The following is a 111,971-nucleotide window of genomic DNA, read 5'->3' as shown; positions in this document are numbered from 1 at the left end:
GTACGAGGCAGAGGCGTATGCCAGCTGGGCCGGACGGCGCCTGCCGCGGGAAGAGGAGTGGGAATTCGCGGCAAGCGCGTCCCATCCCGGCTTTGCCTGGGGCCAGCTGTGGGAATGGACGGCATCGCGTTTCCTGCCCTACGTCGGTTTCGCCCCGGACCGCTACCGCGAGTATTCAATGCCGTCGTTCGGCAACTGCCAGAGCTTGCGCGGTGCCTCGTTCGCGACGCCGATGCGCCTGCGCTCGCCCCGTTTCCGCAATTTTTACGCGCCTGAACGCGACGACATCTTCGCGGGCTTTCGTACCTGCGCGCTGTGAATTTTAATCAAGCTTGCGCTCGTACCGGTCCTTGACCACCTGGCTGATAAAGGTCGACAAACCACTGCCCAAGGTCGCCAGCCGCTGCATCTCGGCGATATTGTCTGCGCCGGCACTCTGGTCGGTGTACAGATAGCGCTCGCCCCCGCTAAAGCGCACCGTGATCGAACGGTCGCCGATCTCGTAGGCCAGCACGCCCGATTCGCCGCTCAGGTTTTTGTAGCGTTGCATCTTGGTCTCCTGCGCTATTGTCTTGCTGAGAATGGTAGCGAACATTGGAACGCTGCGCCGGTGTTCAATCCAACCGTGCGACGCTCACACCGCGCTGAACAGCCCGTCTACGCGAACAGGGTGTCGCGCGCGTTGGTGCTGATCGCAACGGTGGCGGGATGGCTCAGGCGTCGCTCGGTGGTGATGGCATAGACCTGTTCGACCACCACGTCGATTCGGCCCAGTGCAATGACGCCATACTGATTGCACACTTGCGACGCGATGGCCGTGGGTGCGAAGAAGACGCCGGCACCCGACTGCCCGAACGCTGTCATCATGGCGCTGTCGTCGAACTCGCCCACCACGCGCGGATGCACCGCGTGCTGTTCCAGCCACTGCAGGAGGCGGTGGCGGATCGCAAAATCCTCGCCCGGCAACAGCATCGGCGCCTCGTGCAGGCAGGCGGGAAACTGCGGGCCCAGTTCCGCAGCCAGCGCCACGCTCGCAAACGCCGTCATCGGGCTTTCGCCAAGCAGGTGATTGTAGGCCCGGACACTGAAATGCCCCGGAATGGGCCGGTCGGCAATCACCAGGTCCAGGCGGTGCACCGCCAGGTCCGCCACCAGGCTGTCGAGCCTGCCTTCCCGGCAAATCAATCTCACCGGCTCCTGCATCGTCAAGGCCGGCTCCACCAAGCGGCAAGCGATGAGTTTGGAGACGGAATCGGCGCAGCCGACCCGGAACGACATCGTCGTCGTCAGGCGTTTATCGCGCACGAGCTCGAGCAATTCGTCGCCGGTACTGAAGATGTCTTCGGCGTAGCCCATGATGCGCCGCCCGGCGTCGGTCATCTCCAGGTTGCGCCCGACACGGCGAAACAGTTCCACGTCGAGGGTGTGGGCGAATTCGGACAATTGCCCGGAAATGGAATGCGGCGTCAGGTGCAGCTGCGCGGCGGCCTTGGCGATGCTGCCTGTCTTGCCGACCATCCAGAAATAGCGCAGGTGCTTGTAGTTGAGTGTCGACATGGCGCTCCTGATGCATCGAAAAACTCGATGTCTGATGAAATTATATTCGATTTGTGCGATGTGACCAGCATGCCTATAGTCGAGTCTCCCACTTACAGGAGAACAATCATGCGTATGACGATTCAAGCAAACGGTTTCGAGATGACGGAAGCATTGCGTGCCTACACCGAGCAGCGCCTGGCAAGCGCACTGGGCTGGGCCCGCGAGCACATGCACAAGCTGGCGGTGTCGCTGTCCGACATCAATGGTCCGCGCGGCGGCGTGGACAAGCGCTGCAAGATCCAGGTGCAGCTTGGCGGCGGTCGCGAAGTCATCATCGAAGACACCGAAGCCGATCTGTACGCGGCCATCGACCGCGCCGCCGACCGCGCCGATCGCGCCGTCGTGAGGCAGGTGGAGCGCACCCGCGATTTCGCCCGTGAGCGCATACCGGCCCAGCTGGACAACATGGGCAGTGCCGCCTTCGGCGAGGTGCAGGAGCGTGCCGACGACATCCCGCCGCGTGTGCGATGACTGAAAGGAGCACATCATGAACGGATTGGAAAGCATTGCAAGCGGCCCGATGTGGGCCGGGTTCGTGGGCTTTGTCCTGATTATGCTGGCACTCGACTTGTTCGTCTTCGGCGGCAATAAAGCCCATAAAGTCAGCGTCAAGGAAGCCGGTATCTGGTCGCTGGTGTGGGTCAGCATGGCGCTGCTGTTCAACGGCGGCTTGTGGTGGTACCTGAACGGGACAGTTGGTGCGGAGATTGCCGACCAGAAGGCACTCGAGTTCTTTTCGGGCTACCTGATCGAGAAAGCCCTGTCGGTTGACAACGTCTTTGTCTTCCTGCTGATTTTCACCGCATTCCAGGTCCCCCAGCAATACCAGCGCCGGGTACTGATTTACGGTGTACTGGGTGCCATCGTGATGCGGGCCATCATGATCAGCGCCGGCGCATGGGTCGTGAGCGAATTCAGCTGGGTACTGTACCTGTTCGGTGCGTTCCTGCTCTACACGGGCCTGCGCATGCTGGTGGCCGTCGACCAGAAACCTGACGTGGCGAATAATCCGGTGCTGCGTTTCGCGCGCAGGCATTTGAAAGTGGCGGAAGGCGATCACGGCGAGCGGTTTTTCGTCACCAAAGGCGGAGCGCGTTATGTGACGCCGCTGTTCCTGGTGCTGATCCTGATCGAGGTGACCGACCTGGTGTTCGCGGTCGATTCGATCCCGGCCATTTTCGCGATCACGACGGATCCGTTCATCGTGTTTACGTCGAACATGTTCGCCATCCTGGGACTGCGCGCGCTGTACTTCCTGCTGGTGGATGTGGCGGACCGCTTCCACTTGCTCAAGTATGGCCTGGCGATGGTGCTGACTTTTATCGGCACGAAGATGCTGATCATGCCGTGGTACCACGTGCCAGTCCAGGCGTCGCTGACCGTGGTGGCCGTCCTGATCGCAGGCAGCTGTATCGCCAGCCTGTTCATCACGCAGAAGGATAGCGCCAAGTAATCACCACAGGCCCGGTACGCCGGGCCTGTCGGCTCACTACAACCCCCCGGGAGTGGGCAGCTTATTCCTTCAGCTGCCCACGCACCCGTTCGATCGCCTTGCGCACCTGGTTCGGCGCCGTACCACCGACGTGGTCACGCGCCGCCACCGAACCTTCCAGCGTCAGTACCGCAAATACGTCATCCTCGATCAGCGGCGAGAAGGTGCGCAGCGTCTCGAGCGACATCTCCGACAAATCGCACTGCGCGCTGTCGCAGGCACGCACCGCATGCGCCACGGCTTCGTGGGCATCGCGGAACGGCAGGCCCTTTTTCACAAGGTAGTCGGCCAGGTCGGTCGCCGTCGCATAGCCCTGCAGCGCCGCGGCGCGCATGTTCTCGGGTTTCACCGTGATGCCGCCGGCCATGTCGGTGAAGATGCGCAGCGTGTCGAGCACGGTGTCGACGGTGTCGAACAGCGGCTCCTTGTCTTCCTGGTTGTCCTTGTTGTAGGCAAGCGGCTGGCCCTTCATCAGGGTCAGCAGCGAGGTCAGGTGGCCATACACGCGGCCGGTCTTGCCGCGCGCCAGTTCCGGCACGTCCGGGTTTTTCTTTTGCGGCATGATCGACGAGCCGGTGCAGAAGCGGTCGGCGATGTCGATGAAGCCGACGCGCGGGCTCATCCACATGACCAGTTCTTCGGACATGCGCGAGACGTGCATCATGATGAGAGCGGCGGCGGCGGTGAACTCGATCGCGAAATCGCGGTCGGAGACGGCGTCGAGCGAGTTGTGGCAGACGTCCTCGAAGCCGAGGTTCTTCGCCACGCGCAGGCGGTCGATCGGGAAGGTGGTGCCGGCCAGCGCCGCGGCGCCCAGCGGCAGGCGGTTCACGCGGCGCCGTGCGTCCATCATGCGTTCGCCATCACGCCCGAACATTTCCACGTAGGCCAGCATGTGGTGGCCGAAGGTGATCGGTTGGGCCACCTGCAAATGGGTGAAGCCCGGCATGATGGTGTCGAAGTGGCGCTCGGCCAGGTCTGTCAGCGCGCCGCGCAGTTGGTTCAAGAGCACCACCACGTCGTCGATCGCGGCGCGCACATACAGGCGGATGTCGGTCGCGACCTGGTCGTTGCGCGAGCGGCCCGTGTGCAGGCGTTTGCCGGCATCGCCGACCAGCTCGGTCAGGCGTTTTTCGATATTCAGGTGCACGTCTTCGAGGTCGAGCAGCCACTCGAAGCTGCCGCCCTCGATCTCGCCGCGAATGACCGTCATGCCGCGCTCGATCTCGGCGCGGTCAGCCTCGCTGATGATGCCTTGCGCGGCCAGCATTTCGGCGTGCGCGAGCGAGCCCTGGATGTCGAACATCGCCAGGCGCTTGTCGAAGAACACCGACGCCGTATAGCGTTTGACGAGGTCCGACACCGGTTCGGAGAAGCGCGCCGACCAGGCTTCGGCTTTTTTGGAGAATTGTTCGGTCATGGTGGGTTCCAGTTGATTTCTTCGATTATAAACCGGCCTCCGGGAGCACCGTCGGCGCTGGCGGCGGATGACAAGCCAGTTAAAATAGTCGATTATGCAACTGTTAACATTCGCAGACCGAAGGAGAGCATGATGAAACGATGGCTCAGGCTTGGCCTTGCCGCCGCGATGGCCGCTGCCGCGGGCGCAGCGATGGCTGCCCAGCCGCCGCAGCCGGTGCAGACCGCGCCCGCCCAGCCCACGGTGACGAAGGAAGCCGACGGCGCCTCGGTCGACAGCATCGTCGCCGCCCTGTACGACGTCATCTCCGGCCCGGCCGGCGCGCCGCGCAACTGGAACCGGATGCGCGCGCTGTTCGCGCCCGACGCCAGGCTGATGGTCATCAGCCCGGGGCGCGACGGGGCGTTTGGCCTGCGCGCGATGACGGTCGAAGACTACATCAGCCGCAACATGAGCGCCTTTAATACCGGTGGTTTCTACGAGCGCGAAATCACGCGCACGACCGATTCTTTCGGCCAGCTGGTGCACGTGTTCAGCTCGTATGAACTATTGCGCTCGCCGAACGATCCGAAGCCATTCATGCGCGGCATTAACAGCATCCAGCTGGCGCACGACGGCAAGCGCTGGTGGATTGCCAACCTCGTCTGGCGTGCCGAAGACGCCGGCTTGGCGCTGCCGGAACGCTATCTGCATGGCCGGCAGGAACCTGCTTCCAAGCTTTAACGAATCGAACTTGTCGTTTGTGCAAAGGGCGCTAGAATTGGTTTTTTTGCCAGATCGGCCAGGCAGATGACTACCAACGATTCCAGTTTCGAGGTCAGCACCGATCAGTCGCGCCTCGACATCCCGACGATCTACCGCTTCCTCAGCGAGCAGTCGAGCTGGGCGGTGGGAATCTCGCGGCCGACCGTCGAGCGCGCCATCGAAAATTCACTGTGCTTCGGCGGCTACCTCGACGGTCGCCAGGTCGCCTTTGGACGCGTGATCACGGACTTCGCCACCTTCGCCAACCTGGTCGACGTGTTCGTGATGCCGCAGTTCCGCGGTCACGGCTACGGCAAGCAACTGGTGGCCGCCGTGCTGCGCCACCCCAGCCTGCAGCATCTGCGCCGTTTCACACTCGCGACGAATGACGCCCAGGGTTTGTATGAACGCTTCGGTTTCACCACGCCGCGCAATCCTGAGACACTGATGGAGCGTTACTTCCCGAACATTTATCTCTCCTGAGGTGGCGCAACACGGCGACTTCTGTCTCGACACAGGCTGATGATTTGTTGTGTTCGAAAAGGAGCGCCGTATGTGGCCGACCGCTAGTTCTGTTGCGCTTGCTGTTTCTTTAGTCACCGCCGCGCCGGCCGATGCCGCCGAGCTGCCGGCCACGCAAGGTTCGCTCGTCATCATCGGCGGCGCGCTACGCCCTGACAACGCCGCCGTCTGGGAGCGCATCGTTGGGCTCGCAGGCGGGAAGGGCGCCCGCATCGCCGTCTTCGCCTCCGCTTCCGCCAATCCCGAAAAAGCCGGCGCCGCCCTGGTCGAGCGCCTGAACAAATACGGCGCGCATGCCTTTTTTGTGCCGGTCGCCGAGCGCTTGACCGGCACCGACTACCAGGCCGCAGCCGACAATGCCGAGTTGGCCACGGCCGTACGATCCGCAGGCGGAGCGTACTTTGCCGGCGGCGACCAAGCCCGCATCACGCGCGCCCTGCGCCGGCTTGATGGCAGCAACACGCGCGTGCTCGATGCGCTGTGGGAACTGTACCGGCGCGGCGGCGTGATCGCCGGCAGCAGCGCCGGCGCGGCCATCATGAGCAGCACCATGTTCGGCGACCCGAAACCCGTGCTCGCCACCTTGAAGCTGGGCCTGACGGACGGCCAGGAAATCACGCAGGGACTGGGCTTCATCGGCGACGACGTCTTCATCGACCAGCATCTGCTGGTGCGGGGGCGCTTCGCGCGCATGCTGCCGGCGATGCTGCAAAAGGGCTACAAGCTGGGGCTGGGCATCGACGAGGATACGGCGATGGTGGTGGGGCCGAACCGCGACGTCGAGGTGCTCGGCTACAAGGGTGCGCTGGTGGTTGACTTGTCTGGCGCGAATGCGCGCACAGGCGACTTCAATGTCAGCAACGTGCGCCTGAGTTATCTCGACAATGGCGATTGCTTCAATATCGCCACCCAGCGTTTCACGCCGGCGCCCGACAAGGCCGACGGCCGCCTCGACCCGGCGCAGCCCTATTATCGCGGGCCCTTGTTCTCCGCCGACATCCTCGGCAACAGCACGGTGGTCGACCTGATGGGCAAACTCATCGACAGCGACCAGCTCGACGCCATCGGCCTGACCCTCGACAGCGCGCACGGGGTGCAGCCGGAGCTCGGCTTCGAATTCAAATTCTCGCGTACCGGGGACAGCGTCGGCTACATGTCGGCCACGACCGACGCCTATTCGGTCTACAACGTGCGGCTCGATATCCGGCCGATCGTGGTCAAGAGGCCGCTGTACCAGTACAAGTAATTACAGGCAGCGCGGCCGGATCTCCTCGCGCAGCAGCCTGGTCTGGGCTTCGACCATCGGCAGGTTTGGATCGTGGCCGGCGCGCGGGACCAGCACCAGCTTTTTTAGCGGCGCCTGGATCGCATCGTAATAGCGCTGCGTCACCTGCTGCGTGGTCAGCAGGTCTTCGGTTCCTTGCACCAGATAGACCGGCAGCTTGAACTCGAGGCCAAGCTGGTACAGGTCGATCGTCTTGAACATGCCATCGTTCTTCATGCCGACGAACTGCAGGAACGAATAGTCTTCGCCCGCCTCGTAGTCGGCCTGCGCCTGCGCTGTTGCGTACAAGGCGCCCGGCTCGGCCCAGGCTTTCGGCATCGGGTCCGTGCTCATCGCTTCAAATTTGCGCATGGCGCGGCGTTCGATGCCGAAGGAGCGCGGATTGGTCCATGGCGGCGGACCAAGCGTCTCGAGTTTCGCGACCGTTTCCGTATCGTTCGCCGCGCGCGCCAGTGCAATGAGCCTGGCATGGCCGTCGATGTTTTCACGTTGCGCCACCATCTGCGCCGTGCCGAGGTAGGCGCAGAACAGCGCGGGATCGGCTTTCGCCATGTGCACGGCCAGCACCGAACCCCAGGAAGCGCCCATCAGGATCAGTTTGTTCTTGCCCATGCGCGTGGCGACATGGCGGGCCACCGCCAAGCCGTCGTCGCGCAAGCCTTCGACGCTGAGCTTCTCGTCTTCGCCTGGTTTGTTGCGGCCATACGTCATGCCGGCGCCGCGTTGGTCCCAGTGGATGACCGTGAACTCCTTTTTCCACGCCGCATCAGGGCCGTTCTCGTAGATGCTCTGCGGATTGCCGGGTCCGCCATGCGCGATCAGGATGACCGGATTGTCACACCTGTCGCCGCGCATGCTGATCCATTGCTCGATGCCGTTGATACGGACAAAACCGTCTTCACTCACTCGCTGCTGGGGCGAGGCGCAGGCGGGTGCAGCCGGTGCGGCAGTCGCGCAGGTAAAGGGAAGCACCCACAAGGCGCCGGCAAGCAAGCTCAGCAGGGTTTTCATCCGCTCTCCAATTCTTGTCGATAAGTAATCATGCGTTGACGCCCGGTCGGCGTCAACAAACATCGGATATGCATGGCGGCAGCGTTCGCTGGCCTGTGCCCCGTCCTCTCTTTGCTCGCCGCTGGCCTCGCCCAGGCGGCGCAGCCGGCCACCATGCGCGTCGACTACAGCCATAGCGGCAATGCCTTATCCGCCAGCTAGGCCCTGGAACAGGTCTTGATCGAGGCGCTGCCTTGGCCGGGCGACACCAGGCGCAGCCTGGACAACACCAACCGCGGCCAGAACCGGGTGGAGGTGGTGGATGCGAAGACCGGCGACCTGCCGTGCCCGGGCGACTTTTCCATGATCTCTTCTGCCTTCGTTAGCAGGGACCATGTCCAAAATTTTTAAGATTTTCAGTATGGAACATCACCGTTGATCTGTTTTCTCTTGGTTCCTGACGCCTCCCAACGTCCCCATGGTTGAGCCGAGCAAGAATCGCCTACTTGCTCAACCTACAACGGAGGAAACAATGCTTGACGCATATCTGAAAATCGAGGGTATTGCGGGGGAGTCGGAAGACGATAAACACCGCAATTGGATCGAGGTAAGCAACGTCCTGTACGCGATCCACCAGCCAAGAGCCGAGGTTCTATCGACGGCTGGCGGGCACACCAGCGGTAGGGCTGAGCTTTACCCCATCACCTTCAAGAAGCTGGCCGACATAGCTTCACCAGTGTTGCTACAGACCTGTGCAGCAGGTAGAACAATTCCAAAAGCCGTGTTTGAATTTATGAGGGCTGACGGCGATGGCAAGCCGATCCCCTACTTCAAGATCGAGCTAGAGAACTTGATGATTGCAAACATCACCCCCGACAGCGGCAATGGCGGAATCATCAGCGAACAGGTCCATTTGGCGTATGCAAAAATTAAATGGAACTACATACGACAAAGCATCAGGGGCGGAGCGCAGGGCAATACGTCTGGCGGCTGGGATTGTAGCGCCAACAAGGCGTGCTAACCGGAGGCGAATATGTCTGAACCCTATGTTGGCGATGTGATGCTTCAATGCCCTCTCAAACCGTTCGACTTCAAGCATGCATGTGCCGTCGTTGTATCGGGCGACGGTATCAATTTCTGCGGTCATGCGTTGCTTCACACTGGTGGCGGCTGGTACTTCCATATCGCCGGGAAGTACGATGTGCCAAAGTTCATGCGGGAGGATGGCTTCCAGCGGTACTTGAGAGAGAACGGCAAGCACGAAATTCGCCGCTGGCGTATCCAGATTCCCAACCCCGCCGGGGCGCACCGAAAGCTGGAAGAACTGCTGGCGAAGCAGTGGCGGTGGCTGGTTTTGCCGAACAACTGTACGTCATTTGTGGAGGAAGTTGTTCAGGCTGGCGGTAGTAAGGCCGGGATGTATTTCAATTGCCCCTCAGTGGAGCCTTTCGCATGAAACGCACGTTCATTTCGCTTGGTGTTGCCTTCCTGGTGGCCGCGCTAGTATATCTGGCACTTCCACCAACCATGTATGTTGAAAAGGCGTTTAACATCCTGGCCGCTGCATTCATCGGCTCAGCGGTCGTTACGTCGCTGGTGTTAGGGCTATGGAGCCGTCATCGCTAAATGACAAGGGGCGCTTCGTCAGCACCCCTTGTTGTCACGCTGCTTTCTTCGGTCCGATCTTCCTGGATAGCCAAGCCATACCCCTAGCCAAGTCGGAGCCATCGACATCCTGTTCCTTGAACGTCGCCCGTTGTTCGGCGGTGAGCGGACAGGGATAACTTCCCCATCTTCGATCACGAACTGTGGGATCGGCTTCTCGACAGTCCGCATGACGTATTCCGATTCCCCATCTTTCCGGATTGATAACACCACTCTTGGGCCGGTGGCGGTCATCGCGCTCCACCAATCGATACCCGAAGTCCCCCAACTGTACGCGGCATGCCATGTGCCCGGCGCGCTCAACATGCCGCATCGGAAATCGTCGAGGTCAAGCTGTGCGATTATCCGGACGACACCCTGTTCGTCGGCTACTGCGCCGAGCCGCATTGCAACGGCGCCCAGCGCGGCGCATATCGGCTGGCGAAGCTGGGACGGCCGGTCAAGCGGATGGTAGGCGGCATCGCCGGCTGGATCGACGAAGGTTTTACACGTGGCGACGGTGCCGACGCTGCGGCGGACTGAATGCTGCTACGCGCCGCCGCCGTGTGCCCGGTGTCAGGATTACAATGCCGAAATTCGTTTTCCCGAGGACACCCCATGCTTCGATTCATTTCGCGCCTGTGCGCCGTCGCCTCTTTGCTCGCCGCTGGCCTCGCACAGGCGGCGCAGCCGGCCACCGTGCGCGTCGACTACAGCCATAGCGGCAATGCCTTATCCGACAGCTACGCCCTGGAACAGGTCTTGATCGAGCCGCTCCCCTGGCCGGGCGACACCAGGCGCAGCCTGGACAACACGAACCGCGGCCAGAACCGGGTGGAGGTGGTGGACGCCAAGACGGGCGACCTGATCTATTCGCGCGACTTTTCCACGATCTTTGGCGAATGGCGCACGACGGAAGAAGCGAGCAAGATCAGCCGCAGTTTTCAGGAATCGGTGCGCTTTCCAAAACCGGATCGGCCGGTGCGCGTGCGCATCCTCAAGCGCGACGAGCGGAATGCGTTTTCGGTGGCCTGGAGCGTGGAGATCGATACCGATGCGCCCGAGGTAGTGAGGAAGCAGGCCCCGGCGCCCGCCGCGCCGATCCCGATTCACGTGAAAGGTCCGTCGGCGCAAAAAGTCGACTTGCTGATCATGGGCGACGGCTACACCCAGGGTGAAATGAAAAAGTTCGAGGCCGATGCGCGCCGCCTGTCGCAGCACCTGTTCTCGGTCTCGCCTTTCAAGGAGCGTGCCGACGATTTCAATGTCTGGGCGCTGGCCGTACCGACCAGCGAGTCGGGCGTCTCGCGTCCCTCGACCGGCATGCACCGGGCCTCGAAACTGGGCACGCGCTACGACATTTTTGGAAGCGAGCGCTATGTCCTCACGCTCGACAACCGGGCCTTGCGCGAGATCGCCCAGCATGCGCCCTACGAGTTCATCGAAATTTTGGTGAATAACGAGACCTATGGCGGCGGCGGGATCTTCGGCCAGTTCAGCACGGCGGCAGCCGGCAACGAATGGGCGCCCTACCTGTTCGTGCACGAGTTCGGCCACCATTTCGCCGGTCTCGCCGACGAGTACTACACCTCGCCCGTGGCCTATGCCGCCAGCGGCACGCGCATGGAACCGTGGGAGCCGAACGCCACGGCGCTGCGCGACCCGGCCAACCTGAAATGGAAGCGGCACCTGAAGGCGGGCACGCCGCTGCCGACGCCGTGGCCGAAGGCGGAATATGAAGAGGCCTCGCGCGCCTACCAGAAACGGCGCGCTGCGCTGCGGGCGGGGAACCGTCCCGAGAGCGAGATGAACGCGCTGTTTCGCGAAGACCTGGCGGCTACCCGCGCGCTATTCGCGAAACAGCCGCACCGGCACGCGGTCGGCGCATTCGAGGGTGCGAACTATGAAGCGACGGGGTATTACCGGCCGGCGATGCAGTGCATCATGTTCGACCGCAGCGAGGCGTTCTGTCCGGTGTGCCAGGACGGCATCGTCGAGATCATCGACCTGTACGCGGGGCCGGCGCGGCTGAAAGGCGCTGATTCTACTCAGCAGTAGTCTGTGTGCTGGCGAACAGACCCGTTGCCCGGCAGGGCCTATTCTGGGTTCAGACTTGATATAAAGTTAAACAGTGCGGGCAAGAGACCCGCAACCCGCCATATGCTTTGAAAGGACACACCATGAACAAACTTATCCTCACCCTGATCGCCGGTTTCGTTGCTACCAGCGCCTATGCGCAGACCGCCACCACGACCACGGTCACGACCACCACGCCGGTCACGAGCACCGCGTCGACCACCAACGTGATGCCGGCCAACACCCAGGCCATCGTCAAGGCTGAAGCCCGCGCCGAAGTCGACGTCGCCAAGGCGGAAGCGAAGGAAATGAAGGCCGTCGCCAAGGCTGACGAGAAAGCCACCAAGGCCGTCGCCGATGCGCAGGAAAAGAAAGCCAAGGCGCACGCCAAGGCCGTGAAGGTGCACGCGAACGCCGCCGAGAAGATCACCAAGGCCGATCCGGAAGACCGCGCCAAGGCGATCGCCAAGGCTGAAGAGAAGGTCTCGGAAGCGAACCTGAAGGCCGAGAAGACCATGATCAAGGCCGACGAAAAGTCGCTGAAGGTTCAGGTTGGCGCCGCCGCTGACAAGGCGCAGGCATCGGCCAAGGCCGAACAGGTCCGCGCAGAGGCGATGGCCGACGTGCACAAGGCAGCGGCCAAGAAGTAATTGGGTTTGTTGTAAAAGAGATGCCGGCGCGAGCCGGCATTTTTTTTGTCCGTGGGCGTAATGAACGGCTTATTCGCCGGTGGCCCGCATCGCCAGATCCGTCGCCTTCAACTTCTGCGACAGCGGCTTGCCCTTTCTTGCCCGCTTGCCGAAGTGCGGCTCCAGCCCCGACGCGAACAGCTCCACCGTGCGCGGCTTCGAGCCGGCCCAGGTGCCGATCACGTTCACGCCTTTCTGGCTGATCGGTTGCGCCGCCAGCAGCTGCTCTTTCGGATCGAGTTCCATCAGCGTCACGCCGCGCCCGCCATTGGTCAGCACCTTCATTTCGTCGATGCCGAACACCAGCACCCGGCCATTGCCGGACAGGCAAGCAAGCGCACCGGCCGCGTCGGATACGATCCGCGGCGGCAGCGGCAGTGCGCCATCATCGAGCGTAATGAAGGACTTGCCGCCCTTCAGGCGGCTGACCATGTCGCCCGCCTTCGAAATGAAACCGAAGCCGTTCGAGGTCGCCAGCAGCAAGCGCGTGTCGGCGGTTCCTGCGAAGTAGTGCAGGATGCGTATGCCGCCCGAGAGGTCGACCAGCGTCGTGATCGGCACGCCGTCGCCGCGCGCACCGGGCAGCGCCGACACCGGCACCGAATAGGCCTTGCCGTTGTCGCCAATGCCGACCAGCGAATCGATCGTGCGGCATTCGAACGCGCCGTACAGCGAGTCGCCCGGCTTGAAGGTGAACTGGACCGGATCGTGGCCGATGCCTGACCGTGCGCGGACCCAGCCTTTTTCGGAGATGATCACGGTGACCGGTTCGTCGACGATCTTTTGCTCGGCCACGGCCTTTTGCGCTTCTTCGATCAGGGTACGGCGCGGGTCGCCGAAGGCCTTGGCGTCCGCTTCGATCTCGCGGATGATGGTGCGCTTCATGGTCGATGGATTGGCCAGGATGTCTTCCAGCTTTTCCTTCTCGCCACGCAGCTGGGCCAGCTCCTGCTCGATCTTGATCGCCTCCAGACGCGCCAGCTGGCGCAGGCGGATCTCGAGGATGTCCTCGGCCTGGCGGTCGGACAGGCCAAACTCTTCCATCAGCGCCGCCTTCGGCTCATCCGAATTGCGGATGATGGCGATCACCTTGTCGATGTTCAGCAGGACGATCTCGCGGCCTTCGAGGATGTGGATGCGGTCGTTGACCTTGCCCAGCTTGTGCTCGGTACGGCGGCGCACGGTGGTGAAGCGGTAATCGATCCACTCCTGGATGATGTCGCCCAGGCCCTTCTGGCGCGGACGGCCATCGCCGCCGATCATCACCAGGTTGATCGGCGCCGAGCTCTCGAGCGAGGTATGCGCCAGCAGCAGCAGCATGAACTCGGTCTGGTCCTGGTTCTTCGACTTCGGCTCGAACACCAGGCGCACGGCGGCTTCGCGGCCCGATTCGTCGCGCATCGTGTCGAGCGAATTCAACACCGTCTGCTTGAGGGCGATCTGTTCCGGCGTCAGCGTCTTCTTGCCCAGCTTGATCTTCGGGTTGGTGATCTCTTCGATCTCCTGCTGCACCTTCGCCGTCGACGTCCCCGGCGGCAATTCGGTCACCACCGCCTGCCACTGGCCGCGCGCCAGCTCTTCGATCTTCCAGCGCGCGCGGACTTTCATCGAGCCGCGGCCGGTCGTGTACATCTCGGCGATGGTCGATGCCGGGGTGATGATCTGGCCGCCGCCCGGGAAGTCCGGGCCGGGAATGATCGCCATCAGCTCCGCATGCGTCATCTTCGGATTGCGGATCATCGCCACTGCCGCGTCGGCCACTTCGCGCAGGTTGTGCGACGGGATCTCGGTGGCCAGACCGACTGCGATACCGGAGGCGCCATTGAGCAGCACCATCGGCAGGCGCGCCGGCAGCGTGCGCGGCTCATTGGTCGAACCGTCATAGTTCGGCTGGAAGTCGACCGTGCCCATGTCGATCTCGTCCATCAACAGGCGCGCGATCGGGGTCAGCCGGGCTTCGGTGTAGCGCATTGCCGCCGCGCCGTCGCCGTCGCGCGAGCCGAAATTGCCCTGGCCGTCGATCAGCGGATAGCGCAGCGAGAAGTCCTGGGCCATGCGCACGAGGGCGTCATAGACCGACTGGTCGCCGTGCGGGTGCAGTTTGCCGAGCACGTCGCCGACCACGGCCGCGGATTTACGTGGCTTCGCGGTCGGGCCGAGGCCGAGTTCGTTCATCGCGTACAGGATGCGGCGCTGTACCGGCTTCTGGCCGTCGGCGACATCGGGTAGGGCGCGGCCCTTGACCACCGAGACCGCGTAGTCGAGATAGGCGCGTTCTGCGAAGGTGGACAGGGTCAGCGTTTCGATGTCGTCGTCGGCGGGCGCTGCGGCTTGTTCGAAGAGGTTTGCTTGGATTGTCATAATTCAGTTCGTTCGGTTCAAATATCCGCTTCCGTCTCGTTGCCGTGTTCTTCGATCCACGCACGGCGTGCGGCGGCTTCGCCTTTGCCCATCAACATGTTGAAACGCGCGCTCGATTCGCCGTGATCAAAACCACCCAGGGCCACCGGCAGCAGGCGCCGGGTGTCCGGGTTCATCGTCGTTTCCCACAGCTGCTCGGCGTTCATCTCGCCCAGGCCCTTGAAACGCGAGATGTTCCAGCTGCCTTCCTTCAGGCCGTCCTTCGTCAGCTTGTCCTCGATCGCCAGCAGTTCGCCCTCGTCCAGCGCGTACAGCTTTTGCAGCGGCTTCTTGCCGCGTGGCGGCACGTCGACGCGGTACAGCGGCGGACGCGCAACACAGATATGGCCATGCTTGAACAGGGCAGGGAAGTGCTTGAAGAACAGCGTCAGCAGCAAAACCTGGATGTGCGAGCCGTCCACATCGGCGTCCGACAGGATGCAAATTTTGCCGTAGCGCAGGCCCGTCAGGTCCGGCGAATCGCCGTGCGAATGCGGGTCGACCCCGATCGCCACGGAGATGTCGTGGATCTCGTTGTTCGCAAACAGGCGGTCGCGGTCGGTTTCCCAGGTATTCAAGACCTTGCCGCGCAGCGGCAAAATCGCCTGGTATTCCTTGTCGCGCCCCATTTTTGCGGAGCCGCCCGCCGAGTCGCCCTCGACCAGGAACAGTTCGTTGCGGGTCAGGTCGGTCGATTCGCAATCGGTCAGCTTGCCGGGCAACACAGCCACGCCCGAGGATTTCTTCTTTTCGACTTTTTGCAGCGAGCGCATGCGCGACTGCGCCTGCTTGATGACGAGGTCGGCCAGCTTCTTGCCGTATTCGACGTGCTGGTTCAGCCACAGTTCGAGCGGCGGCTTCGTAAACGTCGACACCAGCTTGACGGCATCGCGCGAGTTCAGGCGTTCCTTGGTCTGGCCCTGGAATTGCGGGTCCAGCACTTTCGCCGACAGCACGAACGAAACACGTGCGAACACGTCTTCCGGCAACAGCTTGACGCCCTTCGGCAGCAGGCCATGCAGCTCCGCGAAACCCTTGACGGCGCCGAACAGGCCGTCGCGCAGGCCCGACTCGTGCGAGCCGCCGCTTGGCGTCGGGATCAGGTTGACGTAGGACTCGCGCACCACGCCGCCTTCCTCGTTCCAGGCCACGACCCAGGCCGCGCCTTCGCCTTCGGCAAAGTTTTCGTCACCAGGCGCTGCATACGCGGCACCCTCGAACAGCGGGATCACCGTCTCGCCGCTCGAGGACTGCGCCATCGCTTCGGTCAGGTAGCCGCGCAGGCCTTCGTCGTAGCGCCAGGTCTGGACGTCGCCGGTCTTGGCAATCGTCAGCGTGACGGTGACGCCCGGCAGCAGCACGGCTTTCGAGCGCAGCAGGCGCACGAGGTCCGGCATCGGGATGTTCGGCGAATCGAAGTACTTCGCGTCCGGCCAGGCGGTGACGCGGGTGCCGTTCTTCTTGCCGCCGCGCTCGAAGGGCGCGGAGGTCAGGGGTTCGATCACGTCGCCGCCGGCGAAAACCAGGTTGTGGACGCCAGTGCCGTCCTCGTTCTTGCGCCAGACGGTGATTTCGAGGCGCTTCGAGAGCGCATTCGTGACCGAGACGCCGACCCCGTGCAGGCCGCCCGAAAACGCGTAGGCGCCGCCGGAACCCTTGTCGAACTTGCCGCCCGCGTGCAGGCGCGTGAACACGATTTCGACCGTGGACACGCCTTCTTCCGGGTGGATGCCGACCGGGATGCCGCGGCCGTCGTCCTCGACGGTGACGGAACCGTCGACGTTCAGGGTGACGCCGATGTTGTTGCAGTAGCCGCCGAGCGCCTCGTCCGAGGCGTTGTCGATGACTTCCTGGATGATGTGCAGCGGGTTCTCGGTCCGGGTATACATGCCCGGGCGTTGCTTCACGGGCTCGAGTCCTTTGAGGACGCGGATGGATGATTCGCTGTAGTCGGGTGCGGGTTTCTTGGTTGCCATGCTGATCAGTGTTATGTCGAAAGCCTGCGCATTCTATCTTGTCGGAGGGAAAAAGCAGGAGTGGCGTAATCGATTGTGCTTGTCAACGCGCGAGAACGTGACTAGATTGGTACGCAAGGTTGCTATGTCAAGCGGCCCCGAGAAACCGTTGAGCGAATGGCATCGGCCAAGGATGGTACTGTACATGCATACAGTGATTATCGCAAGCCGAGCAGCTTTTGCACAACAGGTCCGCGGCTGTTGGTGTGGCACGCACCGGTGATGATCATGCATCCACACAAAATTCCGACCGCAGTACGTCTGCTGGGATTCGGGTCCGAGCACGCCCGCCATATGGCGACGCTGCTTCACGCGGCTCCGCCCTCGGGACCGCTGTATGGCTGCCTGCATGACGACAGTTTGCAGGAGCCCGACATCGTCATTGCCAACGGTACCGATCCGGCTGCCCTTGCCTGGCTCGATGGCATGCGTTGCGCCCCGCCCGCGCTGGTGATCGGCGGCGACGGCCACGGCGGCTACGACCATCTGGCGCTCCCGCTCGATCCCCCGCTCCTGCACGAGACCCTGGCACAGATGCTGGCCGAACGGCGGCGCGCACTGGCGCTGCTCATTGCACGCGGCGAGCCCTTCCTGGCCGAACGCCGGCGCCGCCCGCGGCTCGGCCCGGAGGCCGGCTGCGCGGCCGAGCGGCAGCCACCGCGCGACGGCAAGGTGCTCATCGTCGACAAGGGCGGCGCGTTCCGCGATCACCTGGCCGGCCTGGTCGGCGCACGTGGCCTGGCGATCGCCTGGACCGACAGCGCGCCGGTGGCGGTACGCCTGTGCGACGAGACGCACGTGGCGCTGGCGATGATCAATACCGCCGCGCCCGGCATCGATCCCTACCACCTGAGCCGGACCATCAAGGCCCAGGAAGGGGCAGGGCGCACGGCCGTGGTGCTGCTGGTCGGGCGCACCTTCAGTTACGACAGCACGCTGGCGCGCGGCGCCGGCGTGCGCGGACTGCTCGACAAGCCGGTCGGCGACCGCAGCCTGGTCGCCATGTTGCAACGATTGACCAGCCTGCCGGCACTGCCGGCTTGACAGCTCAGCCGGTGTCATTTTGTTACAACTTCGAATCGTGCGCGGCAATGGCAGGGCTATATTTGGGCCATGGCAGACGATCAACCACAGCGCCGCGGCGAGGCACCCGGCCCGCCGCTGGAAAACCGTGAGGATGCACCACAGCGCGTCCCCGACCGCCGCGCGGCAAGCGGCCAGCCGCGCTACCAGCGTCCCGGCGACACCCCGTTTGCATTGGCAGGCCGCGTGCTGCGTTCGCGCTGGCGCGCCCTGCGCGACCGCTTCAGCCGCGATCTTCTACGCCGCACGCTGCGCATCGGCGTCTCGGCCCGCATCTTTCATCCGGAACCGGGTTCCACTGGCCTGCGCAGCAAGAACCTTCAGTATCTGGAAGAGTCGATCGCCCAGTGGGTGATGTCGCGCGACGTGCTGGTGTTCATGATCCCGACGGTGAACACGAACGGGCTGCTCCACCCCAGCAACATCACGCTGCGCCATTACGCGCGCCACCTGGACGGGCTGGTGCTGCAGGGCGGGGCGGACGTGTCGCCGCAGACCTATTCCGAATCGCCGACGCGCCCCGAATGGAGCGGCGACCGCGCGCGCGATGTATACGAACTCGAACTGCTGCACGAATTCGTCGAGGCCGGTAAACCGGTGCTCGGCGTCTGCCGCGGCTGCCAGCTGATCAACGTCGCCTTTGGCGGCACCCTGTACCAGGACGTGGCGACCAACGTGCCGGCGGCGCTCGCCCACGTGCACACCGACTACGACGCCCACCGTCACGCGATCGAATTCCCGCCCGGCTCGACGCTGGGGCGCATGTTCCCGCAGGCGGCAAGACCGATCGTCAATTCGATCCATCACCAGGCGGTCAAAGAGCTCGGACGCGATATCCGGGTCGAGGCAATGTCGTATCCGGACGGGATCGTCGAGGCGATCCGCTACGACAAGGCCGATTTCGTGATGGGGTTGCAATGGCATCCGGAATTTCACCGGGCCGGCGGGACGGACCTGCTCGATTGCACGCCGGTGCTGGACGAGTTTTTAAGGGCGGCAAGAGAGACGCGGTTGTAGGTGTTTGCAAAACCGCTTGCATCCCATTCCTCCCTTGATCATAATGAATGAGAATCATTCTCATTAACGACTGATCAAAAGGGAACGCCATGAACCACCCATTCGCAGACACCGCCATGCCGGCGCACGCCATGCCCCAGCGCGAGGCCGTCATGCTCGCCTCGCTGCTGCACCTGATGTCGCACTACAGCGCGCGCGACGACAAGGACAAGCCATGCGTGCGCCTGGCCTCGGTGATCGAGCGCCATTTGCGTGCGCTCACATGCCTGCCCGACCTCGATCCGGTGCTGCGCGCGACTTGCGAGCAGTTGTGCGAACGGTGGGCGGCGCTGGTCGATGAGGGGATGCCGCAGCCCGTAAAACGGAATTTTATCGAGCGGATCATGCGCTCGAGCAGGGTGAGCGCGGCGTGAAGAGCTTGACGCCCGACTCGCCGCAGGTGGCCGCGATGCCTTACCTGCGTCTGAACCGCCGCTCGCCGCGGAACCAGTTGATCGCCGCATGCACCATCCCCTCGACGCTGCCCTGGCGCTCGTATTGCTGGCGCAGCAGCGCCGCGTCGCTGCCCCCGCCCGCTGCCGCAGCCAGGTGGCGCAAGCCGTCCAGGCTCCCCAGCTCTGCCGCGTAGGGCGCCATTTTTGTGAGCGTCGCCAGGATGTCTTCGCGAATCGGTAGGTTTTCGTAGCTTTTCGGATGCGTGATCGTCCCCTCCAGTCCAAACCGGCAAGCCTGGAAGCGGTTGTAGTTATAGACGAGATAATCGTCCTCGACCGGCGGCGCTTCAAGACGCTGCAGCAGGTAGCCGCACAGTGCCTGTAAATAGGCGGCCAGCGCGGCGGCGCGTTCGACGGTCAGCGGCGTATCGCACACCCGCAGTTCGATGGTGCCGTATTCGGGTTTCGGGCGCAGGTCCCAATAAAAATCCTTCATGCTCTTGATGATGCCGGTGCGCTCCATCTTCGCGTAATAGTTTGACTCGAACTCGGCCCAGCGGAGTGTGAAGGGCGCGCGCCCGCTCATCGGGAAGGCGAACACGGAATTCAGACGCGCCGAATCGAACAGGCTGTCCTGGCCCTGCACGAAGGGCGACGAGCTTGATAATGCGATGAAATGCGGGATGTAGCGGTTCAGCGCATGCAGCAGGTACATGGCGTTGTCGCCATTGCTGCAACCGATGTGCACGTGCTGGCCGAACACGGTGAACTGCTTGGCCAGGTAGCCGTACAAGGACGACAGGTGCTCGAAGCGCGGCTTGGCGAAGATCTTCTGTTCCGACCAGTGCTGGAAGGGGTGCGTCCCGCCGCCGGCAATGCCGATATTGAGTTGGTCGCCGGCTGCCACCAGGGTGTCGCGGATTTCCTGCAACTCCGCCAGCAAGGGCGCATAGGACGAGTGCACGCTCGAATTAATCTCGATCATGCTCTCGGTGATCTCCGGCGTCACGTTTCCCGGAAAGGGCTTGCGGGCCAGCAGGTGCAGCAAATCCGGGCTGGCGGCGGTGAGATCGAAGTCGGACAGGCTGACCAGCTGGAGTTCGAGTTCGACGCCGAAGGTCAGCGGCGTGGAGGCGGTAAACGGTTCAAGCGGCATGGCGCGTCTCCGGCTGGGTCTGCGGTACCTCGCGCGCCCAGACCAGGGCGCGCTGGATGATGATCGGACCGAACACCTCCAGCAGCAGCATCACCGCCGCCACCGAACGCAGTTCCTCGACCACGTGCACGCCGCGCAGGCGCGCGTGTTCGAGCAGCAGGATGGCAAACACGGACAAGGGGGCCAGCGCCACGCCGGCCAGCGCGCCCTTGCGCCAGGACACGCCGGACAGGTGGGCAAAGGCCATGACGCCGCCGGTCTTGGTGACCAAGCGTGCTGCCACGATCACCAGGGCAAACAGGCCCCCGGCGGCGACCTTTTGCCAGTCGAGGGTCGAGGCGGCGAAGACGAACAGCAGCACGGTGAGCAATTCGCCCAGTGCCCCGAAGCCGCGCTGGGCCTGGCTGAAGGCGACGCGCCGATGGCGTGCGACCAGCCCGAACGCGAGCGTCGACACCACCGGCGACAGGCCGCCCGCATACGAAATGGCGACCAGCAAAATCACCGCCAGCGCAAACGCGACGGTCGCATCCTGGCGCGGATTCTTGAGCGCGCGCAGCAGCGCCGGCACGGCCAGGCCGAACACGGCGCCGGTCAGGAGCGAGACGGCCAGCAAGACCAGGCTGTTCCAGATGGCGTCGCCCAGATCCTCGAAGGTGCGGAAAATCCAGAAGCCGACGGCGACGTTGAATGCGAACACGGCCAGCACGCAATTTTGCGCAGTCAAATGCAGCACCCGTTCCGTCACCTGGCCCGAGCTGCGCTGTTCGTTGATCACCCGCACCACGGTGGCCGGGGAGGTCGCCATCGACAGCGAGGCCAGCATCAGCGAAGTCAGTTGCGGGGTCCCGAAGGCGATCGCGATCAGGTAGACGGCAATGAAGGTCGCCAGCGATTCCACCAGGCCGCTGATGCCGATCCAGGGATTGGTGCGCAGCCAGCGCAGGTTGATGCGGTAGCCGAGCTCGAACAGGATCAAACCAAAAGCGACGTCGGCCAGCATCGGCACCGCGCCGCCGTCGGGCACGGGCAGGATGCCGAGCTGGGGGCCGGCCAGCACGAAGCCGACCACGCCATAAAAACTGATGCGCGGCAACCCGGTCCAGCGTTGCCCGAATTCCCCGGCAATCCAGGCGATGGCGATCGCGAACGGCCACGCCAGGCTGGTCAGGATCGGCAACAGGTCGGGCATGCATGCTCCTCGAAAACAGTGCGCTCAACTGCGGGCGGGCTGGTCTTTTGCCGATTTTACAAGACGAGCTGGGCCCAAGCTGCGCACGATTGGACCGTCTTCTAGCCGATGAGTTCGTTGTCAGCATGCGCGCCGCTGGCTAGAATGGCGGGTGGTCGGCCAGCAGGCTTGCCGCTTCGTGGCCAGACGGCCTTTTCGATTCCTCATTTGTCGCTTTGTCCCGACACTCCGCCATGTCTCCAGCACCAAGCCCGCCGCAATTGCAGCCTCAGCCGCCCCGTGCGCCGATCCGCCTGACCGCCCAGGTATTGACTTGCGTCGTGTTTTCCCTGATCGCGCTCCTGATCATTTTCGTGGCCGAGCAACGGCCGCTAGCGGTGTTCCTGGGGCCAATGGCACTGGGCTCGCAGCTGCTGTATGGCCTCGGATTGTCGGCGCTGGCGGCTGTATTTTCCTATGTCAGCTATCGCCTCACCGCGACCTCGGAGGCGACCCGCAATACCGTGACCGCCTATGGCCGCCTCGATCTGTCGGGCTTCAATCCGGTATGGATCAGCCTGGCCGCCGCGATCGGCGAAGAGCTACTGTTCCGCGCGGCGCTGCAGCCGCTTCTGGGGGTGTGGATTACGTCAGTGATCTTCCTGGTGACGCACACGCCGGTGTACCAGTTCCGCAAGTTGAACAAGGCGACCCTGGTGCAGGCGGCGGGGGTGTTCGGGGTGAGCGTTGCGCTCGGGTTTATTTACCAGTATGTGGGCTTGCTGGCGGCGATGATGGTGCATACGGCGCTCGATGTGGTGGGCTTGTACGTGGTGCGCAATGCCTTGCGGGGAGCGCGCTGAGACGCCCCTGTCGTCACGCTTCGGCTGTCATTGTGATGTTCAGGCCGGCGGCCTCGCGCTCGAAGTCGGCAAGAGACAGTAGCCCGAGGCAGGGCAGGGCGCCGGCCTGAAGCGGCTGACCGGCAGCCAGGCGCCGCACCAGCGCGGCGGCGGCGAGGGTGGGAACGAAGGGGCCGTCTCCAACGGTGGCCACGAGCGCCCAGTTGCGGGTCAGGCTGGCGCCATCCGCCGTCGCTCCGCTTACCCGGACATGCATGGCCCCGGCGTCGGAGCCCAGGTGGCGGAACCAGTCGGCCGCGCGCTTGAGCAGCGGCGCGAGCGGCGCCCAGTTGCGCACCAGGCCGCGATGGGCCAGCAGCGCCATCAGGTTCATTCCCCGGTGTAGCACCGTCAGCTCGAGTCCGGCGCCGAAACGCAGGCGCGGGCTGCCGGGAAAGCGCGGGCCGAGCAGGACCAGATCGGGGACATCGCAGGGAGATAGCAAACGCCGGCCGACCGGGGCGGGGTAGCGATGGGCATACGTGCCCAGCCAGCCGACTGCCGCACCAGGGGCGCCGCCCGGCAGTGGTTGTCCGCAATAGCCGAGGATGGCCGCAACCGTCGACAGGCCGCGCTCGGTGCGGTTGCCGGGACTGATGCCGATGTCGATGTCCGTCACACGCGCCATGCCGGCAGCCAGGGTATCGGCGACCGCGCTCGACAAGGCCGGGACCGAGCTGGCGCCGCTGGTGACCAGCACCCCGGCGCGCTCGGCGGCCGCGTGCAGCGCGCTGATGCCTGCGACAAAGGCGCGGCCGTCGGCCAGGTCGATGTAGTGCGCGTTCGCTGCAATGCAGGCTTCGGCGACGCGGTAGTCCTGACCCTGGAAGGGGCCGGCGGTGTGGATGACGATGTCGGGTTTTAAAGTCGACAGGGTGCGGGCAAGGGACGGGCTGTCGATGTCGATTGCCAGGGCTTCCAGGTGCGAACTGGCGCCGGGGCTTAGTTTATCTGCCAGGGCCTGGGCTGAGGCCTGGGAGCGGCCGCCGACGAGGATGTGCAGCCTGGGCTGGCGCGACAGGAGTTCGACCAGCCGGCTGCCGAAGAAGCCGTAGCCGCCGATGACGAGGACGCGCGTGCCCACCTGCCTATTTGCTCAGCAGCCGCATTGCGCGCTCGAGCCCCTCGAGCGTGACCGGGAACATCCGGTTGTTCATGATCTGGCGAATCACCGAGATCGACTGGCGGTATTGCCACAGATGCTCGGGCTCGGGGTTGAGCCAGGCGAATTTCGGGAAGGCGTTGCAGAAACGCGCCAGCCATTCGGCGCCGGCTTCTTCGTTGTTGTATTCGACCGAGCCGCCCGGTGCCAGCACCTCATAGGGGCTCATGGTGGCGTCGCCGACGAAAATGATGCGCGTGTCGGGCGGGTATTTGCGCAGCACGTCCCATGTGTCGAAGCGCTCGGCGTGGCGGCGGCGGTTATTCTTCCACAGGTAGTCATAGACGCAGTTGTGGAAGTAGTAGAACTCCATGTTCTTGAATTCGCTCTTCGCCGCCGAAAACAGCTCCTCGGTGCGCTCGATATGGTCGTCCATGGTGCCGCCGACATCCAATAACATCACCACCTTGATGCGGTTCTTGCGCTCGGGCTGCATGCGGATGTCGAGGTAGCCGGCATTGCTGGCCGTTGCGTGTACCGTCGCGTCGAGCGCGAACTCTTCCGCCGCGCCGGTGCGGGCGAAGCGGCGCAGGCGGCGCAAGGCGACCTTGATGTTGCGCGTTCCCAGTTCGCGCTCGTCGTCGTAATCCTTGTACGAACGCTGGTCCCACACTTTCACGGCCGTGCGATTCCGGCCGGCGCCGCCGATGCGGATGCCTTCCGGATTGGTGCCGCCGTGGCCGAAGGGTGAGGTGCCGCCGGTGCCGATCCACTTGCTGCCGCCTTCGTGGCGTTCCTTCTGTTCCTTGAGCAGTTCGTTCAGGCGGTCCATCAGCTTGTCATAGCCGAATTTCTCCAGCGCCGCCTTCTGCTCGGGCGTCAGTTCGCGCTCCATGCGCTTGATCAGCCAGTCGAGCGGGATTTCGCCCTTGGTCGTGTCGAACACGGCCTCGATGCCCTTGAAATAACTGCCGAAGGCGCGGTCGAACTTGTCGAAGTGGGCTTCGTCCTTCACCATCACCAGGCGCGCGAGATAATAAAACTCGTCCAGGGAAGGGGCGATGACGCTCTTTTCCAAAGCTTCGAGCAGGGTCAGGAATTCCTTGATCGAGACCGGGACTTTGGCGTTACGTAGCGCGAAGAAAAAATCGATCAGCATGTGTCTAGAGTGCGGCGTGCCGGGTCAGTTGGTAATGCAAATGCGTTTTGATTTCATGCCATTCGCCGCGCGCGATGCTGTACATGACGGTGTCGCGCACGGTGCCGTCGCGGCGCAGGGCGTGGTGGCGGATCACGCCATCCTTCTTCGCGCCGAGCCGTTCGATCGCCGCCTGCGAGGCGTGGTTGAAATTATCGGTGCGAAAACCGACCACCGCGCAGCCGAGCGTATCGAAGGCGTGCGACAGGAGCAGCAATTTGCAGCTGGTGTTTACATTGCTGCGCTGGACGCTGTGCGCGTACCAGGTGTAGCCGATCTCGACCCGGTCGACCTCGGGCAGGATGTCGTGGTAGCTGGTCGTGCCCAGCACGTCGCCAGTGGCGGCGTCGACCACGACAAAGGCGACCCGGTTCGTCATCTCCAGCGCCGCATGCACCCAGGCCTGGGTGCGGTGCGGTTCCGGCACCGAGGTCACGCGCAGGTTCCACAGCGCGCCGTCGGCGGCAGCCATGCGTAAACCCTCGACATGCGCGAGCGATAAAGGCTCGAGGCGCACGCCGTTGAATTCGAGCGCGACCGGCTCGACGTGAATCATCGATTCATCCTCGACATCGACAGCAGGCGTTCGAACAGGTGCACGTCCTGTTCGTTTTTCAGAAGTGCGCCGTGCAGCGGCGGCACCACGGCTTTGTTGTCCTTGCTGTGCAGCGCTTCGGCCGGGATGTCCTCGGCCATCAGGAGTTTGAGCCAGTCGAGGAATTCGGAGGTCGATGGCTTTTTCTTGATGCCGGGGATGTCGCGCACGGCATAAAAACTTTCCAGGGCAGCGCTCAGGAGCTCTTGCTTGAGGCGTGGATAGTGCACCTGCACGATGTCGGCCATCGTGCCGCGGTCCGGGAATTTGATGTAGTGGAAGAAGCAGCGGCGCAGGAAAGCGTCCGGCAGTTCCTTCTCGTTGTTCGAGGTGATGATCACCAGCGGGCGGTGTTTTGCGACGACCATTTCGCGCGTCTCGTAGACGTAGAACTCCATGCGGTCGAGTTCGCGTAATAAATCGTTCGGGAATTCGATGTCGGCCTTGTCGATCTCGTCGATGAGCAGGACCACCGGTTCGGGCGCGATGAAGGCTTGCCACAGCACGCCCTTGACGATGTAATTGTGGATGTCGCGTACGCGCTCGTCCCCCAACTGCGAATCGCGCAGGCGCGAGACGGCGTCGTATTCGTACAGGCCCTGCTGGGCCTTGGTGGTCGATTTGACGTGCCACTGCATCAGCGGCATGTTCAGCGCGGCGGCCACTTCCTCGGCCAGCATGGTTTTACCGGTGCCGGGCTCGCCCTTGATCAGGAGCGGACGCTGCAGCGTCAGGGCGGCATTCACGGCCAGCTTCAGGTCGTCGGTGGCGACATAGCTTTCGGTGCCTTCGAAACGGGGATGGGCTTGCATACGCGTCAATAGTAAAGAGGGGAAAGTGCGAGTATATGCCAGAACTTCGGGCGCGGCTGACGCTGCACGCGCCGTTGGTAGACTGCAATCTTTTGTTGGGCTAGAATCAACAGCTTATTAGTACTGAATTGGTTCCAGGCTTTTTGTGCGGTAGCGGTATTCGATTAAAAATTTTGCGATTCCCACCATGAAAAAACTTTTGGCAGTACTCGTTCTGGCCGCCAGTGCCGGCTCCGCATTCTCAGCGGAGGTCGTCGGCAATCCGAAGGCAGCGCAGAGCAAGATCGAAATGTGCATCGGTTGCCACGGCATTCCCGGCTATAAGGCCAGCTTCCCCGAGGTGTACCCGGTGCCGATGATTGGTGGTCAGTCGGCCAAGTACATCGAATCCGCGCTGCACGCCTACAAGAAGGGCGACCGCAAGCACCCGTCGATGCGCGGTATCGCCGTCAGCCTGTCGGATCAGGACATCGCCGACGTCGCCGCGTATTATTCGCAGCAGAACGCCCAGAGCCGAAAATGAGAGAGCCACGACACGCCATGAAAAAACTGATCATCGCGCTGGCCCTCGGCGCCGTTTCCTTCGCTTCTTCCGCCGCCGACATCAAGCGCGGCGAAGAGCTGGCCAAGAAGTACAACTGCGCCTCCTGCCACGGCGCCGACTATAACAAGCCGATCGACCCGAGCTATCCGAAGCTGGCCGGCCAGCACGCCGACTACCTAACGCACGCACTGAGCGCCTACAAGCGTGGCGGCGACAAGGCCAATGGCCGCAGCAACCCGATCATGGCCGGTTTTGCGAAACCGCTCTCGCAGCAGGACATGGCCGATATCGGCGCCTATTTGAGCAGCCTGCCGTCGCAGCTGGTGGTGCGCAAGTAAGCAGCCTGCGGTCGGGCTAAGGCCCGGACAAGCAATCAGGATTCGGATCCCCCGGATTCGGCCTCGAGGCCGGATCCGGGGGATTCTATTTTTCCTGCGCCAATAAGAGGCGCTTCATCCCCGATGGCGGTAAAAGTCTGCCCGGTGTCGCTGCAGCCGGCTTTCAGCCGATGCGAATCGGCTATCGCCGACAGGGCTGTGCAGCGGCCAGTGCGGCGTCGGGCGCCACCCCCTTGCTCTGCCTGATCAGGCTGACGACGGCCCCGGTGTCGATCATGGCCTCCATTTCCACAGCATTGATGCGGACGAAGAAATGCGGATTCATGTGGTTCTGGTTGTGGCGTCGCAGCGGTATGTCCTGCACGTTCCCGCCCCAATAGCCGAGGAAGGTGGCGCCGCATTTTTCAGGGACAAGGAAGGTCAGTTCCTTGGTCGCGAGCGATATTTCCATGTCTGTCTGGAACAGGGCGGGCGCACCGAGGATGCCTTCGTAACTGGGTGTGTGGTCGAAGCTGCCCAGCACAGGCATGCTGCCGCGGTCCGCGCGGATCGGACCGACCTTGAATTCCTCGACCTTGGTCGCGTAGATCGCGCGCGTTCCGCCGATGCCGGTTGCACGTTCGCCGGTAGCTAGCTGTTGCGATCTGGAACATGATACGAAAAAGGCGGCCTCGGCCGCTTTACTGTATCGCTTCCCGATCGCTGCACCGTAACTAGCGCGTTGCGCGCCGCCGCACGCATTCGATATACGCCTCGGTATCCGGCGCCGTGCTGGTGCGCTGCGATTTCCAGATCATCTCGCCCAGGCATTCCATGATGTCGTGGTCGGCATCGTGCTTGCCGATGCGGGCAACGAGCATATCGTGGGCGGCCTTGATGCCGCGCGGCTGGTCGATCGAGACCTGTTCGGCGATCGACAGGTGCATCGACAGGTGCAGGAAAGGATTCGGCTGGCCGCCTTCGACCGAATAGTCGCGCGCGACGGCTTCGTCGGCGTCCATCAGGGCGTCGTGGTATTCGGGGTGCTGGACGATCCAGTCGGCGGCGATGGCGTCCATTGGCGTGAGGACTTCACCGGCGCGCTGCTTGCGCCAGGCTTCGCAGAAGAAGCGGCGCACGTCGTGCGAGGAGGGCGTGAACATGGAAGTTAAGCGAAACGTTGGCGTGGCCGGTATTGTAGCGCGCGCCGCGAAGGCGCGCGCGGCGCCGTCAGTGCGATGCCTGCGCCGCCGTGGCCGCGCCTGCGGGTTGCGCAAGGCACTCGGCCTTGATCTGGGCGCCCAGTGCCGCTGCCCGCTCGCGTTCACCGTGCGCGCCATGCCATTCCGCCATGGCCGACAGCGCCTGGCAGGTGTTCTTCTGCGCCAGTGTGCGGTCGCGCGCCGCCTGCTTCAGCAATGCCTCGGCCGTGATCTTGCCCAAGTAAAAATCGGCAACCGGCCCCGGCCAGGCATTGTCCGCATTCTGCGCGAAACTGGCCGCCAGTTCGCTCTTTGCCAGCGCAAGCTGCTTGCTGCGCACCCGCGCGAGATAGAGCCACAATGCCGCCGCGCGGTGCGAGGGCAGTTTGTCGAGCGCGCTGCGCAGGCGGGTGGCGGCTTCCTCGGGGAAGCCCTGCAGCATCAGGCTGCGGCCGACCATCAGGTTTGCCTGGCCATTGCCGCCGCGCGCCGACTTTTCGAGCCAGCTGGCGCTCAGCGCGGCGTCTTTCGGGATCACGCCGCCGCGCGTGTACATCCCGGCCAGGACAAATTGCGCATCTGCGTTGCCGGCGTCGGCTTCCTGTTGAATCCACGGTTCGAGCTTGCGCCGCTGGCCAAACGGCTCGCCGCCAATGTAGGAGAGGTAGATTTTTCGCTGGCTCATGGCGAACAGCACGCGGTGGGCGCGCAGGAAATCGGCGCCGAGCACGATGTCGACATGGTCATCCCAGTCGATCACGCCGACTTCCGCATTGCGCACGGTTTCATCGGCGACCTGGAAGGTGTCGAAAGTGGTGCTCCAGCGTGGCACGCGATTGGTGCCAATGCCGACCGCATCTGACAGCCGGGTAACGCCCGGTGCATCGAGTTTCAGGCCGGCGCGCTGGGCCGCCTTCAGGCCTATGACGGTCGTGGTAGCGCCGGTATCGATCATCGCCCGCATTTTCTTGCCGTTGACGAGTACAGTGAAGCGTGGATTCGGGCTGCGGTCGGGGCTGGTTTCGAAGGGAATTTCCATCGCCGCCGGATCCCAATAGGCAAGGAAGCTGTCGCCGCACTTGTGTGGCCGGAAAAAGCGCAGCTCCTTGGTCGCGAGCGACAACTCCATGTCCGCCTGCAGCAGGAAGGGGGCGCCGATGATGGCGTCGTACGGGGGCGGGACGCCGAAGTCGGCCAGCACCGGCAGCCAGCTGCGGCCGATTTTCGCCGGACCCACCGACAATTCCTTGATCTGTGTCTGATAAATGGTCGCGTACCCGCCGATGCCTTGCGCATAGCCTCCCGTGCCGCGCAGCATCAAGTTGCGCCGCTCGGTGCCGGTGCGGGTCAGCAGGGTGTCGAAGGCGCCCGTATCGACCAGCATGGTCGCCGGGCTGCCGTGCATCCTGCCCTGGGTCGTCAGTTCCAGGCCGGGGCCTGTGTACTGCAGGGGTAGCTTTGCCACTTGCAGGTAGTGGCATGTGGGAGCGTCGGTCCCGGTCTGCGGTGTGGCGCGGACGGTAGCAGGAAGCAAGAACCCGCAGATGGCGAGCGCGACAACGGCGTGGGAAAGAGTCGGTGGCATCAGCCGATTCTAATAGCAGGGTTGTCATTGTGCAACTATTAAATTGCTGAAATAACACGTGAACATCGACTGGACTCGGGCAAAAAAAAAGCAAGCGCCACCACCTGCGTGGGGCGCTTGCATGCCTTGCGGCGATCCTTATTTGTCCGGCGCCAGCATCAACTGCGGTTCGGCAATGACGAGAGGCGCCTTGGCAGCAGGCTTGGCGCCGGCCGCGCTGCCGGTGCGCGGCTGGCGCAAGTAACGCGCAGTGTGGCGCCGCTCGCCATGTCCGCCGTTGGGCGGGATGGTGAGGAAACGCGACAATTCCTGCAACGCACGCTGGTAGACGTCGCGCTTGAACTCGATGACAACGTCCAGCGGCACCCAGTAGTCGTGCCAGCGCCAGGCGTCGAACTCCGGATGGTCGGTCAGGCGCAGGTTCACGTCGTTGTCGCGCGCAACCATGCGCAACAAAAACCAGATCTGCTTCTGACCGCGGTAATGGCCGCGGATCTCGCGCTTGATGAAATGGTCGGGCACCTCATAGCGCAGCCAGTCGCGGGTACGTCCCACGATCTTGACATGCTCCTGGCGCAAACCGATTTCCTCCTCGAGCTCGCGGTACATCGCCTGTTCCGGCGTTTCGCCGTATTTGATACCCCCTTGCGGAAACTGCCACGAGTGCTCGCGCACCCGCTTGCCCCACCACACCTCGTTATTGGCGTTAAGCAGGATGATGCCGACGTTGGGGCGAAACCCTTCCCGATCGAGCATAAAGCACCTCGAAACTTTCTGCCGGCTTCTGGTCCCTTACATTTTTACCTACAAATCCACGCGTCAGCTTCCCTCGTGTACGACGAAAACGGCGGACGCTGCGTGTTCCGGACCCATTTGTACAAAGATTGGACGCATCAGCCAGCTAATCCTTTAAAATTAGGTCGATTATAACTCTCTCTTTTTAAAAAGAATTCATCGATATGCGCGCCTCACGATTTTTTATTTCTACGCTTAAAGAAGCGCCGTCCGACGCAGAGATCGTCAGCCACCAGTTGATGATGCGCGCCGGGATGATCAAGCGCCTGGGCTCCGGTATCTATACGTACATGCCGATCGGCCTGCGCGTGATCCGCAAGGTCGAGGCCATCATCCGCGAAGAAATGAACAAGTCGGGTGCCCTCGAACTCCTGATGCCGGTCGTGCAGCCGGCCGAGCTGTGGCAGGAAACCGGCCGCTGGGACAAGATGGGTGCGGAACTGATGCGCGTGAAGGACCGCCATGGCCGCGAGTTCGCGATCCAGCCGACCTCGGAAGAAGTCGTGACCGACGTCGTGCGGGGCGAGATCAAATCCTACCGCCAGTTGCCGCTGAATTTTTATCATATCCAGACCAAGTTCCGCGACGAGCGCCGTCCGCGCTTCGGCCTGATGCGCGGCCGCGAGTTCACGATGAAGGATGCGTATTCGTTCGACCGCGATGTCGAGGGCATGCAGAAGTCGTACGCGATCATGTTCGATGCCTATGTCCGCATCTTTAACCGCTTCGGCCTGAAGTTCCGCGCGGTGGCAGCCGACAACGGCGCCATCGGCGGCACCGGCTCGCACGAATTTCACGTCATCGCCAGCACTGGCGAAGATGCACTGGTGTACTGCCCGAGCTCGGATTTCGCGGCCAACATGGAAGCGGCCGAGGCGCTGGCCATCGGCGAGCGCGGCGCGGCGGCGCAAGCCATGACCCGCGTAGCGACGCCCGGTAAAACCAAGTGCGAAAGCGTGGCTGAACTGCTGGGCCTGCAGTTGTCGCAGACGGTGAAAACCATCGCGCTGACGGTCGAGAAGGAAGCCGATGGCAAAGTCAGCAAACAATACTTCATGCTGCTGCTGCGTGGCGACCACGAACTCAACGAGGTAAAAGTCGGCAAGGTCGCTGGTCTCGCGGGTCACCGTTTCTCGACGGAGGCCGAAATCCTCGAGGTTTACGGCACCGTGCCGGGCTACCTCGGTCCGGTCGCACCGAAGCTGCCGGTGACGGTCGTTGCCGACCGCACGGTCGCGAACATGGCCGATTTTGTGTGCGGCGCGAATGAGCTTGATTACCACCTGACGGGCGTGAACTGGGGCCGCGACCTGCCCGAGCCGATCGTTGCCGACCTGCGCAACGTGGTCGAGGGCGATGCTTCGCCGGATGGCAATGGCGTGCTGGCGGTCGAACGCGGCATCGAAGTGGGCCATGTGTTCCAGCTCGGCACGGCCTATTCGAAGGCGATGGGCGCTACTTTTCTGGACGAAAACGGCAAGCCGGCGCCGCTGCAGATGGGTTGCTACGGCATCGGCGTGACCCGCATCCTGGGCGCGGCGATCGAGCAGAATTTCGATGACAAGGGCATCGTCTGGCCGGACGCGCTGGCGCCGTTCCAGCTCGTGCTGTGCCCGATGGGCATGGACCGCAGCGAGATGGTCAAGGCGCAGGTCGAGACGCTGTACGCGGAGCTGGAAGCAGCTGGCGTCGACGTCATCGTCGACGACCGCGGCCTGCGTCCAGGCGCGATGTTCGCCGACTGGGAGCTGATCGGCGTACCGCACCGCGTCGTCATCGGCGAGCGCGGCCTCAAGGAAGGCAACCTTGAATACCAGGGCCGCCGCGACACCGAAGCGACCCCTGTACCCGTGGCGGACATGGTCGGCTTCATCAAGGGCAAGCTGGGCCAGTGATGCTGTCGGGCTTACACAGCCGGGCCAGGTCCTGGCTGGGCGGCATCCTGTGCGCGGCAATGTTTGCCGCGGGCGGGAGCGTGCACGCCGGCAACCAGAAGGAAGAAGCGCTGGCGGACTCGGTCCGCCTGGCGCTGTCGAACGCGATCGCCGACACCCGTCCGCCGAAGCCGGTGTTCCGTGACGAGGCGGCGCGCGTGCGCTACCAGGCGTGGTTCACCGACATGTCCACGCGTTTGAAGAAGCGCCTGCCGGACGACCAGTCGCGTACCGAGTTCCTCGAGTCGGCCTGGTACGAAGCGACCCGCGCCGGGCTCGATCCGGGCCTGGTGCTGGGCCTGATCCAGGTCGAGTCGGCCTACCGAAAATATGCCGTCTCGATTGCCGGCGCGCGCGGCTACATGCAGGTGATGCCGTTCTGGACCAAGGTCATCGGCGACAACGACCGCCGCAAACTCTTCCACATGCAAACCAACCTGCGCTACGGCTGCGCGATCCTGCGCATGTATATCGACATGGAGCGCGGCAATTTGTATCTGGCGCTGGGCCGCTACAACGGCAGCCGCGGCAAGCCGCAGTATCCGAACGCGGTGCTGGCGGCGTGGAAGAAGTGGGAATTCAATCCGGTGGCGGTGGCGCAACGGTAGGGTGGACGGGTCCCCGTCCACGCGTTGAACGCCTCAACAATTCCACAACATATCAACATCGCCACACCCTCCCGTTTGCGGTGTAGACTCCCCCCTTTCCCCGCCACACACTCCATCATGCGAATGAACACTCTCGCCGCCGCGTGCACGCTGGCGGCGCTTGCCGGGTGCGCCTCGACCGGCCCCGCTGCTACCTCCCCGCGTCCCGCTGTTCCGGGACAAGCGAAAAACATCATCTTCTTCCTCGGCGACGGCATGGGCATCAACACCCTTACCGCTGCCCGCATCTACGCCGTCGGCGAAGACGGCGAGCTGGCGATCGACACGCTGCCCGAATCGGCCTTCGTGAAAACCTTCTCGAACGATGCCCAGGTGACCGACAGCGCCGCCTCGATGTCGGCCTACATGACCGGCGTGAAGCAGAACAATGGGGTGATTTCGATGTCGACCGAGACCCGCGCGATCGCGCCCACCAGCGAGGGCAAGCGCACGGTCAGCCGCTGTAACAATGGACGCGCGGTGCCGACGCTGGTTGAACTGGCGAAGGCGCGCGGCATGGCTGCCGGCGTCGTCACCACGACTAGCGTCACCGACGCCACGCCGGCCGCAACCTATGCCCATGTTTGCAGCCGCAGGCTCGAGCAAGACATCGCGGCTGCGCTGGTGCCGGGCGGCGCCGGCTATAACGCAGCGCTGGGCGCCAACGGCCTCGATCTGGTCTTTGGCGGCGGCGCCCAGCAATTCACGGCGCTGGAAGCAGGCGGCAAGCGCGCGGACGGGCGCAACCTGCTCGGCGAACTGCAGAATAAGGGCTGGCGCGTCGCGTCGAACACGGTCCAGCTGCAGGCGCTGGCGGCAAACAGCCAGCCGGCGATCGGCCTGTTCGCCCAGAACCACTTCACGTATGAAGCGGCGCGCGACCCGCTCAAACAGCCGCTGCTTTCCGAGATGACGGCGAAAGCGATCGACATCCTGGCCAACAACCCGAACGGCTTCTTCCTGATGGTCGAGGGCGGCCTGATCGACCATGCGCTGCACGCGACGCTGGCCAAGCGCGCGCTGCAGGAGACGGTCAGCTACAACGCGGCGATCAAGACCGCGCTCGACAAAATGCAGCAGCTCGATCCGGGCCTGAAGAACACGCTGATCGTCGCCACCGCCGACCACGATCACACGCTCCTGATCAACGGCTACTCGCCACGCACCGGGAAGACCACGCCGACGAATGCCGGCGTACTGGGCCTGGTGCGCGGCCTCCCGGACGGAAAAGTCCGCTTGGACAAGGACGGCGCGCCGTTCACGATCCTGGGCTTCGGCACCGGCGAGCACCGCATCCAGGGCAGCCGCAAGGACGTGAAACTCACCGACGAGATCGCCGCCGGCGACGACTATCACCAGGAAGCCGTGGTGCGTACGCGTGCCGGGGCCGAGACCCACGGCGGCGTCGACGTCTACCTGGGCGCGGCCGGCGCCAACGCGGAGCTGTTCCGCGGGACGATCGACAACACCCGCGTTTTCGACCTGATCAAGACCGCGGCGGGCCTGTGAGCCGAGCCGCCAGAAAGCATCCGATGACCCGACTTCCACTTCCCGCGCTGCTGCTGGCGGCGTGCTGCAGCCTGAATGCACAGGCGCAGAGCGCACCTGCCGCCAGGCTCGCTGCCAAGGCACCAGCCAAGAACATCATCTTCTTCCTCGGCGACGGCATGGGCCCGACCACGATCACGGCCGCGCGCATTTTCAAAGCCGGCGAAGACGGCCTGCTGGACTTCGAGCGCCTCGACCGCACCGCACGCGTCAAGACCTACTCGGCGGACGCGCAGGTGACCGACAGCGCGCCTTCGATGGGCGCCTACATGACCGGCGTGAAGATCAACAACGACGTCATTTCGCTGCAAGGTGCGAAACCGGTCGCGCCAGGCAAGGACGCCAACGGTAATGCGAGTATCGACCGCTGCGGCGCGGCCAACGGCACCTCGTCGATGACGATCCTGGAACTGGCCAAGTCCGCCGGCAAGTCGGTCGGCGCGGTCACGACCACGGAGCTGACGCACGCCACGCCCGCCTCGACCTTCTCGCACGTGTGCGACCGCGACATGGCCTACACCATCGCCCAGCAGGTCGTGCCGGGCGGCGCCGGTTTTAACGCGCGCCTGAAGGATGGCGTCGACGTGCTGATGGGAGGAGGGCGCAATCACTTCACGCCGTTCGACGCTAAGCGCAACCCGAAGGGCCGCGGCGACGGACGCGACCTGGTGGCCGAACTGGAAAAGCAGGGCTACTTCATCGCCAGCACGCGCGCCGACATGGCGTCGAGCCGTCCGGGCCAGAAGTTCCTCGGCCTCTACAGCGCCGAGAGCCACCTCGACTACGCGTCGAAACGCCGCCCCGAGCAGCCGACGCTGGCCGAGATGACCGCCAAGTCGATCGAGCTGCTGTCGGCCAATCCCAAAGGCTTCTTCCTGATGGTCGAAGGCGGCAGGATCGACCACGCGCTGCACGACACGAATGCGCGCAACGCGATGGTCGAGACGGTGGCGTTTGACGAGGCGATCCAGACAGCGGTGGAGCGCATGCGCGCCATCGATCCGGGACTGGACAACACCCTGATCGTCGTCACCGCCGACCACGACCACACGATGGTCATGAATGGCTACCCGAAGCGCGGCAACCCGGTGCTGGACATCGTGCGCGCTTATACGGATGGCGAACCAACCCGCGACGCCGACGGCAAGACGTTCACCACACTCGTCTTCGGCAACGGCCCGAACCGCCCGGACGTGCGCGCCGATGTCGACAGCGCCACGGCGCTGGCCGTGGACTATCACCAGGAGACCGGCGTGAAGTGGTCGAGCGAGTCGCACGGCGGCGGCGACGTCAAGCTGTACGCCGCAGGGGCAGGCTCGGCGCCGTTCCGCGGCACGATCGAGAACACGCACGTGTTCACGCTGCTGAAGGCGGCCTTCGGGTTGTAAGTCATCGGCGTCGGCGACCCCGACGCATTTACTTCACCGCAAAAAAAAAGCCCCGATCTTGCGAGCGGGGCTTTATAACATTCGGCCACGACAGCCGAGTATTCTTATTTCAAATGATTCGAAATGAGTTTGGTCATTTCGAACATCGAGACCTGTTCCTTGCCACCGAAGACGGCTTTCAGCTTGTCGTCGGCGTTGATCATCTGGCGGTTGTCTGCAGCTTGCAGGTCCGCTTTCTTGATGTATTCCCAGACTTTTTTCGTCACTTCGGTGCGTGGCAGTGGCTTGTCGCCGACCACTGCAGCCAGTTCAGCCGACGGCGTCAGTTCTTTCATGAACGCGGCGTTTGGCTTGCGCGCTGCGGCCGGTTTCTTGGCTGCTGCGGCTTTCGGTGCTGCTTCCTTGGCAGGAGCTGCTTCTTTTGCTGGAGCTGCTGCCTTCTTTGCTGCAGGCTTGGCCGCGGCGGCCGGCTTGGCGGCTGCCTTCTTTGCAGGCGCTGCTGGGGATTTCTTGGCTGTTGCCATCTTCGAGCCTCCTAATATGAGAAATTGCGCAATACATCGCACGGCTTATATTGGTGGCGTTTTACTGTTCCTGCAAGTCTTTTTCACCATTTTTTCACTCTGATAAGCCCAAAAAACAGGGTTTATACGCAACTCGTCCTCATAGAGTGAAAAACGCCCTAAAAACGCCCAAAAAAAATGCCGCGCCGGATAAAGCCGAGCGCAGCGTTTTAAGAGGACAAAAGGGTCCAGTAAGGTCACAGGACCCGTTAACGCATCCCGCCCGGCATCATGCCCTTCATCCCGCGCATCATTTTCATGAGGCCGCCGCCCTTCAGCTTTTTCATCATCGTCTGCATCTGGTCGTACTGATTGAGCATGCGGTTGACTTCCTGCACCTGCACGCCGGCGCCGGCGGCGATGCGGCGCTTGCGGTTCGCCTTGATCAGTTCCGGCTTGGCGCGCTCGAGCGGCGTCATCGAATCGATGATGCCGCACATGCGCTTGACCTGCTTCTCGGCCTGGTCCATGTTGGCGCCGGCCGCCGCTTGCTGGAATTGCGCCGGCAGTTTGTCCAGCAGGCCCGACATGCCGCCCATCTTCTTCATCTGCGACAGCTGCGCCTTGAAGTCGTTCATGTCGAAGCGCCCGCCAGCCTTGATCTTGTTGGCCATGTCGCTGGCGGCCTTTTCGTCGACGCCTTTACGGGCTTCTTCGACCAGCGCCATGATGTCGCCCATGCCCAGCACGCGGCTGGCCATGCGGGTCGGATCGAACGCTTCCAGGCCATCGAGCTTTTCCGACACGCCCGCGAACTTGATCGGTTTGCCGGTCACGTGACGCACCGACAGCGCCGCGCCGCCGCGCGAATCGCCATCGAGCTTGGTCAGCACGATACCGGTCAGCGGCAGCGCGTCGTTGAAGGCCTTGGCCGTGTTGATCGCATCCTGGCCCAGCATGGCGTCGACCACGAACAGGGTTTCGATCGGTTTCACGGCGCCGTGGATGGCGGCGATTTCCTGCATCATCGCTTCGTCGATACCGAGACGGCCGGCGGTGTCGATAATCAGGACGTCGTGGTAATGTTTCTTCGCCCAGTCCAGCGCGTTCAGTGCGATGTCGACCGGCTTGTCGGTCGAGGTGGATGGGAAGAAGTCGGCGCCGACTTGTTTTGTGACGGATTCGAGCTGGGCGATTGCGGCCGGACGGTAGACGTCGGCCGAGACGGTCAGCACCTTTTTCTTCTTCTGTTCCTTGAGGTACTTGGCGAGCTTGCCGACGGTCGTGGTCTTGCCGACACCTTGCAAGCCGGCCATCAGGATGATCGCCGGCGGCTGCTGCGCAAACGAGAGCTGGGTTGCTTCTGGACCGAGGTCGGCGCCCATCAGGGCGGCCAGCTCGCGCTGCACCACGCCAACCAGGGCCTGGCCCGGGCTGAGCGAGCCGATGACTTCTTCGCCCAGCGCTTTTTCCTTGACCTTGGCGATGAATTCGCGCACCGCCGGCAGGGCAACGTCGGCCTCGAGCAAGGCAAGGCGCACTTCGCGCAACATCTCGGAGGTATTCGCTTCGGTCAGACGGGCCTCGCCGCGCATCGTCTTGACGACCTTGGCAAGGCGTTGGGTAAGGTTATCTAGCATGTTCTACCTGACTATATAGATGGACGGCATTCGGAATCCGCCATTTTACCCTGCGCAAGAGAGCGCCGCCCGTCCATGCGGCGTTCATATCGTGAATTTTTGGCCGCAATCCTGCGTCTCGTCAAAAGCCAGCTTCGCTTTCTCTGACACATTCTGCAATCGCGGATCGTACTTTCCGGTCGGAATTATTTTTGTATAACGGAGAAATGGCATGACTAGCGTATTAGGCAAGACCCTGGCCGCAATCGCCCTGCTGGGCGCAACAAGCGCCGCAGCCCAGGAGCGCTCCACCGACGCGGTGGTGCGCCTCGGGAACCTGAAGCTGGCGCATTTCGGCGCCGTCTCGTACATCAAGGAAATCGCGCCGCGCTGCGGCATCCGGGTCGAGGAAAAGGTGTTCGCCAAGGGGCTGGACGTGATGCAGGCCATCATCGCGGGCGAACTGGACGTAGGCGCCACCGCCTCGGAAGCTGCGATCGCCGGCCGCGCCGGCGGCGCTCCGGTCGTGATCGTGGCCGGTTTTGCGAAGGGTGGGGCGCGCCTGGTCGCCCGATCCGACCTCAAGATGACAAGCGTCGCCCAGCTCAAGGGCAAGCGGATCGGCGTCACCCGCGGCGCGATCCAGGAAGTGCTGCTCATGGCCGAACTGCAGAAACACAAGATGACATCGAGCGCCGATCCCGGCAAGGACGTGCAGCTGGTGTTCCTCTCGTACGCCGACCTGAACGCGGCGCTGATCGGCAAGCAGATCGACGCCATGATGCAGTCCGAGCCGCAAGCCTCGCAGGCGATCAACAAGGGTTTTGGTGTCGAAGTGTTGAAGCCCTACGACACGCCGATCGGCTCTCCGGTGCGCACCATGGTCATGACCGAACAGTTCTACGGCACCCGGCGTCCGCTGGCCGAAAAATTCATGCGCTGCTTCGTCGAGGCGACCAAGACCTTCATCGCCAACCCGGCGCTGGCGTCGAAGTATGTGCGCGAGACGGTGTTCAAGGGTCAGATCAGCGTCGCCGACTTCGAGGATGCGATCGGGAATGCGCCGTATTCGTACGACGTCACGGCCGAGCACATCCAGGTCACGACCGACACCATGGCGAAAACCGGCGTCGGGCGCATGCGCCAGCCGCCCGTGGCGCGCGACTGGGTGCGCACCGACCTGCTGGCCTCGGCCAAGAAAAGCCTGAACGTCAACTGAATCGCCATTGCAGAAGGAGCGGACATGGAAAAACGGAACTGGCGCCAGGAATTGGGCGAGCGTGCAGTCGGCATGGTGGTGCCGCTGCTGGCGATCCTGATCTGGCAGGCGGTAGCGAGCGCCGGCCTGGTCAACCCCCAGGTGCTGCCGGCGCCCTACGACGTGGGGCGCAAGTGGGTGGAATATTTGCTGCCCCTGCAGCCCTTCGAAGGCAATGCCGGCGCCAGCTGGTGGTCCTGGGCCTTGTCGGGTGAGCTGATCGTCGACACGCTCACCAGCCTGTACCGGGTGGTGGTCGGGTTTGCCATCGGCGGCGCTCTGGCCCTGCCGCTCGGTCTCGCCATGGGCGCGATTCCCGCCGTGTATGCCTGGATGAATCCGCTGGTGCAGATCCTGCGCCCGATCCCGCCGATCGCCTACATTCCGCTGGCGATCCTGTGGTTCGGTCTCGGCAATCCGCCGGCCGTGTTCCTGATCGCGCTGGGCGCGTTTTTCCCGGTGCTGATGAACACGATCGCCGGAGTGCGCCAGGTCGACGGCATCTACCTGCGCGCGGCGCGCAGCCTCGGCGCTGGACCCGGCACGGTGTTCCTGCGCGTGATCCTGCCGGCCGCCGTGCCTTACATCCTGTCGGGCGTGCGGATCGGTATCGGCACCGCCTTCATCGTCGTCATCGTCTCCGAAATGATCGCGGTGAACAATGGGCTCGGTTTCCGCATCCTGGAAGCGCGCGAGTATTTTTGGTCCGACAAGATCATCGCCGGCATGATCACCATCGGCATGCTGGGCCTGGCGATCGACATCGGCATGAACCGTTTGAATAACTACCTGCTGCGCTGGCACCGGGGACTGGAGCACTGATGGAACCGCATATCCGCATTCAGAAAGTCAACAAGGTGTTCGAAAGTGGGCGCCGCAAGGTGGTGGCGCTGCAGGACATCGACCTCGACATCGCGCCGGGCCAGTTCACCTGCCTGCTCGGGCCCTCGGGCTGCGGCAAGTCGACTCTGCTGGGCGCGGTGGCCGGCTTCTCGCATCCCACCAGCGGCAGCATTCTCGTCAACGGTGCGCCGGTCGTGGGTCCCGGACCCGAACGCGGCATGGTGTTCCAGGAATATGCGCTCTTCCCCTGGATGACGGTCGAGAAGAACATCGCCTTCGGCCTCGAGATCAAGGGGCTGGCGAAGGCGCGCATCGGGGGCACGGTCGAGAAGCTGTTGCACATGCTGTCGCTGTCGGAATTCCGCACGCGCTATCCGAAGGACCTGTCCGGCGGCATGCGCCAGCGGGTGGCGATCGCGCGCGTGCTGGCGCTCGATTCGCCGATCATGCTGATGGACGAACCCTTCGGTGCGCTCGACGCGCTGACCCGGCGCAACCTGCAGGACGAGCTGCTGCGCATCTGGTTAGAAACAAAAAAGACGATCCTGTTCGTCACCCACAGCATCGAGGAAGCGATTTACCTGGCCGACCGCATCGTCGTGATGACCTACCGGCCCGGCACGGTCAAGCGCGACATCAGCGTCGATTTGCCGCGCCTGCGCGATCCCGCATCGCCCGCCTTCAATGACCTGAAACGGGAACTCGGCCACCTCGTGATGGAAGAGCAGCAGCGCCACCATACCGACGAGCGCCGCATGGCCGCCGTCGATTGACGCGAGCGCGCTCGGGGCGGGGCAGGGCCGCGCCTGCCGGGCTCCGATGGTGTAGACTCGGGTTATGCACAACACCCTCTTTTTTGCCGCGGCTTTGCTGTACGCGGCCTGCGCCCTGCTGCCGTTGCGCCAAGGCGCCGTCATCTCCGGCGTCACCGCGCTGGCCTGGGCGGTGCACGGCGTGGCCCTGTGGAGCGACGCCTTCGCGCCAAACGGCCTGCGCATCGGTTTTGCCATCATGCTCTCGGCCGCGCTCTGGGTATCGGTCGCTGCCTACTGGGTTGAGAACCGCAATTTCGCGCTCGACGGCCTGCGCCGCCTGGTCATGCCCTGCGCCTGCGCCGCCGCCCTGTTGCCGATGGTCTTTCCGGGTGCAGTCATGCCCCTGCAAAACCAGTCGAGCGCCTTCGGCTGGCATGTGGCCGTGGCCGTGCTGGCCTACAGCACGCTGACCATCGCCGCTTTCCACGCGGTGCTGATGGCCTTGCAGGAAACCCGCCTGCACGCGCGCGCGGTGCCGGCCGCAAGTGGCTGGTTCGGCGGCGCGCTCGACCAGCTGCCGGCGCTGCTGACCATGGAAAAGCTCCTGTTTCGCCTGATCTGGATCGGCTTCGTGCTGCTCACCCTGACCGTGCTGTCGGGGGTGGTGTTCTCGGAACAGCTGTTCGGCAAGGCGCTGCGCTGGGACCACAAAAACGTGTTCGCGCTGTTGTCCTGGATGCTGTTCGCGGCCCTCTTGGCCGGACGGCGCTGGCGCGGCTGGCGCGGCAAGACGGCGCTGCGCTTCACGCTGGCCGGTTTTGCCACGCTGGCGCTGGCCTATGTCGGCAGCCGTTTCGTGCTCGAAGTCGTGCTGCACCGGGGGATCGCATGAGCCGCGCCCTGTTCTGGATCGCCCTGGCCGTGCTGATCTGGTTTGCGGTGCGCGCGAAACTGCGCGCCGCCGCCCGCAAGCACCAGATGCATGTGCCGCCGCAAGGGCCGGAGGCCATGCCGCCCGCAGCCATCGAAAACATGACCAGCTGCGCCCACTGCGGCCTGCATTTCCCGGTTTCGGAAGCAGTCCACGCGGACGGGCGCGACTACTGCAGCCCGGGCCACGTGCGCCTGCCGCCCGGTCAGCCTTGAAAGCCGGCTGGCAAGTGCTGTCCACGCAGTCGCGCGCGACCTTCTGGCGTTCGCTGCAGGCACTGACCGTCACCCGCATCGTGATCGCGCTGGTGCTGCTGCTGTACCTCGCCTTCGACGTCCAGGGCGGGGGCGTGCGGGCCTTGCCCGCCTATGCGCTCACCTGCTTCATCTACCTTGGCGCCGCCATCTGTTTCAGCCTGCTGACGCTGTTCTGGCGGCGCCGCTTCACGCTCCAGTTGACGACCCAGATCGCGCTCGACCTGGCCGTAATCTCGCTGCTCTACCTGAGCGCCGGCGGTGTGCGCAGCGGCCTGGTCATCCTGTATCTGTTCCCGCTGGCAGGCGCCGCGATCCTGGCGCCGCTGGTGCCGGCCCTGTTCTCGGCCGCGCTCGCGACCCTGTTCATCCTCGCCGACGCCACCTGGCTAATGGTCACGCGCGACGGCGAACCGGCGCTGGTGCAGGCCGGGATGGCCGGCATCGCCTTTTTTGCCGTGGTCTGGCTGCTCAACCGGCTGGCGGCGCGCCTGATCGGCCAGCAAGAACTGGCGGCGCAACGCGGCGTCGACCTGCAGGTGCAGCAGGCGATCAACGAGATCGTGATCGCGGACGTCGGCGACGGCGTGCTGGTGGTCAGCATGGATGGGCGCATTCATACGGCCAATCCGGCGGCGCGGCGCATGCTCGGCATGGACGCGGCGGCTGGCTTGCAGCTTGACGCGTTGCCTGGACTGGAACCGGTGGCGCACGCGTTTGCCAGCTGGATGGGGGCAGGGAGTACTGCGGCGCCGACCCTGGCCGCGGTCGAGCCGGTGCCAAGCGAAGCCGGGCCGGATGGCGCGTATGTGATCCTGAAGCCCTACCAGGAAGTGGCGGTCGGCGAAGCCGGTCTGCGCGCGCGGCGCGACCAGCTGGCGCATTTGAAACTGCGCTTTGCGCGGGTAGCCGCCGGCGGCGGGACGCCTGCGCGCAGCGTCATCTTCCTGCAGGACGTGAGCGCCATCGAAAACCAGGCGCAGCAACTGAAACTGGCCTCGATGGGCCGCCTGACGGCGAGCATCGCGCACGAAGTTCGCAATCCCCTGTCCGCGATCGGCCACGCTACCGCCTTGTTGGCCGAAGACCTGCACGGCAAGGCCGAGGTGCGGCTGTTGAAAATCATCGGCGACAATGTGGCGCGCGTGAACCGCATGGTCGAGGACATCCTGCAGCTGTCGAGGAAGGCCCAGCCGTACGCCGAGCCGGTGCAGCTGGGGCCCTTCCTGTTCGAACTGAAAAACGAGTTTTGCGAAACCCAGGATTTGCCGGGCGAGGTAGTCTGGCTGGGCGGGGCCGGCGCGATCGAAGTGCGTTTCGATGCGCTGCACCTGCGCGAAGTGCTGGTCAATTTGCTCGGCAATGCGATCCGCTATGCCAGCCGCAAGCCATCGAGCATCCGCATCTGGCCCGAGCTCGATGCCTTCGGCACGCTGGAGCTGCACGTACAGGACGACGGCCCCGGCATCACGCCCGAAGTGCGGGCCCATTTGTTTGAACCCTTCTACACAACCTCGAGCAAGGGCACCGGCCTGGGGCTGTACCTGGCGCGCGAGCTATGCCTGAACAACGGCGCTAAACTCGATTACGAATCACGTTTCGACACCGCCGCGCTGGGGCCGCGCAAGGCCAGCGGCCGGTTCGTCATCACCTTCGCGCAAGAGAGAAATGTATGAGTTCACCCCGCATCCTGGTCGTCGACGACGAAGCCGACCTGCGCGAACTGCTCGAGATCACGCTCCTGAAAATGGGCCTGGACGTCGACTGCGCCGCCACGCTGCGCGAAGCGCGGCGGCACGTCGCGGACAACAGCTACGCCCTGGTGCTGACCGACATGCGCCTGCCGGACGGCCTGGGGCTGGAGTTGGTGCGCGAAGTGTCGAGCACGACGAAAACCCCGATCGCCGTCATTACGGCGTTTGGCAGCGCCGAGAACGCCGTGGTGGCGCTGAAAGCCGGCGCATTCGACTATGTGTCCAAGCCGGTGGTGCTGGACGAATTGCGCGTGATGGTGCGCTCGGCGCTGAAGTTGTCCGATGCCGGCGCGGGAAGTTCGGCTGAAGAGACCGGCTCGCGCCTGATCGGCAATTCGCAGGCGATGCAGGCGCTGCGCGCCCAGATCGACCGCCTGGCGCGCTCGATGGCGCCGATCGCGATCACTGGAGAATCGGGCGCCGGCAAGGAACTGGCTGCGCGCGAGATCCACGCCCGGAGTTCGCGCGCTTTGAAACCTTTCGTGGCCGTCAACTGTGGCGCGATTCCGGAAAACCTGATGGAGTCCGAATTCTTCGGCCACCGCAAGGGCGCTTTTACCGGGGCAGGGGAAGAGCGCGACGGCTTCTTCCAGGCGGCCAATGGCGGCACCCTGATGCTCGATGAAGTGGCGGACCTGCCGCTGGCGATGCAGGTTAAATTGCTGCGCGCGATCCAGGAGCGGCGCGTGCGCAAGATCGGCGCCACCAATGAGGAGCCGGTCGACGTGCGCATCATCAGCGCCACGCACAAGGATTTGGCCCGGTGCGTCGAGACTGGCATGTTTCGCCAGGATTTGTTCTATCGCCTGAACGTGATCGAACTGGCGCTGCCGCCGCTGCGCGAGAGACTGGATGATTTATCGGTGCTCACCAACGCCATCCTGGCGCGCCTGGCAGGACCGGGCGGCGCCTCGCTCGGACCGGGTGTGCTCGATGCCTTGCGTGCGTATTCCTTTCCCGGCAACGTGCGCGAACTGGAAAACGTGCTGGAGCGGGCACTGGCGTTTGCCAACGATGGCGTGATCCAGGTCGAGGATTTGTCGCTCAAGGCCGCACGCGTGGCAGAGACGGCGCGTGTTGAGCCGGCGCCCGTGCTCGCCGCGCCGGTGACGCCTGCGCCGGCTGCGCCGCTGCCGGTCGCCGCGCCCATTGCCGACGAGCCGGCAGCGCTCGGCCCCGCTTCCTTGCCGAGCAACCTGCCGGCTTACCTGGAGCAGGTCGAGCGCGACATCATCGGGCGCGCCCTGCAGCAAACCCAGTTCAACCGCACGAAGACCGCCAGCCTGCTCGGCATCAGCGTGCGCCAGTTGCGTTACCAGATGCAAAAGCTCGATATTCAAGCTCCGGAGAATTGAGTACTCCTCACCGGATGCGATGCAAGGCGGACGCTGCTTGCAGTGCGAGCACTGCAAGCAGTGGCCAACGCAGCAGCGCGCCGGTTATGGCAGCCAAAACTTCATATTTATTTCTTGGGGAGTACTCTAATGCCAAAACGCTTACGTTATATGGCCCTTGGGATCGCCCTCGTGGCTGCCTTCATGTGGATGAAGCACGAACGCGACGCCGACAACTGCCGCAAGGGCGGCGGACAGTGGGAAAGTTCGGCAAACACTTGTGCTCCAGCAACTCCTGCGACGGGTAGCCGGGCGGGTTGATCCACTCGGGTCGACACCCGACTTGTGGCATCTCAACAGTCAACTTGTCAAAAAGCGTTGCCTTTTCGCCAGTGCAAAATGGTGCGCACTGCACTGCGATTGGGCAGGGTCGCCGCACGCTGAACAAGCTTTAAGCAGCAGGTTAGTGCTCACTTACCGCCAGTGGCGCATTCGAGGTCCAACCACGCGATGTCAAGAGCCACACATATAAAAATCGCCTGATTTTGAAAATTTAATCACTTGCAGCTTGCGCCAGCGAAGTACTACAATTAGTCCATTGTCAAACAACGGCACTAGATCTAGTGGTAGCAGGCTCAAGTGTTCAAGACTTGGTGTGTAGCACGGGCAACAATAGTTCGGTGGCTCCATCGTTGATTCAAGCAAGTTAAATCCATCAGCAGCAACGTTGTCCAGCCTGTTTATTCGGGCTGGCCGGGGTTCGTTTTGCTTCGCATTTTTCGTTAATTCATAGGCGGCAGCCCGACTGCCCTTCCTGGAGGCCCCATGCATACTTCACAAGACATTTCCATCCACCCGCACGCGGCTCCAGGATCGGCCGGCGCGAATAACGCCGCCGAACTGGCCGCGCGCGCCGACTACCGCATCATCCGCCGCAACGGCGCCGTCGTCGCTTTTGAGCCGAACAAGATCTCGGTCGCGATGACCAAGGCCTTCCTGGCGGTCGCCGGCGGCCAGGGCGCCGCATCGGCCCGCATCCGCGAACTGGTGGAAGAGCTGACCAATAACGTGGTCGCCAACCTGATGCGCCGCCAGCCGAACGGCGGCACCTTCCACATCGAAGATGTGCAGGACCAGGTGGAACTGTCGCTGATGCGCTCGGGCGAACACGATGTCGCGCGCGCCTACGTGCTGTACCGCGCCAAGCAGATGGAAGAGCGCCGCCTGTCCAAGGAAGCCGCGGGCTTGACGCACGTGGCCGCGCCCCAGATCCACGTGATCGACAACGGCCAGCGCCTGCCGCTCGACATGGATGCCGTGCACGGCCTGGTGAACGCCGCCTGCGTCGGCCTGGAAAAGCACGTCGACGCCGAAGCGATCGTCGCCGAAACCCTGCGCAACCTGTACGACGGCGTGCCGGTCGAAGAGCTGCACAAGTCCGCCATCCTGGCCGCGCGCGCTCTGATGGAAACCGATCCGGCATACAGCCAGGTCACGGCCCGCATCCTGCTGCACACGATTCGTAAAGAAGTCTTCGGCAAGGAAGTCTCGCAGGCGAAAGCTGCCGCCGAATACCTCACCTACTTCCCGCAATACATCGCCAAGGGCATCGAGAACGAACTGCTCGACGCGGAACTCGGCAAGTACGACCTCGAGCGCCTGGCAAAGGCCATCGTCGCCGACCGCGACCTGCAATTCGGCTACATCGGCCTGCAGACCCTGTACGACCGCTATTTCCTGCACGTGCGCGAAACCCGCATCGAGATGCCGCAGGCCTTCTACATGCGCGTCGCGATGGGCCTGGCCCTGCGCGAAGCGGACCGCGAAGCGCGCGCCATCGAGTTCTACACGCTGCTGTCGAGTTTTGATTTCATGAGCTCGACCCCGACCCTGTTCAACTCGGGCACGCGCCGCTCGCAGTTGTCGTCGTGCTATCTGACCACCGTCGGCGACGACCTGGAAGGCATCTACGACGCTATTAAAGAAAACGCGCTGCTGTCGAAGTTCGCCGGCGGCCTCGGTAACGACTGGACCCCGGTGCGCGCGCTCGGTTCGCGCATCAAGGGCACCAACGGCAAGTCGCAGGGCGTGGTCCCCTTCCTGAAAGTGGTCAACGACACGGCCGTGGCCGTGAACCAGGGCGGCAAGCGCAAGGGCGCAGTCTGCGCCTACCTGGAAACCTGGCACATGGACATCGAGGAATTCCTCGACCTGCGCAAGAACACCGGCGACGACCGCCGCCGCACCCACGACATGAACACGGCGAACTGGATTCCCGACCTGTTCATGAAGCGCGTGATGGAAAAAGGTTACTGGACCCTGTTCACCCCGAGCGAGACGCCGGACCTGCACGACCTGGTCGGCAAGGCTTTTGAGGCCGCCTACACCGCGTACGAAGCGAAAGCCGAGCGCGGCGAAATGCTGGTCTTCAAAAAGATCGAAGCGCTCGACCTGTGGCGCAAGATGCTGTCGATGCTGTTCGAGACCGGCCACCCATGGATCACCTTCAAGGATCCATGCAACATTCGTTCGCCGCAGCAGCACATCGGCGTCGTGCACTCGTCGAACCTGTGCACCGAGATCACCCTGAACACCAGCGCCGACGAAATCGCGGTCTGCAACCTGGGCTCGATCAACATGCCGCAGCACATGAAGGGCGATGGCCTGGATCATGTCAAACTGCAGAAGACGATCCGCACCGCGATGCGCATGTTAGACAACGTCATCGATATCAACTACTACGCCGTCGAAAAGGCGCGTAATTCGAACCTGCGCCACCGCCCGGTTGGCATGGGCATCATGGGTCACCAGGACTGCCTGCACATGATGCGCGTGCCGTTCGCCTCGGACAAGGCGATCGAATTCGCCGACCGTTCGATGGAAGCCGTCTGCTATTTTGCCTACCTGGCCTCGACCGAGCTGGCCGAAGAGCGCGGCCGTTACGAGTCGTACGCCGGCTCGCTGTGGGACCGCGGCATCCTGCCGCAGGATTCGATCAAGCTGCTGGCCGAAGAACGCGGCGGCTATCTCGAGCAGGACACGAGCGAGTCGATGGACTGGAGCCTGGTGCGTAACCGCATCAAGGAGTTCGGCATGCGTAACTCGAACTGCGTGGCGATCGCCCCGACCGCGACGATCTCGAACATCATCGGCGTGTCGGCCTGCATCGAGCCGACCTTCCAGAACCTGTACGTGAAGTCGAACCTGTCGGGCGAATTCACCGAGATCAATGCGTATCTGGTGCGCGACCTGAAGGCACGCGACCTGTGGGACGAAGTCATGATCGCCGACCTGAAGTACTTCGACGGTTCGCTCTCGAAGATCGACCGCGTGCCGCAAGACCTGCGCGACATCTACGCCACCGCCTTCGAACTCGAGCCGAAGTGGCTGGTCGAGCAGGCATCGCGCCGCCAGAAGTGGATCGACCAGGCGCAGTCGCTGAATATCTACATGGCCGGCGCCTCGGGCAAGAAGCTCGATGAGACCTACAAGCTGGCCTGGCTGCGCGGCCTGAAGACGACCTACTACCTGCGCACCATCGCGGCGACGCATATGGAGAAGTCGACCACCCGCACCGGCGCGCTGAACGCGGTGTCGGTCTCGGGCGGCATGGTGGGTCACGCGGCGCCGGCGGCTGCGCCAGTTGCGCCTACTTCGGCTGCGGCCGCCGACGCGGATGGCGAGGCTTGCTACCTGCGTCCGGGCGATGCCGGTTTCGATGAGTGCGAAGCTTGCCAATAAGTCTTAATAATTGAAATGCACGCCCGGCCTTCGCGCCGGGCGCTGCCGCCACAGAATATAGAAGAGGAACTATCATGCTGTCATGGGACGATGAACCAACGAGCGCACCCGTCGTGCGCCCACCGCACGGCGCGGACCTGCCCGACACCGTCGACGCCGCCCTGGTCGCCAAGCGCGTCAACGCCGACGACAAGCGCATCATCAACGGTCAGACCGACGTCAACCAGCTGGTGCCATTCAAGTACAAGTGGGCATGGGACAAATACCTGGCCGGCTGCGCGAACCACTGGATGCCGCAGGAAGTGAACATGCAGCGCGATATCGAGCTCTGGAAGAGCCCGAACGGCCTGAGCGAGGACGAGCGCCGCCTGGTCAAGCGCAACCTGGGCTTTTTTGTGACCGCCGACTCGCTCGCCGCGAACAACATCGTGCTGGGCACCTACCGCCACATCACAGCCCCGGAATGCCGCCAGTACCTGCTGCGCCAGGCTTTTGAGGAGGCGATCCACACCCACGCCTACCAGTACATCGTCGAGTCGCTCGGTCTGGACGAGCAGGAAATCTTCAACGCGTACAACGAAGTGGCCTCGATCCATGACAAGGATCAATTCCTGATCCCCTTCATCAATACGCTGACCGACCCGAAATTCGAGACCGGCACCCTGGAAAACGACCAGAAGCTTCTGAAATCGATCATCGTCTTCGCCTGCCTGATGGAAGGCCTGTTCTTCTACGTCGGCTTCACCCAGATCCTGGCGTTGGGCCGTCAGAACAAGATGACCGGCGCCGCCGAGCAGTACCAGTACATCCTGCGCGACGAGTCGATGCACGTGAACTTCGGCATCGACCTGATCAACACGATCAAGATGGAAAACCCGCTGCTGTGGACCCCGGAATTCCGCGACGAGATCAAGGCGCTGTTCCTGGAAGCGGTCGAACTTGAATACCGCTACGCCGAAGACACCATGCCACGCGGCGTGCTGGGCCTGAACGCCCCGATGTTCAAGGGCTACCTGCGCTTCATCGCGAATCGTCGCGCGGTGCAGATCGGCCTCGATCCGCTGTTCCCGGCCGAAGAGAATCCATTCCCGTGGATGAGCGAGATGATCGATCTGAAGAAGGAACGGAATTTCTTCGAGACGCGCGTGACGGAGTATCAGACGGGTGGGGCCTTGAACTGGGATTGACCCCAAGCCGTTCCACAGAGACGTCACGAAGCCCGATGAGAAATCATCGGGCTTTTTTCATGAAAGAGTGTCCGGCACATATGCTGCTTCACATGGTCAAAGCAGATATCGAGGAAGGCGCTGCCATTAAAGCGCGCCTGATGGAATCAGGCGCGCTTTGAAACGAAGCGAGTCAGTCGGGTGCCTGGTTCCGTCATGAGACTTGTTGTAGTCTAGTGAAGAAACGAATTTACTCGTGCGCGGGTTGCGGAGTGACAAGGTTTTCGTGTACTTTACGTGATTGAATTTGTCAAAACGTGAACATGGATTTTTTCGCATGCTTACGGGCAAAGTAAACCGAACAAATAAGAAGGCCTCGAGAGCCGATGCGGGCGCAGGAAGGTGGAGCGAAGCGCGTGGTTCGAGACTTTCATAATGGGACGCTGATCAAACCAGCATGCACATAAGCGTAACGAAAAGAACAAGCCGCACTGCCTGATCGTGTTCAGGCATGGCGGCTTTTTCTTTTCGTGCTCGTAAGGGCAGCGATGTGAAAGCGCATCTGAGTAATGGGTGAGTGTCCCGACGTCGTTGGCTGAAGCGCTGCAATTGTGAGGAGTTGCAGCAGTTCAGCTGGTGCCGGATTCATTGGCAGTAACCGAACGGTTTATGCCGATGAATAACCCGCCTGGCCATCCGGACGGACGGGTTTCAACCTTGTAGCGTATTTTCTCGTCGCAGAGAAGGAGAACGAAATGGCAACAGCCGCTAAGAAACCAGCAGCAAAACCGGCAGCGAAGTCTGCCGCAGCAGAGAAACCAGCCGCCAAGTCGGCAGCCAAGAGCGCAGCGAAGGGGACGTCTGCGAAGACGTCCGCCAAAGCCGCTGCCAAGCCGGCGGCAAAGCCTGCAGCGAAAGCTGCACCGAAAGCTGCACCGAAGGCTGCGGCGAAACCGGCTGCGAAGCCAGCCGCCAAGGCTGCATCGAAGGCGCCGGCAAAAGCTGCTGCCAAGCCGGCAGCAAAAGCCGCGTCGAAGGCACCGGCCAAAACCGCAGCGAAGGCTGCTACCAAGCCAGCTGCAAAGAAAGCTGTCGCCAAGCCAGCGGCTAAACCAGCTGCAAAGAAAGGGACGTCTGCAAAGACGTCCGCCAAGCCAGCCGCTAAGCCAGCTGGCAAGAAGACAGTCGCCAAGCCAGTAGCGAAAGCAGCCGCAAGCAAGTCGGCAGCCAAGCCGGCAGCGAAGAAAACCGCAGCCGCCAAGCCAGCCGCCAAGAGCGCAGCGAAGTCGGCTGCCAAGCCAGTAGCAAAAGCTGCCGCCAAATCGGCAGCCAAGCCAGTGGCAAAGAAATCTGCGGCCGCCAAGCCGGCAGCGAAATCGGCAGCCAAGCCAGTCGCCAAGAGCGCAGCGAAGTCCGCCGCCAAGCCAGTAGCAAAAGCCGCGGCGACCAAGTCGGCAGCAAAGGGGACGTCCACCAAGGCAGCAGGCAAGAGCGCCGCCAAGGCACCAGCCAAGAGCGCCGCCAAGGTACCGGCCAAGTCGGCAGCCAAGACCCCAGCCAAGGCACCGGCCAAGTCGGCAGCCAAGACCCCAGCCAAGTCGGCCTCGAAAGGCCCGGCAAAAGCACCGGCCAAGACTGCAGCCAAGAGCGCCGCCAAGGCACCAGCGAAGACGGCAGGCAAGGCGCCGGCCAAGTCCCCTGCCAAGAGCGCAGCCAAGGCACCGGCAAAAGCCGCTGCCAAGAGTGCCACGAAGGCGCCGGCCAAGTCAGCCGCCAAGACTGCCACCCCAGCACCAGCCAAGGCTGCTGCTACCAAGCCCGCCGCTAAACCAGCAGCGACCAAGACCACCACGCAAGCACCGGCCAAAACCGCAGCTCCAGTTGCGGCTAAGGGGACGTCTGCGAAGACGTCCGCGACCAAGCCAGCAGCCAAGCCAGCCGTGACGGCAGCGCCGAAATCTGCAGCCGAAACCAAGCCTGCAGCCAAGTCCGAAGCCAAGCCCGAAGCCGCAAAAGCCGAAGCCAAGCCGGAAGCTGCGAAAGCCGAAGCCAAGCCTGAAGCGATGAAGGCCGAAGCGAAGCCGGAAGCGAAGAGCGACAGCAAGGCCGACGCCAAACCGGAAGCGACGGCAGCGGCACCAGCTGCAGCAGCAAAGGCGGAAACCAAGCCGGAAGCGGCAGCCAGGCCAGCGGCCAGGAAAGCGGCTGCCGCCAAGAAGCCTGCCAAGGAAGCCGAAGCCAAGCCTGCGCAAGCAGCAGACGACAAGCCAGCCGCACCTGCAGCAGGCGCCAAGACCGTGCTGTCACCGGCGGCCGCATGGCCGTTCCCGACCAGCAGCCGTCCGTAACACCAAGTCGGGCCCGCTTAGGGCAAAATACCGCTGTGTGAACCCCTCACACAGCGGTTTTTTTTATCTCAAGGAGTTGTCGTGCCCATTCTTCAGTTGATCGTCGATACCATTGCCACTGTGTTGGGGGCAGTGCTCCTGTTGCGTTTCTGGATGCAGGCCATCCGCGTGCGTCCGCCAGCCTCGGTGGCGCAGTTCACCTTCACGCTGAGCGACTGGCTGGTGAAGCCCCTGCGCCGCATCGTGCCGGGGGCGGGCGGCTACGACTGGGCAAGCCTGGTCGGCGCCTTCCTGGTGGTGCTGCTGGCGACATCGATCCTGTTCATCATCGGAGCGTCGGTCGAACAGGTGCTGCTGGTGGCGTTGGCGCGCTTCGTGAAGTGGATCATCTACGGCTTCATCGCGCTCCTGATCATCGAAGCGATCTTCAGCTGGGTCAATCCGCATGCGCCGCTGGCGCCGTTCGTACATGCGCTGAACGATCCGCTGCTGCGGCCGATCCGCAAGGTGGTGCCGCCGATTGGGGGGCTGGATTTGTCGGTGCTGGTGGCGGTGCTGTTGCTGCAGATTGCGTTGTATCTGCTGAGGATGGTGGTGCCGATCTAGTTGATTGGACGAATGTGAAAATGGGCAGCCTCGGCTGCCCATTTTTTTAGTGCATCACGACCAACGGCCATGTTCAGCGTGCGTACCGCGTGGACTCAAGAGTCCACGCTACGGATAGACGACGCTCCTGTCGCAGGCCGAGATCAGGTTACTTGAAGCGGTAGCCGAAGGCGGCTTCGAACTTGTCGGCGATTTCTTGTGGAGTAAAACTGTGGTTCTGGCCGCCCTGGTGGGCGATCTTGATGGAGCCGAGCAGGCTCGCGAGGCGGCCGGTCGTGTTCCAGTCGTAGCCTTGCGCGATGCCGAACAGCAGGCCGGCGCGGTAGGCGTCGCCGCAGCCGGTCGGGTCGACCACGAGCGCTGCCGGTACCGGCGGGATGTCGTGACGCTCGCCTCCCGCGTAAATCTCGGAACCCTTTTCGCCGCGTGTGACGATCAGCGCGTCCAGGCGCGATGCGATCTGGTCCAGGCTCAAGCCGGTGCGGTCCATGACCATTTCGAATTCGTAGTCGTTCGCGGCCAGGTAAGTGGCCTGCTCGATGAAGGTGAGCAGTTCTTCGCCGCTGAACATCGGCAGCTGCTGGCCCGGATCGAACATGAAGGGCACGCCCTGGGCGGCGCAGTCACGCGCGTGCTGCAGCATGCCGTCGCGCCCGTCCGGAGCGATGATCGCCACGCGCAGCGGCCCCTGGTCGGCGACCTTGTTCTCGTGCGAGAACTGCATCGCGCCCGGGTGGAAGGCGTTGATCTGGTTGTTGTCCTGGTCGGCCGTCACGAAACACTGCGCCGTGTAGGCGTCTCCAATGGTCTTGATGGCGCGGGTCTTGATGCCGAAATTGCGCAGGCGCTCGAGATAGTCGGCGCCGTCCTGGCCGAGGGTCGCCATGATCAGCGGATCGCCGCCAAGTAGATTGAGGTTGTAGGCGATGTTCGCCGCGCAGCCGCCGTATTCGGTGCGCAGCGTCGGCACCAGGAAGGAGACGTTCACCCGGTGCAGCTGGTCGGCCAGCAGGGTTTCGGCGAAGCGGCCGTGGTATTGCATGATCTTGTCGAATGCGAGCGAGCCGCAGATCAGGGTAGCTTGGGTCATGTGGGAGTCAGGGGTAGAAGACGGCGATGTGGTAGCCGGAAGGTTTCAGGTCGTCCACCCGGAAGTGGAGCTTGATCGGTTGTTCGGCGCGCGGCGCAATGCCGTTCGTGAGCAGCGTGCCGGCGGCAAGATAATCGGTCGGGGCGAATACGCGGCGCACCAGGGGCTTGTCGTTGGCGTCCGTCAGGGCCAGTTCGAGGCTCGGCCAGGCCTGGGCAATGCCGCCTGTGTTGCGCAGTTCGGTCGTGAACGAATAGGCGCCGCCGCCGAGCGTGGTCAGTTCTCCCGTTTCGATGGCGAGGTTGTCGGCCTGCGCGGGCAGTTCGACGCGGCAGCCGAACACCGCGCAGCTCGACACCAGCGCCGGTTTTGCGGCCGGGAAGCGCGCGGCGAGTGCGTTGCGGAAGGTGAGGGCTCCTTGCGCGAACAGCAGCACCAGCAAGCCGATGGCGCCGGCCAGCAGCGCAATCTTGCGCGCGCGTCCGTTCTGCTCCTGCGCGCGGCCGCGCTTGACGAACTCCGGCTCGTCGATCTCGGCGGCGCGCAGTTTCGGCTGCGATTCGATCCGGGTCGGCGTGAGCTTGGAGCGCCGCGCCGCGGCCTTTTCGGCGCGCTTGGCGGCCGGCGTGCGTGCCGCCGGCATCACGTGCGCCGCGGCAGGCGCCAGCGGGCTGGTGCTGGCGGTCGACTCGCGCATCAGGAGTGGCGGGGCGTCGTCGGCCGGCTGCCGCAGACGTGGCGTGGCGGCGACTGGTTCCGGCTCCGGTTCGTGGTCAAGCAGGGGAAGGGCAACCAGTTCTTCGTCGACCGGCAGGTTGAATGCAGGGTCGATGCCAACTGGACCGTGCGCGTCAGTCACGGGTTGTGCCTCGGGCTGTTCGTCTTCTGCCGGCGCGCGCGTTTGCGGGACCGGTTCGGGATCGTTCAGCACGTGCGACCATGGCGGCAGGACCGGCGGGACCGGCTTGAGCGTCTCTTCGGCGTCGGTCACCGGCGCCTCAGGCTGACTCGGTTCCGGCGCATCGACCTTCGGCAAGATCCCGAACGGATCGAAGGTATGGTCGAAGTCGAGCGTGTAGACCGGTTGCTCTTCGAATGCCGGGAGTTCGACTGCCACCTCGAGCGGCGCCAGCGGTTCGTCAATCGGAATAGCGGGGGCAGGGGGCTCGGCGGGAGCCTCGGCCTGTACGGCAGGCGCGGGCTCGGGCTTGGGCTCGGGGGCCAAAGCAGGTGCGGGTTCAGCTACCGTCTCAGGTTCGGCAGGCGCCTTGGCAGGCAAGGCATCCAGGTCGACCAGGCTGGCGCTGCCGTCAAAAATCTCCTGGCAGGAGCCGCAACGCACGATGCCCCCACGCAGCTTGAGCTGGTCCGAGGCGACCCGGAACATGGTGCCGCAATGGGGACATTGTGTGGCAAGCGCCATGCCTGGCTCCTTACGCGTTCGTTGCGGTGCGCGCGGCCGGTATCGTGTCCTGGCCAAGCGTCCCGTGCAGGGCAACCCAGCCGTCCTGCTCGGCCCAGACGCCCAGCTTGATGAAAGGTGCGTAGGCGGCGGCCACTTCCTCGGCCTGGCGCGCCAGCACGCCCGACAGCACCAGCGAACCACCAGCGGCCACGCGGCCGGACAACATCGGCGCCATGACCTTCAATGGGCTCGACAGGATGTTGGCGACCACGATGTCGAACTTGCCTCGTGCGTGGCGTTCGTTCGGCGACACGGCCAGGTCGTCCGGCACATAGAAGGTGATGTCGCAGTTGTTTCGTTCGGCATTCGCGCGCGCCGACTCGATCGCCTGCGGGTCGATGTCGACACCGGTGACATCGGCAGCGTCCAGCTTCTTGGCGACCATGGCCAGGATGCCGGAACCGCAGCCGTAATCGAGCACCGATTTGCCGGGCGCCGGATGGGCTTCCAGCCACTCCATGCACAGGCGCGTGGTTGGATGGCTGCCGGTGCCGAAGGCCAGGCCCGGATCGAGTTCCAGGATCAGGCCGTTCGGGTCCGGTGCCTCGTGCCAGCTCGGCACGACCCAGATGTTGGTGCCGATGTGGATCGGCTCGAACTGCGATTGCGTCAGGCGTACCCAGTCGGCATCGGCCACGTCGCGCGTGGTGAAGGCCGGCACTTGCGTCAGCCCGATGGCGGCGGCGGCTTCCGCGATGATGGCTTGTTGATCAGCGTCGACATCGGTCAGGGCCACGACGCGGCTGTGGTCCCAGGCGGCCTCGGTCGGCTCCATGCCGGGCTCGCCGAACAGCGGCTTTTCCTGGTCCGTGCCTTCGTCGGCATCTTCCACCGACACCGACAGCGCGCCCGCTTCCATCAGGGCGTCCGACAAGCCTTCTGCGTGTTCGCGTGCGATCTCGATGATGACTTCAGTCCAGCTCATGCGTCAGCCTTGTTTTCGGGAGCCACGACAACCTTCGTGTCCGGACGGTTGGCCAGCTTCTGTTCCAGGTAATGGATGTTGGTGCCGCCTTCGATGAAGCGCGCATCGACCATCAGTTCGCGGTGCAGCTGGATGTTGGTAAGAATACCCTCGACCACCATTTCCGACAGCGCAATTTGCATGCGGCGAATTGCTTGCTCCCGAGTAGCACCGTAGGAAATTACCTTGCCGATCATCGAGTCGTAATGAGGTGGCACATAGTAGCCCGCATACGAGTGCGAATCGACACGGATGCCAGGGCCGCCCGGCGGGTGCCAGCTGGTAATGCGGCCAGGGGAGGGCGTAAACTTGAACGGATCTTCCGCATTGATGCGGCATTCGATCGCGTGGCCGGCCAGCATGATGTCGCGCTGGCGGAAGCGCAGCTTCTCGCCGCAGGCAATGCGGATCTGTTCCTGCACGATGTCGATGCCGGTGATCATTTCGGTGACCGGGTGTTCGACCTGCACGCGGGTGTTCATTTCGATGAAATAGAACTCGCCATTTTCGTACAGGAATTCGAAGGTGCCGGCGCCACGGTAGCCGATCTTGCGGCAGGCTTCGGCGCAGCGGTCGCCGATCTTTTCGATCAATTTGCGCGGGATACCCGGCGCCGGTGCTTCTTCGATGACTTTCTGGTGGCGGCGCTGCATCGAGCAGTCGCGCTCGCCCAGCCAGACGGCATTTTTATGTTCGTCGGCCAGGATCTGGATTTCCACGTGACGCGGATTTTCCAGATACTTCTCCATATACACTTCCGGATTGCCGAAGGCGCTGCCGGCTTCGGTCTTGGTCATTGCCACGGCGTTCAGGAGGGCCGCTTCGGTATGGACGACGCGCATGCCGCGTCCGCCGCCACCGCCGGCTGCCTTGATGATGACCGGATAGCCGACCTTGCGGGCAGTCTGGATGATTTCCTTCGGGTCGTCCGTCAGCGCGCCTTCCGAGCCCGGCACGCAGGGAACGCCGGCGCGGATCATCGCCTGCTTGGCCGAGACCTTGTCGCCCATCAAACGGATCGAATCGGAACGCGGGCCGATGAAGACGAAGCCCGATTTTTCCACGCGCTCGGCAAAGTCGGCGTTTTCCGACAGGAAGCCGTAGCCCGGGTGGATCGCTTCGGCGTCCGTCACTTCGGCGGCGCTGATGATGGCTGGCATGTTCAGATAGCTCAGCGAAGACGCGGCCGGGCCGATGCAGACGGACTCGTCGGCCAGCTTCACATACTTGGCGTCCTTGTCGGCTTCCGAGTGGACGACCACCGTCTTGATGCCCATTTCGCGGCATGCGCGCTGAATACGCAGCGCGATTTCACCACGATTGGCGATAAGAATTTTTTCAAACATGGTTAGCTTCGGTGTGTGAGAGAGCCGGCGTCGTGCGCCGGCCTGGGTTCGGGATCATGCGGCCGGGAAGAAAACCCGACCGGAAGGACGTTTCGCCTTAGCCGATCACGAACAGCGGCTGGCCGAATTCGACCGGCTGGCCATTTTCCACCAGGACCTTGGTGACAACGCCCGACACTTCGGCGTCGATTTCGTTCAGGAGCTTCATCGCCTCGATGATGCAAAGGGTGTCGCCTTCCTTGATGGCGGTACCAACTTCGACGAACGCAGCGGCGCCAGGCGAGGACGAACGGTAGAAGGTGCCGACCATCGGCGATTTGACGACATGGCCGGTCTCGACAGCGACGGCAGGCGCGCTTGGCGCGGCCGGGGCAGCAGGGGCGGCGGCAGGGGCGGGCGCCGCGTACTGCTGCATGCCGGACGGCATCATCATCATCTGGCCTTGGGGCGTGGCGGACGACTTGACGATGCGGACCTTGCTTTCGCCTTCGGTCACTTCGAGTTCAGCGATGTCCGATTCGGCGACGAGGTCAATCAAAGTCTTGAGTTTACGTAGATCCATGTGAAACCCCTTGGAATTATTGTGGTATTAAAAGAGTAAAACAGCGCGCCAAAAGAGGGCGCAGCTTAAGATGATGCATGAAGTTGACGTAGATTAACGCTATTTAAGCGCGAAGTCGATGGCAAAACGATACCCGTCCGTGCCGAGCCCGCAGATAGTGCCGCGGGCGAGCGCCGACAAATAGGAATGGTGGCGGAATTCTTCGCGCTGATAAATATTAGAGATATGGACCTCAATGAACGGGATCGCCACTGCAGCGAGCGCATCGCGCAATGCCACGCTCGTGTGGGTCAGCCCGCCGGGATTGATGACGATCGCGTCCACGCCCTCGGTGCGTGCCGCATGGATGCGATCGATCAGCGCACCTTCATGGTTGCTCTGAAAGCAGGAAAGCGATCCGCCCGCTGCCTCGGCCTGGGCCGTGGCAGCGCTTTCGATGTCGGCCAGCGTTGCCGCGCCATACACCGCAGGCTCGCGGGTTCCCAATAAATTCAAATTGGGACCGTTGAGCAGCAGTAGCTTTTTCGCCATTGTATTGTAGAGTCTTTCCTCGAAAGTGACGCATTTTGCCGCCAACGTCAGCTATTGGCAAGCGATAAAATTCTCTCTGAATAACAGTGACGCCTGCGGCCTTCGTAAAAGAACGACCGTTCGCGCGTGCTACAAGCCCGCCAGGTCGGCCTTCAACTCGTCGAATTTCAATTTGCCCAGATAAGTCTTGCGTACCTGGCCATCTGCCCCGATGAGCACCGTGAAGGGCAGGCCGCCGTTCGCATTCCCGAATTCGCGCGCGATGTCCGTGCCGCCCATGCCGCCCACCAGGAGTGGATACTTGATTTTGTGCTTGGCGGCAAATTCGCTCATGGCCGTCGTCGAGTCGATGCCGACGCCGATGATGTTGAAGCGCTTATTGGCGTCCTTGGCGGCTTCCTCGTCGGCGATTGCCGAGAGCTCCGGCATTTCCTGCACGCAGGGGCCGCACCAGGTGGCCCAGAAGTTAATCAGTAACGGTTTTCCTTTCCACTGGCTCAAGGCTTGCGGCTTGCCGGCGAGGTCGTCCAGGGTACGCGCATAGAGATTAGTCGAGGCGGTGTGCGCTGCGCCGCTGGTCGGCGCCATGGCGGTCGTCAACGGTGCCGCCTCCTTCGTTTTACTGCCAAACACCACGCCAAGGGCGCAAAAAATCACTGCCACGGCCGCCACGGCGGCCAGCTTTGTTTTCTTCATTGGTCTTGTTCCAGGGATGGATCGGTCGTCATCAGGGCGCGCAGGCCGGCAGCGTCGACGCGCTGCAGGCGGCCATCGCCCCGCGGTTTGAGTGCGCCGCGTAAATCATGAAAATCATACAACTCGGCATGCACCGCCTCCTTATGCCACAGGAAGCTCACTGTTTCAACCGGATCGTGACGGGCGCCCTTGAAGTGCGTCGTTTCCGAGATCTCTATATTGACGTTGCGGTTCAGGAGGAAAATCTCGACTTCCTTGGCGCTATCGGCAAACAGTTGCAAATGGATATCGTCGTGCTCGCCGGCCGTGCCGTTCAGCACCGCGCCTGTGAGATAGGGGCGGAACTCGGCCAGCGCATCCATCACCTGTAAGGCTGTTTTGCGCAGCGCCTGCAAGAGTTCGGCGTGCGCCGCACCGCCGAACAAGCTCAGGTAACGCCGCACTTCCTCTTCGATCTCGGCGTTGTCGGGCATCAGGTTCGGCTGCGCCTGGTCCACGCCGAGCACCTGGCGGGCCGCTTTCCTGCGCGCCGTCGCATAGTCGGCGCCGTCCTGCGCGATCATGCGTGCGGCAAGCGCGGCGATCTGCGCGCGCTGCTGCTGGAGGTCATAATTCTGGGTTGGCATCATGCCCCTGATCATACTCTTGAACGAAAAATGGCATCGCGTCGGGTAGAATCGCGTATTCGCTTTATTACTCACGATCATGCACATTCACATCCTCGGCATTTGCGGCACCTTCATGGGCGGCCTGGCAGTCCTGGCGAAAGAAGCAGGCCACCGCGTTACCGGCTGCGACGCCAACGTCTATCCCCCGATGAGTACCCAGCTCGAGGCCCAGGGCATCGAACTGATCCAGGGCTACGGGCCGGAGCAGGTGTCGCTGAATCCCGACCTGTATGTCGTGGGTAATGTGATGACGCGGGGTAATCCGCTGATCGAGGAAATCCTGAACCGCGGCCTGCCGTATACGTCGGGCCCGCAGTGGATCGGCGAACATATCTTGCGCGAAAAATGGGTGCTTGCCGTGGCCGGTACCCACGGCAAGACGACGACCTCGTCGATGCTGGCCTGGATCCTGGAAGACGCGGGTTACGCGCCGGGCTTCCTGATCGGCGGCGTGCCGATGAATTTTGGTATCTCGGCGCGCCTGTCGGGTGCCACCGATTCCGACTTCTTCGTCATCGAAGCGGACGAATACGACACCGCCTTCTTCGACAAGCGCAGCAAGTTCGTCCATTACCACGCGAAAACGGCGGTCCTGAACAACCTCGAATTCGACCACGCCGACATCTTCCCGGACATCAGCGCGATCGAGACCCAGTTTCACCACCTGGTGCGCACCGTGCCGGGCGTGGGGCGGCTGGTCGTGAACGGCGACGAAACCTCGCTCGCGCGCGTCATCAAGCGCGGCTGCTGGAGCGAGAAGGAAACCTTTGGCGTGTCCGATGGCGTGGACTGGGCAATGGTCGAGCATCCGGGCGGTTCCAGCTTCGATGTCATTTTTAATCATGAAAACCAGGGCACCGTGCATTGGGACCTGACCGGCAAGCACAACCGCTCGAACGCGCTGGCCGCGATTGCGGCGGCGCGCCACGTCGGCGTGCCGGTGGCGCAAGCGGTCGATTCGCTGTCGCGCTTCCAGAGCGTCAAGCGGCGCATGGAAGTGCGCGGCGTGGTGAATGACATCACCGTGTATGACGACTTCGCCCACCACCCGACGGCGATCGCCACCACGGTAGGGGGCTTGCACCAGAAGATCGGCGCCAAGGGCCGCATCCTGGCCGTGCTGGAACCGCGCTCGAATACGATGAAGCTGGGCGCCATGAAGGACGCGCTGCCGGGCAGCCTGCGCGACGCGGACCTGGTGTTCGGCTTCGGCAGCCAGCAAGCGCTGGGCTGGTCGCTGGCTGACGCCTTGAAACCGTTGGGCGGGATCGCCCACAGTTTCGACCAGATCGACTACATGGTGCAGGCCATCGTGCAGGCGGCCCAGCCGGGCGACCACATCCTCGTGATGAGCAATGGCGGCTTCGGCGGCGTGCACCAGAAGCTGCTCGAGGCGCTGGCGACATGATTCTCTATCTCCACGGCTTCCGTTCCTCGCCGCGTTCCTTCAAGGCGCGCGTGATGCAGGAGCGGATGACGGCGGCCGGGCGTGCCGGCGACCTGATCTGCCCGCAACTGCCGGCTTCCCCAAAGGCGGCCATGGAGCTCGCCTTGCTGCTGGCCGAGCGCCATGCACCGCACAATTTGTCCATCGTCGGCTCGTCGCTGGGCGGCTTTTACGCCACCTGGCTCGCTGAGCGCTTGAATGTGCGCGCAGTGCTGCTCAATCCGTCGGTAGATCCTTTGATCAAGCTCGACAAGCATGTCGGCGTCACCACCGGCTGGCATTCGGATGAACCGTTCGAGTTCCGCCGCGAATACATCGACGAGCTGGCCGCATTGAAAGTTGCGCGCATCACTCAGCCGGAGCGCTATTTCCTGGTCGCCGCGACCGGCGACGAAGTGCTGGATTACCGCGACATGGTGGCCCACTATGAAGGTGCGCGCCAGCATGTGATCGAGGGCAGCGACCACGCGATTTCCGAATTTGCGCACTATGTGGACGAGGTGTTGGCGTTTTGCCAGCCGGACCTGCACCCGTCCCTAGGGCAGGCGACATCGTAGGCGTGCACCTGCGGCTGGGAAAGTGGCATCGCAAGCTTGCCGCCGTCGGGACTGATGCGGCGATGCGCGACTGGCTGGCAACAAGAGGTTCGCTGACGGCGCGCCTGGTCGCTGCCAGCGGGACGTTTCGCGTACGGCGCCTGCACCAGAAGGCTGCGCCCTGTTCGTTCGAGGAAGCGGCGCCGATCGGCCTGGCGCGCCGCGAACGGGTCTGGGAGCGCGAAGTAATGCTGTGCTGCGACGGGGTGCCGGTCGTGTTCGGTCACACGGTCGTGCCGATGTCGGCCACGGCAAGCGACTGGCCATTGTTTTCGGCGCTGGGCGAACGCTCGCTCGGCACCACCCTGTTTCACGACCCGCGGGTAGTGCGCGGGCCACTCGAGTTTGCCCGGCTGCGCGGCAGCCACCCGCTGCTGGCGCGTGCGCGCGCGGCGCTGGGTGGCAATCTGGACGGACATGTTTTCCATGCACGGCGCTGTGTCTACCGCCGTCATCAAGGCTTGCTGATGGTCACCGAGGTATTCCTGCCGGCGGTAGTCAAATTAGCAGCCGCAACAACAAAGAACACGACATAAGATGAATCTATTTTTTGAAGAATCGGGCGACTTCAAGGTCGGCTCGGTGTTATCAACTGCCGGCGAAGCCTATCAGGTGGAGCTCGCCAGCGGCAAGCGGACCAAGGTCAAGATCAAGGACGTCCTCTTGCAATTCGAGAAGCCGGCACCCGAAGTGCTGCTGGCCGAAGCGAAGGGCATCGCCGCCGAGGTCGACCTCGACTTCCTGTGGGAAGTGGCGGGTCAGGAAGAATTTGGGTTCCCTGAACTCGGCGCCGAATATTTCGGCCATGCGCCGCTGCCCGCGGAAGCGGCCGGCCTGGTGCTGGCGCTGCACAACGCCCCGATTTACTTCTACAAAAAAGGGCGTGGACGCTACAAGGCGGCGCCCGAGCAGTCGCTGCGCGCGGCCCAGGCCGGCATCGAAAAGAAGAAGCAGCAGGCCCTGATCCAGGCCGGCTATGTCGACGAGCTGAAAGCCGGCACGCTGCCGGCCTCGATGCAGCCGATCGTCGCGCAACTGCTGTTCAAGCCCGACAAGAACACGATCGAATACAAGGCCCTGGAAGCGGCGGCCGACGAGCTGCAGACCACGGCGCCACGCCTGATGCTGGCAACCAAAGGCATCGCCTCGCCCAAAGCGCTACATATGGGCCGTTTCCTGTTCGAGAACTTCCCGCGCGGCGCCGGTTTTGCACCGGTCGCGGTGCCGGCTGCGCCGACCGCCTTGCCGGTCGCACATGTGGCCGCTTTCTCGATCGATGACGTGACCACCACCGAGATCGACGACGCCTTCTCGGTCGAACAACTGGCCGACGGCACCGTGCGCGTGGGCATCCACATTGCCGCGCCAGGTCTTGCCATCAAGCCCGATGACGAGATCGACAAGATCGCACGCAACCGCATGTCGACGGTGTACATGCCGGGCGACAAGATCACGATGCTGCCGGACGAGGTCGTCAACGCGTTCACGCTGGCCGAAGGCACGACTTGCCCGGCACTGTCGCTGTATGCCGTCCTGAATCCCGAAGACTGGTCGACGATCTCGACCACGACGCGCGCCGAGCTGGTGCCGATCAAAAGCAACCTGCGCCATAACGACCTCGACGAACTGGTGAACGAAGAGACGCTCGAGAATGGCGCCGGCGAGTATCCGCACAAGTCCGAGCTCGGTTTGCTGTGGAAGTGGGCCTTGAAGCTGGAAGCGGGACGCATGGTCAAGCGCGAAGCCTTTGGCCTGAAACCCGAGCAGGGCAACCGCGTCGACTTCAATTTCTATGTCGACGACGACGTCGTCTCGATCGTGCGCCGCAAGCGCGGTGCGCCGCTCGACAAGATCGTCGCCGAGCTGATGATTTTCGCGAACAGCACCTGGGGCAAGTTGCTGCACGACTCGGGCGTACCGGGCATCTACCGTTCGCAGGGCGCCGGCAGCGGCGCCGGCTGGGCGGCAAAAATGCAGGTGCGCATGGTCACGCACGCGGCGCCGCACCAGGGCCTCGGTGTCGATCAATATGCCTGGAGCACCTCGCCGCTGCGCCGCTATACCGACCTCGTCAATCAATGGCAGATCATCGCCTGCGCCGAGCACGGCGTGACGGCGCCGCTGGTCGCGCCCTTCAAACCGCGCGACGCGACGCTGTTCTCGATCGTCTCGGCCTTCGACGCGGCCTACGCGGCATATAACGAGTTCCAGCAGACCATGGAACGTTACTGGTGCCTGCGCTGGCTGGCGCAGGAAGGCGCGAAGCAGGTCGACGCCGTCGTATTGAAAGACGACGTGCTGCGCCTGACCGACGTGCCGCTGGTGATCCGCCTGTCCGGCATGCCGCAGGTGGCGCGCGGTACGCCGGTGCGCCTGGACATCGTGCGCTGGGACGAAGTCGACCTGTCGCTCGAGGCACGCCTGCTCGAAGTCGTTGCGGCGCCGGCCCAGGACATGGCCGCTGAAGAAGACGAAGGCGATACGGGCGAAGCGGCGGTGGAGGAAGTGGTCGAAGCCGAAGGTGTGGTGGCGGTGGTCAGCACCGATGACGCAACGCCGGCTACTCCATCAATTTTGTAGGGTGGGCGCGATCGCCCGTTGAACCCGTCATTGAGGCCATTGGCCTCAATGACCCCACCTCAACGGACCGTTGCCACGCCGCCACCAAGCACCCACACCGTCGCTCCGCACGGTAGAATGCTTGGATTCCCAGATTCAACAGCCGTCCGGCCGCCCGCGTGAAGTATTCCCAAGAAAACCGTCCCCTCATGATTGCCCTGGCCGCTTCGGTGGCGGCGCATGCGGTCCTGCTCGCCATCCGTTTCGTCGCGCCCGACGCCTTGCGCTTCGAGCCGGCCGATCCGGGCCTGGAAGTCATCCTGGTCAATGCCAAGCACGCCAAGGCGCCGACGAAAGCCGAGGCGCTGGCCCAGGCCAACCTCGAAGGCGGCGGTACGGCCGACGCCGGGCGTTCGAAGTCGCCATTGCCCGACCTGCGCAAGAACGAAAACGGCGACAGCATCAAGGCGCTTCAAAAACGCATCGTCGAACTCGAACAGCTGCAGCAGAACGTGCTGACGCGCGCGCAGAATGCCAGTTTCAAGGCCGCGCCCGTCACCGACAGGGACAAGCCGGACCCGACCCGCACCGGGGCCGATGAGGTCGACACCACGCGCCAGATCGCGCGCATGACGGCCGAGATCACGCAGACGATCGAGGATCAGAACAAGCGCCCGAAACGCACCCACATTTCTCCGAGCACACGCCAGGTCGGCTACGCGCTGTACTACAAGGCCATGCAAAAGCAGGTGGAAGAGGTCGGGACGCTGAATTTCCCTCAGCAAAACGGCAACAAGCTGTACGGCGAACTCGTCATTTCGATTCCGGTCTTCCAGGACGGCACGCTGTACCAGAAGGAAGGCGGACCGCGCATCGAACGTTCGTCCGGCAATCCGGCGCTCGACAAGGCGGCGCTCGAGATCGTGCGCCGCGCCGCGCCCTTCGGCAGCTTCCCGCAGAACATGCGTACGGCAGGCAAGGATGATCTGTGGATCGTGATCACCCGTTTTACCTTTACCCGCGAGGAAAAACTGAAGGCGCAATTGCAGGAGGGGGCATGACCGACCGCTACTGCGTGATCGGCAACCCGATTGCCCACAGCAAATCGCCCGAGATCCACGCGGTATTTGCCGCGCAGACCGGGCAGGACATCAGCTATGAACGCTGCCTGGCGCCGCTTGACGGTTTCGCCGAGACGGTGCGCAACCTTGTTGCCCAGGGCTACAAGGGCGCGAATGTCACCGTGCCGTTCAAGATCGAGGCAGTGGGCGTGGCAAGCCGCCTGAGCGAGCGCGCACTTGCCGCCGGCGCCGTGAATACCCTCAGTTTTACGAACGGCGAGATCGTTGGCGACAACACCGACGGTCCGGGCCTGGTGGCCGATATCGTCCAGAATGCCGGCGTGACGCTGGCGGGCAAACGCATCCTGCTGCTCGGCGCCGGCGGCGCGGCGCGCGGGATCATGCTGCCTTTTATCGAAGGAGGGCCGCAGTCGATCCTGGTGGCGAACCGTACCCGCGCCACCGCCGACAGCCTGGTGGCAAGCTTCAGCGGCCACGACGTTGAATTGGCCGCCTGCGGTGTCGACGAGATCGCGGGGCCCTTTGACATCGTCATCAACGCCACCTCAAGCAGCCTGTCAGATGCCATGCCGCCGGTGCCGGCCTCGGCCTTTGCTAAAGAAACCCTGGCTCTGGATATCATGTACGGCAGCGCGCCGTCGCCGTTCATGGCCTTTGCTGCCGCACAGGGCGCCAGCACGCGCGACGGGCTCGGCATGCTGGTCGAACAGGCGGCCGAAGCATTTACGGTCTGGCGCGGCGTGCGGCCGGACACGGGCGACGTATTGACTCAACTGCGTTACGCAATTGCGTCATTCAACTCCAAAGAAAAATAACAATGGCAAAACGAGGCAATGGATCGGGCACGGCAAAGGGCGGCCGGCGCTGGATCAAGTGGATTTTCCTGGGGCCGATCCTGGCCTTCTTTTTGCTCCAGCTGTATTTCTTCGTGCAGGTCTGCTGGTTCGTGTATTTCAATCCGGGCTCGACCAGCTTTATGCGCCAGCAATTGTCCGAGTTGCGCGAAAAGAATCCGGATGCGCAACTCAAGCACGAGTGGGTGCCCTACGAGCGCATCTCGAATAACCTGAAACGCGCCGTGGTGGCGTCGGAAGACGCGAATTTCGCCGACCATCCGGGCGTCGACTTCGAAGCGCTCGAGAAAGCCTATGAGCGCAACAACCGCAAGCACAAGGTGGTCGGCGGCGGTTCGACCATCACGCAGCAGCTGGCGAAAAACCTGTTCCTGTCGGGCTCGCGCAGCTACCTGCGCAAGGGGCAGGAAATGATCATTGCCTTCATGCTGGAAACGGTGATGGGCAAGCGCCGCATCCTCGAGGTGTATTTGAACGTGGTCGAGTTCGGACGCGGCGTGTTCGGCGCCGAAGCGGCCGCGCGCTATTACTTCCGCACCCCGGCGGCCAAGCTCGCGCCGGCGCAGGCAGCGCGCCTGGCCGTGATGCTGCCCAACCCGCGCTACTACGACCGCAACCGCAGCACGAATTACCTGCTCAGGCGCGCCGGACTGATCCAGCGCCGCATGGCCTCGGCCGAGTTGCCATAGTTTCTCCCGGTTGCCCGGCAAAAGTGCTGTTTCGGGGTGGCCCCGCCCGGGGCGAACGGGTACACTTGCGTCAGTTTTGATTCCGGCCGAGAAAGCGCATGATCAACGTATTTGTCCTACAAAATGGCCGTCTGAACCAGATCCCCATCGCCTCGCGCGCCGATCTGGAGAATGCCGCCCCTGTCTGGGTCGATCTCACCGATCCGGATGACGACGAACGCGCGTGGGTCAAGGCAATCTACGGCGTGATCCTGCCGGGCGAAGACGAAGTCTCGGACATCGAGGCCTCGGCCCGCTACTACGAAGCCGAGAACGGCGACCTGCACCTGCGCACCGATTTCTTGCGCGAAGAAGAAGATGGCCCGTCGCGCGTGGTGACGGTCGCCTTCATCCTGTCGGGCAAGCGGCTATTTTCGGTGCACTCGGATGACCTGCCCGTGTTCCGTCTGGTGCGCATGCGGGCCCGCTCGCGTCCCGGTTCGATCGCCGATTACATGGACGTGCTGCTCGATCTGTACGCGACCGACGCCGAATACTCGGCCGACGCGCTCGAAGGCGTGTACGAAAGCCTGGAAGAAGTCAGTACCCGCGTGCTGCAAAAGGAATTCACCGACCAGGACGCGGCGGCCGCGCTGAACTCGATTGCGCACGAGGAAGACTTGAACGGCCGCATCCGCCGCAACATGATGGACACGCGGCGCGCCGTCAGCTTCCTGATGCGCGGCCGCTTGCTGAACTCGGAACAGTTCGATGAAGCGCGCCAGATCCTGCGCGACATCGAATCGCTCGACGGCCACACTTCGTTCCTGTTCGACAAGGTCAACTTTCTGATGGATGCCACCGTCGGCTTCATCAATATTAACCAGAACAAGATCATCAAGATGTTTTCGGTGGCCTCGGTCGTGTTCCTGCCGCCGACGCTGATCGCCAGTATCTACGGCATGAACTTCCAGAAGTGGTTCCCCGAGCTGAACTGGACCTATGGTTATCCGTTTGCGCTCGGGCTGATGGTGGCCAGTGCGATTGCACCCTTGTGGTATTTCAGGAAGCGGGGTTGGTTGAAGTTGGCGTGAAATAATATTTCACGACACTGCTCGTGATGAAATTTTATTTCACTGCCACCGCGGTCATCGGCTCCCGGAATCCTTCGCCTCCATCCGCGCAGCGCATGCGGCTGAGCACCTTCCCGCGCCGCGCGACGATGACGCCATCCTCGAATTCCGGCGTGCTGCCGTCACTCCCCCGTGCCACCTTGCTGTAGACAGTGTAGGTGTACACACCGCGCTTGAACGCGACCGTGGTTTCGCCGCCGCCCACCAACGGCACCGACTTCACGGTGAACGCCGCGCTGGCCTGGCGGCCAGGCTCCGGATACGTCAATTCGAGTTTCCCCACGCCGCCAAAACGGTAGCTCAGCATGCCCCAGTCGCCGGCCGGACGGCACAGCGAGACCATTTTCGACCCCACATGGCAGGCAAAGACAACGGGCTCGTTCGGCGCGCAGAGCGACTCGGCGCGCGCAGGAGCGGCCGCGCAGCAGGCCGCTACCAGAATCAATTCAAATACCCAATACTTTTTTGATGCTCGCAAGGCGCGCTCCGCGATCTTCCAGTCCGTTCAGGCCGCCATTCACGGCGCGGGTGACTTGCTTGAGGTCGTCCAGGTCGGCAAGCGCATTGACTGTACGCGCATGCCAGTAATAGAAAGCCGATTCGATGGCGTATTTGAGTTCGCTCATGAGGAGCTCGGGTTGCGCCACAAAATCGCGCGGGTCCGTTGACGTGCGCGCATTGTGGGCCTCGCTAAAGGCCGCGTAGTTGCTCTTGCCGGTCAGCTGGATCAGGCCGCGTCCGCGGTAGCGGTAGCCATCGAGCGAGGCTTCGTCGCTGTTTCCAAGGCGGTTCGCATAGACATAGGCGAGCAGGCGCTCGGGATTGCCGGCGTAACTGTCCGCTTCCAGCCAGAGCTTGGGACGCAGGCGCGCCGGTTGGCCGTCCTGCCCGAGGCGGCACTCGTCGCCGGTGCGGTCGTACTGGGCACGCCCGCCGCGGCAGCCGAAAATTTCGCGCATGCGCGGCGCCGAGTAATTGCCATTCTCTTCAAATGCACGGAAGCCGCTTTCATGGCCGATCTGCGCCAGGAAGTGGGCCAGGCGCAAGGGCGTGTCGACCTCATAAGGCCGCGCGTAGTCGTTCAGCGCGTCGACGATGCCGGCGTAATAAGCATCGGAATTGGATGCATCGGCCGCGCGCAACAGCGCGACCGTGACCGCCGCCTGCCCGGTCTGGGGCAGCGGCTGCTGCGAGCGCGGCACCCGCGAACGGGGCGCGCCGGGAGGAGAACGTCGGAGTCGTGCCATGATCAAACCCAACCGGAGTGAGGTCCATCATGGCACAAGGCGCGTCGAGCACTGCGCGTACCGGAGCGGCGCCTTTGCTCTGCCTTAAGCGATGCGGGCGAAGACTTTCCTGGCGGCTGCGATCGTTTCCTCGATGACCGCATCGTCATGCGCAGCGGACACGAAACCCGCTTCGAACATGGCCGGCGCGAAATAAACGCCTTCATCCAGCATGCCGTGGAAGAAGGCATTAAAACGGCTTTTGTCGCCGGCCATCATCTGGCCATAGGTCGATGGCACCGTCTCGCTGAAATACATGCCGAACATGCCGCCCACCGAGTCGCCGCAGAAGGCGATGCCGGCTTCTTTCGCCGCTTCGCTCAAGCCTTTGACGAGCTTTTCGCCAGTCGCGGTGAGCTTCTCGTAGAAGCCCGGCTGCTGCACTAATTTAAGCGTTGTCATGCCGGCAGCGACCGCCACCGGATTGCCCGACAGGGTGCCGGCCTGGTAGACCGGGCCGATCGGCGCCATCTTCTGCATCAGTTCGGTTTTGCCGCCAAAGGCCGCCACCGGCAAGCCGCCGCCGATGACCTTGCCCAAGGCCGTCAAGTCCGGGTTGATGCCGTACATTTCCTGGGCGCCGCCGAGGCCGACGCGGAAGCCGCACATCACTTCGTCGAAAATCAGCACGGCGCCGTGTTCCGTGCACAGGTCGCGCATGCGCTGCAAGAATTCAGGCGTGGCGCGGATCAGGTTCATGTTGCCGGCGACCGGCTCGACGATCACGCAGGCGATGGTGTCGCCCATCGAGGCGAACGCGTCTTCCAGCTGGGGCACGTTGTTGTAGTCGAGGACCAGCGTGTGCTTCACAAAATCTTCCGGCACGCCGGCCGAGGTCGGGTTGCCGAAGGTGAGCAGGCCGGAGCCGGCCTTCACCAGCAGCGAGTCGGCGTGGCCGTGGTAGCAGCCTTCGAACTTGACGATCTTGTCGCGTCCGGTGGCGCCGCGTGCCAGGCGCAGCGCGCTCATGGTCGCCTCGGTGCCGGACGACACCAGGCGCACCTGTTCGATCGAGGGAACGAGCTTGCAGATTTCTTCGGCGATCTCGATTTCGCCTTCGGTCGGCGCGCCGAAGGAGAGACCATTCGCAGCAGCGAGCTGCACCGCCTTGACAACGTCAGGGTGGGCGTGACCGACGATGGCCGGACCCCAGGAACCGATGTAGTCGATGTAGCGCTTGCCGTCCGCATCCCAGAAATACGGCCCTTCGGCGCGCGTAATAAAACGCGGCGTGCCGCCCACCGAGCGGAAGGCGCGCACCGGCGAATTCACGCCGCCGGGGGTGGTTTCCTGGGCACGGGCGAAGAGGGTGTCGTTGCGGGAAAGAGCGTGGTCAGTCTTCATGTCGATGAAACTTTCTTGCTGCCGGCTTGCGGCAGGAGGCGATAAAAACGGTTGGGAACGAGTTTGCCCATGCCGAAGCGCTGGGCGTGCAGCAGGGCGCCATAGGTGTACTCCTGGGCGGCGCGCATGGCATCGACGGCGTCCATTCCCTGCGCCATGCATGCGACGAGTGCGCCCGAGAGCGTGCAGCCGGCGCCAAGAAAATGACCGGGCAGATGCTGCCAGTCGATCGTGGTGACGCCTTCTTCGCGGTCGAACAGGCTGTTCGCGCGCTTGTGGCCGCTGCCGGCGGTGCCCGTCACCAGCACGTACTGGCAACCGCGCGCAGTCAGTTCAGCCACGTCGGCTTCGAGGCAACCCTCGGCGCCGCTTTCGTTGCCAACTTCGCGCCAAAGTTCGGCCATGCGCCCCAGTTCCGATTGCGACAATTGCAGCACCGTCGCTTGCGGCGCGAGGATCTGGCGGATCGAGGCGACGATGTCTTCGTCCGACATGCCGGAGTCGGGCAGGGCGGAGAGAAACGGGTCGACGATCAGCGGCACCTCGGCATAGTCCGAAACGATTTCGGCAATCGCGGCGGCTTGCTCGATGCTGGCGATCGCGCCGATCTTGACGGCGGCGATCGGCATGTCCTCCAACACCTGGCGTGCCTGGTCGGCCATGACGCCGGTGTCGACTTCATGCCATTCCTCGACGCGTGCGCTGTCCGACACCAGCAGCGCGGTGGTGATGGAGAGGGCGTGGCAGCCGTGGGCGGAGAAGGTCGCGCTATCCGCTTGCACGCCGAGTGCTCCGACAGGGTCGGACACCCCAAATGTGAGAATCAGTGGAGACGGTTGGTTTTGCACGGCGCGTAGATTAAGATACCTGATTCTCCATTTTACTAGATCGAAGGAACTACAACGTGAGTAACGATACGACCGCTTACCAGACCTGGATGTGCCTGATCTGCGGGTGGGTGTACGACGAAGAAGCAGGCGCACCGGATGACAACATCGCTCCCGGCACCCGCTGGGCCGATGTGCCGATGAACTGGACCTGCCCGGAATGTGGTGCACGCAAGGATGATTTTGAGATGACTGCCATCTGATTTTTCAAGCTCGCGGTGCTGGAATGGCCGCGATTTATCCCCGGCCTTTCTTGCCAATCACTTCATTCTGTTATCAATTTTGCCCCGCCCGATAACTTAATTTCTAGCCCTTCGAATAAGCTTCTCCCCTCTCCTTTCCCTCCCAGTTACCGCTGTGCAACACTTCGCGCACAAGCCGATCTCCCTATGCTATCGTGACACTCCATGCTGAAGTGAAACGAAAATGACGACATCACAGCAAGCAAGCGGCCTGACCGTCATGGTGGTCGACGACAGCAACACGATCCGCCGTTCGGCCGAGATTTTCCTCACCCAGGCGGGCTACCACGTGGTGCTGGCCGAGGACGGTTTCGACGCGCTGGCCAAGATCAACGACCATCATCCGGCGCTCGTGTTCTGCGACATCCTGATGCCGCGCCTGGACGGGTACCAGACCTGCGCCCTGATCAAGAAGAGCGCGCGCTTCCATGCGACGCCGGTGGTCATGCTCTCGTCGAAAGACGGCCTGTTCGACCGTGCGCGCGGCGCGATGGTCGGCTCGAGCGCCTATCTCACCAAGCCGTTTTCCAAAGACACCCTGCTCGCGGCCGTCCGCGAGCACACGGCCCCCAAGGCCTGAACCAACCGAATTGCGGAGCCCCCGTGGCCATACACAAGATCCTGATCGTCGACGACTCGCCGACCGAACGCTACTACCTGACCGACATCCTGGTAAAGAACGGCTTTTCCGTCTCCACCGCCGACAACGGCGAGGACGCGCTCATTCAAATGCGCGCCGACCGCCCGGAACTGATCCTGATGGACGTCGTCATGCCCGGCGCGAACGGCTTCCAGGTCACGCGCTCGATCGCGCGCGACCCCGAGCTGTCCGCCGTCCCGGTCATCATCTGCAGCAGCAAGAACCAGGAAACCGACCGAATCTGGGGCATGCGCCAGGGCGCCAAGGATTATTTTGTGAAGCCGGTCGATCCGGCCCAGCTGCTGGCGCGCATCGCCGCACTGGGCGCCTGATGAACGCGCTCGTCGACGGCAGCGCGCCGGCGCCGCACACGAACCGGCGCACCCGCCTGCGCGACTACCAGGCGCAGCTGCTGGCGCGCATGCAGGCCGCGCAAAGCGGCGCCTTTCATGCCCCTCACCAGCTCGGTGTGGCGATCGGCGGCGAGCGCTATTTGCTGGAACTGACCGAAGCCGGCGAGATTGTGCCGCCCGCGCCGCTGGCCGGTGTGCCGCTGACCCAGCCCTGGTACCTGGGCCTGGCCAACGTGCGCGGCAGCCTGCTCGGCGTGATCGACCTGGCGCGTTATTTCGACGCCGGCGCCAGCGCGGCCGGACCGGATGCGCGCCTGGTATCGCTGGCGCCGCGCCTGGGATTGAACTGCGCGCTGCTGGTCACGCGCGTGTACGGCTTGCGCCGTGCCTCCGCCATGGAGGACCATGGCGCCCACCTGCAAGACGCTGAAGGCCATGCCTGGACGCCGCTGTCGCTGGCGGCACTGGTGCGGGAAGAACGCTTCCTGCACGTCAGTCTCTCGAATAATTAAGAACCGCAGCACCAGGAGCCGCAATGGGAATCGCGTCAAAGATGAGTTTGAATTTCCTCCCGAAAGGGAAGGGCGACAACGACACCGTGCTGGCGTCGCCGGACACGCGCTTCGGGGTGGATGTGATGCAGGATGTAATGCCACCCCCCCCTTCACCTGGCGGCTCGGCCGACGAAGCCATGCTGCGCCTCGGGAGCGTGATGCGGCGCCGCGCACCGGCCGCGGCTGACGATACCGAGGACGAGGACAACCTCAGCCTGCCGCTGATCGGCCACCTGTCGCTGCCGCGCCAGCTGCGCATCCTGCTCGTCGCCTTCGCTGTCGGCATCCTGCTCACGATTCTCGCAATGTGGCAGAACGCCGACGTGAATGCGAAAGTGGCGGCGCAGATCCAGGTCGCCGGCGACATCCTGATGCACACCCAGCGTGCCGGCAAGGCGGCGCCGAACGCGCTCGCCGGCCGCGTCGATTCGTTCGCCCAGCTCGACGAGAGCCGCGCCGAAGTCGACCGCAGCATGCGCCTGCTCGCCAAGGGCGGCGATCTTGGCGGCGTCAGCATCCCCGGCGCGAATGGCCGCCAGGGCGCCCAGCTCCAGCGCGTGCGCGCCACCTGGAGCGCCTCGGAGCAGGGAGCTTCCAACATCATCAAGATGAAGCCGGCGCTGATCGCGTTCGACAAGAGCGTGCGCCAGCTCGACGCCCTGGCGTCCGAAATGCTGACCCTGACCGAAGACCTGATGGCGCAGAACGTCGAGCGCGGCGCCAGCGCGCGCGAGCTGGCCGCGATCGGCCGCATGATGATGCTGACGCAGCGCCTGGCGCGCGGCGCCAACCAGTTCTTCGCCATCGGCATGCCCGGCGATGACGCCGCGGTGCGCATCGGCGCCGACAGTGCCGCCTTCGAACACGCGCTGCGCATGCTCCTCGATGGCGGCGCGGCCCAGCGCAACCCGGACCTGCGCGACAAACTCGGCCAGGTGCAGCAGCGTTTCAACGCCTTCCGCACCGATTTCACGCCCTTCCTCGACAACCCGGCCGCCTACTCGCAGGCACGCGCCGCGGCGCGCACCATCCACCGCGACAACGAAGACGTGAAAAAGGAAGTCACGACGCTGCAGGGCGGCTACCGCGAGCAGCAATCCTCGCAGAACGGCTGGTTCTGGCTGCTGGTGGTGGCCTCGATCTTCACGCTGGCTACCGCCGGCTCGATCAGCCGCGTCATGCTGCAGGACTCGCACAACCGCACCCGCGGCGCCGACGCGCGCCGTCGCGAAGCCGAAGCGCTGCGCCAGTTGGCGCAAACCCAGGAAGAAGAAGCCAAGGCCACCAACAACCAGAACCAGGCCGCGATTTTGCGCCTGATGAACGAACTGCAGGAGGTGGCAGACGGCGACCTGACCGTGCACGCCACCGTCTCCGAAGACATCACCGGCGCGATCGCCGACTCGGTCAACTACACGGTCGAAGAACTGCGCACCCTGGTGCAGCGCGTGACCACCACCGCCGAGCAGGTGACGCTGGCCTCGACCGAGGCGCAGACAATTTCCACGGGCCTGCTGGGTGCGACCGAGCAGCAGTCGCGCGAGATCGAGGAAGCTTCCTCGACTGTGCTGCGCATGGCCGGCGAGATCACCGACGTGTCGACGTCGGCCAACGAATCGGCCGACGTCGCGCGGCAATCGGTTGCGGCAGCCGAGCAGGGCGCCACGGCGGTGCAGAACGCGATCCTCGGCATGCACGAGATCCGCGAACAGATCCAGGAAACCAGCAAGCGCATCAAGCGCCTGGGCGAATCGTCCCAGGAGATCGGCGAGATCACCGAACTGATTTCGGACATCACCGAGCAGACCAACGTGCTGGCACTCAATGCCGCGATCCAGGCCGCGTCGGCCGGCGAAGCGGGGCGCGGTTTCTCGGTCGTGGCCGAAGAGGTGCAGCGCCTGGCCGAACGCTCGGGCGACGCGGCCAAGCAGATCGGCGCCCTGGTGCGGACGATTCAAACGGATACGCACGACGCGGCCGCGGCGATGGAAAAATCAACCCAGGGCGTGGTCGAGGGCGCGCGCCTGTCGGATGCGGCCGGTGCGGCGCTGGCCGACATCTCGCGCATCTCGAACCGCCTCGCGGAACTGATCCAGGGAATTTCGTTCGCGACCGGCCTGCAGGCGACATCGGCCAATGGCGTGGCGCACAACATGCAGCACATCCTGTCGGTGACGCAGCACACCCAGGCCGGCACCGAACAGACGGCGCAATCGATCCGCCAGCTGGCCGTGCTGGCGCAGGAACTGAAAAACTCGGTGTCGCGCTTCCGCGTCGCCCCCTGAGCCGGACCTCCAGTTGACAACGACCATGAATTCATTCCCGCACGCGAGCGCCTTTGACACCGGTCCCCTGTCGTGGGTGATCGGCGAGATCCGCGGCGCGCTCGAACGCTCCGCTACGGCCCTGAACGACGCCGCCACACGATCGAGCCAAGCCCAGCCGACCCTGCTGCTGCATGCAAAGACGCACCTGCACCAGGCGCACGGCGCGCTGCAGATGGTCGATGTCGAGGGCGTCGGCTTGCTCACTTCCGCCGCCGAGCGCGCGCTCGAGCGCTTCAGGGAGCGCACCCTCGACTGCACGCCGGACAATGCCACGGCTGTGCGCGAGGCCTTTGGCGCGATCGGCGAATACCTCGACGAACTGGTGGCGGGCAGCGCGCCCCAGCCGCTGCGCCTGTTCCCCTACTATCGCGCGCTGCAGGAGCTGCTCGGCGCGGAGCGCATCCACCCGTCCGACCTCTTGAGCGTCGACACGACGCGCACGCTTGCGCTGTCGGGCGCGCTGGAAGACGCCACGCCGGACTATGCGGCCTGCCGCGCCCAGTTCGAAAAGTCCTTGCTGCCTTACCTGAAAAGTCTGGAGCCCGAGGCCCAGCGCCTGCACGCCGGCGCGCTGGCCGCGGCGATCGCGCCGCTGGTCGCGAGTGGCCCGGATGCGCAGGCACGCACGGCCTGGCACGCGTTGCACGTCTTTGCAAGCCTGGTTGCCGACGGCGCGCTGGCGGGCGACCTGTATGTAAAACAGCTGTTTGGCCAGATCAACCTGCAGCTGCGCCGCCTGACGCAAGGGCAGGCCGGCTTGCCGGAATCGATGTTGCGCGACGCGCTGTTCTTCATCGCCGCCACGCCGGGCGCCGGGGGCGAAGCCGCGCAGCTGCGCCGTGCTTTCGCGCTCGATGGCGCGGTGCCGGCGAATGTCACCGGGCGCCGCTACGGTAAAGTCGACCCAATCGCGCTGAAAGAAGCGAAGGAAGCGCTGGCGCGTGCGAAGTCCGACTGGGACCATCTGGCCATGCACGCCGACGCGCTGCGCGAAGCGGACTTCAACGACGCCCTGGCGACGCTCGGCGATGCCAGCGAAAAGCTCGGCGCGCCGGCGCTGACCCGGCTGCTGCGCGAACTTGGCGAGGCGGCCAAGGCCTCGCTCGGATCAAGCCGCAACGACCAGTTCGGCCTCGAGATGGCCACCGCGATGCTGTTTGTCGAACATGGCCTGGACCAGGTGCGCCAGTTGCCGGACGATTTCGGCCAGCATGCCGAGATGGTGGGGCAGCGCTTGCTGGCGCTGGCCGCCGGCCAGACGCCGCCCGCGGCGCCGGACTGGCAGAACGAACTGGCGCACCAGATCCAGCAGGGCCAGACGGTGGCGGTGCTGGCGGGCGAGATCAAGTCCGGCCTGCGCCAGGTCGAAAAGCTGCTCGACGAGTATTACGACGATGCGCAGCACAAGCGCGGCGCGCTGCTTGCGGCCGGTCCCGTGCTGCACCAGATCCAGGGCGCACTCTCCATCCTCGACCAGGAAGCGGCGGCGCGTACCGCTCACCATGTGCGCGATGCGGTAGCAGGCCTGGCCGGGGGCGATGGTGACCTGCAAGCCCAGGCCGGCGCCCTGCACAACATCGCCCGGAACATCGGCGCGCTCGGCTTCTTCACCGACATGCTGGCGCAAAACAGCGACAGCGCGAAGAGCCGTTTCGTTTTCGATGATGAAGCGGGCCTGTTGCGCGAATTGACGTTCGAGCAGGCGAGCACCGCACAGGAGCCGGCCACACTGCCTGCTGTTCCCGAAGCGCCCGCCGCTGAGCCGGAAGCGGCCGGCGTCGATACCGAGCTGCTCGAGATCTTCGTGGCCGAAGCCGGCGAAGTGCTGGACACGATTGCCGGCACGCTGCCGGCCCTGCGGCGCGATCCCGCAGCCCAGGAGGCGCTGACGATCGTGCGGCGCGCCTTCCACACGCTCAAGGGCAGTGCGCGCATGGTCAGCCTGGACGAATTCGCGGCCGGGGCGGCGGCGCTCGAACGCGTCATGAATGTCTGGCTGGCCGACGGCCGCGCCGCGACACCCGACCTGCTCGACCTCGTGGAGCACGCGCATGCCGAGCTGACGCCCTGGGTGGCGGAACTGGCGGCGTACGGCGCATCGCCACGCACCAGTGCCCAGCTGATTGCAGCGGCCGAACGCGTGCAGGCGGGCGGCGCCTTTGCCGAGCCGGTCGAGGCAGAGCCGGCGGTCGCGCGCGAACAGCGCGAAGCGGCGAGCAACGTGATTGTCCTGCCCACGGCCACGCGCCCGGTGCCCGCTGGCGACGAAAACATGCACCGGGTCGGCACGCTCGAAATCCCGCTGGCCCTGTACAACATCTATGTCGCCGAGACCGACGAACTGGTGCGCCTGCTCGAGCGCGATTTCGGCGAGTGGCGCCACGAAGCCGGCCGCCCGGTCAGCACGGAGGCGCTGAAAGCCGTGCACACGTTGTCCGGCACCTCGGGCACGGTCGGTTTCCTTTCCCTGCGCGACCTGGCGCAGGCGCTGGAGACGGCGCTCGAGATGCTGGCCGCACCGGCGCCGACGCTCACCGCCGCCCAGCACGATGTGCTTGACGGCGTGCTGGCGCGCGTGCGCCAGATGCTGCAGGCGTTCGGTCGCGACGAGCTGGCCCCGGCCCAGCCGGACATGCTCGAACAGCTGGGCGCCCTGTGCGAAGCGCTGGCGCAGCAGCAGGCCGCGGTCGCCTATGGCGACGCCAGTCCGATTCTTGCGCGCCAGCTCGACGACCTGTTCGCGCAAGCCTATGAAAGCCTTGTGGCCGAGCCGCCGGTCTTCGCGCAGGCCGCGCAGCCGGTCGATGACAAGCCGGCCCTGGATGACGGGGTGGACGACGATCTGTTCGGCCTCGATTTCGACGCCCTGTTCGACAGCCCGCAGGCACATGTGCCTGCGCCGGAGCCGGAACCGGAGCCGGAGCCGCAACCCGCAGCCCGGCCGGAAGCCGTCGAGCGCAGCGTGGCCCTGCCGGCAGGGGGCGGCGCGCCCGCGGCCGAACCCGTGCCGCATGACGAGCTCGATCCCGACCTGCTGCCGGTATTCCTGGAAGAGGCGGCCGACCTGCTGCCGCAAATCGGCAATGGCCTGCGCCAGTGGCAACACAATCCGCAGGACCCCGCGCCGGCGCAAGGCTTGCTGCGTACGCTGCATACCGTCAAAGGCAGCGCGCGCATGGCGGGCGCGATGCGCATCGGCCAGCACACGCACGAACTTGAAACGCAAGTCGAGAACATGGTGCATGCGGGGACCACGCTGCCTGCCGCGTTCGACGAACTGATGGCCAGCTACGACACGGCACTCGCCCTGTTCGAACAGCTGGTGCAGCCGGCGCAGGTGCTCGAGCCTGAGGCGCCGGCGGCTGAAGCTGCGCCCCTTGCCGAGGCGCTGGCCCCGGCGGAAGCGCGTACGCCGCTGGTGCGGGTGCGCGCCGACATCCTCGACCGCCTCGTGACCCAGGCCGGCGAGGTCTCGATCACGCGCTCGAAACTGGAAAACCAGATGGGGGTGATGAAGGGCGCGCTGTCCGACTTTTCGGACAACCTGGGCCGCCTGCGCCGTCAGCTGCGCGAAGTCGAGATGCAGGCCGAATCGCAGATCGCCTCGCGCATGTCGATCGCCGGCGAGCGCGAGTTCGATCCGCTCGAATTCGACCGTTTTACGCGCCTGCAGGAACTGACGCGCATGATGGCCGAGAGCGTGAACGACGTCGCGTCCTTCCACGAGTTGCTCTCGCGTACCGTCGACGGCGCCGGCGAAGAGCTGGCGGCGCAGTCGCGCATGACGCGCGACCTGCAGCGCGACCTGATGCGGGTGCGCATGGTGCCGTTCGCGAGCCTGTCCGAGCGCCTGTTTCGCGTCGCGCGCCAGACCGCGAAAGAGACCGACAAACGGGTGAACCTGGATATTCGCGGCGGCGCCGTGGAAATCGACCGCAGCGTGCTGGAACAGATGGCTGCGCCCTTCGAGCACCTGCTGCGCAACGCCATCGTGCACGGCATCGAGCCGCGCGCCGCGCGCCTGGCCGCGGCCAAGCCGGAGACCGGCGAACTGCTGGTGCAGGTGAGCCAGCAAGGCAATGAAGTCGTGCTGCAGTTCAGCGACGACGGCGCCGGCCTCGACCTGGAGCGCATCCGCGCCAAGGCCCGCGCGCTGGGCTTGATCGCGCCCGACGCCGCGCTGCCTGATGACGATGCAGCCGAACTGATTTTCGCACCGGGCTTCTCGACTGCCGATACGCTCACCGAACTGGCGGGACGCGGCGTCGGCATGGACGTGGTGCGCTCCGAGGCGCAGGCGCTGGGCGGACGCGTGACGATCGACACCACGCCTGGTGGCGGCGCGCGCTTCACGATCCGCCTTCCCTTGACGCTGGCCGTCACGCAAGTGGTGCTGGTATCGAGCGCCGGCAAGACCTATGCGCTTCCCTCGACCCTGGTCGAGCAGGTGCTGCAGGTGCGCGAACCGGAGCTGGCGGCAGCCTTTGACGCCGGCACGCTGGAATCAAGCGGGCAGGCGCTGCCCTTCCACTACCTGCCGGCGCTGCTCGGAGAAGGGGACCGTTCCGAGCCGGGCCTGCGTTCGCGGCCGGTGCTGGTGCTGCACAGCGCCGACGAGCGCATCGCGCTGCAGGTCGACGAGGTGCTCGGCAACCGCGAGGTGGTGATCAAGAACCTGGGGCCGCAGCTGGCACGCGTGCCCGGCATCGCCGGCGCCACCGTGCTCGGCACCGGCGACATCGTCCTGATCCTCAATCCCCTGGCCCTGGGCCGCAATGCCGGCACGCTGACGACCGCGCCTGCCGCCGACCAGCCGGCACCGGCCCATCGTCCCACCGTGATGGTGGTCGACGATTCGCTGACCGTGCGCCGCGTGACCCAGCGCCTGCTCGAACGCGAGGGTTACCGGGTCGCGCTGGCCAAGGACGGCGTCGACGCGCTGGAACAGCTGCCGACCGTGCGGCCGGACCTGATGCTGGTCGATATCGAGATGCCGCGCATGGACGGTTTTGATCTCGTGCGCCACGTGCGCAGCAACGCCGCCACCGCCGCGCTGCCGGTCATCATGATCACCTCGCGCACTGCCGACAAACACCGCAATGTCGCGCTGGGGCTGGGCGTGAATGCGTATTTCGGCAAGCCGTTCCAGGAGCCGGTGTTGTTGGGGGCGATTGCGGGCTTGTTGAATCGCGAAATGCCGGGGGCCTAGGGTGGACGGGTCCCCCGTCCACGCGTCGATAGTCGTACCGGTGCGCACCCCACCGCCTCACCCGGCCTTGACCACCGCAAAGCGCGCCAAGGTCCGCTGCCTTGCCTGTGCATGGTCGACCACCGGCTGCGGATAATCCCGGCCCAGCACGATTCCGCACCGTTCCAGTTCATCCGCCGGCACCAGCCACGGCGCATGGATATCGCGCGCATCCAGTGTCGCCAGCTGCGGCAGATACTGCCGGATGAACGCCCCCTGCCTGTCAAACTTTTGTGACTGCGTCGTCGGATTGAAGATCCGGAACCACGGCTGCGCGTCGCACCCGGTCGAAGCCGCCCACTGCCAGCCGCCGACGTTCGAGGCCAGGTCGTAATCGTTGAGCTGGCGTGCGAAATAGCGCTCGCCCCAGCGCCAGTCGATGCCGAGATCTTTTACTAAAAAGCTGGCCGTCACCATGCGCAGCCGGTTGTGCATGAAGCCGGTCGTGTTCAGCTGCACCATCGCTGCGTCCACCAGCGGATAGCCGGTGCGGCCCTCGCACCAGGCCGCGAACAGTGCCGAGGCCGCGTCCCCCGCTTCCCAGGCGACCGCATCGAACGCCGGCTTGAACGACCGCTGCGCGATGTGCGGGTGGTGGAACAGGATCATCGCGTAAAAGTCGCGCCAGACCAGTTCCGACAGCCAGACCGGCGCGCCCGTGCCGCCGGCGCCGTGCGCCATCATCTGGCGCAGCGTACGCACCAGGTGGCGCACCGAGGTGGTGCCGAAGCGCAGGTGGATCGACAGGCGCGAGGTCGAATCAAGCGCAGGGAAATCGCGCGCCGTGCCGTACTCGCCCAGGCGCGGCAGGAAGTCTTCGAACGATTGCGTCGCGCCGGACATGCCCGGCGGGGCGGGCAGGGGACCCGCGTCGAATCCGAGTTCGGCCAGACTGGGCAGCCGCATCGCGGGAACTTGCGCGAACCCTGCCGCATACGGTTCGATCATCCAGGGCGCGGCCGCTTCCGGCTGGGCGATCAGGCGCTTGAGCCAGGCGTTTTTATAGGGGGTAAACACCCCATAGATGCCACCGGCGAGCGTCAGCACCTCGCTTTTCTCGAAGATGACCTGGTCCTTGAAGCGCAGCAGGGCGCGCCCGTCGGCGTGCAAGGCCGCGGCCACTGCCGCGTCGCGGGCGATCGCACCGGGTTCGTAGTCGTCGTTGAGGTAGACACTGCCCACGCCGAGTTCGGCTGCCAGGCGCGGGATGAGTTCCTGTGCGGCGCCATGCTGCACGCTCAGGCCGCCGCCGAGTTTGCGCAGTTCCGTATCCAATTCGCGCAGGCTGGCATGGATGAAGCGTACCCGGCGATCGTCCCGTGGCAGTTCGGCCAGAATGTCGGTGTCGAACACGAAAACGCAGTGCACACTGCCGCCTCCTTGCACGGCGTCGCGCAAGGCGTGGTGCAGGGCGGCGTGGTCAAAGGCGCGCAGGTCGCGGCGGAACCAGACGAGGGACTTGCTTTTCGGAATCATCGTGTTTTCAGTCAACAGGGCGCCCCATTTTACGGGCTAGGATCGAACAGTTGCGTCAGGTAATCGTGCACCTTGCCGCGCGCGCAATGGCGCTCAAAATGGCCGGTCGCGCGTTTCAGTGTAAACTATAGAAAAGCCTAATGTTGTTGTCTGGATACTAGTGGTTAAACAGCGGGCTTCGGGAAACCGCGGCGAGTGGACGATCCAACGCGCGGCCGGTCGATCGAGGTTCTCCCAGAGAGCGAGCCAACAGAGAGTCAGCGTATGAAGAAGAGCAAAATCGGCACCACTCTGCCCATGGCCGGCCTGCCGCAGGGAAGCGAAACACTCGGCAATATCGGTCCGGCACCGTCAGGGTTGAATTTGGCCAATCATTTCCTCATCGCCATGCCTTCCATGGAAGACCCGATCTTCGGTGGCGCGGTGGTGTATGTCTGCGAGCACAACGAGAAGGGTGTGCTCGGGGTCGTCATCAACAAGCCGACCGACATGACGATGGAAGTGCTGTTCGACCGCATCGACCTGAAAGTGGCCGAAGGCCTGCGTGCACACGTGGTCGATGAACCGATCATGTTCGGCGGCCCGGTCCAGGACGACCGCGGCTTCGTGCTGCACAGTCCCAGCGGGCGCTATTCGTCCTCCTTGAACGTGACCGAAGAAGTCGCCTTCACCACCTCGATCGACGTGCTCGAGGCGGTTGCCAGCGGCGCCGGACCGGCGCGCATGCTGGTGTCGATCGGCTACGCCGGCTGGAGCCCGGGACAGCTGGAAGAAGAACTGTCGCGCAATGGCTGGCTCACCGTCGGCGCCGACGCCCATGTGCTGTTCGACCTGCCGATCGAGGAGCGCTACACCGCCGCCATCAAACTGCTGGGCATCGACCCGATGATGCTCGCCACCGAGGCCGGCCATGCGTGACGATGGTTGATATTGTTTTCGGGTTCGATTTCGGCATCAAGCGTATCGGCATCGCGATGGGCAATACGCTCACCAAGCAGGCCCAGCCTCTCACAGTCCTGAACGCCATCGACAACGCCACCCGTTTTACCACCATCGGCGCGCTGATCGCCGAGTGGCGCCCGGCGCGCCTGATCGTCGGCGAGCCGCGCCATCACGACGGCGCCGAGCACGACATGACCCTGCGCGCGCGCCGCTTCGCCAACCAGCTGCACGGACGCTTCGACTTGCCGGTCGAACTGGTCGACGAGCGCTACTCGTCCGTCGTGATTCGCGCCAAGCGCGGCGAGATCATCGACGCCAAGGCCGCCGCCATCATTTTGCAACAGTACTTTGACGATCATGCCAACAACTAATCAAGACTTCGATGCCGAAGCGCTGTACCGCGTCCTGCTCGAACAGGTGCGCGCCGGCCTCGCCGGCGCGCCCGATGCCGCCATCGTCGGCATCCATTCGGGCGGCGCCTGGCTGGCCGAGCGGCTCGCCGCCGACCTCGACCTCAAAGGACGCCTCGGCTTCATCGATGTCTCGTTCTACCGTGACGACTATGCGAAGAAGGGCCTGCATCCGGACGTGAAGCCGACCCATATCGGCTTCAACGTCGATGGTGCCACCATCGTGCTGGTCGACGACGTGCTCTACACGGGCCGCACCACGCGCGCCGCGATCAACGTGCTGTTCGACTATGGCCGCCCGGCCTGCATCAAGCTGGCGGCGCTGGCCGACCGCGGCGGGCGCGAGCTGCCGGTGGCGCCGGATTTCGTCGGCGTGACCACGACGCTGGCAGGCAAGCAGCTGCTGTCGCTGACGCGTATTGAAAACGGCCAACTCTCGCTCACGATCGAAGAAGACAATGCATAACCCGCAACTGAACAAGAACGGCGAGCTGCAGCACCTGCTCAGCATCGAAGGCCTGCCCAAGTCGATCGTCAACCACATCCTCGACACCGCATCGAGCTTCGCGGGCATCTCCGACCGCGAGGTGAAAAAGGTGCCGCTGATGCGCGGCAAAAGCGTGTTCAACCTGTTTTTCGAAAACAGCACGCGCACTCGTACTACCTTCGAGATCGCCGCGAAGCGCCTGTCGGCCGACGTCATCAACCTGAACATCCAGGCCTCGTCGACGACCAAGGGCGAGTCGCTGCTCGATACCATCGACAACCTGGCGGCCATGCATGCCGACATGTTCGTGGTGCGTCACGCACAGTCGGGCGCGCCCTACCTGATCGCCAAGCACCTGAACGACAGCGGCCGCAAGGAGATCCACGTCGTCAACGCCGGCGACGGGCGCCATGCGCACCCGACCCAGGGCCTGCTCGACATGTACACGATCCGCCACTACAAGCAGGATTTCACCAACCTGCGCGTGGCCATCGTCGGCGATATCCTGCACAGCCGCGTGGCGCGTTCGGACATCCATGCGCTGACCACCCTGGGCGTGCCGGAAGTGCGCGCCATCGGCCCGCAGACGCTGCTGCCGAGCGGCCTGGAACACATGGGCGTGCGCGTGTTCAACAACATGGACGAAGGCCTGAAGGACGTCGATGTCATCATCATGCTGCGCCTGCAGAACGAACGCATGTCGGGCGCGCTGCTGCCATCGGCCCAGGAGTATTTCAAGAGCTATGGCCTGACGCCCGAGCGCCTGGCACTGGCCAAGCCGGATGCGATCGTGATGCACCCGGGCCCGATGAACCGCGGCGTCGAGATCGATTCGGCAGTCGCCGACGGCAAGCAGGCCGTGATCCTGCCGCAGGTGACCTTCGGTATTGCGGTGCGCATGGCAGTGATGAGTATTTTGGCGGGAACCCACGGATGAAACTACATATCAAGAACGGGCGTCTGATCGACCCGGCGAATGGCATTGACCGGGTCACCGACCTGTTCATCGCCCACGGCAAGGTCGCGGCAGTGGGCGACGCGCCCCTCGACTTCATGGCCAATGACACCATCGACGCCAGCGGCCTGGTGGTCGCCCCCGGTCTGGTCGACCTCTCGGCGCGCCTGCGCGAGCCGGGTTACGAATACAAGGCGACGCTGGAGTCCGAAATGCGCGCGGCAGTGCAGGGCGGCGTGACCACGCTCGTGTGCCCGCCCGATACCGACCCCGTGCTGGACGAGCCGGGCCTGGTCGAGATGCTCAAGCACCGCGCCCGCAACCTCGACCTGGCCAACGTGCACCCGCTGGGCGCGCTGACCATGGGCTTGAGGGGCGAAGCCCTGACCGAGATGGCCGAACTGACGGAAGCGGGCTGCATCGGCTTCGCCCAGGCCGAGGTGCCGATTTTGGATACCAACGTCCTGCTGCGCGCCTTGCAGTACGCCAAAACCTTCGGCTACACGGTCTGGCTGCGCCCGCAGGATCCGCACATCGGCCGCGGCGGCGTGGCCCACAGCGGGCCGCTGGCGACGCGCCTGGGCCTGTCCGGCGTGCCGGTGATGGCCGAGACCATCGCGCTGCACACGATCTTCGAGCTGGTGCGTTCGACCGGTGCGCGCGTGCACCTGTGCCGCATCTCGTCCGCCGCCGGTCTTGCACTGGTGCGCGCCGCGAAAAAGGAGGGCCTGCCGGTCACCTGCGACGTCGGCGTGCACCACCTGCACATGACGGATGCCGACATCGGCTTTTTCGATTCCAACGCGCGCCTGACGCCGCCGCTGCGAAGCGGGCGCGACCGCGACGCGATCACGGCGGGCCTGTTGGACGACACGATCGACGCCGTCTGCTCGGACCACACCCCAGTCGACGACGACGAAAAGCTGCTGCCGTTCGGCGAAGCCTCGCCCGGCGCCACCGGCCTGGAACTGCTGCTTTCCTTGACGCTGAAATGGGCGGAGCAACAGCACGGCATGGATGCCCTGCCGCGGGCATTGGCCAAGATCACGTTCGACGCGGCGCGTACCGCCGGCCTGCCGGTGGGCCAGTTGGGCGTCGGCGCGCAAGCCGACATCGTGCTGTTTGACCCGAATGTACGCTGGAAGGTAGAAGGCGCGGCGCTGGCCAGCCAGGGCAAGCACACGCCTTTCCTGGGTTACGAACTGACCGGGCAGGTAAAAGCGACCGTCGTCGGCGGGCGCATCGCCTATCGGCGCTAATGGCTGTGCGGGGCCGCGGCCCCGCTTCTTAATTTGATCAATGACCCGACTTCGCCTCGCCTGGCGCCTCGCGCGCGTGACCGTTCACCTGTTTGCCGGCCTGGCGACCTGCGCGCTCATCTTTCCCTGGGCGAATCGGCGCCTGCGCGATGCGGCAACGCGGCGCTGGTCGCGCCGCCTGCTGGCGATCTGTAACGTGCGGGTGGAAGCGGCGCCCGGCGCGCCGCCGCTCGAACATGCGCTGTTCGTGGCGAACCACATCTCCTGGCTCGACATCTTCGTCATCAATTCGCTCTATCCCTGCCGTTTTGTCGCCAAGGCCGAGATCCGCGCCTGGCCGGTGCTGGGCTGGCTGGCGGCGGCCGGCGGCACGGTCTTCATCGCACGCGGCAACCGGCGCGAACTGCGCCACATCTTCAAGGGAATTGTGGCGGTGCTGGCGCAGGGCGAGCGCGTCGCCTTCTTCCCGGAAGGGACCGTCGCCCAGCAGGGAACCGTGCTGCCATTCCACGCCAACCTGTTCGAGGCGGCGGTCGACGCGCGCGTGGCGGTGCAGCCCTGCGCGCTCGCTTACCTCGACGAGGCCGGCGACTGGCATCGCGGCGTCGACTACACGGGCGACGTGAGTTTCGTCGACAGTATCGTCACCATTTTGAACGGCGCACCAGTACGGGCGCGCCTGGCGTGCCTGGCGCCTTTAACGGGCAGTGGAGCACACCGCAGGGAATTGGCGCAGGCGGCGCACGACGCGATCCAGCACGCCCTGTCGCCCACCGCCAGGCCCGCAGAAGCGGCGCCGGTGCCCGCGCCGCTACCCGAGCACTAGTCAGACCTTGCCGGCGTGGGGCCGGTATTCCGGACAGTCGATCTGCAGCAGGGCGCGGTTGTCCAGGCACACGGCAGTCAGCTTGCCGCCCCAGACGCAGCCGCTGTCCAGGCCCACCAGGTTCGGGCGCAGGATCAGGCCCAGCGCCGACCAGTGGCCGAACACCACCGTCACGTCAAGCGTGCGCCGGCCGGGCAGGTCGAACCAGGGCAGCAGCCCCGATCCGGCCGGCCCGCTCTCGCTTTCCTTGTGCGCGAAATCCATCGTCCCGTCGGGCAGGCACAGGCGCATCCGGGTGAGGGCATTGACGATGCAGCGCAGGCGCTCCATCCCGGTCAGCTTGTCGTCCCAGTGGTCGGGCTGGTTGCCGTACATTCCGGCCAGGAAATCGATCCAGCCATCGCCGCGCAACACGTCTTCGACTTCGCCCGCCAGCGCCATTGTCTGGGCCGCGTCCCATTGCGGCGCCACACCGGCGTGCACCAGCAAATGGGCATCGACGAAGATCGCCAGCGGGCGCCCGCGCAGCCAGGCCATCAGCGCGTCGCGGTCGGGGGCGGCGAGGATGTCGTCCAGGGTGTCGGACTTGCTGGCACGCTGGGCGCCGCACGCCACGGCCAGCAGGTGCAGGTCATGGTTGCCGAGCAGGGCCTCCACGCGTCCGCCGCTCGTTTCCGCCAGCGCCTTCATGCGGCGCAGGGCCAGCAGCGATTCCGGGCCACGGTTAATCAGGTCGCCGACGAACAGGATGCGCGCATCGCCGCCGGCGTCCAGGGCGATCTTTTCGAGCAGGGCCTCGGCCTCGTGGGCGCAACCCTGCAGGTCGCCTATGACATAGGTTTTCATGGTCTGTGTTCCAGTCGGAGAATGCCGTCAGCGCAGTTGTGCGAACGGATGGTTTGCTTTGGAGGGCATACTAAATGATTTCGCCGCGCTGCGTTGTCCCATGGGCCCGCCGGTTCAGCTGCCTGCGTATGACCAGCCGATGACTTATTGTCCACGGGCGACGCCGATGCAAGCCACGACGAGAGGTCCTGATAATCTCGACCGTGCCGGCTATGCCCGTTTCCGGCAATTGCCGGCGAAGGCGGGAAAGAGGGATTGGATCGAGGGAGTCGCGCAAGCCTGCCGCTTTCAGTGGCGGATTCGATGCCGCCAGTATCAATCAGGCTTATCTGTCTGCGGGGCGATTCCAGGTTGGGCTGAAGATTGTGCGGGGCTGGCTCGATACCGGTACTTATGCAAACGCCAGGGCGCGACAGTCGCGGTGCTGGAGAAACTAATGTTCCGGATGAGATATATCGGCGCGGCGCAACTGCACATCTGGCAGCGTCCGTGCCGCATAAGCGCCCGCCCGGGGCGAGCGAATCGCATTATCGACACGCTGTTGCACGCGATCTGGCGCAATTTCCAACACTTTACACAAGGTAAACTGACGTGCCCGGGATAAGGGCGCTGATCCGGTTAGAATGGATTGAGCGCTTCTAACGCTCCCGACCTCTGTGCAAGCACTGATGCGCAGCCTGCACCGCTACCGCAGTGCGCCTGGGGCGGCCGCCCGTCGAGTCATGAAACCGCGGGATATCCATGTTTTCATTCTTTGTCAGCTTCGTCTGTTCGGCCCTGCTGACCCTGCTCGTAATCAAGCAGGCGAAGTTGCATGGGCCGGCGCTCGACAGCGACTTCACGGGCGTGCAGCGCGCGCATACGCACCTGGTGGCCCGGATCGGCGGGCTGCCAATCTATTTGTCGGTGGTGCTGGCCGCCGCGATGTCGATCTGGCGCCAGCCGGCGCTGTTGGAACTGCTTCCGCTGCTGCTGCTGTGCGCCTTCGTCGCCTTTATCGGCGGCCTGCTCGAGGACTATACCGGCGCGGTGCGGCCGTCGCGCAGGTTATTGCTGACGATTGCTGGTGCCGCGCTGGCCTATCTGCTGCTCGATGCGAAAATCGAACGCGTCGACCTGCCGTTCGGCCTTGTCATCCTCGCGTCCGGCTGGATTGCGCTGCCCCTGACGGTATTGGCGGTGGCGGGGATTGCGAACGCCGTGAATATCATCGACGGCTTCAACGGCCTGGCAAGCATGGTCACGATCTGCATGCTGCTGTCCCTGGCCTATGTGGCCTTGCAGGTGGACGACATGTTCATCCTCATTACCGCCCTGATGGTGGCCGGTGCGACCGCCGGCTTCCTGATCTGGAATTATCCGGTGGGCCTGATATTCCTCGGCGATGGCGGCGCCTATTTCATCGGATTCATGCTGGGCGAACTGGCCCTGCTGCTGGTAATGCGCAACCCGGAGGTGTCGACCTGGTACGCGGCATTGCTCCTCATTTATCCTGCATTCGAAACGATCTTTTCCGCATACCGCCGTATGTTTGTACGCGGAAAATCCCCGGCGGTACCGGACGGTATTCACTTGCATAGCCTTATTTTCAGGCGTATTGTCAGATGGACCGTTGGTAAAAAAGAGGCGCGTGCGCTGCTCCAGCGAAACGCACGTACTTCACCGTATTTGTGGTTATTTTCACTCATGGCAGTCATTCCTGCTACATTGTTCTGGCAGAATACAATCGTCTTGATAGTCTTCTGTTTATTGTTCGTTATCAGCTACGTGTGGTTGTATGCGCGTATTGTTCGATTCAAATCTCCTAGATGGCTGATTTGGCGCAAGAAGGACTGGCAATAAATTGCCAATGTAGTATATTGCGACATTTGGTGAGAATTCACCTGAATTGGATTAACCCAACTTTCGAGGAACGATGATGGATCTGTCAAATATGTCGGTTGGCGATTTGCGCAACCTGCAAGAGCAAATCAAGCAGGAAATGAAACAGCGTGAGCACCAGGAAGTGCAGCAAGCACGCGAGCAAATCCTGGCTATTGCTCAAAAGGTCGGCGTACCGCTGAAAGACCTGATCAATACCCCGGCGCGTGGAACCAAAACCGGTTCGGTCGCAGTGCGTTATCGTCACCCGGACAATTCGCAGCAGCAGTGGACCGGCCGCGGCCGCCAGCCGAAATGGGTCAAGGAATGGGTCGAGGGCGGTAAGTCCATCGACAAGCTGCGCGTGTGAGGGAACCTCGATAAACCTACTGCGCGTCGGATTGTGGCGGGGGCGCCTAGCCCTGTGGTGCTCGCTGTACATTCGTACAGCCGCGGCGCCTTGGCGGCTCGGTCAACACTCCTTCCGCTCGCTACGGTTTATTGAGATCCCGTTACGCTAACTGGTGTTCTGCCTTCTAGAACATCGGGAAATGGAAGTCTCAAATCGAGTTTTACGTTACCAGCGCTCGCTGGTGGCTCTCTGGCCGGCCAGCGGGATTACCCATTGGCCGCGCTTGCCGCTACAATACCCTCTGTTTTGTCATCCTCTCATCATTTGGTGTTGTCCGTCCCTCCGTATTAACGGACTGGGCTGTGCATGACGTCGCCCGACTCTTCAAGGTAGAACATGGTTGCTCTCTCAAAAACGATTTTCAAAGCTTATGACATTCGCGGCGTGATCGACAGCACGCTCGACGCCGGCGTGGCGCATGCGATCGGCCAGGCCTTCGGCCAGGCCGCCCTGGCCAAGGGAGAGCGCAGCGTCGTGATCGGCCGCGATGGCCGCCTGTCGGGCCCTGAATTGACGGCCGCGCTGGCCGAAGGCCTGCAGGCCGCCGGCGTCGACGTCATCGACCTCGGCATGGTTGCCACGCCGATGGTCTACTTCGCCACCAATGTCCTCGAAGCTACCCGCTCGGGCATCATGGTCACCGGCAGCCATAACCCGCCGGACTACAACGGCTTCAAAATGGTGCTGGCCGGCGAAGCGATCTACGGCGATGCGATCACGGGCTTGTACGAAAGCATCCAGGCGCACGACGGCAGCAGTGCGGCTGAGAAGGGTGGCTACAGCACCCACGACATCCGCGCCGCTTACCTCGAGCGCATCATCGGCGACGTCAAGGTGGCGCGCCCGATCAAGATCGCGGTCGACTGCGGCAACGGCGTCGCCGGCGCCTTCGCGGGCGACCTGTACCGCGGCATGGGCTGTGAAGTCGTGGAGCTGTTCTGCGAAGTCGACGGCACCTTCCCGAACCATCACCCTGATCCGGCGCACCCGGAAAACCTGCAGGACCTGATCCGCGCACTGCAGTCGAGCGACGCCGAGATCGGCCTGGCGTTCGACGGCGACGGCGACCGCCTCGGCATCGTGACCAAGGATGGCCACATCATCTATCCGGACCGCCAGATGATGCTGTTCGCGGCCGACGTCCTCGAGCGCAACCCGGGCGCCGAGATCCTGTACGACGTGAAGTGCACGCGCCACCTCGGCCCGTGGATCGAACAGCATGGCGGCCGTCCGCTGATGTACAAGACCGGCCACTCGCTGGTAAAAGCCAAGCTGCGCGAGACGGGTTCCCCGCTGGGCGGCGAAATGAGCGGCCACATCTTCTTCAAGGACCGCTGGTTCGGCTTCGACGACGGCCTGTATTCGGGTGCGCGCATGCTCGAACTGCTGACCCGTACCGATGATCCGTCGGCGCTGCTGAACGCGCTGCCGATGGCGCTCAGCACCCCGGAATTGCACCTGCACCTGCAGGAAGGCGAAAACGTCGCCCTGATCGACAAGCTGCGCACGGACGCAACTTTCCCGAGTTCGGAAAAAATCAACGACATCGACGGCCTGCGCGTCGAGTATCCGGACGGTTTTGGCCTGGCCCGCTCGTCGAACACGACCCCGGTCGTGGTGCTGCGTTTCGAGGGAGAGACCCCGGAAGCGCTGGCACGCATCCAGGACGAGTTCCGCAGCGTGATCCTGGCCGCCAAGCCGGATGCCAAGCTGCCGTTCTGAAGCGGGATCGATGTGAAGATCCTGCTGGTGCGGGTGTCGTCCCTGGGCGACGTCCTGCACAACCTGCCGATGGTGGCCGACATCCTGCGCCACCATCCGCAGGCGACGATCGACTGGGTGGTCGAAGAAGGCTATGTGAGTCTCGTGCGCCTGAATTCCCATGTGCGGCGCATCATCCCGTTCGCGCTGCGGCGCTGGCGCAAGGGGCTGCGTAGTCAAGTGGTCCGCGCCGAGATCAAGGCCTTCTTCCGTACCCTGCGCGAAGAAGAGTACGACCTCGTGTTCGACACCCAGGGCTTGCTGAAAACCGGGATCATCATGGGTGCGGCGCGCGTCAAGCGCGGCGGGCGCAAGGTGGGACTGGCCAATGGCAGCGAGGGCTCGGGCTACGAAGGCATCTCGCGCCTGTTCCATACCGAGAGCATTCCGCTCGACCAGCGTACCCATGCTGTCGCACGTGGACGCCTGGTGGCCGCTGCGGCGCTTGGCTATGCGCTCGACATGCCACCCGACTTCGGCCTGCCGCCACCCGCCTCCACGCCGCGCCCCGACTGGTTGCCGCGCGAGGACTATGCCGTCTTCTTCCACGGCACGGCACGCGACGCGAAGAAGTGGGCGAGCGCGCACTGGATCGCCACCGGGCGCGCGCTTTCTCCGATGCCGGTGCTGCTGCCCTGGGGTTCCGAGGGCGAGAAGCGTGAGGCGGAAATCCTGGCCGCCCAGCTGCCGAACGCGCGCGTGTTGCCGAAGCTGTCGATGATGGATGCTGTGACGCTGGCGCAGCAGGCGGCGCTGGCGATTGGCGTCGATACCGGACTGACCCACATCGCTGCCGCTTTCTACCGGCCGACGGTGGAAATCTATGCCGACTCGCCGAAGTGGAAGACCGAGGGCAACTGGTCGCCGCGCATCGTCAACCTCGGCGACAAGGGCATGCCCCCGGCCGCTGAGGACGTGATCGCCGCCGCACGCCGCCTGCTGGACGCCGGATGAATCGTCCGCTGTATTCCTTCCTGTGGTGGCTGGCGCTGCCGCTTGTGCTCGCGCGCCTGTGGTGGCGCGGGCGCAAGGAGCCCGGTTATCGCGCGCATTGGCGCGAGCGCCTCGGCCTGTATGGCCCGTCTGTCGCGCCACGCAGGACCTTCATGGTGCATGCCGTCTCGGTAGGCGAGACGCGCGCTGCCGAACCGCTGGTCGAAGCACTGCTGGCCGCCTGGCCGGACAGCCGCGTCCTCCTGACCCACATGACGCCCACCGGCCGCGCCACGGGCCGGGCGCTGTTCGCGCAGCACGGCGAGCGTGTGATCCAGTCCTACCTGCCGTACGACACCGGCTTCATGGTGCGCCGTTTCCTGCGTCACTACACGCCGCGCATCTGCATCCTGATGGAGACCGAAGTCTGGCCCAACCTGATCGCCGGCTGCGCGCAGCAAGCCGTGCCGGTGGCGCTGGTCAACGCGCGCCTGTCCGAACGTTCGCTGCGCCGCGGCCAGCGTTTCGGCGGCCTGATGCGTGAGGCGGCGCGCGCGATCACGGTCGTGGCCGCGCAAACCGCGCTCGATGCCGCGCGCATCCGTTCCCTCGGCGCGCCGAAGGTGGCAGTCACCGGCAGCATCAAGTTCGACGTGGTGCCGCCGCAGGCGGCGCTCGATACCGGCGCCTCCCTTCGCGCGCGCTTCATGGGCCGCCCGGTGCTGCTGTGCGCCAGCACGCGCGAAGGCGAAGAGGTGCTGATCCTCGACGCCTACACGCGGCTGCGCGAGCGGCCGGCCGGCATGCTGCTGGCCATCGTGCCGCGCCATCCGCAGCGCTTCGACGAAGTCGAGCAACTGGTGCGCGCACGCGGCCTGTCGGTGCAGCGGCGTTCGGTCATGAACGACGATCCGGTCGATGCCGACGTCCTGCTGGGCGACTCGATGGGCGAGATGTTCGCCTACTATGCGGCCTGCGACTGCGCCTTCATCGGCGGCAGCCTGTTGCCGCTGGGCGGACAGAACCTGATCGAAGCCTGCGCGCTGGGCAAACCGGTGCTCGTTGGCGAGCACACGTTCAACTTCCTGGATGCGACCGCGGAAGCGGTCGCGGCCGGCGCAGCGCTGCGCGCACCGAACGCAGACAGCCTGCTGGCACAGGCCGTACGGCTTTTGTGCGATGCGAATGAACGCGCGCAAATGGGCACCAATGCAGAAAAATTTGCAAGCCTGCACCGTGGCGCAACCCTGCGCACTGTTGAACTCCTGCAACAGGAATTCGAGTAGGTTTTGTTACCATTGATTTTTGAGTTCGGTAGAAAAAGGGGGGCGTGCATGTCGTCATTAAATCACCCGGGACCAGGCGACAGCGGCAAGCCGATGGCCATGATGGCGCATGGAGCAGTCGATGGCGCCGCTGACGGTTTCTATGGTGCTGCGAGCGTTCCCGTTTTGCCGGCGGTCGGCAGCGCGCTCGGCGACCTGCATTTCTTCGTGCGTTATTCGCTGCGTGAATACATCGGCTTCATGTGGCAGCACGGCGGCTTCCTGATCCGCCGCCGCCGTATTGCCTGGCCTGGCAGCCTCTACCTGCGCATCAAGAGCACCGCCAGCGCGGCACTCCATTTCGTGCTGCTCGGGCGCGGTCGCCGCACCTACGAATTCACCATCGACGAACACGGCATCGTGCGCACCAGCGGCGGCGTCACCCTGATCAACTGGACCGACGTCTTGGCCGTGCGTACCTATTCGCGCGGCTTCATGATGGTGTTAAAGCGCGGCACGCTGCCGATTCCGTTTCGCTGCCTGAACGAAGCGCAGCGCGGCGCAATGCGCGCTCTGGCGGAGGCACGGCGGGATCATTTGCTGAACTGAATTGGGCGTAACGATCAATCCGTAAACAACACCGGCATCTCATGCGACCTGCGTCGCAAATCGAGCCGCGCCCCATCGTAATCCGCATACACCTCACCAACGACAGCCCAGAAGCGCGGGCTGTGGTTCATTTCGCGCAGGTGCGCCAATTCGTGCACGACGACGTAATCGAGCAGCGGCAGCGCGTAGTGGACCAGGCGCCAGTTCAGGCGGATGCTGCCACCGATCGTGCATGAACCCCAGCGCGTGCCGGCCGAGGACAGCGTCAGGGCGCTGTAGCGCACACCGAGCTGCGGCGCATAGAAGTCGAGGCGCTCCGTAAACAGGCGCTTCGCTTCGGCCTGGAACCACAGCTTGACGCGCTCCTTGAGCTGCCACTCCGACAGCCCCGGCGTCACGCCCACATTCAGTTCGCGCGTCTCGGGATCGAACACGCAATGGCTGCGCGGTGCCGACTGCAGGCGCAGCGTGATCTCGCCGCCAAGGTAGGGCAGGCGCACGCCGTCTTCCCAAACCAGTGGCGCACGTTCGGCGCGCTTCGCTCGCCGCTCGCCTCGTTCATGCAGCTTGGTCAGTATCCAGCGCTGCTTGGCGCGGATCGCGTTGTCGATGTCGGGCAGGATGGCGCGCCGCGGCGCTGTCACGTGCAGGCCGTCGTCGTCGATCATGAAGCCGATCGAGCGACGCGAGGAACGTTTCAGTTCGTAGTCGACCGCGTAGTGGCCCAGCACGATGCGGCGCAGTGGCGCAGCGTCGGGTGTGCGTGGCGGGGAGGGCAAGGTGATGCGGGGAGGGCTCGGAGGCGCCTTGAACAGCGGCTGCGGCGGCACCGGCCTTGGGGCCGGCGCCAGGGGCGCCTCCAGGACCCGCTGGAACGGGTCCGGTGCGCTTGCGGCTTGTGCGAACAAATCGAGCTGGGGCCCGGCGACCTTGGGGGAACTCACGTCATGCGGCGGAGATGCTTTGATCGGGGCGCCAACTTCGTTCAGCCATCGGTGTAGACGTGGGGCGAAATGACGCGCATTTCTGATTCTATCCAATTTTCGACCTCTTGCATCAGGCTCTCGGGAGTGTGGTGTGCCGGCGAGATCGGTTTGCCGATCGAGACCGTCACGAGTCCTGGCCGCTTGATGAACGAATTCTTCGGCCAGCACTCACCTGAATTATGCGCGATCGGCACGACAACGGCATGGGTTTCTACAGCCAGCCGCGCACCGCCGCTCTTGTACTTTCCCTTTTTCCCAACAGGGATGCGTGTCCCCTCCGGGAACATGATGATCCACTGGCCATCGGCCAGGCGCCGCTTGCCGTGGCGGACCACGTGGGCAAAGGCGTTCTTGCCTTCCTTGCGGTCGATCGGAATCATGCGCAGCAGCGCCATCGCCCAGCCGAAGAAGGGGATATACAGGATTTCCTTCTTGAAGACGAAGACCAGCGGGCGCGTGAGGCTTGGCAGCAGGAAGATCGTCTCCCAGGCCGACTGGTGCTTTGATAGCACGATCGCCGGCGCATCCGGCAGGTTCTCGTAGCCCTTGAACTGGTAGCGGATGCCGCAAATGACTTTCAGGCACCAGATGATGAAAACGTTCCAGCGCGAAGTCACCCAGAAGCGCTTGTTATAGGGGAGCGGAGCGACCAGGAAGCAGACGCAGGCCCAGACCACGGTGGCGAGCACCATCACGACGGTAAACAGGAGGGAACGCAGGAAGGGAACGACGTTACGCAAGAAGGACTCTCTTTTAATTTTTAGTTGGGCTGGCTAATTTGCCTGAATGCGCGGCGCCGCTTTCAGCAGCGCCGTGACCATCGCGGCCAGGTCGGGGTAGACCTGGGTGCCGGGCGGAAGACCTCCGGTCTGGTTGGTTTTCTCGCCCTTGCCGGTCAGGACCAGGTGGGGCAGGCAGCCGCTGATGAAGCCGGCCTGCAAATCGCGCAGCGAATCGCCGACCGTCGGCACGCCCTTCAGGCTGACCTTGAAGCGCTTGCTGATCTCTTCGAACATGCCGTTCTTCGGCTTCCTGCAGTCGCAGTTGTCGGCCGCCGCATGGGGGCAGAAGAACACCGCGTCGATGTCGGCGCCGACTTGCTGAGCGGCGTTGTGCATCTTCTGATGGATCGCGTTCAGGGTCGGCATGTCGAACAGTTCGCGCGCGATGCCCGACTGGTTCGAGGCGATGATGACGCGGTAGCCGGCCTGGTTCAGGCGGGCGATTGCCTCGAGCGAGCCGGGGATCGGGATCCACTCGGCCGGGCTCTTGATGAAGTCCGGCGAGTCATGGTTGATGACCCCGTCGCGGTCGAGGATGATCAGCTTCATGATGAACCCTTACGCGGCCAGCTTCGAGATGTCGGCGACACGGTTCATCATGCCGTGCAAGGACGACAGCAAGGCCAGCCGGTTGTTGCGCAGCGCCTGATCCTCGGCCATCACCATCACATCGTTGAAGAAGGCGTCGACGTCGTCGCGCAACTGGGCCAGCGTTTTGAGGGTGCCGGCGAAGTCGCCGCCGGCAAACGCCGCATCGACCTGCGGACGCACGCGCTCGATGGCCGCTGCCAGCGTGCGCTCGGCCTCTTCCTGCAGCAAGTCTTGCGAGACCGTGCCAATCGCGACGTCGGTCTTCTTCAGGATGTTGGTGATGCGCTTGTTGGCCGCGGCCAGCGAGGCGGACTCCGGCAAGGCGGCAAACGCCTGCACCGCTTCCAGTCGCTGCACGACGTCATCGACGCGGTCCGGATTCTGGGCCAGCACCGCTTCCACTTCGTTCGGCGTGAAGCCGCGCTCGCGCAGCATGCCGCGCAGGCGGTCGAGCATGAAGGCACCGACCTCGATGCGCGGGTCCTTGAAGGCGGCTTGGCCCGCGAACACGCCGGCAGCGTCGGCCAGCAAGTCGGCGATGCCAAGCGCCAGGCGCTTTTCGACCAGCATGCGCATCACGCCCAGGGCGTGGCGGCGCAATGCGAACGGATCCTTTTCACCCGTCGGCTGCAGGCCGATGGCCCAGATCCCGACCAGGGTTTCGAGCTTGTCGGCCAGGGCCACGACCAGACCCGTGTTCGTCGACGGCAGCATGTCGCCGGCAAAGCGTGGTTGATAATGCTCGGACGCGGCCAGGGCGACTTCATCCGGCTCGCCATCGTGGCGCGCGTAATACGTGCCCATGATGCCTTGCAGCTCGGGGAATTCGCCGACCATGTCGGTCAGCAGGTCGGTCTTTGCCAGGCGCGCGCCGCGTTCGGCCAGGGCGACGTCGTAGCCTAGGCGTGCAGCGATGGCACTGGCCAGTTGCGTGACGCGCTCGGTTCGGTCAAGCTGGGTGCCCAGCTTGTTGTGGTAGACGACGTTGGCCAGCTGCGGCAGGCGCGATTCCAGTGTCTTCTTCTTGTCCTGCTCGAAGAAGAACTTGGCGTCCGACAGGCGCGGGCGCACGACGCGCTCGTTGCCGCCGACGATGTGCTGCGGATCGTCGGTCGCAATATTCGAGACGATCAGGAAGCGCGAACGCAGCTTGCCTCTACTATCCGTCAGCGCGAAATACTTCTGGTTCGTCTGCATGGTGAGGATCAGGCATTCCTGCGGCACGGAGAGAAACACTTCCTCGAAGTGGCATTCATACACGACCGGCCATTCGACCAGCGCCGCGACTTCGTCCAGCAGGGATTCCGGCATCAGGACCTGGTCGGCGCCGGCTTTCTCGAGCAGCTGCGCGCGGATGCTTTCCTTGCGCGCCTGCGCTCCGGCAATCACCTTGCCCTCGTTCTCGAGAATGGCCGCGTAGTTGTCCGCATGCTTGACCGCGATCGACCGGCCGTGCGAGAGGAAGCGGTGGCCCATGGTCTGGCGGCCGGCGTCCAGGCCCAGCAGGGACAATGGCAGCACCTGTTCGCCGAACAGCGCGAGCAGCATGTGCACCGGCCGCACGAACTGCACGGTGGCGCCGTCGGGGCGCTGGTAGCTCATCAGCTTGGGGATCGGCAGCTTGGCGACCGTCTCGCTCAAGACGTCCTGCAAGCCGCCGGCCAGCGCGCTGCCCGCTGCGGTATAGGTGTAGAAGAAGCTCTCGGCCTTGCCGTCCTGGGCCCGTTCGAGGTCGGCGATCGTCAAGTCAGGAAAACCGAGAGAGGCCAGCTTCTTGGCGAGCGGCGCGCTCGGGTTGCCGTCCTTGTCGAGGGCGACAGACACTGGCAGCACCTTTTCGCGGATGCGCTTGTCGGGCGAGGTCGCGCGCACCCTGGTGATCGAGACGGCCAGGCGGCGCGGCGTGGCATATGGGGTGACGACGCTGTCGGCATCGAGGAAGTCGCGTGCTTTCAAGCCGTTGGCGATACCGGCCGCGAAAGCCGCTCCCAGTTTGACGAGCGCCTTCGGCGGCAATTCTTCGGTCTGCAGTTCGACGAGTAGTGTTTGATTCATGGGTTCTGTTCTTGTCTGTTGCTGGGCTCAGGCGGCGGCTTGGGTGACGCTGGCGCCCAGCATCGGGAAGCCGAGCTTTTCGCGCGAGTCGTAATAGGCCTGGGCCACCAAACGTGACAGCGTACGCACGCGGCCGATATAGGCGGCGCGCTCGGTCACCGAAATGGCGCCCCGGGCGTCGAGCATGTTGAAGCTGTGCGACGCCTTCATGATCTGCTCGTAGGCCGGCAGGGTCAGCTCCAGCTCGATCAGGCGCTTGGCCTCGGACTCGTGGTTCGCGAACGCCTGGAACAGCAGATCGGTGTTCGCGTGCTCGAAGTTATAGGTCGACTGCTCGACTTCGTTCTGGTGGAATACGTCGCCATACGACAGGGACTTGCGCACCCCGTTTTCTTCCCACTCGGTCCAGACCAGGTCGTAGACGTTTTCCACGCCCTGCAGGTACATCGCCAGGCGCTCGATGCCGTAGGTGATCTCGCCCAGCACCGGCTTGCAGTCGAGGCCGCCGACTTGCTGGAAATAGGTGAACTGCGTCACCTCCATGCCATTGAGCCAGACTTCCCAGCCCAGTCCCCAGGCGCCCAGCGTCGGGCTTTCCCAGTCGTCTTCCACGAAGCGCACGTCGTTCTTCTGCAAGTCCAGGCCCAGCGCCTCGAGCGAACCGAGGTACAAATCGAGGATGTTTTCCGGTGCCGGCTTGAGCACGACCTGATACTGATAATAGTGCTGCAGGCGGTTCGGGTTTTCCCCGTAGCGGCCATCCTTCGGACGGCGCGAAGGCTGCACGTAGGCCGCGCGCCATGGCTCCGGGCCGATCGCGCGCAAGAAGGTGCCAGTGTGGAAGGTGCCGGCGCCCACTTCCATGTCGTACGGCTGGAGCAGGGCGCAACCTTGCTTGTCCCAGTAGGATTGCAAGGTCAGGATGATTTGTTGGAATGTGAGCATCGTGGAGTAGCGCCGCGCGCAAGAAGGCGCAGACACGGTAGGTTTGCCAAATGGCCAATTCTAGCGGGTTTTGCCCGGCCTCTGGGGCCAAGTTCACCTCAACTATTCGACATCGGCCTTTTTCTTACGGTAATGGCGCCCAGAAAACCAGGCGCCCAACAACGCCAACGCACCCAGCAGCAGGAACGCATGGTTACCGAAGCGGATAAAGGGTGTCATGCCGCCCGTGCCGCGCACGGTCGCCGTCAAAACGCCTTCCGTATAGAAGGGCAGCACCTGCTGGACCCGGCCGCGGTGGTCGATTACGGCGGTGGCGCCGTCGTTGGTCGAGCGCAGCATCGGGCGGCCGGTTTCCAGCGTGCGCATGCGCGAAATCTGCAAGTGCTGCGGAATTGCGTACGACTGGCCGTACCAGGACAGGTTCGACATATTCAGCAGCAGCGTCGCCGGTCGCGGCGCATTGCGCAGCTGGTAAGCGATCTCTTCACCGAACACGTCCTCGTAGCAGATGTTCGGCAGCACCAGCTGATCCTTTACCGGGAACGGCGCCTGCATGGTTTTTCCACGCGTGGCGTCGTTCAGGGGAATGTTCAGCATGTCGGTGAACCAGCGAAAGCCCGGCGGGATGAATTCGCCGAAGGGCACCAGGTGCGCCTTGTCGTAGCGGTAGGGCGTCGGCTGCGGAGATAGGGCGACTACGCTGTTGGCGTATTGGCGCGGACCGTCGAGCAGGGGAATGCCGACCGCCAGTGTGCTGCCGCTGGCGCTGGCGAATCGCTGCAGGCTCTCCAGGTAATCCGGCGGCAACTCTTGCGGGAAGCTCGGAATCGCGGTTTCCGGCGTGGCGATCAGGTCGGCAGGCGCCGCGGTGATCATCGCCTGGTAACGCTGCAGGATGCTCGACAGGAAGGCGTAATCGAATTTGCGATCTTGCGGGATATTTCCTTGCAACAGGCGCACGGTAATCGGCTGCCCTACCGGGTGGGTCCACTCGATATGGCGCAAGGCAAATCCGGACATCAGCACCGCACCAAATAGGCCGATGGCCCATGGCCGGGCGCGCTGGGTCAGCAGCACGAGGCAGCCGCCGCACAGCGCCACCAGCACGCCGATGCCATACACGCCGAGCAGCGGTGCGAAGCCCGCCAATGGCGCCGTGTCGTGCGCATAGCCCGACACCGACCAGGGGAAACCCGTAAACACCCAGCCGCGCATCCATTCCGAGACGCCCCAGGTAACCGGGAGCACCAGCAGCACGAAGGCGGACAGGGGGAGCGACCAGCGGCGGCGCAGCCAGGCGGCGACGCCGGTCGCGAACGCGCCGAACAGGCCCATGTACAACCCAAGCAGGACGATGCCGATGGCGCCCAGAATCGCCGGCAAGTGGGCGAAGCGGGTCATCAAAATATACAGCCAGTGCATGGCGCCGACCGACCAGCCGAAGCCGAAGGCCCAGCCGAGCAGGGTGGCGCGTTTCACGGAGGTGCCGAGCCCGACCTGGTAGAACAGCCAACCGAGCAGCACGAACTGCAGCGGCCACCAGCCGAAAGGCTCGAACGAGAACACGGAGGCGCCGCCGGCCGCGGCGGCCAGGACGAGCTCACGCAGGGAAGGACGGACGCCCCGCACGGCGGGCACGGGCGCGCTGGCGGGACGGCGGCGCAGCATCAGTCGTCGTCGTCGCGGGCGTGCTGCGAGGGCGGCAGCTTTTCGACCAGCAATACGTGGATCTGGCGCGCATCGGCGCGCAGCACTTCGAAGCGCAAATTACGCAGGGTAAATTCCTCGCCCTTGTGCGGCATGCGGCCCAGGTGGCCGGCGACAAAACCGCCGATGGTATCGGCTTCGTCTTCCGGCAGGTCGACGCCGATTTCTTCGTTGAACTGGTCGATCTCGGTCAGCGCTTTGACGCGCCAGCGCGGGCCTTGCTGGCCTTCCTTGACCGACAGGACATTGTCCTCTTCCTCGTCGAAATCGTATTCGTCTTCGATGTCGCCGACGATCTGCTCGAGCACGTCTTCGATCGTGATCAGGCCGGCCACGCCGCTGTACTCGTCGACGACGATCGCCATGTGGTTATGGTTCGCGCGGAAATCACGCAGCAGCACATTCAGGCGTTTCGATTCCGGAATGAAGATCGCCGGGCGCAGCATGGCGCGCACGTCGAACGATTCTTCAGCGTAATAGCGCAGCAAATCCTTGGCCAGCAAGATGCCGACTACCTTGTCGCGCTCGCCTTCAATGGCAGGAAAGCGCGAGTGGGCCGTTTGCAACACGATCGGCAGCCATTCCTCGATTGGATCGGTGATGTCGACCACGTCCATTTGGGAACGGGGCACCATGATGTCGCGCGCCGACAGGTCGGAGACCTGGAACACACCCTCGATCATCGACAGGGCGTCGGCGTCGATCAGGTTGCGCTCGTGTGCTTCGTGCAGCACTTCAAGCAGCTCGGTGCGGTTTTCGGGCTCAGGGGAGATGAGTGCGGTCAGTCGTTCGAAGAGCGACCGGTGGGGTTTGGCGTCCGATCGGACGTCACTGGGATACTCGGGCATAGTTGGCGTGAAGCCGTTGTTACGATGAAGGTAGCATACACCAAAAGCGGCCCCACCTGAGCGCGGGAGAGTGTTCAGCAAGGTCTTCAGCGGGGCTGACCTGCTTGCTTTATCATGTTTCAATTGGCCAAAAAGCAAAAGGAAACAGCATGCCCGCCCTCACCATCAACGGCACCACCAGCAACCTCGACGTGCCCGATGACATGCCCCTGTTATGGGTGCTGCGCGACGTCGCCGGCCTGACCGGCACCAAATTCGGCTGCGGCCAAGCCCTGTGCGGCGCCTGCACCGTCCACCTCGACGGCCAGCCGATCCGCTCCTGCGTGACGCCCGTCGCGGCGGCGGCCGGCAAGAAAATCGTCACGATCGAGGCAATTGCCCAGGATCCGGTCGGCGCCAAGGTGCAAGACGCGTGGCGCCAGATCGACGTGGTGCAGTGTGGCTATTGCCAGTCGGGCCAGATCATGTCGGCCACGGCCTTGCTGCACGCTACGCCGAAACCAAGCGACGCCGACATCGATAATGCGATGTCCGGCAATATCTGCCGCTGCGGCACCTACGGGCGCATCCGCCAGGCGATCAAGATCGCCGCCAGCACGCCGTTGCCAATTCAGGACCGCGCATGAGCCAGGACAAAACCACGCAAGTGCCGAATGCACGCCGCCGTTTCATGCAAATCGGGGCGAGCGCGGGCGGCGGCCTGCTGTTCGGTTTCTCGCTGTTCGGCTGCAACAAGGACGGCGACCGCAAGGACGTGCCGTCGGAAAAAGCCGTGGGCCAGGCCAGCACCGAGCACTCCGATACCCCGGCGGGCCTGGCGCGCGACGCATTCATTCGCATCGACCGCGCCGGCATCGTCACCCTGATCATCCACAAGGTCGAGATGGGGCAGGGCACGTTTACCTCGATGCCGATGCTGCTGGCCGAGGAACTCGGGGCCGACTTATCGAAAGTAAAGCTGGAACAGGCGCCGGCCAACAATGAGCTGTATGCCGACCCGATGCTCGGCGGCCAGGTGACGGGCGGCTCGACCTCGGTGCGCGGCGCCTGGAAGCCGCTGCGCGAAGCGGGCGCCATGGTGCGCAGCGTGCTGGTTGCGGCCGCGGCGAAAAACTGGAACGTCGAGACGAACGAGCTGCAAGTGGTGGCCGGTTCGGTGCGCCACCAGGCGTCGGGCCGCTCGGCCCACTTCGGCGAGCTGGTCGACGCGGCCTCGAAGATGGAATTGCCGAAGAACGTCAAGCTGAAGGCGCCGGAGAATTTTGTCCTGATCGGTACATCGATGAAGCGCATGGATTCGCCGGCCAAGACGAATGGCGAAGCCCTGTTCGGCATCGATGCGCGCTTGCCGAACATGGGCATTGCCGCGGTGGCCGCCTCGCCGGTAACGGGCGGCAAGCTCGTCGGCGTCGATGAAGCGAAGGCGATGGCGGTGACAGGCGTGCGCCAGGTGCTGCGCCTGGAGGGCGCGGTAGCCGTGGTGGCGGACCATTTCTGGGCAGCCAAGCAGGGCCTGCTTGCGGCCGCGCCGCGCTGGGACGATGGCGCCAACGGCAAAGTGTCGCTGGCCGGCATCGTCGGCGACATGATGAAGGTGTCGGAAGGCAGCGGGGCGGTCGCCAAGAACACGGGCGACGCCATCAAGGCGCTGGCCCAGGAAGGTGGACGCAAGCTCGAGGCAGTGTATGAAATGCCTTTCCTTGCCCACGCAACCATGGAACCGATGAATTGCACGGTCGACTTGCGCGCCGATGGCTGCGACCTCTGGGTCGGCACCCAGGTGCCGGCACTGGCCCAGGGCGCCGCCGCCAAGGTCGCCGGCATTCCGGTCGAGAAAGTCAAGGTCCACAACTATTATCTTGGCGGCGGTTTCGGACGCCGTCTGGAAGTGGACTACGTGATCCAGGCGGTGGCGTTTGCGAAGCTCACCAAGGGACCAGTGAAATTCATCTGGACCCGCGAAGAAGATATTCAGCACGACATGTTCCGCCCGTACTACGTGGACCGCCTGGCGGCGCGCCTGGACGACAAGGGCCGCGTGGCCGCCTGGTTCCACCGCGTGACGGGCTCGTCCATCATGGCGCGCTTCGCGCCGCCTGCCGTGAAGAATGGCGTCGATCCGGATGCGGTCGAGGGCGCGGCCGAGCTGCAGTACACGATTTCCGACATGCGGGTCGAGTACGTGCGCCATGAACCGGCGGGCGTGCCGACCGCCTTCTGGCGCGGTGTGGGCCCGACCCACAACGTGTTTGTGGTCGAAAGTTTTATCGACGAGCTGGCACAGGCCGCGAAGCAGGATCCGGTGGCCTTCCGGCGCGCCTTGTTAACCAAGTCGCCGCGCACGCTGGGCGTGCTGAACCTGGCGGCCCAGAAGGCGGGCTGGGGTAAGCCGCTGGCGCCGATTGCCGGACGCAAGGTCGGGCGCGGCGTGTCGACCCAGTTTGCTTTCGGCAGCTACATGGCCCAGATCGCGGAAGTCTCGGTTGGCCCGGACGGCGACGTGCGCGTGCATCGTGTCGTGTGCGCGGTCGATTGCGGCCAGGCGATCAATCCCGACACCATCGTCGCGCAAATGGAAGGCGGCATCGTTTTCGGGGCCACGGCGGCGTTGTGGAACGAGATCACGATCGACGGGGGGCGGGTGCAGCAGACCAATTTCGGCGACTACCGCATGATGCGCATCAATGAAGCGCCGCAAGTGGAAGTGCACATCGTGACCAGCAGGGACGAGCCGGGCGGAATCGGCGAGCCGGGCACGTCGGGCATTGCGCCGGCGCTGACGAATGCCGTGTTCGCTGCGACGGGCAAGCGGATTCGCAAGCTGCCGATCGGCGAGCAGTTGAAGGGGGCGTAAAAAAACCGGCGCGGGTCTTGTCGCCCGCGCCGGTTTTTTAAAGCTGCTCTTGCGTTTATTCTGCGTACGGGTCCGGATAACCGAGCACTTCCATGATGTCGCGCTCGAACTGTTCCATCTCCTCGGCTTCCTCGTCATGCTCGTGGTCGTACCCTTGCGCATGCAAGACGCCGTGCACCACCAGGTGCGCCGCATGTTCCTCGACCGTCTTCTTTTGTTCAATCGCTTCGCGCTGCAGCACGTCCGTGCACAGGATGATGTCGGCCTGGGTCGGCTCGTCCTCGCCCAGCTCTTCGCCTTCGTTGTAGGCAAAGGTCAGCACGTTGGTCGCATAGTCCTTGCCGCGGTAGTCGCGGTTCAGGGTTTGCCCCTCGGTGCTGTCGACGAAGCGGATCGTCAGCTCGGCCGGCCCGAGCAGGGTAGCGCGCACCCAGCGCTCGACCAGCTCCGGGGTGAGGGTCGATTCGAGGCGGGCGTCCGGATACTGGACGTCCAGGTCAAGCGGATATTTTTTTTCTAGCATTGCGAACTGGGGTTGGTTTTGGCAGTGCGCCCATTTCCTGGACGGCATTTGACTTTTCATACGCATCGACAATGCGGCCCACCAGCGGGTGGCGCACCACGTCGGCGCTCGAGAATTGGGTAAAAGCGATGCCGCGCACGTCTTTCAGCACATGTACCGCGTCGATCAGGCCGCTGCGCTGGGTCTTGTGCAGGTCGACCTGGGTAACGTCGCCCGTCACCACGGCCTTGCTGCCGAAACCGATACGTGTCAGGAACATCTTCATCTGCTCGACGGTCGTGTTCTGCGCTTCGTCGAGAATGACGAAGGCGTGGTTCAGCGTGCGGCCGCGCATGTAGGCCAGCGGGGCGATCTCGATCACCTGCTTTTCGAACAGTTTTTGCGTACGGTCAAAGCCGAGCAAGTCGTACAGCGCGTCGTACAGCGGACGCAGGTAGGGATCGACCTTCTGGCTCATGTCGCCTGGCAAGAAGCCGAGGCGCTCGCCCGCTTCGACGGCCGGACGGGTCAGGATGATGCGTTTCACCGCATCGCGTTCGAGCGCATCGACCGCGCAGGCAACGGCAAGATAGGTCTTGCCGGTACCGGCCGGGCCGACGCCGAAGCTGATGTCGTGTTCGAGGACCGCTTTCAGGTACTGGATCTGATGCGGCGTGCGCCCGCGCAGGTCGCTGCGGCGCGTCTTGAGCATCGGGCTGACGAGTTCGGATTCGTCGGTATCTGCAGCGGCCTCATCAAGCGCAGCCTCGACCTTCGGCTCGGCGCCCGGGATGGTCGGCTTCAGGCCGGCGCGCTGCTCGACCAGTGCCAGCTGCACTTCTTCGATCGGCACGATCTTGTTGGCCACGGCATAGAAGCGCTCGAGCAGTTCGACCGCGCGTTCGGCGTTGGCGCCGGTAACGATGAATTTCTCGCCGCGGCGGAAGATGGTGACATCGAGCGCCGCGCCGATCTGGCGCAGGTTTTCGTCGAGCGGACCGCACAGGTGGGCAAGCCGCGTGTTATCGAGCGGTTCGGGAATGAAATAGGACGGCTGGGATTGTTGTGTTTTCAACTGGCTATGGCAATCATATCGAGATTGGCGACGAGTTCGCCGCGCAGAGAATAATCCAGGCTTTCGGTGACGCGCACATCGACCAGTTGGCCGATCAGCGTATTACCCGGGGCGCCCGGTGCGAAAATGACCACCCGGTTGTTTTCGGTGCGGCCTTGCAATTCGGATGGATCTTTCTTCGACGGTCCCTCGACGAGCACACGCTGGACCGAGCCGACCATTGCCGCGCTGAACTTGCGCGTGTTGGCATCGATCAGGGCTTGCAGGCGTTGCAGGCGCGCCAGCTTGACCTCGTGCGGGGTATCGTCTTCCAGGTTCGCGGCCGGCGTACCGGGGCGCTTGCTGAAAATAAAACTGAAACTGTTATCGAAGCCGACGTCCTGCACCAGCTTCATCATGGCCTCGAAATCGCCCTCGGTTTCACCGGGGAAGCCCACGATGAAGTCCGACGAGAGCGCAATGTCGGGCCGCACTGCACGAATGCGGCGGATGATCGATTTGTACTCCACCCCCGTATAGCCGCGCTTCATGGCGCCGAGGATCCTGTCGGAACCGTGCTGCACCGGCAAATACAAGTGGTTCACCAACTGTGGGATCTTGGCGTAGGCGTCGATCAGGCGCTGGGTGAATTCCTTCGGGTGGCTGGTGACGAAACGCAGGCGCTCAATGCCCGGAATTTCGGCAATGTATTCGAGCAGCAGGGCGAAGTCGGCAATCTCGCCACCCTCCATCGGGCCACGGAAAGCGTTCACGTTCTGGCCCAGCAGCGTGATTTCTTTCACGCCCTGGGCAGCCAGGCCGGCGACTTCCGTCAGCACGTCTTCGAAGCGGCGCGACACTTCCTCGCCCCGGGTATAGGGCACGACGCAGTAACTGCAATACTTGCTGCAGCCTTCCATGATCGAGACGTAGGCAACCGGGCCGTCGATCTTGGCTGGCGGTAAATGGTCGAACTTCTCGATTTCCGGAAAGCTGATGTCGACCTGGGCCGTGCCACTGCGGCGGCGTTCGCGGATCATCTGCGGCAAACGGTGCAGGGTTTGCGGCCCGAATACCATGTCCACATGCGGCGCGCGCTTGACGATCGCTGCGCCTTCTTGCGAGGCGACGCATCCGCCTACACCAATGATGAGGTCGGGACGCTCGCGTTTCAAGGCGCGCAGGCGGCCGAGGTCGGAAAATACTTTTTCCTGTGCCTTCTCCCGTACGGAACAAGTATTAAAGAGGATGACGTCGGCATCGTCGGGCGTGTCAGTACGCACGAGCCCGTCGGAGGCGCCGAGGACATCTGCCATCTTGTCCGAGTCGTACTCGTTCATCTGGCATCCAAAAGTCTTGATAAATACTTTTTTCTGCATGGGGACTTGGGAAGAAAGGGGGGGCAGGAGCTGTGCCAATGCGACAAGCCAGTTTACCGTAATTCGCCGCGGATCACCAAAAACGGCGTACAGCGGAGCGATAGTCAATGCAGTCAGGAATCAATTGTTGCCCGGTTCGAAACGATTGTCATTCTAATCAGATTGTTAAATTGCGCTCAGGAATTAAATGGCTGCGAGTAAGGCAGAGTCAGCGTTTGCTCAATCTCTTTCCTGTTGTAAATCAAGACCTTCGGCCCCAATTCTTTTACACAAATTACTAAAAAAAATCTCTTGCGTGCGCCACAAATTGTCTCCATGTGTTGAAATGACTATGTGACAAGCTTTCCACACGATAGCTTGACTTCCAACAATGAGTCATGTGCTCAGGATGAACACGAAGGGTTCGCAGGAGTCTGATAATTTGTTTGAAAGACAAGTGCGTTCGGGGAGTGTTAAGCAGGACGCATGAATGCCGGCATTGTTTTTAAGCTAGGACTCAGATTCGTTCTGTTTAATGGCCCAGGAGCGTGTCCGGGGACTTATGTTGACATAAGCACCGTCATTAACAAAGTTCGTAACGGAACTATTTCTTTCACTTTAAGAGGTAAAACATCATGGCACACCATGCTTTGTCATCGCAGGAAAGCTATAACCCCAACCACCTGCTCGATATTTTGCTGGGCAAGATGCAGCTGAAGAATGACGCGGCCCTGTCGCGCATGCTCGAGGTGGCTCCACCAGTCATCAGCAAGATTCGTCACCACCGTCTGCCGGTCGGCGCCTCGCTCCTGATCCGTATGCACGAAGTCACCGGCATGAGCATCCGTGACCTGCGCGACCTGATGGGCGATCGCCGTACCAAATACCGTCTGTCCGACGCCCAGGGCCGTCCGAAGCCAGAAGAGAAAGCAGCCGCAGCCGCCCAGCAGCAACAGCAAACGCAGAACAACGAGGCAACGCCCTCGTCGTCCGGCAACTATGCGCACTAATACCGACCGCATGGCAGCTTCCACTGCCGTGCCTTCGGTAAAGCCAGGCAGCAGCCCGGCGTCCTGAGCGACGCCGTGCGCTGCCTTTTTTTCGCGTCCCGCTGGCCTTGACCTGCCGGATGCGTTGTCGTTTCCGCGTCTCGTTCCTGAACCTGTTGCCGCTTCGTCGGCCTGCCATGCGACCGGCCCGTATGCCAGGACGTCGCCGCTTCCATTCTGCTGCGTATCCAGCGCCGCCTTCCGCAGAGCGCGGCCTGTAGTACCTGCTTGGCCGGCAATCGCACCCCAACTATTGTATTCTCGCCTCGTTCGGCTAGACATGTCTCTTGGGCATGCCCCTGGCGCCTCTCTTATACCTGGATCAAAGACACCCATGAAACTGTATTTCAGCCCCGGGGCCTGCTCCCTCTCTCCGCACATCGTCCTGATCGAGGCAGGCCTGGACTTCAGCCGAGCGCGTCGACTTGCGTGAAAAGCGGACGGCGGGCGGTGATTTCCGCACCATCAATCCGAAAGGCTATGTGCCGGCCCTGACGTTTGATGAAGGTAGCCTGCTGACCGAAGGTGCGGCCATCGTCCAGTACCTGGCCGACCTGGCGCCAGCCACGGGACTGCTGCCACCTGTGGTGACAGAACACGTTATAAAGTGATTGCCTGGCTGAGCTACATCTCGTCGGAAGTGCACAAGAACTTCAGCCCCCTGTTCAACCCGGCGGCGACCGACGACATGAAAGCCCATGCGCGCAAGATGCTGGCCCTGCGCCTGGAGTATGTTGCCTTGCAATTGGAGAACCGCGACTACCTGGAAACCCGTTTCAGCGTCGCCGATGCCTACCTGTTCACAGTGCTCGGCTGGGCCGATTTAGTAGAACTGAGCCTGGCGAACTGGCCGGTGCTGGGCGAATACCGCGCCCGCATCGCCGCGCGCCCGGCCGTGCAGCAGGCGCTGCGCACCGAAGGCCTGCTCAAATAAACGGTTGCCGCCCTGTTTGGCAGGGCGGTAACATGGCCACATGACAAGTCAACGCTACATTGCCCTGATCCGCGGGATCAACGTCGGCCGCGCCAAGCGCGTGGCCATGGCCGACTTGCGCAAGCTCATCGGCGACCTCGGCTACCGCGACGTGCGCAGCGTCCTCAACAGCGGTAATCTCGTGTTCGCAGCCGATGGGGGCGACCCCGGCGCTGCCGCCGCCGCGATCGAAGAGCAGTTGGTACTCAAACTGGGTGTGGCGGCGCGCGTCATGGTGCTCAGCGGCGCGGAGCTGGCCACTGTAC

The 111,971-nt window shown here is 63.7% G+C and carries 107 protein-coding genes and 2 pseudogenes (2 of these 109 running past the window's edge); 66 read left to right on the top strand and 43 right to left on the bottom strand.

The annotated features are described in order from the left end of the window. On the top strand, positions 1–319 hold the 3' portion of the coding sequence (gene senA, locus ACHAC9_RS04930; RefSeq protein WP_435757718.1) for a selenoneine synthase SenA. The gene continues 893 nt to the left of window position 1, outside the view; the window shows 319 of its 1,212 coding nt (coding positions 894–1,212); its start codon lies beyond the left edge, outside the window; its stop codon occupies positions 317–319. Positions 320–322: 3 nt separating this feature from the next. Here the strand turns inward: senA and ACHAC9_RS04925 are convergent, their stop codons facing one another. Both ACHAC9_RS04925 and nhaR read right to left on the bottom strand, forming a co-directional pair. Then, positions 323–550, bottom strand: coding sequence for a hypothetical protein (locus tag ACHAC9_RS04925; RefSeq protein ID WP_435757716.1), 228 nt, complete (start codon positions 548–550; stop codon positions 323–325). Positions 551–657: 107 nt separating this feature from the next. Continuing rightward, positions 658–1,557 carry a transcriptional activator NhaR gene (gene nhaR / locus ACHAC9_RS04920; RefSeq protein ID WP_435757714.1) on the bottom strand — a complete coding sequence of 300 codons (900 nt, stop codon included), beginning with the start codon at positions 1,555–1,557 and terminating at the stop codon, positions 658–660. Positions 1,558–1,665: 108 nt separating this feature from the next. Between nhaR and hpf the strand changes: the two genes are divergently transcribed. Further along, positions 1,666–2,070 (top strand): ribosome hibernation-promoting factor, HPF/YfiA family, encoded by a 405-nt coding sequence (hpf, locus tag ACHAC9_RS04915; RefSeq protein WP_435757712.1) that lies wholly within the window; start codon positions 1,666–1,668, stop codon positions 2,068–2,070. A gap of 16 nt (positions 2,071–2,086) precedes the next feature. Next, positions 2,087–3,052, top strand: a complete 966-nt coding sequence (locus tag ACHAC9_RS04910) for a TerC family protein (protein WP_435757710.1) — start codon at positions 2,087–2,089, stop codon at positions 3,050–3,052. A 61-nt stretch (positions 3,053–3,113) separates the two neighbouring features. On the opposite strand, the gene argH is transcribed toward ACHAC9_RS04910, so the two are convergent. Next, positions 3,114–4,511 (bottom strand): argininosuccinate lyase, encoded by a 1,398-nt coding sequence (gene argH, locus ACHAC9_RS04905; protein ID WP_435757708.1) that lies wholly within the window; start codon positions 4,509–4,511, stop codon positions 3,114–3,116. A gap of 129 nt (positions 4,512–4,640) precedes the next feature. Here argH and ACHAC9_RS04900 point away from each other — a divergent pair, with 129 nt between their 5' ends. The 3 genes from ACHAC9_RS04900 to ACHAC9_RS04890 all read left to right on the top strand — a co-directional run bounded on the left by ACHAC9_RS04900 (position 4,641) and on the right by ACHAC9_RS04890 (position 7,023). Beyond that, complete coding sequence (locus tag ACHAC9_RS04900) at positions 4,641–5,234, top strand: hypothetical protein (protein WP_435757706.1); 594 nt, start codon at positions 4,641–4,643, stop codon at positions 5,232–5,234. Between the two features lie 66 nt (positions 5,235–5,300). Further along, entirely contained in the window at positions 5,301–5,738 is a 438-nt protein-coding gene (locus tag ACHAC9_RS04895) for a GNAT family N-acetyltransferase (RefSeq protein ID WP_435757704.1), read from the top strand. A gap of 70 nt (positions 5,739–5,808) precedes the next feature. Next, positions 5,809–7,023, top strand: a complete 1,215-nt coding sequence (locus tag ACHAC9_RS04890) for a cyanophycinase (protein WP_435757702.1) — start codon at positions 5,809–5,811, stop codon at positions 7,021–7,023. On the opposite strand, the gene ACHAC9_RS04885 is transcribed toward ACHAC9_RS04890, so the two are convergent. Then, positions 7,024–8,073 (bottom strand): alpha/beta fold hydrolase, encoded by a 1,050-nt coding sequence (locus ACHAC9_RS04885; RefSeq protein WP_435757701.1) that lies wholly within the window; start codon positions 8,071–8,073, stop codon positions 7,024–7,026. Between the two features lie 72 nt (positions 8,074–8,145). Between ACHAC9_RS04885 and ACHAC9_RS04880 the strand changes: the two genes are divergently transcribed. The 8 genes and pseudogenes from ACHAC9_RS04880 (at position 8,146) to ACHAC9_RS04845 (ending at position 12,422) form a co-directional block, all read left to right on the top strand. After that, positions 8,146–8,274, top strand: coding sequence for a hypothetical protein (locus ACHAC9_RS04880; protein ID WP_435757699.1), 129 nt, complete (start codon positions 8,146–8,148; stop codon positions 8,272–8,274). A 15-nt stretch (positions 8,275–8,289) separates the two neighbouring features. Beyond that, on the top strand, positions 8,290–8,463 hold the full coding sequence (locus ACHAC9_RS04875) for a hypothetical protein (RefSeq protein ID WP_435757698.1): 174 nt from the start codon (positions 8,290–8,292) through the stop codon (positions 8,461–8,463). A 121-nt stretch (positions 8,464–8,584) separates the two neighbouring features. Then, positions 8,585–9,073, top strand: a complete 489-nt coding sequence (locus ACHAC9_RS04870; RefSeq protein ID WP_435757696.1) for an Hcp family type VI secretion system effector — start codon at positions 8,585–8,587, stop codon at positions 9,071–9,073. A 12-nt stretch (positions 9,074–9,085) separates the two neighbouring features. Beyond that, the gene (locus tag ACHAC9_RS04865; RefSeq protein WP_435757694.1) at positions 9,086–9,508 is read left to right on the top strand and encodes a hypothetical protein; all 423 of its coding nucleotides are present in this window, start codon (positions 9,086–9,088) and stop codon (positions 9,506–9,508) included. Next, a complete protein-coding gene (locus ACHAC9_RS04860) occupies positions 9,505–9,678 on the top strand; it encodes a hypothetical protein (protein WP_435757692.1) in 174 nt (57 codons plus the stop codon). The genes ACHAC9_RS04865 and ACHAC9_RS04860 overlap by 4 nt, the downstream gene beginning before the upstream one ends. A gap of 301 nt (positions 9,679–9,979) precedes the next feature. Then, positions 9,980–10,239: pseudogene (locus tag ACHAC9_RS04855) on the top strand (rhodanese-like domain-containing protein); the annotation flags it as partial. A gap of 75 nt (positions 10,240–10,314) precedes the next feature. Continuing rightward, positions 10,315–11,754: a M64 family metallopeptidase gene (locus ACHAC9_RS04850; protein WP_435757690.1), complete on the top strand. Its 1,440-nt coding sequence runs from the start codon at positions 10,315–10,317 to the stop codon at positions 11,752–11,754. A 122-nt stretch (positions 11,755–11,876) separates the two neighbouring features. Further along, positions 11,877–12,422, top strand: a complete 546-nt coding sequence (locus tag ACHAC9_RS04845; RefSeq protein WP_435757688.1) for a hypothetical protein — start codon at positions 11,877–11,879, stop codon at positions 12,420–12,422. Between the two features lie 69 nt (positions 12,423–12,491). Here the strand turns inward: ACHAC9_RS04845 and parC are convergent, their stop codons facing one another. After that, positions 12,492–14,822, bottom strand: coding sequence for a DNA topoisomerase IV subunit A (parC, locus tag ACHAC9_RS04840; RefSeq protein ID WP_435757686.1), 2,331 nt, complete (start codon positions 14,820–14,822; stop codon positions 12,492–12,494). A gap of 17 nt (positions 14,823–14,839) precedes the next feature. Next, a complete protein-coding gene (locus ACHAC9_RS04835) occupies positions 14,840–16,837 on the bottom strand; it encodes a DNA topoisomerase IV subunit B (protein ID WP_435757684.1) in 1,998 nt (665 codons plus the stop codon). A 267-nt stretch (positions 16,838–17,104) separates the two neighbouring features. Between ACHAC9_RS04835 and ACHAC9_RS04830 the strand changes: the two genes are divergently transcribed. From ACHAC9_RS04830 to ACHAC9_RS04820, 3 genes are all read left to right on the top strand, one after another. Further along, positions 17,105–17,920 carry a response regulator gene (locus tag ACHAC9_RS04830; RefSeq protein ID WP_435757682.1) on the top strand — a complete coding sequence of 272 codons (816 nt, stop codon included), beginning with the start codon at positions 17,105–17,107 and terminating at the stop codon, positions 17,918–17,920. A gap of 69 nt (positions 17,921–17,989) precedes the next feature. Continuing rightward, a complete protein-coding gene (locus tag ACHAC9_RS04825; protein WP_435757680.1) occupies positions 17,990–18,976 on the top strand; it encodes a gamma-glutamyl-gamma-aminobutyrate hydrolase family protein in 987 nt (328 codons plus the stop codon). Between the two features lie 89 nt (positions 18,977–19,065). Next, positions 19,066–19,389, top strand: a complete 324-nt coding sequence (locus ACHAC9_RS04820) for a hypothetical protein (protein ID WP_435757678.1) — start codon at positions 19,066–19,068, stop codon at positions 19,387–19,389. Between the two features lie 40 nt (positions 19,390–19,429). On the opposite strand, the gene ACHAC9_RS04815 is transcribed toward ACHAC9_RS04820, so the two are convergent. After that, entirely contained in the window at positions 19,430–20,566 is a 1,137-nt protein-coding gene (locus ACHAC9_RS04815; RefSeq protein WP_435757676.1) for a YbdK family carboxylate-amine ligase, read from the bottom strand. Then, the gene (locus ACHAC9_RS04810; protein ID WP_435757674.1) at positions 20,556–21,758 is read right to left on the bottom strand and encodes a cation:proton antiporter; all 1,203 of its coding nucleotides are present in this window, start codon (positions 21,756–21,758) and stop codon (positions 20,556–20,558) included. The genes ACHAC9_RS04815 and ACHAC9_RS04810 overlap by 11 nt, the downstream gene beginning before the upstream one ends. A 233-nt stretch (positions 21,759–21,991) precedes the next feature. On the opposite strand from ACHAC9_RS04810, the gene ACHAC9_RS04805 reads away from it, so the two are divergent. Then, positions 21,992–22,600: a CPBP family glutamic-type intramembrane protease gene (locus ACHAC9_RS04805; RefSeq protein WP_435757672.1), complete on the top strand. Its 609-nt coding sequence runs from the start codon at positions 21,992–21,994 to the stop codon at positions 22,598–22,600. Between the two features lie 13 nt (positions 22,601–22,613). Here the strand turns inward: ACHAC9_RS04805 and ACHAC9_RS04800 are convergent, their stop codons facing one another. Genes ACHAC9_RS04800 through ACHAC9_RS04785 form a run of 4 tightly spaced genes read right to left on the bottom strand, consistent with a single transcriptional unit; the run spans position 22,614 to position 26,346 of the window. Continuing rightward, complete coding sequence (locus ACHAC9_RS04800) at positions 22,614–23,723, bottom strand: saccharopine dehydrogenase family protein (protein WP_435757670.1); 1,110 nt, start codon at positions 23,721–23,723, stop codon at positions 22,614–22,616. A 4-nt stretch (positions 23,724–23,727) separates the two neighbouring features. Then, positions 23,728–24,900: a vWA domain-containing protein gene (locus ACHAC9_RS04795; RefSeq protein WP_435757668.1), complete on the bottom strand. Its 1,173-nt coding sequence runs from the start codon at positions 24,898–24,900 to the stop codon at positions 23,728–23,730. 4 nt (positions 24,901–24,904) lie between these two features. Continuing rightward, positions 24,905–25,495: a GNAT family N-acetyltransferase gene (locus ACHAC9_RS04790; RefSeq protein ID WP_435757666.1), complete on the bottom strand. Its 591-nt coding sequence runs from the start codon at positions 25,493–25,495 to the stop codon at positions 24,905–24,907. Continuing rightward, on the bottom strand, positions 25,492–26,346 hold the full coding sequence (locus ACHAC9_RS04785) for an AAA family ATPase (RefSeq protein WP_435757663.1): 855 nt from the start codon (positions 26,344–26,346) through the stop codon (positions 25,492–25,494). Before ACHAC9_RS04785 ends, ACHAC9_RS04790 begins: the two co-directional genes overlap by 4 nt. Positions 26,347–26,533: 187 nt before the next feature. Between ACHAC9_RS04785 and ACHAC9_RS04780 the strand changes: the two genes are divergently transcribed. Further along, positions 26,534–26,869: a c-type cytochrome gene (locus ACHAC9_RS04780; protein WP_435757661.1), complete on the top strand. Its 336-nt coding sequence runs from the start codon at positions 26,534–26,536 to the stop codon at positions 26,867–26,869. 17 nt (positions 26,870–26,886) lie between these two features. Beyond that, on the top strand, positions 26,887–27,228 hold the full coding sequence (locus ACHAC9_RS04775) for a c-type cytochrome (RefSeq protein ID WP_435757659.1): 342 nt from the start codon (positions 26,887–26,889) through the stop codon (positions 27,226–27,228). 181 nt (positions 27,229–27,409) lie between these two features. Here ACHAC9_RS04775 and ACHAC9_RS04770 read toward each other — a convergent pair whose 3' ends face one another. From ACHAC9_RS04770 to ACHAC9_RS04755, 4 genes are all read right to left on the bottom strand, one after another. Continuing rightward, positions 27,410–27,757, bottom strand: a complete 348-nt coding sequence (locus ACHAC9_RS04770; RefSeq protein ID WP_435757657.1) for a hypothetical protein — start codon at positions 27,755–27,757, stop codon at positions 27,410–27,412. 184 nt (positions 27,758–27,941) lie between these two features. Beyond that, complete coding sequence (locus ACHAC9_RS04765) at positions 27,942–28,370, bottom strand: DUF1841 family protein (RefSeq protein WP_435757655.1); 429 nt, start codon at positions 28,368–28,370, stop codon at positions 27,942–27,944. A gap of 67 nt (positions 28,371–28,437) precedes the next feature. Next, a complete protein-coding gene (locus ACHAC9_RS04760) occupies positions 28,438–29,994 on the bottom strand; it encodes a retroviral-like aspartic protease family protein (RefSeq protein ID WP_435757653.1) in 1,557 nt (518 codons plus the stop codon). A gap of 138 nt (positions 29,995–30,132) precedes the next feature. Further along, positions 30,133–30,750 carry an RNA pyrophosphohydrolase gene (locus tag ACHAC9_RS04755; protein WP_435757651.1) on the bottom strand — a complete coding sequence of 206 codons (618 nt, stop codon included), beginning with the start codon at positions 30,748–30,750 and terminating at the stop codon, positions 30,133–30,135. A gap of 203 nt (positions 30,751–30,953) precedes the next feature. Between ACHAC9_RS04755 and ACHAC9_RS04750 the strand changes: the two genes are divergently transcribed. The 4 genes from ACHAC9_RS04750 to ACHAC9_RS04735 all read left to right on the top strand — a co-directional run bounded on the left by ACHAC9_RS04750 (position 30,954) and on the right by ACHAC9_RS04735 (position 36,306). Further along, positions 30,954–32,684, top strand: a complete 1,731-nt coding sequence (locus ACHAC9_RS04750; RefSeq protein WP_435757650.1) for a proline--tRNA ligase — start codon at positions 30,954–30,956, stop codon at positions 32,682–32,684. Between the two features lie 59 nt (positions 32,685–32,743). Further along, positions 32,744–33,331: a lytic transglycosylase domain-containing protein gene (locus ACHAC9_RS04745; RefSeq protein WP_435758091.1), complete on the top strand. Its 588-nt coding sequence runs from the start codon at positions 32,744–32,746 to the stop codon at positions 33,329–33,331. A gap of 117 nt (positions 33,332–33,448) precedes the next feature. Further along, positions 33,449–34,879 carry an alkaline phosphatase gene (locus ACHAC9_RS04740; protein WP_435757649.1) on the top strand — a complete coding sequence of 477 codons (1,431 nt, stop codon included), beginning with the start codon at positions 33,449–33,451 and terminating at the stop codon, positions 34,877–34,879. 23 nt (positions 34,880–34,902) lie between these two features. Beyond that, positions 34,903–36,306, top strand: a complete 1,404-nt coding sequence (locus tag ACHAC9_RS04735; protein WP_435757647.1) for an alkaline phosphatase — start codon at positions 34,903–34,905, stop codon at positions 36,304–36,306. A gap of 104 nt (positions 36,307–36,410) precedes the next feature. On the opposite strand, the gene ACHAC9_RS04730 is transcribed toward ACHAC9_RS04735, so the two are convergent. After that, complete coding sequence (locus ACHAC9_RS04730) at positions 36,411–36,830, bottom strand: SWIB/MDM2 domain-containing protein (RefSeq protein ID WP_435757645.1); 420 nt, start codon at positions 36,828–36,830, stop codon at positions 36,411–36,413. Positions 36,831–37,078: 248 nt separating this feature from the next. Further along, a complete protein-coding gene (ffh, locus tag ACHAC9_RS04725) occupies positions 37,079–38,449 on the bottom strand; it encodes a signal recognition particle protein (RefSeq protein WP_435757643.1) in 1,371 nt (456 codons plus the stop codon). Positions 38,450–38,660: 211 nt separating this feature from the next. Between ffh and ACHAC9_RS04720 the strand changes: the two genes are divergently transcribed. The 9 genes from ACHAC9_RS04720 (at position 38,661) to ACHAC9_RS04680 (ending at position 50,485) form a co-directional block, all read left to right on the top strand. Next, positions 38,661–39,647, top strand: coding sequence for an ABC transporter substrate-binding protein (locus ACHAC9_RS04720; protein WP_435757641.1), 987 nt, complete (start codon positions 38,661–38,663; stop codon positions 39,645–39,647). Between the two features lie 72 nt (positions 39,648–39,719). Beyond that, complete coding sequence (locus tag ACHAC9_RS04715) at positions 39,720–40,508, top strand: ABC transporter permease (RefSeq protein WP_435758089.1); 789 nt, start codon at positions 39,720–39,722, stop codon at positions 40,506–40,508. Beyond that, positions 40,508–41,302, top strand: coding sequence for an ABC transporter ATP-binding protein (locus ACHAC9_RS04710; RefSeq protein WP_435757639.1), 795 nt, complete (start codon positions 40,508–40,510; stop codon positions 41,300–41,302). Before ACHAC9_RS04715 ends, ACHAC9_RS04710 begins: the two co-directional genes overlap by 1 nt. 64 nt (positions 41,303–41,366) lie before the next feature. Beyond that, entirely contained in the window at positions 41,367–42,176 is an 810-nt protein-coding gene (locus ACHAC9_RS04705) for a cytochrome C assembly family protein (RefSeq protein WP_435757637.1), read from the top strand. Beyond that, complete coding sequence (locus ACHAC9_RS04700; RefSeq protein ID WP_435757636.1) at positions 42,173–42,430, top strand: PP0621 family protein; 258 nt, start codon at positions 42,173–42,175, stop codon at positions 42,428–42,430. The genes ACHAC9_RS04705 and ACHAC9_RS04700 overlap by 4 nt, the downstream gene beginning before the upstream one ends. Beyond that, complete coding sequence (locus ACHAC9_RS04695) at positions 42,427–44,145, top strand: sensor histidine kinase (RefSeq protein WP_435757634.1); 1,719 nt, start codon at positions 42,427–42,429, stop codon at positions 44,143–44,145. The genes ACHAC9_RS04700 and ACHAC9_RS04695 overlap by 4 nt, the downstream gene beginning before the upstream one ends. Next, complete coding sequence (locus tag ACHAC9_RS04690) at positions 44,142–45,578, top strand: sigma-54-dependent transcriptional regulator (protein ID WP_435757632.1); 1,437 nt, start codon at positions 44,142–44,144, stop codon at positions 45,576–45,578. The genes ACHAC9_RS04695 and ACHAC9_RS04690 overlap by 4 nt, the downstream gene beginning before the upstream one ends. Before the next feature lie 804 nt (positions 45,579–46,382). After that, positions 46,383–49,298 carry a ribonucleoside-diphosphate reductase subunit alpha gene (locus tag ACHAC9_RS04685; protein ID WP_435757630.1) on the top strand — a complete coding sequence of 972 codons (2,916 nt, stop codon included), beginning with the start codon at positions 46,383–46,385 and terminating at the stop codon, positions 49,296–49,298. Between the two features lie 74 nt (positions 49,299–49,372). After that, positions 49,373–50,485: a ribonucleotide-diphosphate reductase subunit beta gene (locus tag ACHAC9_RS04680; protein WP_435757628.1), complete on the top strand. Its 1,113-nt coding sequence runs from the start codon at positions 49,373–49,375 to the stop codon at positions 50,483–50,485. A gap of 646 nt (positions 50,486–51,131) precedes the next feature. On the opposite strand, the gene ACHAC9_RS04675 is transcribed toward ACHAC9_RS04680, so the two are convergent. Next, complete coding sequence (locus ACHAC9_RS04675; RefSeq protein ID WP_435757626.1) at positions 51,132–51,827, bottom strand: hypothetical protein; 696 nt, start codon at positions 51,825–51,827, stop codon at positions 51,132–51,134. On the opposite strand from ACHAC9_RS04675, the gene ACHAC9_RS04670 reads away from it, so the two are divergent. Together ACHAC9_RS04670 and ACHAC9_RS04665 are read left to right on the top strand one after the other, a co-directional pair. Then, positions 51,802–52,812: a transcriptional regulator gene (locus ACHAC9_RS04670; RefSeq protein WP_435757624.1), complete on the top strand. Its 1,011-nt coding sequence runs from the start codon at positions 51,802–51,804 to the stop codon at positions 52,810–52,812. The genes ACHAC9_RS04675 and ACHAC9_RS04670 overlap by 26 nt on opposite strands. An 81-nt stretch (positions 52,813–52,893) precedes the next feature. Further along, positions 52,894–53,418, top strand: a complete 525-nt coding sequence (locus ACHAC9_RS04665) for a YggT family protein (RefSeq protein WP_435757622.1) — start codon at positions 52,894–52,896, stop codon at positions 53,416–53,418. 148 nt (positions 53,419–53,566) lie between these two features. Here the strand turns inward: ACHAC9_RS04665 and ACHAC9_RS04660 are convergent, their stop codons facing one another. The 8 genes from ACHAC9_RS04660 to ACHAC9_RS04625 all read right to left on the bottom strand — a co-directional run bounded on the left by ACHAC9_RS04660 (position 53,567) and on the right by ACHAC9_RS04625 (position 60,701). Continuing rightward, on the bottom strand, positions 53,567–54,508 hold the full coding sequence (locus ACHAC9_RS04660; RefSeq protein WP_435757620.1) for a carbohydrate kinase family protein: 942 nt from the start codon (positions 54,506–54,508) through the stop codon (positions 53,567–53,569). A gap of 7 nt (positions 54,509–54,515) precedes the next feature. Further along, entirely contained in the window at positions 54,516–55,931 is a 1,416-nt protein-coding gene (locus ACHAC9_RS04655; RefSeq protein ID WP_435757618.1) for a DUF3426 domain-containing protein, read from the bottom strand. Positions 55,932–55,941: 10 nt separating this feature from the next. Beyond that, entirely contained in the window at positions 55,942–56,898 is a 957-nt protein-coding gene (prmA, locus tag ACHAC9_RS04650) for a 50S ribosomal protein L11 methyltransferase (RefSeq protein WP_435757616.1), read from the bottom strand. Beyond that, the gene (accC, locus tag ACHAC9_RS04645) at positions 56,895–58,283 is read right to left on the bottom strand and encodes an acetyl-CoA carboxylase biotin carboxylase subunit (RefSeq protein WP_435757614.1); all 1,389 of its coding nucleotides are present in this window, start codon (positions 58,281–58,283) and stop codon (positions 56,895–56,897) included. The genes prmA and accC overlap by 4 nt, the downstream gene beginning before the upstream one ends. Before the next feature lie 97 nt (positions 58,284–58,380). After that, complete coding sequence (gene accB / locus ACHAC9_RS04640; RefSeq protein ID WP_435757612.1) at positions 58,381–58,845, bottom strand: acetyl-CoA carboxylase biotin carboxyl carrier protein; 465 nt, start codon at positions 58,843–58,845, stop codon at positions 58,381–58,383. A 99-nt stretch (positions 58,846–58,944) separates the two neighbouring features. After that, positions 58,945–59,376 (bottom strand): type II 3-dehydroquinate dehydratase, encoded by a 432-nt coding sequence (aroQ, locus tag ACHAC9_RS04635; RefSeq protein ID WP_435757610.1) that lies wholly within the window; start codon positions 59,374–59,376, stop codon positions 58,945–58,947. Positions 59,377–59,505: 129 nt separating this feature from the next. After that, positions 59,506–60,072, bottom strand: coding sequence for a TlpA family protein disulfide reductase (locus ACHAC9_RS04630; protein ID WP_435757608.1), 567 nt, complete (start codon positions 60,070–60,072; stop codon positions 59,506–59,508). Next, positions 60,069–60,701, bottom strand: a complete 633-nt coding sequence (locus ACHAC9_RS04625; protein WP_435757606.1) for a hypothetical protein — start codon at positions 60,699–60,701, stop codon at positions 60,069–60,071. Before ACHAC9_RS04625 ends, ACHAC9_RS04630 begins: the two co-directional genes overlap by 4 nt. Positions 60,702–60,777: 76 nt before the next feature. Here ACHAC9_RS04625 and mpl point away from each other — a divergent pair, with 76 nt between their 5' ends. The 8 genes from mpl to corA all read left to right on the top strand — a co-directional run bounded on the left by mpl (position 60,778) and on the right by corA (position 69,040). Next, positions 60,778–62,148 (top strand): UDP-N-acetylmuramate:L-alanyl-gamma-D-glutamyl-meso-diaminopimelate ligase, encoded by a 1,371-nt coding sequence (mpl, locus tag ACHAC9_RS04620; RefSeq protein WP_435757604.1) that lies wholly within the window; start codon positions 60,778–60,780, stop codon positions 62,146–62,148. Next, positions 62,145–62,744 carry a YqiA/YcfP family alpha/beta fold hydrolase gene (locus ACHAC9_RS04615; RefSeq protein WP_435757602.1) on the top strand — a complete coding sequence of 200 codons (600 nt, stop codon included), beginning with the start codon at positions 62,145–62,147 and terminating at the stop codon, positions 62,742–62,744. The genes mpl and ACHAC9_RS04615 overlap by 4 nt, the downstream gene beginning before the upstream one ends. Next, the gene (locus ACHAC9_RS04610) at positions 62,738–63,319 is read left to right on the top strand and encodes a chorismate--pyruvate lyase family protein (RefSeq protein ID WP_435758087.1); all 582 of its coding nucleotides are present in this window, start codon (positions 62,738–62,740) and stop codon (positions 63,317–63,319) included. The genes ACHAC9_RS04615 and ACHAC9_RS04610 overlap by 7 nt, the downstream gene beginning before the upstream one ends. Position 63,320: 1 nt before the next feature. Then, on the top strand, positions 63,321–65,363 hold the full coding sequence (locus ACHAC9_RS04605; RefSeq protein WP_435757600.1) for a ribonuclease catalytic domain-containing protein: 2,043 nt from the start codon (positions 63,321–63,323) through the stop codon (positions 65,361–65,363). Between the two features lie 158 nt (positions 65,364–65,521). Further along, positions 65,522–66,403, top strand: a complete 882-nt coding sequence (locus ACHAC9_RS04600; protein ID WP_435757598.1) for a TonB family protein — start codon at positions 65,522–65,524, stop codon at positions 66,401–66,403. Continuing rightward, positions 66,400–67,239: a shikimate dehydrogenase gene (gene aroE / locus ACHAC9_RS04595; protein ID WP_435757596.1), complete on the top strand. Its 840-nt coding sequence runs from the start codon at positions 66,400–66,402 to the stop codon at positions 67,237–67,239. Before ACHAC9_RS04600 ends, aroE begins: the two co-directional genes overlap by 4 nt. A gap of 2 nt (positions 67,240–67,241) precedes the next feature. Continuing rightward, positions 67,242–67,967 carry a monofunctional biosynthetic peptidoglycan transglycosylase gene (gene mtgA / locus ACHAC9_RS04590; protein ID WP_435757594.1) on the top strand — a complete coding sequence of 242 codons (726 nt, stop codon included), beginning with the start codon at positions 67,242–67,244 and terminating at the stop codon, positions 67,965–67,967. A 98-nt stretch (positions 67,968–68,065) separates the two neighbouring features. Beyond that, positions 68,066–69,040: a magnesium/cobalt transporter CorA gene (gene corA / locus ACHAC9_RS04585; RefSeq protein WP_435757592.1), complete on the top strand. Its 975-nt coding sequence runs from the start codon at positions 68,066–68,068 to the stop codon at positions 69,038–69,040. 34 nt (positions 69,041–69,074) lie between these two features. Here the strand turns inward: corA and ACHAC9_RS04580 are convergent, their stop codons facing one another. From ACHAC9_RS04580 to thiD, 4 genes are all read right to left on the bottom strand, one after another. After that, positions 69,075–69,557, bottom strand: a complete 483-nt coding sequence (locus ACHAC9_RS04580) for a hypothetical protein (protein ID WP_435757590.1) — start codon at positions 69,555–69,557, stop codon at positions 69,075–69,077. Continuing rightward, positions 69,526–70,326 carry a glycoside hydrolase family 19 protein gene (locus ACHAC9_RS04575; protein WP_435757588.1) on the bottom strand — a complete coding sequence of 267 codons (801 nt, stop codon included), beginning with the start codon at positions 70,324–70,326 and terminating at the stop codon, positions 69,526–69,528. Before ACHAC9_RS04575 ends, ACHAC9_RS04580 begins: the two co-directional genes overlap by 32 nt. An 84-nt stretch (positions 70,327–70,410) precedes the next feature. Continuing rightward, entirely contained in the window at positions 70,411–71,709 is a 1,299-nt protein-coding gene (hemL, locus tag ACHAC9_RS04570) for a glutamate-1-semialdehyde 2,1-aminomutase (RefSeq protein ID WP_435757586.1), read from the bottom strand. Continuing rightward, on the bottom strand, positions 71,706–72,491 hold the full coding sequence (thiD, locus tag ACHAC9_RS04565; RefSeq protein ID WP_435757584.1) for a bifunctional hydroxymethylpyrimidine kinase/phosphomethylpyrimidine kinase: 786 nt from the start codon (positions 72,489–72,491) through the stop codon (positions 71,706–71,708). Before thiD ends, hemL begins: the two co-directional genes overlap by 4 nt. Positions 72,492–72,646: 155 nt before the next feature. On the opposite strand from thiD, the gene ACHAC9_RS04560 reads away from it, so the two are divergent. The 6 genes from ACHAC9_RS04560 (at position 72,647) to ACHAC9_RS04535 (ending at position 81,921) form a co-directional block, all read left to right on the top strand. After that, positions 72,647–72,799: a rubredoxin gene (locus ACHAC9_RS04560; RefSeq protein ID WP_056344231.1), complete on the top strand. Its 153-nt coding sequence runs from the start codon at positions 72,647–72,649 to the stop codon at positions 72,797–72,799. Positions 72,800–73,022: 223 nt separating this feature from the next. Continuing rightward, the gene (locus ACHAC9_RS04555; protein WP_435757582.1) at positions 73,023–73,418 is read left to right on the top strand and encodes a response regulator; all 396 of its coding nucleotides are present in this window, start codon (positions 73,023–73,025) and stop codon (positions 73,416–73,418) included. Positions 73,419–73,441: 23 nt separating this feature from the next. Then, positions 73,442–73,810 (top strand): response regulator transcription factor, encoded by a 369-nt coding sequence (locus ACHAC9_RS04550; RefSeq protein ID WP_435757580.1) that lies wholly within the window; start codon positions 73,442–73,444, stop codon positions 73,808–73,810. Next, complete coding sequence (locus tag ACHAC9_RS04545; protein ID WP_435757578.1) at positions 73,810–74,343, top strand: chemotaxis protein CheW; 534 nt, start codon at positions 73,810–73,812, stop codon at positions 74,341–74,343. The genes ACHAC9_RS04550 and ACHAC9_RS04545 overlap by 1 nt, the downstream gene beginning before the upstream one ends. 23 nt (positions 74,344–74,366) lie before the next feature. Further along, on the top strand, positions 74,367–76,670 hold the full coding sequence (locus tag ACHAC9_RS04540) for a methyl-accepting chemotaxis protein (protein WP_435757576.1): 2,304 nt from the start codon (positions 74,367–74,369) through the stop codon (positions 76,668–76,670). Positions 76,671–76,695: 25 nt separating this feature from the next. Then, positions 76,696–81,921, top strand: coding sequence for an Hpt domain-containing protein (locus tag ACHAC9_RS04535; protein WP_435757575.1), 5,226 nt, complete (start codon positions 76,696–76,698; stop codon positions 81,919–81,921). A 57-nt stretch (positions 81,922–81,978) separates the two neighbouring features. On the opposite strand, the gene ACHAC9_RS04530 is transcribed toward ACHAC9_RS04535, so the two are convergent. Then, the gene (locus tag ACHAC9_RS04530; RefSeq protein WP_435757573.1) at positions 81,979–83,436 is read right to left on the bottom strand and encodes a cryptochrome/photolyase family protein; all 1,458 of its coding nucleotides are present in this window, start codon (positions 83,434–83,436) and stop codon (positions 81,979–81,981) included. A gap of 264 nt (positions 83,437–83,700) precedes the next feature. Here ACHAC9_RS04530 and ACHAC9_RS04525 point away from each other — a divergent pair, with 264 nt between their 5' ends. Genes ACHAC9_RS04525 through ACHAC9_RS04500 form a run of 6 tightly spaced genes read left to right on the top strand, consistent with a single transcriptional unit; the run spans position 83,701 to position 88,315 of the window. Next, positions 83,701–84,354, top strand: coding sequence for a YqgE/AlgH family protein (locus ACHAC9_RS04525; protein WP_435757571.1), 654 nt, complete (start codon positions 83,701–83,703; stop codon positions 84,352–84,354). A 2-nt stretch (positions 84,355–84,356) separates the two neighbouring features. Next, entirely contained in the window at positions 84,357–84,749 is a 393-nt protein-coding gene (gene ruvX, locus ACHAC9_RS04520; RefSeq protein ID WP_435757569.1) for a Holliday junction resolvase RuvX, read from the top strand. Next, positions 84,736–85,254 (top strand): bifunctional pyr operon transcriptional regulator/uracil phosphoribosyltransferase PyrR, encoded by a 519-nt coding sequence (pyrR, locus tag ACHAC9_RS04515; protein WP_435757567.1) that lies wholly within the window; start codon positions 84,736–84,738, stop codon positions 85,252–85,254. Before ruvX ends, pyrR begins: the two co-directional genes overlap by 14 nt. Then, positions 85,247–86,212, top strand: coding sequence for an aspartate carbamoyltransferase catalytic subunit (locus ACHAC9_RS04510; RefSeq protein ID WP_435757565.1), 966 nt, complete (start codon positions 85,247–85,249; stop codon positions 86,210–86,212). The genes pyrR and ACHAC9_RS04510 overlap by 8 nt, the downstream gene beginning before the upstream one ends. Further along, positions 86,209–87,489 carry a dihydroorotase gene (locus tag ACHAC9_RS04505; RefSeq protein WP_435757563.1) on the top strand — a complete coding sequence of 427 codons (1,281 nt, stop codon included), beginning with the start codon at positions 86,209–86,211 and terminating at the stop codon, positions 87,487–87,489. Before ACHAC9_RS04510 ends, ACHAC9_RS04505 begins: the two co-directional genes overlap by 4 nt. A 40-nt stretch (positions 87,490–87,529) precedes the next feature. Then, positions 87,530–88,315 carry a lysophospholipid acyltransferase family protein gene (locus tag ACHAC9_RS04500; RefSeq protein WP_435757561.1) on the top strand — a complete coding sequence of 262 codons (786 nt, stop codon included), beginning with the start codon at positions 87,530–87,532 and terminating at the stop codon, positions 88,313–88,315. On the opposite strand, the gene ACHAC9_RS04495 is transcribed toward ACHAC9_RS04500, so the two are convergent. Continuing rightward, positions 88,316–89,161: a symmetrical bis(5'-nucleosyl)-tetraphosphatase gene (locus tag ACHAC9_RS04495; protein WP_435757560.1), complete on the bottom strand. Its 846-nt coding sequence runs from the start codon at positions 89,159–89,161 to the stop codon at positions 88,316–88,318. Between the two features lie 741 nt (positions 89,162–89,902). On the opposite strand from ACHAC9_RS04495, the gene ACHAC9_RS04490 reads away from it, so the two are divergent. The 6 genes from ACHAC9_RS04490 to ACHAC9_RS04465 all read left to right on the top strand — a co-directional run bounded on the left by ACHAC9_RS04490 (position 89,903) and on the right by ACHAC9_RS04465 (position 96,001). Beyond that, positions 89,903–91,003 carry a glycosyltransferase family 4 protein gene (locus ACHAC9_RS04490; RefSeq protein WP_435757558.1) on the top strand — a complete coding sequence of 367 codons (1,101 nt, stop codon included), beginning with the start codon at positions 89,903–89,905 and terminating at the stop codon, positions 91,001–91,003. Between the two features lie 76 nt (positions 91,004–91,079). Further along, positions 91,080–91,391, top strand: a complete 312-nt coding sequence (locus tag ACHAC9_RS04485) for an H-NS histone family protein (protein WP_435757556.1) — start codon at positions 91,080–91,082, stop codon at positions 91,389–91,391. A gap of 378 nt (positions 91,392–91,769) precedes the next feature. Beyond that, complete coding sequence (locus tag ACHAC9_RS04480) at positions 91,770–93,155, top strand: phosphomannomutase/phosphoglucomutase (RefSeq protein ID WP_435757554.1); 1,386 nt, start codon at positions 91,770–91,772, stop codon at positions 93,153–93,155. A 12-nt stretch (positions 93,156–93,167) separates the two neighbouring features. Further along, positions 93,168–94,148: a lipopolysaccharide heptosyltransferase I gene (gene waaC, locus ACHAC9_RS04475; RefSeq protein WP_435757552.1), complete on the top strand. Its 981-nt coding sequence runs from the start codon at positions 93,168–93,170 to the stop codon at positions 94,146–94,148. Beyond that, complete coding sequence (waaA, locus tag ACHAC9_RS04470) at positions 94,145–95,413, top strand: lipid IV(A) 3-deoxy-D-manno-octulosonic acid transferase (protein WP_435757550.1); 1,269 nt, start codon at positions 94,145–94,147, stop codon at positions 95,411–95,413. Before waaC ends, waaA begins: the two co-directional genes overlap by 4 nt. Positions 95,414–95,461: 48 nt before the next feature. Then, positions 95,462–96,001, top strand: a complete 540-nt coding sequence (locus ACHAC9_RS04465) for a YcxB family protein (RefSeq protein WP_435757548.1) — start codon at positions 95,462–95,464, stop codon at positions 95,999–96,001. A 14-nt stretch (positions 96,002–96,015) separates the two neighbouring features. Here the strand turns inward: ACHAC9_RS04465 and ACHAC9_RS04460 are convergent, their stop codons facing one another. From ACHAC9_RS04460 to ACHAC9_RS04430, 7 genes are all read right to left on the bottom strand, one after another. Then, the gene (locus ACHAC9_RS04460; RefSeq protein WP_435757546.1) at positions 96,016–96,945 is read right to left on the bottom strand and encodes a M48 family metallopeptidase; all 930 of its coding nucleotides are present in this window, start codon (positions 96,943–96,945) and stop codon (positions 96,016–96,018) included. 41 nt (positions 96,946–96,986) lie between these two features. Then, on the bottom strand, positions 96,987–97,679 hold the full coding sequence (locus ACHAC9_RS04455) for a lysophospholipid acyltransferase family protein (protein ID WP_435758084.1): 693 nt from the start codon (positions 97,677–97,679) through the stop codon (positions 96,987–96,989). 81 nt (positions 97,680–97,760) lie between these two features. Further along, positions 97,761–98,318, bottom strand: coding sequence for a D-glycero-beta-D-manno-heptose 1,7-bisphosphate 7-phosphatase (gmhB, locus tag ACHAC9_RS04450; protein WP_435757544.1), 558 nt, complete (start codon positions 98,316–98,318; stop codon positions 97,761–97,763). 9 nt (positions 98,319–98,327) lie between these two features. After that, positions 98,328–100,415 (bottom strand): glycine--tRNA ligase subunit beta, encoded by a 2,088-nt coding sequence (gene glyS / locus ACHAC9_RS04445; protein WP_435757542.1) that lies wholly within the window; start codon positions 100,413–100,415, stop codon positions 98,328–98,330. 27 nt (positions 100,416–100,442) lie between these two features. Continuing rightward, entirely contained in the window at positions 100,443–101,360 is a 918-nt protein-coding gene (glyQ, locus tag ACHAC9_RS04440; protein WP_435757540.1) for a glycine--tRNA ligase subunit alpha, read from the bottom strand. A 102-nt stretch (positions 101,361–101,462) separates the two neighbouring features. Next, positions 101,463–103,028 carry an apolipoprotein N-acyltransferase gene (gene lnt / locus ACHAC9_RS04435; RefSeq protein WP_435757538.1) on the bottom strand — a complete coding sequence of 522 codons (1,566 nt, stop codon included), beginning with the start codon at positions 103,026–103,028 and terminating at the stop codon, positions 101,463–101,465. Next, the gene (locus tag ACHAC9_RS04430) at positions 103,028–103,915 is read right to left on the bottom strand and encodes an HlyC/CorC family transporter (RefSeq protein WP_435757536.1); all 888 of its coding nucleotides are present in this window, start codon (positions 103,913–103,915) and stop codon (positions 103,028–103,030) included. Before ACHAC9_RS04430 ends, lnt begins: the two co-directional genes overlap by 1 nt. 149 nt (positions 103,916–104,064) lie before the next feature. Here ACHAC9_RS04430 and ACHAC9_RS04425 point away from each other — a divergent pair, with 149 nt between their 5' ends. Further along, positions 104,065–104,541, top strand: a complete 477-nt coding sequence (locus tag ACHAC9_RS04425) for a (2Fe-2S)-binding protein (protein WP_435757534.1) — start codon at positions 104,065–104,067, stop codon at positions 104,539–104,541. Then, a complete protein-coding gene (locus tag ACHAC9_RS04420) occupies positions 104,538–106,769 on the top strand; it encodes a molybdopterin cofactor-binding domain-containing protein (protein WP_435757532.1) in 2,232 nt (743 codons plus the stop codon). The genes ACHAC9_RS04425 and ACHAC9_RS04420 overlap by 4 nt, the downstream gene beginning before the upstream one ends. Before the next feature lie 55 nt (positions 106,770–106,824). Here ACHAC9_RS04420 and ybeY read toward each other — a convergent pair whose 3' ends face one another. Genes ybeY through miaB form a run of 3 tightly spaced genes read right to left on the bottom strand, consistent with a single transcriptional unit; the run spans position 106,825 to position 109,704 of the window. After that, positions 106,825–107,292: an rRNA maturation RNase YbeY gene (ybeY, locus tag ACHAC9_RS04415; RefSeq protein ID WP_435757530.1), complete on the bottom strand. Its 468-nt coding sequence runs from the start codon at positions 107,290–107,292 to the stop codon at positions 106,825–106,827. Next, on the bottom strand, positions 107,267–108,346 hold the full coding sequence (locus ACHAC9_RS04410) for a PhoH family protein (protein WP_435757528.1): 1,080 nt from the start codon (positions 108,344–108,346) through the stop codon (positions 107,267–107,269). The genes ybeY and ACHAC9_RS04410 overlap by 26 nt, the downstream gene beginning before the upstream one ends. Beyond that, positions 108,343–109,704: a tRNA (N6-isopentenyl adenosine(37)-C2)-methylthiotransferase MiaB gene (gene miaB / locus ACHAC9_RS04405; protein ID WP_435757526.1), complete on the bottom strand. Its 1,362-nt coding sequence runs from the start codon at positions 109,702–109,704 to the stop codon at positions 108,343–108,345. The genes ACHAC9_RS04410 and miaB overlap by 4 nt, the downstream gene beginning before the upstream one ends. Positions 109,705–110,318: 614 nt before the next feature. Here miaB and ACHAC9_RS04400 point away from each other — a divergent pair. The 3 genes and pseudogenes from ACHAC9_RS04400 to ACHAC9_RS04390 form a co-directional block, all read left to right on the top strand. After that, positions 110,319–110,693: a hypothetical protein gene (locus tag ACHAC9_RS04400; RefSeq protein ID WP_435757524.1), complete on the top strand. Its 375-nt coding sequence runs from the start codon at positions 110,319–110,321 to the stop codon at positions 110,691–110,693. Between the two features lie 373 nt (positions 110,694–111,066). Continuing rightward, positions 111,067–111,666, top strand: a pseudogene (gene gstA, locus ACHAC9_RS04395) (glutathione transferase GstA). A 40-nt stretch (positions 111,667–111,706) separates the two neighbouring features. Beyond that, on the top strand, positions 111,707–111,971 hold the beginning of the coding sequence (locus ACHAC9_RS04390) for a DUF1697 domain-containing protein (RefSeq protein WP_435757522.1). The gene runs 302 nt beyond the window's last position; only the first 265 of its 567 coding nucleotides appear in the window; it begins with the start codon at positions 111,707–111,709; its stop codon lies off the right edge, out of view.

It is taken from the genome of Massilia sp. CMS3.1 (assembly GCF_051262535.1).
Classification (GTDB): domain Bacteria; phylum Pseudomonadota; class Gammaproteobacteria; order Burkholderiales; family Burkholderiaceae_D; genus Telluria.
The sequence above is the reverse complement of the archived record's forward strand: the minus strand, read 5'-3'. Positions and strand labels throughout refer to the sequence as shown.

Bases quoted from the DNA above. Each gene is read 5' to 3' on its own strand.
- ACHAC9_RS04900 (WP_435757706.1), top strand. From the start codon at position 4,641: ATGATGAAACGATGGCTCAGGCTTGGCCTTGCCGCCGCGATGGCCGCT.
- ACHAC9_RS04535 (WP_435757575.1), top strand. From the start codon at position 76,696: ATGAATTCATTCCCGCACGCGAGCGCCTTTGACACCGGTCCCCTGTCG.
- ACHAC9_RS04510 (WP_435757565.1), top strand. From the start codon at position 85,247: ATGCATAACCCGCAACTGAACAAGAACGGCGAGCTGCAGCACCTGCTC.
- aroE (WP_435757596.1), top strand. From the start codon at position 66,400: ATGACCGACCGCTACTGCGTGATCGGCAACCCGATTGCCCACAGCAAA.
- corA (WP_435757592.1), top strand. From the start codon at position 68,066: ATGATCAACGTATTTGTCCTACAAAATGGCCGTCTGAACCAGATCCCC.
- ACHAC9_RS04865 (WP_435757694.1), top strand. From the start codon at position 9,086: ATGTCTGAACCCTATGTTGGCGATGTGATGCTTCAATGCCCTCTCAAA.
- ACHAC9_RS04455 (WP_435758084.1), bottom strand. From the start codon at position 97,679: ATGGTGCTCGCCACCGTGGTCTGGGCCTGCGTCTGCTTCCTGGTCGCT.
- accB (WP_435757612.1), bottom strand. From the start codon at position 58,845: ATGGATCTACGTAAACTCAAGACTTTGATTGACCTCGTCGCCGAATCG.
- ACHAC9_RS04705 (WP_435757637.1), top strand. From the start codon at position 41,367: ATGCACAACACCCTCTTTTTTGCCGCGGCTTTGCTGTACGCGGCCTGC.
- ACHAC9_RS04910 (WP_435757710.1), top strand. From the start codon at position 2,087: ATGAACGGATTGGAAAGCATTGCAAGCGGCCCGATGTGGGCCGGGTTC.
- ACHAC9_RS04740 (WP_435757649.1), top strand. From the start codon at position 33,449: ATGCGAATGAACACTCTCGCCGCCGCGTGCACGCTGGCGGCGCTTGCC.
- ACHAC9_RS04880 (WP_435757699.1), top strand. From the start codon at position 8,146: ATGGCGGCAGCGTTCGCTGGCCTGTGCCCCGTCCTCTCTTTGCTCGCC.
- ACHAC9_RS04795 (WP_435757668.1), bottom strand. From the start codon at position 24,900: ATGCTGATCGATTTTTTCTTCGCGCTACGTAACGCCAAAGTCCCGGTC.
- ACHAC9_RS04885 (WP_435757701.1), bottom strand. From the start codon at position 8,073: ATGAAAACCCTGCTGAGCTTGCTTGCCGGCGCCTTGTGGGTGCTTCCC.
- ACHAC9_RS04400 (WP_435757524.1), top strand. From the start codon at position 110,319: ATGGCACACCATGCTTTGTCATCGCAGGAAAGCTATAACCCCAACCAC.
- ACHAC9_RS04780 (WP_435757661.1), top strand. From the start codon at position 26,534: ATGAAAAAACTTTTGGCAGTACTCGTTCTGGCCGCCAGTGCCGGCTCC.
- ACHAC9_RS04430 (WP_435757536.1), bottom strand. From the start codon at position 103,915: ATGCCCGAGTATCCCAGTGACGTCCGATCGGACGCCAAACCCCACCGG.
- ACHAC9_RS04485 (WP_435757556.1), top strand. From the start codon at position 91,080: ATGGATCTGTCAAATATGTCGGTTGGCGATTTGCGCAACCTGCAAGAG.
- ACHAC9_RS04785 (WP_435757663.1), bottom strand. From the start codon at position 26,346: ATGCAAGCCCATCCCCGTTTCGAAGGCACCGAAAGCTATGTCGCCACC.
- ACHAC9_RS04830 (WP_435757682.1), top strand. From the start codon at position 17,105: ATGCATCCACACAAAATTCCGACCGCAGTACGTCTGCTGGGATTCGGG.
- ACHAC9_RS04860 (WP_435757692.1), top strand. From the start codon at position 9,505: ATGAAACGCACGTTCATTTCGCTTGGTGTTGCCTTCCTGGTGGCCGCG.
- ACHAC9_RS04815 (WP_435757676.1), bottom strand. From the start codon at position 20,566: ATGCCGCTTGAACCGTTTACCGCCTCCACGCCGCTGACCTTCGGCGTC.
- ACHAC9_RS04825 (WP_435757680.1), top strand. From the start codon at position 17,990: ATGGCAGACGATCAACCACAGCGCCGCGGCGAGGCACCCGGCCCGCCG.
- ACHAC9_RS04835 (WP_435757684.1), bottom strand. From the start codon at position 16,837: ATGGCAACCAAGAAACCCGCACCCGACTACAGCGAATCATCCATCCGC.
- ACHAC9_RS04810 (WP_435757674.1), bottom strand. From the start codon at position 21,758: ATGCCCGACCTGTTGCCGATCCTGACCAGCCTGGCGTGGCCGTTCGCG.
- ACHAC9_RS04495 (WP_435757560.1), bottom strand. From the start codon at position 89,161: ATGAAAACCTATGTCATAGGCGACCTGCAGGGTTGCGCCCACGAGGCC.
- ACHAC9_RS04700 (WP_435757636.1), top strand. From the start codon at position 42,173: ATGAGCCGCGCCCTGTTCTGGATCGCCCTGGCCGTGCTGATCTGGTTT.
- ACHAC9_RS04770 (WP_435757657.1), bottom strand. From the start codon at position 27,757: ATGCCTGTGCTGGGCAGCTTCGACCACACACCCAGTTACGAAGGCATC.
- ACHAC9_RS04895 (WP_435757704.1), top strand. From the start codon at position 5,301: ATGACTACCAACGATTCCAGTTTCGAGGTCAGCACCGATCAGTCGCGC.
- glyS (WP_435757542.1), bottom strand. From the start codon at position 100,415: ATGAATCAAACACTACTCGTCGAACTGCAGACCGAAGAATTGCCGCCG.
- ACHAC9_RS04760 (WP_435757653.1), bottom strand. From the start codon at position 29,994: ATGCCACCGACTCTTTCCCACGCCGTTGTCGCGCTCGCCATCTGCGGG.
- aroQ (WP_435757610.1), bottom strand. From the start codon at position 59,376: ATGGCGAAAAAGCTACTGCTGCTCAACGGTCCCAATTTGAATTTATTG.
- ACHAC9_RS04845 (WP_435757688.1), top strand. From the start codon at position 11,877: ATGAACAAACTTATCCTCACCCTGATCGCCGGTTTCGTTGCTACCAGC.
- hpf (WP_435757712.1), top strand. From the start codon at position 1,666: ATGCGTATGACGATTCAAGCAAACGGTTTCGAGATGACGGAAGCATTG.
- ffh (WP_435757643.1), bottom strand. From the start codon at position 38,449: ATGCTAGATAACCTTACCCAACGCCTTGCCAAGGTCGTCAAGACGATG.
- ACHAC9_RS04545 (WP_435757578.1), top strand. From the start codon at position 73,810: ATGAACGCGCTCGTCGACGGCAGCGCGCCGGCGCCGCACACGAACCGG.
- ACHAC9_RS04480 (WP_435757554.1), top strand. From the start codon at position 91,770: ATGGTTGCTCTCTCAAAAACGATTTTCAAAGCTTATGACATTCGCGGC.
- ACHAC9_RS04680 (WP_435757628.1), top strand. From the start codon at position 49,373: ATGCTGTCATGGGACGATGAACCAACGAGCGCACCCGTCGTGCGCCCA.
- ACHAC9_RS04420 (WP_435757532.1), top strand. From the start codon at position 104,538: ATGAGCCAGGACAAAACCACGCAAGTGCCGAATGCACGCCGCCGTTTC.
- ACHAC9_RS04870 (WP_435757696.1), top strand. From the start codon at position 8,585: ATGCTTGACGCATATCTGAAAATCGAGGGTATTGCGGGGGAGTCGGAA.
- pyrR (WP_435757567.1), top strand. From the start codon at position 84,736: ATGCCAACAACTAATCAAGACTTCGATGCCGAAGCGCTGTACCGCGTC.
- ACHAC9_RS04755 (WP_435757651.1), bottom strand. From the start codon at position 30,750: ATGCTCGATCGGGAAGGGTTTCGCCCCAACGTCGGCATCATCCTGCTT.
- nhaR (WP_435757714.1), bottom strand. From the start codon at position 1,557: ATGTCGACACTCAACTACAAGCACCTGCGCTATTTCTGGATGGTCGGC.
- ACHAC9_RS04425 (WP_435757534.1), top strand. From the start codon at position 104,065: ATGCCCGCCCTCACCATCAACGGCACCACCAGCAACCTCGACGTGCCC.
- ACHAC9_RS04775 (WP_435757659.1), top strand. From the start codon at position 26,887: ATGAAAAAACTGATCATCGCGCTGGCCCTCGGCGCCGTTTCCTTCGCT.
- ACHAC9_RS04715 (WP_435758089.1), top strand. From the start codon at position 39,720: ATGGTGGTGCCGCTGCTGGCGATCCTGATCTGGCAGGCGGTAGCGAGC.
- ACHAC9_RS04660 (WP_435757620.1), bottom strand. From the start codon at position 54,508: ATGACCCAAGCTACCCTGATCTGCGGCTCGCTCGCATTCGACAAGATC.
- ACHAC9_RS04925 (WP_435757716.1), bottom strand. From the start codon at position 550: ATGCAACGCTACAAAAACCTGAGCGGCGAATCGGGCGTGCTGGCCTAC.
- miaB (WP_435757526.1), bottom strand. From the start codon at position 109,704: ATGCAGAAAAAAGTATTTATCAAGACTTTTGGATGCCAGATGAACGAG.
- mtgA (WP_435757594.1), top strand. From the start codon at position 67,242: ATGGCAAAACGAGGCAATGGATCGGGCACGGCAAAGGGCGGCCGGCGC.
- ACHAC9_RS04805 (WP_435757672.1), top strand. From the start codon at position 21,992: ATGTCTCCAGCACCAAGCCCGCCGCAATTGCAGCCTCAGCCGCCCCGT.
- ACHAC9_RS04720 (WP_435757641.1), top strand. From the start codon at position 38,661: ATGACTAGCGTATTAGGCAAGACCCTGGCCGCAATCGCCCTGCTGGGC.
- ACHAC9_RS04575 (WP_435757588.1), bottom strand. From the start codon at position 70,326: ATGGCACGACTCCGACGTTCTCCTCCCGGCGCGCCCCGTTCGCGGGTG.
- hemL (WP_435757586.1), bottom strand. From the start codon at position 71,709: ATGAAGACTGACCACGCTCTTTCCCGCAACGACACCCTCTTCGCCCGT.
- parC (WP_435757686.1), bottom strand. From the start codon at position 14,822: ATGACAATCCAAGCAAACCTCTTCGAACAAGCCGCAGCGCCCGCCGAC.
- mpl (WP_435757604.1), top strand. From the start codon at position 60,778: ATGCACATTCACATCCTCGGCATTTGCGGCACCTTCATGGGCGGCCTG.
- ACHAC9_RS04540 (WP_435757576.1), top strand. From the start codon at position 74,367: ATGGGAATCGCGTCAAAGATGAGTTTGAATTTCCTCCCGAAAGGGAAG.
- ACHAC9_RS04500 (WP_435757561.1), top strand. From the start codon at position 87,530: ATGACCCGACTTCGCCTCGCCTGGCGCCTCGCGCGCGTGACCGTTCAC.
- ACHAC9_RS04530 (WP_435757573.1), bottom strand. From the start codon at position 83,436: ATGATTCCGAAAAGCAAGTCCCTCGTCTGGTTCCGCCGCGACCTGCGC.
- ACHAC9_RS04730 (WP_435757645.1), bottom strand. From the start codon at position 36,830: ATGGCAACAGCCAAGAAATCCCCAGCAGCGCCTGCAAAGAAGGCAGCC.
- waaA (WP_435757550.1), top strand. From the start codon at position 94,145: ATGAATCGTCCGCTGTATTCCTTCCTGTGGTGGCTGGCGCTGCCGCTT.
- lnt (WP_435757538.1), bottom strand. From the start codon at position 103,028: ATGCTGCGCCGCCGTCCCGCCAGCGCGCCCGTGCCCGCCGTGCGGGGC.
- ACHAC9_RS04710 (WP_435757639.1), top strand. From the start codon at position 40,508: ATGGAACCGCATATCCGCATTCAGAAAGTCAACAAGGTGTTCGAAAGT.
- ACHAC9_RS04525 (WP_435757571.1), top strand. From the start codon at position 83,701: ATGAAGAAGAGCAAAATCGGCACCACTCTGCCCATGGCCGGCCTGCCG.
- ACHAC9_RS04685 (WP_435757630.1), top strand. From the start codon at position 46,383: ATGCATACTTCACAAGACATTTCCATCCACCCGCACGCGGCTCCAGGA.
- ACHAC9_RS04750 (WP_435757650.1), top strand. From the start codon at position 30,954: ATGCGCGCCTCACGATTTTTTATTTCTACGCTTAAAGAAGCGCCGTCC.
- ACHAC9_RS04555 (WP_435757582.1), top strand. From the start codon at position 73,023: ATGACGACATCACAGCAAGCAAGCGGCCTGACCGTCATGGTGGTCGAC.
- ACHAC9_RS04490 (WP_435757558.1), top strand. From the start codon at position 89,903: ATGTTTTCATTCTTTGTCAGCTTCGTCTGTTCGGCCCTGCTGACCCTG.
- gmhB (WP_435757544.1), bottom strand. From the start codon at position 98,318: ATGAAGCTGATCATCCTCGACCGCGACGGGGTCATCAACCATGACTCG.
- ACHAC9_RS04735 (WP_435757647.1), top strand. From the start codon at position 34,903: ATGACCCGACTTCCACTTCCCGCGCTGCTGCTGGCGGCGTGCTGCAGC.
- ACHAC9_RS04615 (WP_435757602.1), top strand. From the start codon at position 62,145: ATGATTCTCTATCTCCACGGCTTCCGTTCCTCGCCGCGTTCCTTCAAG.
- glyQ (WP_435757540.1), bottom strand. From the start codon at position 101,360: ATGCTCACATTCCAACAAATCATCCTGACCTTGCAATCCTACTGGGAC.
- ACHAC9_RS04465 (WP_435757548.1), top strand. From the start codon at position 95,462: ATGTCGTCATTAAATCACCCGGGACCAGGCGACAGCGGCAAGCCGATG.
- ACHAC9_RS04605 (WP_435757600.1), top strand. From the start codon at position 63,321: ATGAATCTATTTTTTGAAGAATCGGGCGACTTCAAGGTCGGCTCGGTG.
- ACHAC9_RS04690 (WP_435757632.1), top strand. From the start codon at position 44,142: ATGAGTTCACCCCGCATCCTGGTCGTCGACGACGAAGCCGACCTGCGC.
- ACHAC9_RS04625 (WP_435757606.1), bottom strand. From the start codon at position 60,701: ATGATGCCAACCCAGAATTATGACCTCCAGCAGCAGCGCGCGCAGATC.
- ACHAC9_RS04560 (WP_056344231.1), top strand. From the start codon at position 72,647: ATGTGCCTGATCTGCGGGTGGGTGTACGACGAAGAAGCAGGCGCACCG.
- ACHAC9_RS04820 (WP_435757678.1), top strand. From the start codon at position 19,066: ATGAACCACCCATTCGCAGACACCGCCATGCCGGCGCACGCCATGCCC.
- ACHAC9_RS04505 (WP_435757563.1), top strand. From the start codon at position 86,209: ATGAAACTACATATCAAGAACGGGCGTCTGATCGACCCGGCGAATGGC.
- ACHAC9_RS04850 (WP_435757690.1), top strand. From the start codon at position 10,315: ATGCTTCGATTCATTTCGCGCCTGTGCGCCGTCGCCTCTTTGCTCGCC.
- ACHAC9_RS04745 (WP_435758091.1), top strand. From the start codon at position 32,744: ATGTTTGCCGCGGGCGGGAGCGTGCACGCCGGCAACCAGAAGGAAGAA.
- ACHAC9_RS04765 (WP_435757655.1), bottom strand. From the start codon at position 28,370: ATGTTCACGCCCTCCTCGCACGACGTGCGCCGCTTCTTCTGCGAAGCC.
- ACHAC9_RS04630 (WP_435757608.1), bottom strand. From the start codon at position 60,072: ATGAAGAAAACAAAGCTGGCCGCCGTGGCGGCCGTGGCAGTGATTTTT.
- ACHAC9_RS04890 (WP_435757702.1), top strand. From the start codon at position 5,809: ATGTGGCCGACCGCTAGTTCTGTTGCGCTTGCTGTTTCTTTAGTCACC.
- accC (WP_435757614.1), bottom strand. From the start codon at position 58,283: ATGTTTGAAAAAATTCTTATCGCCAATCGTGGTGAAATCGCGCTGCGT.
- ACHAC9_RS04655 (WP_435757618.1), bottom strand. From the start codon at position 55,931: ATGGCGCTTGCCACACAATGTCCCCATTGCGGCACCATGTTCCGGGTC.
- prmA (WP_435757616.1), bottom strand. From the start codon at position 56,898: ATGAGCTGGACTGAAGTCATCATCGAGATCGCACGCGAACACGCAGAA.
- ruvX (WP_435757569.1), top strand. From the start codon at position 84,357: ATGGTTGATATTGTTTTCGGGTTCGATTTCGGCATCAAGCGTATCGGC.
- ACHAC9_RS04790 (WP_435757666.1), bottom strand. From the start codon at position 25,495: ATGATTCACGTCGAGCCGGTCGCGCTCGAATTCAACGGCGTGCGCCTC.
- argH (WP_435757708.1), bottom strand. From the start codon at position 4,511: ATGACCGAACAATTCTCCAAAAAAGCCGAAGCCTGGTCGGCGCGCTTC.
- ybeY (WP_435757530.1), bottom strand. From the start codon at position 107,292: ATGCTAGAAAAAAAATATCCGCTTGACCTGGACGTCCAGTATCCGGAC.